This window comes from Caldimonas thermodepolymerans (assembly GCF_015476235.1).
In the GTDB taxonomy this organism is placed as follows: Bacteria; Pseudomonadota; Gammaproteobacteria; order Burkholderiales; family Burkholderiaceae_C; genus Caldimonas; species Caldimonas thermodepolymerans.
Genome location: NZ_CP064338.1, coordinates 2526925 through 2638072 on the forward strand (window position 1 = coordinate 2526925; position 111148 = coordinate 2638072).

The 111148-nt window shown below is 68.6% G+C and carries 115 protein-coding genes, 2 tRNA genes and 1 pseudogene (2 of these 118 running past the window's edge); 79 read left to right on the plus strand and 39 right to left on the minus strand.

Translation table 11 applies throughout. The features are described from left to right. From sdhA to IS481_RS11850, 4 genes are all read right to left on the minus strand, one after another. Positions 1-1092 carry the 5' portion of a succinate dehydrogenase flavoprotein subunit gene (sdhA, locus tag IS481_RS11835; protein ID WP_104355629.1) on the minus strand. The gene continues 717 nt to the left of window position 1, outside the view, so the window shows 1092 of its 1809 coding nt (coding positions 1-1092); it begins with the start codon at positions 1090-1092; its stop codon lies off the left edge, out of view. Positions 1093-1097: 5 nt separating this feature from the next. Continuing rightward, positions 1098-1496, minus strand: a complete 399-nt coding sequence (gene sdhD, locus IS481_RS11840; protein ID WP_104355630.1) for a succinate dehydrogenase, hydrophobic membrane anchor protein — start codon at positions 1494-1496, stop codon at positions 1098-1100. A 21-nt stretch (positions 1497-1517) separates the two neighbouring features. Further along, entirely contained in the window at positions 1518-1934 is a 417-nt protein-coding gene (gene sdhC, locus IS481_RS11845) for a succinate dehydrogenase, cytochrome b556 subunit (RefSeq protein ID WP_104355631.1), read from the minus strand. 107 nt (positions 1935-2041) lie between these two features. Further along, positions 2042-2818, minus strand: coding sequence for a GntR family transcriptional regulator (locus IS481_RS11850; RefSeq protein ID WP_104355632.1), 777 nt, complete (start codon positions 2816-2818; stop codon positions 2042-2044). 213 nt (positions 2819-3031) lie between these two features. Between IS481_RS11850 and IS481_RS11855 the strand changes: the two genes are divergently transcribed. The 11 genes from IS481_RS11855 to acnA all read left to right on the plus strand — a co-directional run bounded on the left by IS481_RS11855 (position 3032) and on the right by acnA (position 18820). Continuing rightward, a complete protein-coding gene (locus IS481_RS11855; RefSeq protein ID WP_104355633.1) occupies positions 3032-4018 on the plus strand; it encodes a malate dehydrogenase in 987 nt (328 codons plus the stop codon). Between the two features lie 167 nt (positions 4019-4185). Continuing rightward, positions 4186-5169: an HpcH/HpaI aldolase/citrate lyase family protein gene (locus IS481_RS11860; protein ID WP_419186829.1), complete on the plus strand. Its 984-nt coding sequence runs from the start codon at positions 4186-4188 to the stop codon at positions 5167-5169. Continuing rightward, positions 5166-6050 (plus strand): methylisocitrate lyase, encoded by an 885-nt coding sequence (prpB, locus tag IS481_RS11865; protein WP_104355634.1) that lies wholly within the window; start codon positions 5166-5168, stop codon positions 6048-6050. Before IS481_RS11860 ends, prpB begins: the two co-directional genes overlap by 4 nt. A 33-nt stretch (positions 6051-6083) precedes the next feature. Further along, positions 6084-7244 (plus strand): bifunctional 2-methylcitrate synthase/citrate synthase, encoded by a 1161-nt coding sequence (gene prpC, locus IS481_RS11870; RefSeq protein WP_104355635.1) that lies wholly within the window; start codon positions 6084-6086, stop codon positions 7242-7244. Positions 7245-7353: 109 nt separating this feature from the next. After that, positions 7354-9960 (plus strand): Fe/S-dependent 2-methylisocitrate dehydratase AcnD, encoded by a 2607-nt coding sequence (gene acnD / locus IS481_RS11875; protein ID WP_104355937.1) that lies wholly within the window; start codon positions 7354-7356, stop codon positions 9958-9960. Positions 9961-9974: 14 nt separating this feature from the next. Then, positions 9975-11171 carry a 2-methylaconitate cis-trans isomerase PrpF gene (prpF, locus tag IS481_RS11880; protein ID WP_104355938.1) on the plus strand — a complete coding sequence of 399 codons (1197 nt, stop codon included), beginning with the start codon at positions 9975-9977 and terminating at the stop codon, positions 11169-11171. Positions 11172-11280: 109 nt separating this feature from the next. Further along, complete coding sequence (locus IS481_RS11885) at positions 11281-11742, plus strand: hypothetical protein (protein ID WP_104355636.1); 462 nt, start codon at positions 11281-11283, stop codon at positions 11740-11742. A 154-nt stretch (positions 11743-11896) separates the two neighbouring features. Beyond that, entirely contained in the window at positions 11897-14488 is a 2592-nt protein-coding gene (gene acnB / locus IS481_RS11890) for a bifunctional aconitate hydratase 2/2-methylisocitrate dehydratase (protein ID WP_104355637.1), read from the plus strand. Positions 14489-14616: 128 nt separating this feature from the next. Next, complete coding sequence (locus tag IS481_RS11895; RefSeq protein ID WP_194963299.1) at positions 14617-15243, plus strand: dioxygenase family protein; 627 nt, start codon at positions 14617-14619, stop codon at positions 15241-15243. Positions 15244-15338: 95 nt separating this feature from the next. Continuing rightward, positions 15339-15932, plus strand: a complete 594-nt coding sequence (locus IS481_RS11900) for a thioredoxin fold domain-containing protein (protein WP_104355638.1) — start codon at positions 15339-15341, stop codon at positions 15930-15932. 140 nt (positions 15933-16072) lie between these two features. Further along, positions 16073-18820 carry an aconitate hydratase AcnA gene (acnA, locus tag IS481_RS11905; RefSeq protein WP_104355639.1) on the plus strand — a complete coding sequence of 916 codons (2748 nt, stop codon included), beginning with the start codon at positions 16073-16075 and terminating at the stop codon, positions 18818-18820. A gap of 80 nt (positions 18821-18900) precedes the next feature. On the opposite strand, the gene IS481_RS11910 is transcribed toward acnA, so the two are convergent. The 4 genes from IS481_RS11910 to IS481_RS11925 all read right to left on the minus strand — a co-directional run bounded on the left by IS481_RS11910 (position 18901) and on the right by IS481_RS11925 (position 23228). Beyond that, the gene (locus tag IS481_RS11910) at positions 18901-19248 is read right to left on the minus strand and encodes an ArsC family reductase (protein ID WP_104355640.1); all 348 of its coding nucleotides are present in this window, start codon (positions 19246-19248) and stop codon (positions 18901-18903) included. A 7-nt stretch (positions 19249-19255) separates the two neighbouring features. Then, positions 19256-19777: a hypothetical protein gene (locus IS481_RS11915; RefSeq protein WP_104355641.1), complete on the minus strand. Its 522-nt coding sequence runs from the start codon at positions 19775-19777 to the stop codon at positions 19256-19258. A 118-nt stretch (positions 19778-19895) separates the two neighbouring features. After that, positions 19896-22232, minus strand: coding sequence for a cytochrome P450/oxidoreductase (locus IS481_RS11920; RefSeq protein WP_104355642.1), 2337 nt, complete (start codon positions 22230-22232; stop codon positions 19896-19898). Positions 22233-22253: 21 nt separating this feature from the next. Beyond that, a complete protein-coding gene (locus IS481_RS11925; RefSeq protein WP_104355643.1) occupies positions 22254-23228 on the minus strand; it encodes a Bug family tripartite tricarboxylate transporter substrate binding protein in 975 nt (324 codons plus the stop codon). A 152-nt stretch (positions 23229-23380) separates the two neighbouring features. On the opposite strand from IS481_RS11925, the gene IS481_RS11930 reads away from it, so the two are divergent. Next, a complete protein-coding gene (locus IS481_RS11930; protein WP_104355644.1) occupies positions 23381-24229 on the plus strand; it encodes an IclR family transcriptional regulator in 849 nt (282 codons plus the stop codon). Positions 24230-24312: 83 nt separating this feature from the next. On the opposite strand, the gene IS481_RS11935 is transcribed toward IS481_RS11930, so the two are convergent. Continuing rightward, a tRNA-Lys gene (locus IS481_RS11935) sits at positions 24313-24388 on the minus strand. A gap of 479 nt (positions 24389-24867) precedes the next feature. Between IS481_RS11935 and IS481_RS11940 the strand changes: the two genes are divergently transcribed. The 49 genes and pseudogenes from IS481_RS11940 to IS481_RS18580 all read left to right on the plus strand — a co-directional run. Continuing rightward, positions 24868-25707, plus strand: a complete 840-nt coding sequence (locus IS481_RS11940) for a hypothetical protein (protein WP_170067416.1) — start codon at positions 24868-24870, stop codon at positions 25705-25707. Positions 25708-26000: 293 nt separating this feature from the next. Next, entirely contained in the window at positions 26001-27689 is a 1689-nt protein-coding gene (locus IS481_RS11945; RefSeq protein WP_104355646.1) for a DNA-directed RNA polymerase, read from the plus strand. A gap of 59 nt (positions 27690-27748) precedes the next feature. Continuing rightward, positions 27749-28375: a hypothetical protein gene (locus IS481_RS11950; RefSeq protein ID WP_104355647.1), complete on the plus strand. Its 627-nt coding sequence runs from the start codon at positions 27749-27751 to the stop codon at positions 28373-28375. A 2-nt stretch (positions 28376-28377) separates the two neighbouring features. Continuing rightward, entirely contained in the window at positions 28378-28722 is a 345-nt protein-coding gene (locus IS481_RS11955) for a hypothetical protein (RefSeq protein WP_104355648.1), read from the plus strand. A gap of 35 nt (positions 28723-28757) precedes the next feature. After that, on the plus strand, positions 28758-29336 hold the full coding sequence (locus tag IS481_RS11960; RefSeq protein ID WP_170067418.1) for an ssDNA-binding protein: 579 nt from the start codon (positions 28758-28760) through the stop codon (positions 29334-29336). A 7-nt stretch (positions 29337-29343) separates the two neighbouring features. Further along, positions 29344-29739: a RusA family crossover junction endodeoxyribonuclease gene (locus tag IS481_RS11965; RefSeq protein WP_198425421.1), complete on the plus strand. Its 396-nt coding sequence runs from the start codon at positions 29344-29346 to the stop codon at positions 29737-29739. Beyond that, positions 29736-29969, plus strand: a complete 234-nt coding sequence (locus tag IS481_RS11970) for a helix-turn-helix domain-containing protein (RefSeq protein WP_104355651.1) — start codon at positions 29736-29738, stop codon at positions 29967-29969. Before IS481_RS11965 ends, IS481_RS11970 begins: the two co-directional genes overlap by 4 nt. After that, positions 29969-30157, plus strand: coding sequence for a hypothetical protein (locus IS481_RS11975; protein ID WP_104355652.1), 189 nt, complete (start codon positions 29969-29971; stop codon positions 30155-30157). Before IS481_RS11970 ends, IS481_RS11975 begins: the two co-directional genes overlap by 1 nt. Beyond that, complete coding sequence (locus IS481_RS11980) at positions 30154-30378, plus strand: hypothetical protein (RefSeq protein WP_104355653.1); 225 nt, start codon at positions 30154-30156, stop codon at positions 30376-30378. The genes IS481_RS11975 and IS481_RS11980 overlap by 4 nt, the downstream gene beginning before the upstream one ends. Next, positions 30375-30509, plus strand: a complete 135-nt coding sequence (locus tag IS481_RS18490; protein ID WP_259371673.1) for a hypothetical protein — start codon at positions 30375-30377, stop codon at positions 30507-30509. The genes IS481_RS11980 and IS481_RS18490 overlap by 4 nt, the downstream gene beginning before the upstream one ends. 81 nt (positions 30510-30590) lie before the next feature. Continuing rightward, on the plus strand, positions 30591-30776 hold the full coding sequence (locus IS481_RS11985) for a hypothetical protein (protein WP_104355654.1): 186 nt from the start codon (positions 30591-30593) through the stop codon (positions 30774-30776). Beyond that, the gene (locus IS481_RS11990; protein WP_146079494.1) at positions 30773-32431 is read left to right on the plus strand and encodes a DnaB-like helicase C-terminal domain-containing protein; all 1659 of its coding nucleotides are present in this window, start codon (positions 30773-30775) and stop codon (positions 32429-32431) included. The genes IS481_RS11985 and IS481_RS11990 overlap by 4 nt, the downstream gene beginning before the upstream one ends. Next, a complete protein-coding gene (locus tag IS481_RS11995) occupies positions 32412-32735 on the plus strand; it encodes a hypothetical protein (RefSeq protein WP_104355656.1) in 324 nt (107 codons plus the stop codon). Before IS481_RS11990 ends, IS481_RS11995 begins: the two co-directional genes overlap by 20 nt. Beyond that, positions 32732-32917 (plus strand): hypothetical protein, encoded by a 186-nt coding sequence (locus IS481_RS12000; RefSeq protein WP_104355657.1) that lies wholly within the window; start codon positions 32732-32734, stop codon positions 32915-32917. The genes IS481_RS11995 and IS481_RS12000 overlap by 4 nt, the downstream gene beginning before the upstream one ends. Then, positions 32914-34800 (plus strand): DNA polymerase, encoded by a 1887-nt coding sequence (locus tag IS481_RS12005; protein WP_104355658.1) that lies wholly within the window; start codon positions 32914-32916, stop codon positions 34798-34800. Before IS481_RS12000 ends, IS481_RS12005 begins: the two co-directional genes overlap by 4 nt. Further along, positions 34787-35248, plus strand: coding sequence for a hypothetical protein (locus IS481_RS12010; RefSeq protein ID WP_146079495.1), 462 nt, complete (start codon positions 34787-34789; stop codon positions 35246-35248). The genes IS481_RS12005 and IS481_RS12010 overlap by 14 nt, the downstream gene beginning before the upstream one ends. Positions 35249-35399: 151 nt before the next feature. Continuing rightward, positions 35400-36191, plus strand: a complete 792-nt coding sequence (locus tag IS481_RS12015; RefSeq protein WP_170067419.1) for a hypothetical protein — start codon at positions 35400-35402, stop codon at positions 36189-36191. A 73-nt stretch (positions 36192-36264) separates the two neighbouring features. Beyond that, positions 36265-36885, plus strand: a complete 621-nt coding sequence (locus IS481_RS12020; RefSeq protein WP_104355661.1) for a deoxynucleotide monophosphate kinase family protein — start codon at positions 36265-36267, stop codon at positions 36883-36885. Next, the gene (locus IS481_RS12025) at positions 36885-37421 is read left to right on the plus strand and encodes a hypothetical protein (protein WP_146079496.1); all 537 of its coding nucleotides are present in this window, start codon (positions 36885-36887) and stop codon (positions 37419-37421) included. The genes IS481_RS12020 and IS481_RS12025 overlap by 1 nt, the downstream gene beginning before the upstream one ends. A gap of 16 nt (positions 37422-37437) precedes the next feature. Beyond that, the gene (locus IS481_RS12030) at positions 37438-37686 is read left to right on the plus strand and encodes a hypothetical protein (RefSeq protein WP_104355663.1); all 249 of its coding nucleotides are present in this window, start codon (positions 37438-37440) and stop codon (positions 37684-37686) included. 547 nt (positions 37687-38233) lie between these two features. After that, a complete protein-coding gene (locus IS481_RS12035; RefSeq protein ID WP_104355666.1) occupies positions 38234-39745 on the plus strand; it encodes a portal protein in 1512 nt (503 codons plus the stop codon). Further along, positions 39745-40617, plus strand: a complete 873-nt coding sequence (locus tag IS481_RS12040; protein ID WP_104355667.1) for a capsid assembly protein — start codon at positions 39745-39747, stop codon at positions 40615-40617. Before IS481_RS12035 ends, IS481_RS12040 begins: the two co-directional genes overlap by 1 nt. 189 nt (positions 40618-40806) lie before the next feature. Then, on the plus strand, positions 40807-41787 hold the full coding sequence (locus tag IS481_RS12045; RefSeq protein ID WP_104355668.1) for a major capsid protein: 981 nt from the start codon (positions 40807-40809) through the stop codon (positions 41785-41787). 107 nt (positions 41788-41894) lie between these two features. Beyond that, positions 41895-42467 (plus strand): hypothetical protein, encoded by a 573-nt coding sequence (locus tag IS481_RS12050; RefSeq protein WP_104355669.1) that lies wholly within the window; start codon positions 41895-41897, stop codon positions 42465-42467. Next, on the plus strand, positions 42467-44788 hold the full coding sequence (locus IS481_RS12055) for a phage nozzle protein (RefSeq protein WP_104355670.1): 2322 nt from the start codon (positions 42467-42469) through the stop codon (positions 44786-44788). The genes IS481_RS12050 and IS481_RS12055 overlap by 1 nt, the downstream gene beginning before the upstream one ends. An 8-nt stretch (positions 44789-44796) precedes the next feature. After that, positions 44797-45345, plus strand: coding sequence for a virion core protein, T7 gp14 family (locus IS481_RS12060; protein WP_419186828.1), 549 nt, complete (start codon positions 44797-44799; stop codon positions 45343-45345). Between the two features lie 12 nt (positions 45346-45357). After that, positions 45358-47970 (plus strand): hypothetical protein, encoded by a 2613-nt coding sequence (locus IS481_RS12065; protein ID WP_146079497.1) that lies wholly within the window; start codon positions 45358-45360, stop codon positions 47968-47970. Further along, positions 47930-48712 carry a lysozyme gene (locus tag IS481_RS12070; RefSeq protein ID WP_104355673.1) on the plus strand — a complete coding sequence of 261 codons (783 nt, stop codon included), beginning with the start codon at positions 47930-47932 and terminating at the stop codon, positions 48710-48712. The genes IS481_RS12065 and IS481_RS12070 overlap by 41 nt, the downstream gene beginning before the upstream one ends. Next, the gene (locus IS481_RS12075; RefSeq protein ID WP_104355674.1) at positions 48709-49089 is read left to right on the plus strand and encodes a M15 family metallopeptidase; all 381 of its coding nucleotides are present in this window, start codon (positions 48709-48711) and stop codon (positions 49087-49089) included. Before IS481_RS12070 ends, IS481_RS12075 begins: the two co-directional genes overlap by 4 nt. A gap of 3 nt (positions 49090-49092) precedes the next feature. Next, positions 49093-53253: a hypothetical protein gene (locus IS481_RS12080; protein WP_104355675.1), complete on the plus strand. Its 4161-nt coding sequence runs from the start codon at positions 49093-49095 to the stop codon at positions 53251-53253. After that, the gene (locus IS481_RS12085) at positions 53254-55857 is read left to right on the plus strand and encodes a phage tail fiber domain-containing protein (RefSeq protein ID WP_104355676.1); all 2604 of its coding nucleotides are present in this window, start codon (positions 53254-53256) and stop codon (positions 55855-55857) included. Continuing rightward, positions 55854-56438 (plus strand): DUF4376 domain-containing protein, encoded by a 585-nt coding sequence (locus tag IS481_RS12090; RefSeq protein WP_104355677.1) that lies wholly within the window; start codon positions 55854-55856, stop codon positions 56436-56438. The genes IS481_RS12085 and IS481_RS12090 overlap by 4 nt, the downstream gene beginning before the upstream one ends. Next, complete coding sequence (locus IS481_RS12095; RefSeq protein ID WP_104355940.1) at positions 56435-56692, plus strand: hypothetical protein; 258 nt, start codon at positions 56435-56437, stop codon at positions 56690-56692. The genes IS481_RS12090 and IS481_RS12095 overlap by 4 nt, the downstream gene beginning before the upstream one ends. Positions 56693-56707: 15 nt before the next feature. Next, a complete protein-coding gene (locus IS481_RS12100; RefSeq protein WP_104355678.1) occupies positions 56708-56932 on the plus strand; it encodes a hypothetical protein in 225 nt (74 codons plus the stop codon). A gap of 3 nt (positions 56933-56935) precedes the next feature. Continuing rightward, positions 56936-57220 (plus strand): phage holin family protein, encoded by a 285-nt coding sequence (locus tag IS481_RS12105; protein WP_104355679.1) that lies wholly within the window; start codon positions 56936-56938, stop codon positions 57218-57220. 3 nt (positions 57221-57223) lie between these two features. Then, entirely contained in the window at positions 57224-57646 is a 423-nt protein-coding gene (locus IS481_RS12110) for a GNAT family N-acetyltransferase (RefSeq protein ID WP_104355680.1), read from the plus strand. Next, positions 57643-57948, plus strand: coding sequence for a hypothetical protein (locus IS481_RS12115; RefSeq protein ID WP_104355681.1), 306 nt, complete (start codon positions 57643-57645; stop codon positions 57946-57948). The genes IS481_RS12110 and IS481_RS12115 overlap by 4 nt, the downstream gene beginning before the upstream one ends. Positions 57949-57965: 17 nt before the next feature. Then, on the plus strand, positions 57966-59852 hold the full coding sequence (gene terL / locus IS481_RS12120; protein WP_104355682.1) for a phage terminase large subunit: 1887 nt from the start codon (positions 57966-57968) through the stop codon (positions 59850-59852). Positions 59853-60913: 1061 nt separating this feature from the next. After that, on the plus strand, positions 60914-61294 hold the full coding sequence (locus IS481_RS12125; RefSeq protein ID WP_104355683.1) for a hypothetical protein: 381 nt from the start codon (positions 60914-60916) through the stop codon (positions 61292-61294). A 178-nt stretch (positions 61295-61472) separates the two neighbouring features. After that, positions 61473-61646: a hypothetical protein gene (locus IS481_RS12130; RefSeq protein WP_170067420.1), complete on the plus strand. Its 174-nt coding sequence runs from the start codon at positions 61473-61475 to the stop codon at positions 61644-61646. Then, positions 61643-61834: a hypothetical protein gene (locus IS481_RS12135; RefSeq protein ID WP_104355684.1), complete on the plus strand. Its 192-nt coding sequence runs from the start codon at positions 61643-61645 to the stop codon at positions 61832-61834. The genes IS481_RS12130 and IS481_RS12135 overlap by 4 nt, the downstream gene beginning before the upstream one ends. A gap of 66 nt (positions 61835-61900) precedes the next feature. After that, the gene (locus tag IS481_RS18495) at positions 61901-62035 is read left to right on the plus strand and encodes a hypothetical protein (protein WP_259376935.1); all 135 of its coding nucleotides are present in this window, start codon (positions 61901-61903) and stop codon (positions 62033-62035) included. A 73-nt stretch (positions 62036-62108) separates the two neighbouring features. Beyond that, positions 62109-62363: a hypothetical protein gene (locus tag IS481_RS12140; protein ID WP_104355686.1), complete on the plus strand. Its 255-nt coding sequence runs from the start codon at positions 62109-62111 to the stop codon at positions 62361-62363. 104 nt (positions 62364-62467) lie between these two features. After that, positions 62468-62767, plus strand: coding sequence for a hypothetical protein (locus IS481_RS12145; RefSeq protein WP_114699306.1), 300 nt, complete (start codon positions 62468-62470; stop codon positions 62765-62767). Between the two features lie 185 nt (positions 62768-62952). Beyond that, positions 62953-63594, plus strand: a complete 642-nt coding sequence (locus IS481_RS12150) for a hypothetical protein (RefSeq protein ID WP_104355688.1) — start codon at positions 62953-62955, stop codon at positions 63592-63594. Further along, positions 63591-64256 carry a hypothetical protein gene (locus IS481_RS12155; protein WP_104355689.1) on the plus strand — a complete coding sequence of 222 codons (666 nt, stop codon included), beginning with the start codon at positions 63591-63593 and terminating at the stop codon, positions 64254-64256. Before IS481_RS12150 ends, IS481_RS12155 begins: the two co-directional genes overlap by 4 nt. A 1050-nt stretch (positions 64257-65306) precedes the next feature. Then, positions 65307-65669, plus strand: coding sequence for a helix-turn-helix domain-containing protein (locus IS481_RS18575; RefSeq protein WP_419469239.1), 363 nt, complete (start codon positions 65307-65309; stop codon positions 65667-65669). Then, on the plus strand, positions 65599-65856 hold the full coding sequence (locus IS481_RS12165; RefSeq protein WP_194963381.1) for a hypothetical protein: 258 nt from the start codon (positions 65599-65601) through the stop codon (positions 65854-65856). Before IS481_RS18575 ends, IS481_RS12165 begins: the two co-directional genes overlap by 71 nt. 476 nt (positions 65857-66332) lie before the next feature. Continuing rightward, positions 66333-67019: pseudogene (locus IS481_RS18580) on the plus strand (tyrosine-type recombinase/integrase); the annotation flags it as partial. A gap of 316 nt (positions 67020-67335) precedes the next feature. Here the strand turns inward: IS481_RS18580 and IS481_RS12175 are convergent. From IS481_RS12175 to IS481_RS12240, 14 genes are all read right to left on the minus strand, one after another. Next, positions 67336-67411, minus strand: a tRNA-Lys gene (locus IS481_RS12175). Between the two features lie 37 nt (positions 67412-67448). Further along, a complete protein-coding gene (locus tag IS481_RS12180) occupies positions 67449-68216 on the minus strand; it encodes a tRNA threonylcarbamoyladenosine dehydratase (RefSeq protein WP_104355691.1) in 768 nt (255 codons plus the stop codon). A 7-nt stretch (positions 68217-68223) separates the two neighbouring features. Next, entirely contained in the window at positions 68224-69339 is a 1116-nt protein-coding gene (locus tag IS481_RS12185; protein ID WP_104355692.1) for a YeeE/YedE family protein, read from the minus strand. Positions 69340-69393: 54 nt separating this feature from the next. Further along, a complete protein-coding gene (gene ybgF, locus IS481_RS12190; RefSeq protein ID WP_104355941.1) occupies positions 69394-70182 on the minus strand; it encodes a tol-pal system protein YbgF in 789 nt (262 codons plus the stop codon). 10 nt (positions 70183-70192) lie between these two features. Continuing rightward, positions 70193-70732, minus strand: coding sequence for a peptidoglycan-associated lipoprotein Pal (gene pal / locus IS481_RS12195; RefSeq protein WP_104355693.1), 540 nt, complete (start codon positions 70730-70732; stop codon positions 70193-70195). Between the two features lie 96 nt (positions 70733-70828). Further along, entirely contained in the window at positions 70829-72106 is a 1278-nt protein-coding gene (gene tolB / locus IS481_RS12200; RefSeq protein WP_104355694.1) for a Tol-Pal system beta propeller repeat protein TolB, read from the minus strand. Between the two features lie 208 nt (positions 72107-72314). Beyond that, positions 72315-73775, minus strand: a complete 1461-nt coding sequence (gene rng / locus IS481_RS12205) for a ribonuclease G (protein WP_104355695.1) — start codon at positions 73773-73775, stop codon at positions 72315-72317. Between the two features lie 21 nt (positions 73776-73796). After that, the gene (locus IS481_RS12210; protein ID WP_104355696.1) at positions 73797-74411 is read right to left on the minus strand and encodes a Maf family protein; all 615 of its coding nucleotides are present in this window, start codon (positions 74409-74411) and stop codon (positions 73797-73799) included. Between the two features lie 19 nt (positions 74412-74430). After that, a complete protein-coding gene (rlmH, locus tag IS481_RS12215; protein ID WP_104355697.1) occupies positions 74431-74901 on the minus strand; it encodes a 23S rRNA (pseudouridine(1915)-N(3))-methyltransferase RlmH in 471 nt (156 codons plus the stop codon). Continuing rightward, positions 74898-75596 (minus strand): ribosome silencing factor, encoded by a 699-nt coding sequence (rsfS, locus tag IS481_RS12220; protein ID WP_104355698.1) that lies wholly within the window; start codon positions 75594-75596, stop codon positions 74898-74900. The genes rlmH and rsfS overlap by 4 nt, the downstream gene beginning before the upstream one ends. 23 nt (positions 75597-75619) lie before the next feature. Continuing rightward, positions 75620-76207, minus strand: coding sequence for a nicotinate-nucleotide adenylyltransferase (gene nadD / locus IS481_RS12225; RefSeq protein ID WP_104355699.1), 588 nt, complete (start codon positions 76205-76207; stop codon positions 75620-75622). A 3-nt stretch (positions 76208-76210) separates the two neighbouring features. Next, complete coding sequence (gene hemF, locus IS481_RS12230; protein ID WP_104355700.1) at positions 76211-77119, minus strand: oxygen-dependent coproporphyrinogen oxidase; 909 nt, start codon at positions 77117-77119, stop codon at positions 76211-76213. Then, positions 77116-78396 (minus strand): phosphoribosylamine--glycine ligase, encoded by a 1281-nt coding sequence (purD, locus tag IS481_RS12235; protein WP_104355701.1) that lies wholly within the window; start codon positions 78394-78396, stop codon positions 77116-77118. The genes hemF and purD overlap by 4 nt, the downstream gene beginning before the upstream one ends. 73 nt (positions 78397-78469) lie before the next feature. Next, entirely contained in the window at positions 78470-79195 is a 726-nt protein-coding gene (locus tag IS481_RS12240) for a YebC/PmpR family DNA-binding transcriptional regulator (RefSeq protein ID WP_104355702.1), read from the minus strand. 119 nt (positions 79196-79314) lie between these two features. Here IS481_RS12240 and IS481_RS12245 point away from each other — a divergent pair, with 119 nt between their 5' ends. From IS481_RS12245 to IS481_RS12270, 6 genes are all read left to right on the plus strand, one after another. Next, entirely contained in the window at positions 79315-80826 is a 1512-nt protein-coding gene (locus tag IS481_RS12245) for a helicase HerA-like C-terminal domain-containing protein (protein ID WP_104355703.1), read from the plus strand. A gap of 127 nt (positions 80827-80953) precedes the next feature. After that, entirely contained in the window at positions 80954-81367 is a 414-nt protein-coding gene (locus tag IS481_RS12250; protein WP_104355942.1) for a DUF2306 domain-containing protein, read from the plus strand. A 22-nt stretch (positions 81368-81389) separates the two neighbouring features. Next, positions 81390-82472 (plus strand): sensor histidine kinase, encoded by a 1083-nt coding sequence (locus IS481_RS12255; protein ID WP_232529260.1) that lies wholly within the window; start codon positions 81390-81392, stop codon positions 82470-82472. Positions 82473-82476: 4 nt separating this feature from the next. Then, complete coding sequence (locus IS481_RS12260) at positions 82477-83286, plus strand: LytR/AlgR family response regulator transcription factor (protein WP_104355704.1); 810 nt, start codon at positions 82477-82479, stop codon at positions 83284-83286. Between the two features lie 151 nt (positions 83287-83437). Next, the gene (locus IS481_RS12265) at positions 83438-84571 is read left to right on the plus strand and encodes a branched-chain amino acid ABC transporter substrate-binding protein (RefSeq protein ID WP_104355705.1); all 1134 of its coding nucleotides are present in this window, start codon (positions 83438-83440) and stop codon (positions 84569-84571) included. A gap of 129 nt (positions 84572-84700) precedes the next feature. Beyond that, positions 84701-84970 (plus strand): 2TM domain-containing protein, encoded by a 270-nt coding sequence (locus IS481_RS12270; RefSeq protein ID WP_104355706.1) that lies wholly within the window; start codon positions 84701-84703, stop codon positions 84968-84970. Positions 84971-85034: 64 nt separating this feature from the next. Here the strand turns inward: IS481_RS12270 and IS481_RS12275 are convergent, their stop codons facing one another. Further along, positions 85035-85361, minus strand: a complete 327-nt coding sequence (locus IS481_RS12275) for a hypothetical protein (protein ID WP_104355707.1) — start codon at positions 85359-85361, stop codon at positions 85035-85037. A 345-nt stretch (positions 85362-85706) separates the two neighbouring features. Here IS481_RS12275 and IS481_RS12280 point away from each other — a divergent pair, with 345 nt between their 5' ends. Further along, a complete protein-coding gene (locus IS481_RS12280; RefSeq protein ID WP_104355708.1) occupies positions 85707-87758 on the plus strand; it encodes a glutamine--tRNA ligase in 2052 nt (683 codons plus the stop codon). Positions 87759-87851: 93 nt separating this feature from the next. Here IS481_RS12280 and IS481_RS12285 read toward each other — a convergent pair whose 3' ends face one another. The 5 genes from IS481_RS12285 to cysE form a co-directional block, all read right to left on the minus strand. After that, positions 87852-88175 (minus strand): hypothetical protein, encoded by a 324-nt coding sequence (locus IS481_RS12285; RefSeq protein WP_104355709.1) that lies wholly within the window; start codon positions 88173-88175, stop codon positions 87852-87854. Between the two features lie 140 nt (positions 88176-88315). Next, positions 88316-88558, minus strand: a complete 243-nt coding sequence (gene atpE / locus IS481_RS12290) for a F0F1 ATP synthase subunit C (RefSeq protein ID WP_104355710.1) — start codon at positions 88556-88558, stop codon at positions 88316-88318. A 118-nt stretch (positions 88559-88676) separates the two neighbouring features. Beyond that, positions 88677-89624, minus strand: a complete 948-nt coding sequence (locus tag IS481_RS12295) for a DUF808 domain-containing protein (RefSeq protein WP_104355711.1) — start codon at positions 89622-89624, stop codon at positions 88677-88679. 70 nt (positions 89625-89694) lie between these two features. Continuing rightward, positions 89695-90717, minus strand: coding sequence for an AI-2E family transporter (locus tag IS481_RS12300; RefSeq protein WP_104355712.1), 1023 nt, complete (start codon positions 90715-90717; stop codon positions 89695-89697). A 43-nt stretch (positions 90718-90760) separates the two neighbouring features. Further along, positions 90761-91591, minus strand: coding sequence for a serine O-acetyltransferase (gene cysE, locus IS481_RS12305; RefSeq protein WP_198425422.1), 831 nt, complete (start codon positions 91589-91591; stop codon positions 90761-90763). A 289-nt stretch (positions 91592-91880) separates the two neighbouring features. Between cysE and IS481_RS12310 the strand changes: the two genes are divergently transcribed. The 7 genes from IS481_RS12310 to IS481_RS12340 all read left to right on the plus strand — a co-directional run bounded on the left by IS481_RS12310 (position 91881) and on the right by IS481_RS12340 (position 98429). After that, entirely contained in the window at positions 91881-92636 is a 756-nt protein-coding gene (locus IS481_RS12310) for a YoaK family protein (protein ID WP_104355714.1), read from the plus strand. After that, on the plus strand, positions 92633-93109 hold the full coding sequence (locus IS481_RS12315; protein ID WP_104355715.1) for a protein-tyrosine phosphatase family protein: 477 nt from the start codon (positions 92633-92635) through the stop codon (positions 93107-93109). Before IS481_RS12310 ends, IS481_RS12315 begins: the two co-directional genes overlap by 4 nt. 48 nt (positions 93110-93157) lie before the next feature. Further along, on the plus strand, positions 93158-93760 hold the full coding sequence (locus IS481_RS12320; protein ID WP_104355716.1) for a flavin reductase family protein: 603 nt from the start codon (positions 93158-93160) through the stop codon (positions 93758-93760). Positions 93761-93797: 37 nt separating this feature from the next. Continuing rightward, positions 93798-94856: a 6-phosphofructokinase gene (locus IS481_RS12325; protein WP_104355717.1), complete on the plus strand. Its 1059-nt coding sequence runs from the start codon at positions 93798-93800 to the stop codon at positions 94854-94856. Positions 94857-94973: 117 nt separating this feature from the next. Further along, entirely contained in the window at positions 94974-95201 is a 228-nt protein-coding gene (locus tag IS481_RS12330; RefSeq protein ID WP_104355718.1) for a glycine zipper 2TM domain-containing protein, read from the plus strand. Positions 95202-95339: 138 nt separating this feature from the next. Beyond that, entirely contained in the window at positions 95340-97415 is a 2076-nt protein-coding gene (locus IS481_RS12335; protein ID WP_104355719.1) for a putative bifunctional diguanylate cyclase/phosphodiesterase, read from the plus strand. 129 nt (positions 97416-97544) lie between these two features. After that, positions 97545-98429 carry a Tim44 domain-containing protein gene (locus tag IS481_RS12340; protein WP_104355720.1) on the plus strand — a complete coding sequence of 295 codons (885 nt, stop codon included), beginning with the start codon at positions 97545-97547 and terminating at the stop codon, positions 98427-98429. 69 nt (positions 98430-98498) lie between these two features. On the opposite strand, the gene IS481_RS12345 is transcribed toward IS481_RS12340, so the two are convergent. The 3 genes from IS481_RS12345 to IS481_RS12355 are packed head-to-tail and all read right to left on the minus strand — an operon-like array spanning position 98499 to position 100637. Next, positions 98499-99308, minus strand: a complete 810-nt coding sequence (locus tag IS481_RS12345; protein ID WP_104355721.1) for a metallophosphoesterase family protein — start codon at positions 99306-99308, stop codon at positions 98499-98501. Beyond that, positions 99305-100291 (minus strand): diacylglycerol/lipid kinase family protein, encoded by a 987-nt coding sequence (locus tag IS481_RS12350; RefSeq protein ID WP_104355944.1) that lies wholly within the window; start codon positions 100289-100291, stop codon positions 99305-99307. Before IS481_RS12350 ends, IS481_RS12345 begins: the two co-directional genes overlap by 4 nt. A gap of 58 nt (positions 100292-100349) precedes the next feature. Beyond that, entirely contained in the window at positions 100350-100637 is a 288-nt protein-coding gene (locus tag IS481_RS12355; RefSeq protein ID WP_132763598.1) for a hypothetical protein, read from the minus strand. A 113-nt stretch (positions 100638-100750) separates the two neighbouring features. Between IS481_RS12355 and IS481_RS12360 the strand changes: the two genes are divergently transcribed. Next, a complete protein-coding gene (locus tag IS481_RS12360; protein WP_132763602.1) occupies positions 100751-101116 on the plus strand; it encodes a hypothetical protein in 366 nt (121 codons plus the stop codon). A 9-nt stretch (positions 101117-101125) separates the two neighbouring features. On the opposite strand, the gene IS481_RS12365 is transcribed toward IS481_RS12360, so the two are convergent. The 3 genes from IS481_RS12365 to IS481_RS12375 form a co-directional block, all read right to left on the minus strand. Further along, complete coding sequence (locus IS481_RS12365) at positions 101126-103048, minus strand: ATP-dependent metallopeptidase FtsH/Yme1/Tma family protein (RefSeq protein ID WP_104355724.1); 1923 nt, start codon at positions 103046-103048, stop codon at positions 101126-101128. A gap of 126 nt (positions 103049-103174) precedes the next feature. Further along, the gene (gene cydB, locus IS481_RS12370; RefSeq protein ID WP_104355725.1) at positions 103175-104185 is read right to left on the minus strand and encodes a cytochrome d ubiquinol oxidase subunit II; all 1011 of its coding nucleotides are present in this window, start codon (positions 104183-104185) and stop codon (positions 103175-103177) included. Further along, complete coding sequence (locus IS481_RS12375) at positions 104175-105599, minus strand: cytochrome ubiquinol oxidase subunit I (protein WP_232529262.1); 1425 nt, start codon at positions 105597-105599, stop codon at positions 104175-104177. Before IS481_RS12375 ends, cydB begins: the two co-directional genes overlap by 11 nt. A 191-nt stretch (positions 105600-105790) precedes the next feature. Here IS481_RS12375 and IS481_RS12380 point away from each other — a divergent pair, with 191 nt between their 5' ends. Continuing rightward, positions 105791-105982 carry a DUF3606 domain-containing protein gene (locus IS481_RS12380; RefSeq protein WP_232529264.1) on the plus strand — a complete coding sequence of 64 codons (192 nt, stop codon included), beginning with the start codon at positions 105791-105793 and terminating at the stop codon, positions 105980-105982. Positions 105983-105988: 6 nt separating this feature from the next. Here the strand turns inward: IS481_RS12380 and IS481_RS12385 are convergent, their stop codons facing one another. Further along, on the minus strand, positions 105989-106720 hold the full coding sequence (locus tag IS481_RS12385) for a 2OG-Fe dioxygenase family protein (RefSeq protein ID WP_104355728.1): 732 nt from the start codon (positions 106718-106720) through the stop codon (positions 105989-105991). Between the two features lie 46 nt (positions 106721-106766). After that, positions 106767-107030 carry an RNA-binding S4 domain-containing protein gene (locus tag IS481_RS12390; protein WP_104355729.1) on the minus strand — a complete coding sequence of 88 codons (264 nt, stop codon included), beginning with the start codon at positions 107028-107030 and terminating at the stop codon, positions 106767-106769. A gap of 154 nt (positions 107031-107184) precedes the next feature. Between IS481_RS12390 and IS481_RS12395 the strand changes: the two genes are divergently transcribed. After that, a complete protein-coding gene (locus IS481_RS12395; protein WP_104355730.1) occupies positions 107185-108105 on the plus strand; it encodes a gamma-glutamyl-gamma-aminobutyrate hydrolase family protein in 921 nt (306 codons plus the stop codon). 96 nt (positions 108106-108201) lie between these two features. Further along, positions 108202-109239, plus strand: a complete 1038-nt coding sequence (locus IS481_RS12400) for an NADP-dependent oxidoreductase (RefSeq protein WP_104355731.1) — start codon at positions 108202-108204, stop codon at positions 109237-109239. 56 nt (positions 109240-109295) lie between these two features. Here the strand turns inward: IS481_RS12400 and IS481_RS12405 are convergent, their stop codons facing one another. Together IS481_RS12405 and gorA are read right to left on the minus strand one after the other, a co-directional pair. Next, a complete protein-coding gene (locus tag IS481_RS12405) occupies positions 109296-109745 on the minus strand; it encodes a BON domain-containing protein (RefSeq protein ID WP_104355732.1) in 450 nt (149 codons plus the stop codon). A 175-nt stretch (positions 109746-109920) separates the two neighbouring features. Beyond that, positions 109921-111148, minus strand: the 3' portion of a protein-coding gene (gene gorA, locus IS481_RS12410) for a glutathione-disulfide reductase (protein WP_104355733.1). It continues 158 nt past the right edge of the window; only the last 1228 of its 1386 coding nucleotides appear in the window; the start codon falls outside the window, past its right edge; its stop codon occupies positions 109921-109923.

Sequence of the window (111148 nt, forward strand, 5' to 3'; positions counted from 1 at the left end):
CGGGATGCCGCCCATCTGGTAGTGGATGGTCGGCACGACCGGGATCGGCTCCTTGGTGATGTCGACGTTGGCGAAGTTGTGGCCGATCTCGTAGACCGAGGGCAGGCGCTTCATGATGGTCTCGGCGCCCAGGTGGGTCATGTCGAGCACCACGTAGTCCTTGTTGGGACCGCAGCCGCGACCTTCCTTGATCTCCTGGTCCATGCAGCGCGAGACGAAATCGCGCGGCGCCAGGTCCTTCAGCGTCGGGGCATAGCGCTCCATGAAGCGCTCGCCGTTGGCATTGCGCAGGATGGCGCCCTCGCCGCGGCAGCCTTCGGTCAGCAGCACGCCCGCGCCGGCCACGCCGGTCGGGTGGAACTGCCAGAACTCCATGTCCTGCAGCGGCACGCCGGCGCGCGCGGCCATGCCCAGGCCGTCACCGGTGTTGATGAAGGCGTTGGTCGACGCGGCGAAGATGCGGCCGGCGCCGCCCGTGGCCAGCAGCACGACCTTGGCGTGCAGGATGTAGACGTCGCCGGTTTCCAGCTCCAGCGCGGTCACGCCCACCACGTCGCCGTCGGCGTCGCGGATCAGGTCCAGCGCCATCCACTCGACGAAGAAGTTGGTGCGGGCCGCGACGTTGCGCTGGTACAGCGTGTGCAGCAGCGCGTGGCCGGTACGGTCGGCCGCGGCACAGGCACGCTGCACGGGCTTCTCGCCGTAGTTGGCGGTGTGGCCGCCGAACGGGCGCTGGTAGATGGTGCCGTCGGGGTTGCGGTCGAACGGCATGCCGAAGTGCTCGAGCTCGTAGACGACCTTGGGCGCTTCACGGCACATGAACTCGATCGCGTCCTGGTCGCCGAGCCAGTCCGAGCCCTTGACGGTGTCGTAGAAGTGGTAGTGCCAGTTGTCCTCGCTCATGTTGCCCAGCGAGGCGCCGATGCCCCCCTGCGCGGCGACGGTGTGCGAGCGGGTCGGGAAGACCTTGGACAGGACGGCGACGTTCAGACCGGCCTGGGCCAGCTGCAGCGAGGCGCGCATGCCGGAGCCGCCGGCACCGACGATGACGACGTCGAACTTGCGCGTGGGAAGAGAGGTTCCGATTTGCATTTCTTTCACAGCCTCCACAGGACCTGGATCGCCCAGCCGGCACAGCCGACGAGCCAGACGATGGTGACGACCTGCAGCGTGAGCCTTGCGCCCACCGGCTTGACGTAATCCATCCAGATGTCACGCATGCCGACCCAGACGTGGTACAGCAGCGCAACGACGACGGCGAAGGTCAGGAACTTCATCCACTGCTGGGCGAAGATGCCTGCCCACTTGTCGTAGCCGACGATGTCGCCGATCACGTTGCCGTTCTCGTCACGGCGCTTCCAGGGCCAGAAGACCTGGGCCAGCAGGACGATCGTGAACAGCGCCATCAGGACGCCGGTGACGCGCTGGGCGAGCCAGTCACGCAGGCCGTAGTGCGCACCCACCACGAGGCGCTTGGAACCGTAGTTTTTGTTCATCGCGGGATTTACCTGTCGGGATCAGGAGAACAGCTTGACGGCGACAGCGACCGTCAGCACCAGGCTGAGCACCAGCGTGAAGATCGCGGAACTGCGGCCCTGCTGCTTGCTCACGGTGTGGAACACGTCCATCCAGATGTGGCGCAGGCCGGCAATGAAATGGTGGAAATAGGCCCAGGCCAGCGCGAGCACGACCAGCTTGACGAACCAGCCCGGGAAGATCCACACGCCGGCGGAGAAGGCACTGGTGAACTCGCCGTAGGAAATCTCGGAGGTGAGGCTCTTGTCGAACAGCCAGAGAATGAACGGCAGCAGCAGGAACATCAGCAGGCCGCTGGCCCGGTGCAGGATCGACACCCACCCGGCGACCGGCAGACGGTACTTGAGCGCATCGGGCAAGCGCATGGGCCCGGGTCGTTGTTTTGCGATTTCAGGCATATCCAACCTTTTCCGTTTGTAGAGACGGCTGTACCGACGGTGAAACCGGCCGATTTTATGGCAACGCACCTGGGATGCGCCGCGTCACACCTCCGCACACCGCACGATCAGCTCACTTCATTGCGATAAAAATGCTCTGCCGTGTTGTAGAGCCCGCGGCGGAATTCCACCGGGCGGTCCTCGTAGGTCCGCGACAGCCGCTCCACGCTCAGCAGCGGCGTGCCCACGGGCAGCTGCAGCAGCTCGGCCGCGGTGGCATCGGCGGCCACCGCGCGCAGCTTTTCCTCGGCGCGGATCATCCGCACCCCGAATTCGGTCTCGAACAGCGCGTACATCGGCCCGCGGTATTCGCTCAGCCGCTCGGCGGTCAGGCCCTTGAACAGGCCACCGTGCAGCCAGATGTCGTCGAACACCACCGGCTTGCCCTTGAACAGCAGCAGCCGGCGGATCTGCAGCGCCGCGTCGCCGGACTTCAGGTCGAGCGCGCGCGCCACCTCGGCGGGCGCGCGCAGGCGGCGGCAGTCGATGAAGCGGCGCTGCACCGGGCCGGTGTCGCCATCGTCCGGGGTCAGGCGCAGGAAGCGGTATTGCACCTTCTCCTCGGCATGGGTGGCCACAAAGGTGCCCTTGCCCTGCCGGCGTACCAGCAGGTTCTCGGCGGCCAGCTCGTCGATCGCCTTGCGCACCGTGCCCTGACTCACCTTGAAGCGGGCCGCCAGCTCCACCTCGCTCGGGATCGCCTCGCCCGGCTTCCATTCGCCCGCCTGCAGGCTGCGCGTGATCAGCGCCTTGATCTGCTGGTACAGCGGGCTGAACGCCGGGCCGGCCGTCTCGGGGCCGGCAGCGCTCGGGTCGGTCAGGTGGGAGGGAGGCTGGGTCGCCATGGGCGCGATTGCATCACAAGGCCCGGGTGAAGTCCAGAAACTGATGAATGATGTCTTATATAAGACATAAGACTGTTGACAGGAGGGAGACCGGACGCCTAGACTCACCTACACTTCGCGCTGGAGCAGGCGCCTGCGGTCCGGTCATGCGGCGAAGCGGGCGTCTCGACGTTCCATCATCCGCAAAAACGATTCGATTCTGGAGTCTCATCAATGAGCAAGAAACCCGTACGTGTGGCCGTCACCGGCGCGGCAGGTCAGATCGGCTATGCCCTGCTGTTCCGCATCGCTTCCGGCGAAATGCTGGGCAAGGACCAGCCGGTCATCCTGCAACTGCTGGAAATCCCCGACGAGAAGGCCCAGAAGGCCCTCAAGGGCGTGATGATGGAGCTCGAGGACTGCGCCTTCCCGCTGCTGGCCGGCATGGAAGCGCACAGCGACCCGATGACGGGCTTCAAGGACACCGACTACGCCCTGCTGGTGGGCGCCCGTCCGCGCGGCCCCGGCATGGAGCGCAAGGACCTGCTGTCGGCCAATGCCCAGATCTTCACCGCCCAGGGCAAGGCGCTGAACGCCGTGGCCTCTCGCAACGTGAAGGTGCTGGTGGTCGGCAACCCGGCCAACACCAACGCCTACATCGCGATGAAGTCGGCCCCGGACCTGCCGGCCAAGAACTTCACCGCGATGCTGCGCCTGGACCACAACCGGGCCGCCAGCCAGATCGCCGCCAAGACCGGCAAGCCGGTGTCGAGCATCGAGAAGCTGTGCGTGTGGGGCAACCACTCGCCCACGATGTACGCCGACTATCGCTTCGCGACCATCGATGGCCAGTCGGTCAAGGAGCTGATCAACGACGAGGACTGGAACCGCAACGTGTTCCTGCCCACCGTCGGCAAGCGCGGCGCGGCCATCATCGAGGCCCGCGGCCTGTCGTCGGCGGCCTCGGCGGCCAACGCCGCCATCGACCACATGCGTGACTGGGCCCTGGGCACCAACGGCAAGTGGGTCACGATGGGCGTGCCGTCCAACGGCGAATACGGCATCCCGCAGGAAACCATGTTCGGCTTCCCGGTCACCTGCGAAGGCGGCGAGTACAAGATCGTCGAAGGCCTGCCGATCGACGAGTTCAGCCAGGAACGCATCAACATCACGCTGAAGGAACTGCAGGAAGAGCAGGACGGCGTGAAGCACCTGCTGTAAGGCAATCAGGCGACACCGGGGCGCGAGCCCCGGCGCAAGAAGGCCGACAGCCTTGCAGCTGCTCGGCCTTTTTTACGGTCCCGAATTTACGTATACGTCAATTGAGCGCCGCCCCCACCCCCGCCCCGCTGCATCCCCGGCAAGCCTTGTTCGAGGCGGGTGAGGCGTTGCCGGCGCTGCCTGTGTGCGACCACTACGCCGGCGTCGAGGCGCGCATGCGCAAGAGCCTGGCGTTGCAGGCCGAGCTGGGCGAGCGCTACGGCCGCGCGGTGTTCGACGCCACGCTGGACGGCGAGGACGGCGCGCCGGTCGGCGGCGAGCACGAGCACGCGCTGCTGATCGCCGAGCTGGTCAACTCGGCCGACAACCGCTACGACCGCGTCGGCGCCCGGGTGCACCCGGTGCGCCATGCCGCGTTCGACGACGAGGTGCACACGCTGCTGTCGCGCTGCGGGCAGCGCCTGGCGTACCTGATGGTGCCCAAGCCCGGGGACGCGGCCGACGTCGCCGAGGCATGCCGCCGCATCGACGCGATCGCGCGCGACGTCGGGCTGGCCCGGCAGGTGCCGGTGCACGTGCTGGTCGAGACCCACGGCGCGCTGCGCGACGTCTGGCAGATCGCCGCCCACCCGCGCGTGGAGTCGATCTCGTTCGGGCTGATGGACTTCGTCTCGGCCCACCGCGGCGCCATCCCCGCCCACGGCATGAGCGCCGAGGGCCAGTTCCGCCACCCGCTGGTGTTGCGCGCCAAGATCGAGATCGCCGCCGCGGCGCACGCAGCCGGCAAGACGCCCTCGCACTGCGTCGTGACCGAGTTCAACCACCTGGACGCGCTGCGCGCCGCGGCCCGCAAGGCGGCGCGCGAGCTGGCCTACACGCGCATGTGGAGCATCCACCCCAACCAGATCCTGCCGATCGTCGAGGCCTTCGCGCCGGACGAGCAGGACGTCGAGGACGCCGCGGCCATCCTGCTTGCGGCCCAGGCGGCCGGCTGGGGCCCCGTGCGCCACAGGACCCGCGGCAAGGACACGCTGCACGACCGGGCCAGCTACCGCTACTACTGGCACGTGCTCGAACGTGCCCATCGCACCGGACGGCCGTTGCCGCCCGAAGCCCGATCCCACTTCTTCCCGGAGACAGACACCCCATGAGCACCCTCACCCCCGGCGCACGCTTTCGTGAAGCCCTGCGGCAGGAATCGCCGCTGCAGGTCATCGGCGCGATCAACGCCAACCACGCCCTGCTGGCCAAGCGCGCCGGCTACCGGGCGATCTACCTGTCCGGCGGCGGCGTGGCCGCAGGCTCGCTGGGGATGCCGGACCTGGGCATCAACACGCTGGACGACGTGCTGATCGACGTGCGCCGCATCACCGACGTGTGCGACCTGCCGCTGTTGGTCGACATCGACACCGGCTTCGGCCCGAGCGCGTTCAACATCGCGCGCACGGTCAAGAGCCTGATCAAGTTCGGCGCCGCCGCCTGCCACATCGAGGACCAGGTCGGCGCCAAGCGCTGCGGCCACCGCCCGGGCAAGGAGATCGTCTCGGCGCAGGAGATGGCCGACCGCGTCAAGGCCGCGGCGGACGCCAGGACCGATCCCGACTTCTTCCTGATCGCGCGCACCGACGCGATCGCGGTCGAAGGCGTGGACGCGGCGATCGAGCGCGCGATCAAGTGCGTGGAGGCCGGCGCCGACGGCATCTTCGCCGAGGCGGCCTACGACCTGCCGACCTACAAGCGCTTCGTCGAGGCAGTGAAGGTGCCGGTGCTGGCCAACATCACCGAGTTCGGCAAGACCCCGCTGTTCTCGCGCGAGGAACTGGCCAGCGCCGGCGTGGCGATCCAGCTGTTCCCGCTGTCGGCGTTCCGCGCGATGAACAAGGCGGCCGAGACGGTCTACGAGGTGATCCGCCGCGACGGCCACCAGCGCAACGTCGTCGAGATGATGCAGACGCGCGAGGAGCTCTATGACCGCATCGGCTACCACGCCTACGAACAGCACCTGGATGCCCTGTTCGCGGCAAAGAAGTGAGTGGTGAACGTAGTACGCACTGAAGGAGAACCCATGAGCGAGACGACAACTGCTGCGCCCGGCTTCAAGCCGAAGAAGTCCGTGGCCCTGTCGGGCACGGCAGCGGGCAACACGGCCCTGTGCACGGTCGGCCGCACCGGCAACGACCTGCACTACCGGGGCTACGACATCCTGGACGTGGCCGAGGCCTGCGAGTTCGAGGAGATCGCCTACCTGCTGGTGCACGGCAAGCTGCCCAACGTCGCCGAGCTGGCCGCCTACAAGGCCAAGCTGAAGGCCCTGCGCGGCATCCCGGCCGCGGTCAAGGCCGTGCTCGAGCAGCTGCCGCCCTCGGCGCACCCGATGGACGTGATGCGCACCGGCGTCTCGGCGCTGGGTTGCGTCTCACCCGAGAAGGACGACCACAACCACCCCGGCGCGCGCGACATCGCCGACAAGCTGATGGCGAGCCTCGGCTCGATGCTGCTGTACTGGTACCACTACAGCCACAACGGCAAGCGCATCGACGTCGAGACCGACGACGACTCGATCGGCGGTCACTTCCTGCACCTGCTGCACGGCAAGCGCCCCAGCGAGCTGTGGGAACGCGCGATGCACACCTCGCTGATCCTGTACGCCGAGCATGAGTTCAACGCCTCGACCTTCACCGGCCGCGTGATCGCCGGCACCGGCAGCGACATGTACAGCTGCATCGCCGGCGCCATCGGCGCGCTGCGCGGCCCGAAGCACGGCGGCGCCAACGAGGTGGCCTTCGAGATCCAGAAGCGCTACGACAGCCCGGACGAGGCCGAGGCCGACATCCGCCGCCGCGTCGAGAACAAGGAAGTGATCATCGGCTTCGGCCACCCGGTCTACACCGTCAGCGACCCGCGCAACAAGGTCATCAAGGAGGTCGCGCGCCGCCTGTCGCAGGATGCCGGCAACATGAAGATGTTCGACATCGCCGAGCGCCTGGAGACCGTGATGTGGGACATCAAGAAGATGTTCCCCAACCTCGACTGGTTCAGCGCGGTCAGCTACCACATGATGGGCGTGCCGACGAACATGTTCACCCCGCTGTTCGTGATCGCGCGCACCTCCGGCTGGAGCGCGCACATCATCGAGCAGCGCATCGACGGCAAGATCATCCGGCCGAGCGCCAACTACGTCGGCCCGGAAGACCTGAAGTTCGTGCCGCTGAAGGACCGCAAGTAAGCGCCCCGGGAGCGTCGCGGCCCCTGCCTTGGCCGCGACGCATCCGCCCGTGCCCGGTCGGGGCATCGCAGCGGTGCCCCGCCGCCACCGAAGGCATGAGATGACCACGATGAACACTGCCTATCGCAAGCCTCTGCCCGGCACGTCGCTCGACTGGTTCGACGCGCGCGAGGCCGTGGAGGCCCTCCAGCCCGGCGCCTGGGACACCCTGCCCTACACCGCCCGCGTGCACGCGGAAAACCTCGTGCGCCGCTGCGACCCCGCCATCCTGACCGAATGCCTGCAGCAGATCGTGCAGCGCAAGCGCGAGCGCGACTTCCCCTGGTACCCGGCGCGCGTCGTCTGCCATGACATCCTGGGCCAGACCGCGCTGGTGGACCTGGCCGGCCTGCGCGACGCGATCGCCGAGCGCGGCGGCGACCCGGCGCTGGTCAACCCGGTCGTGCCGGTACAGCTGATCGTCGACCACTCGCTGGCCGTGGAATGCGGCGGCGACGACCCGGACGCGTTCGCGAAGAACCGCGCGATCGAGGACCGCCGCAACGACGACCGCTTCCACTTCATCAACTGGACCAAGCTGGCGTTCAAGAACGTCGAGGTGATCCCGCCGGGCAACGGCATCATGCACCAGATCAACCTGGAGAAGATGTCGCCGGTGATCCACGCCGACAACGGCGTGGCCTACCCCGACACCTGCGTCGGCACCGACAGCCACACCCCGCACGTGGACGCGCTGGGCGTGATCGCGGTGGGCGTGGGCGGCCTGGAAGCCGAGAACGTGATGCTCGGCCGCGCCTCGTGGATGCGCCTGCCCGAGATCGTCGGCGTCGAGCTGACCGGCCGGGTCGGCCCGGGCATCACCGCCACCGACGTGGTGCTGTCGCTGACCGAGTTCCTGCGCAAGGAACGCGTGGTCGGCGCCTACCTGGAGTTCTACGGCGAAGGCGCCGAGAGCCTGACCATCGGCGACCGCGCGACCATCTCCAACATGGCGCCCGAGTACGGCGCCACCGCGGCGCTGTTCTACATCGACCAGCAGACCATCGACTACCTGCGCCTGACCGGCCGCGACGAGGAGCAGGTGCGCCTGGTCGAGACCTACGCGAAGACCGCCGGCCTGTGGGCCGACAGCCTGCGCGGCGCGCAGTACGAGCGCGTGCTGAAGTTCGACCTGTCCACCGTCGAGCGCACGCTGGCCGGCCCGTCCAACCCGCACCGCCGCCTGCCGGTGCGTGCGCTGGCCGAGCGCGGCATCGCCGTGGACCTGGACAGGGCGCGCGAACAGGAGGCCCAGGGCCTGCTGCCCGACGGCGCGGTGATCATCGCCGCGATCACCAGCTGCACCAACACCAGCAACCCGCGCAACGTGATCGCCGCCGGCCTGCTGGCGCGCAACGCCAACCGGCTGGGCCTGGTGCGCAAGCCCTGGGTCAAGTCCTCGCTCGCCCCGGGCTCCAAGGCCGTGCAGCTGTACCTGCAGGAAGCCGGCCTGGAGGCCGAGCTGCAGAAGCTCGGCTTCGGCGTGGTCGCCTTCGCCTGCACCACCTGCAACGGCATGAGCGGCGCGCTCGACCCGAAGATCCAGCAGGAGATCATCGACCGCGACCTGTACGCGGTGGCGGTGCTGTCGGGCAACCGCAACTTCGACGGCCGCATCCACCCGTACGCCAAGCAGGCCTTCCTGGCCTCGCCGCCGCTGGTGGTGGCCTACGCGATCGCCGGCACGATCCGCTTCGACATCGAGAAGGACGTGCTGGGCGTGGTCGACGGCAAGGAGATCCGCCTCAAGGACATCTGGCCGAGCGACGAGGAGATCAATGCGGTGGTCAAGGCCGCCGTCAAGCCGGATCACTTCCGCAAGGTCTACATGCCGATGTTCGCCGCGCGTGACGAGCGCAGCGAGCCGGTCAGCCCGCTGTACGAGTGGCGCCCGATGAGCACCTACATCCGCCGCCCGCCCTACTGGGAAGGCGCGCTCGCGGGCGAACGCACGCTGCGCGGCATGCGGCCGCTGGCCATCCTGCCGGACAACATCACGACCGACCACATCTCGCCGTCCAACGCCATCCTGCCCAACTCGGCAGCCGGCGAGTACCTGGCCAAGATGGGCCTGCCGGAGGAGGACTTCAACTCCTACGCGACGCACCGCGGCGACCACCTCACCGCGCAGCGCGCCACCTTCGCCAACCCCAAGCTCTTCAACGAGATGGTGCGCAACGAGGACGGCAGCGTGCGGCAGGGCTCGCTGGCGCGCGTCGAGCCGGACGGCCAGGTGATGCGCATGTGGGAGGCCATCGAAACCTACATGAACCGCAAGCAGCCGCTCATCATCATCGCCGGGGCCGACTACGGCCAGGGCAGCTCGCGCGACTGGGCGGCCAAGGGCGTGCGGCTGGCCGGCGTGGAGGCGATCGTGGCCGAGGGCTTCGAGCGCATCCACCGCACCAACCTGATCGGCATGGGCGTGCTGCCGCTGGAGTTCAAGCCCGGCACCAACCGCAAGACGCTGCAGCTCGACGGCACCGAGACCTATGACGTCATCGGCGAGCGCAAGCCGCGCTGCGACCTGACGCTGGTGATCCACCGCCGCAACGGCGAGACCGTCGAGGTGCCGGTGACCTGCCGCCTCGACACCGCCGAGGAGGTGTCGATCTACGAGGCGGGCGGCGTGCTGCAGCGCTTCGCCCAGGACTTCCTCGAAGCCAACGCCCGATGAAGAAGGACCCCGCCATGGCCCACGTACCCCAGATCCGCATCCCCGCCACCTACATGCGCGGCGGCACGAGCAAGGGCGTGTTCTTCCGCCTGGACGATCTGCCCGAGCGCTGCCGCGTGCCCGGCGAGCCCCGCGACCGGCTGCTGCTGCGCGTCATCGGCAGCCCGGACCCGTACGGCAAGCAGATCGACGGCATGGGCGCGGCCACCTCGAGCACCAGCAAGACGGTGATCGTCTCGAAGAGCACGCAGCCCGGCCATGACGTCGACTACCTGTTCGGCCAGGTGTCGATCGACCAGCCCTTCGTGGACTGGAGCGGCAACTGCGGCAACCTGTCGTCGGCGGTCGGGCCGTTCGCGATCGCGGCCGGCCTGATCGATCCCTCGCGCATCCCGCGCGACGGCCTCTGCACCGTGCGCATCTGGCAGGCCAACATCCGCAAGACCATCATCGCCCACGTGCCCGTCACCGACGGCCAGGTGCAGGAAACCGGCGACTTCGAACTCGACGGGGTCACCTTCCCCGCCGCCGAGGTGCAGCTGGAGTTCCTGGACCCGGCCGACGAGGGCGAAGGCGATGGCGGCGGCGCGATGTTCCCGACCGGGCAGCTGGTCGACGACCTCGAGGTGCCGGGCATCGGCACGCTCAAGGCCACGATGATCAACGCCGGCATCCCGACGATCTTCGTCAACGCGAAGGACATCGGCTACACCGGCACCGAGCTGCAGGAAGCGATCAACGGCGACCCGAAGGCGCTGGCGATGTTCGAGACCATCCGCGCGCACGGCGCGGTGCGCATGGGGCTGATCGGCCATGTCGACGAGGCCGCCAAGCGCCAGCACACGCCCAAGATCGCCTTCGTCGCGCCGCCGGCGGACTACGTCGCCTCCAGCGGCAAGCCGGTCAGGGCGACCGACGTCGACCTGCTGGTGCGCGCGCTGTCGATGGGCAAGCTGCACCATGCGATGATGGGCACGGTGTCGGTGGCGATCGCCACCGCCGCGGCCATCCCCGGCACGCTGGTGAACCTGGCGGCCGGCGGCGGCGAGCGCGAGCAGGTGCGCTTCGGCCACCCGTCCGGGACGCTGCGCGTCGGCGCACAGGCACGGCGCGAGCCGAGCGGCGAGTGGGTGGTCACCAAGGCGGTGATGAGCCGCAGCGCCCGGGTGCTGATGGAGGGCTGGGTGCGCGTGCCCGGCGACGCATTCTGATTCGCAAGTCGCGAAATTTGTCGCGTCCACGCGTCAATCGGCCCTTTGTTACCAAACGCACAGGCTCAGAATCCGGGAACCTTCCCTGACGAGAGAGAGGAGATCGACCGTGGACAAGACCTCGATGCGTGCGGCGAGCGCCCTGATCGCCACCCTGCTGCTGTGCGCGGGCGCCGCCCATGCCCAGAAGGCCCCGGCCAAGAAGGCCGCCGCAGCCCCCGCAGAGGTGCAGGTGGCCGCCGCCACGCCGGAGCAGCTGCACGCGGCGCGGCTGGTGCACATGGGCACCAGCCAGTGCGAGTTCAAGCAGTCGGTGCACATCACCCCGAGCGAGAAGCATCCCGGCTACGTGGACCTGCGCCACGGCAACCGCACCTGGCTGATGAAGCCGGTGCTCTCGCCCACCGGCGCGATGCGCCTGGAGGATGTCCGCGGCGAGGTGCTCTACATCCAGATCGCCAACAAGTCGATGCTGCTGAACATGCGCCAGGGCCAGCGCATGGTCGACGACTGCGTGCACGAGCAGCAGCGCGCCGCCGCGATGGCGGTCAAGGCGGCCCAGGCCGACTGAACGGCCCCGGCGCCTTCCCCGCAAGGGCTGCCTCCGGGCAGCCCTCGTCGTTTCCGGAGTCGGGAATTTTCCCGCAAGTCTTATATAAGACATAAAATACAGGGGCCGCCGGCCTGCATCGGGGCCGGCCGATCATCCTGCGAAAGCCCACACCATGCTCCAAACCTATCGCGAACATGTCGCCGAGCGTGCCGCCCTCGGCATCCCGCCCCTGCCCCTGTCGGCCCAGCAGACCAGCGAGCTGATCGAGCTGATCAAGAACCCGCCGGCCGGCGAGGAGCAGTTCCTGCTGGACCTGCTGACCCACCGCGTGCCGCCGGGCGTGGACGACGCCGCGAAGGTCAAGGCCTCGTTCCTGTCGGCCGTGGCCCACGGCGACCTGCAGGTGGCGCTGATCTCGCGCGCCAAGGCCACCGAGCTGCTCGGCACCATGGTGGGCGGCTACAACGTCAAGCCGCTGATCGACCTGCTGGACGACGCCGAAGTCGGCACCATCGCCGCCGAGGGCCTGAAGAAGACCCTGCTGATGTTCGACTACTTCCACGACGTGGCGGAAAAGGCCAAGGCCGGCAACGCCAACGCCAAGGCCGTGGTGCAGTCCTGGGCCGACGCCGAGTGGTTCACCTCGCGCCCGGCGGTGCCCGAGAAGATCACCGTCACCGTCTTCAAGGTGCCCGGCGAGACCAACACCGACGACCTGTCGCCCGCCCCGGACGCCTGGTCGCGCCCCGACATCCCGCTGCACGCGCTGGCGATGCTGAAGAACGCGCGTCCCGGCGCGCCCTTCCAGCCCGAGGAAGACGGCAAGCGCGGCCCGATCGGCTTCATCGAGGAGCTGAAGAAGAAGGGGCACCAGGTCGCCTACGTCGGTGACGTGGTCGGCACCGGCTCGTCGCGCAAGTCCGCCACCAACAGCGTGATCTGGCACACCGGCCAGGACATCCCCTATGTGCCGAACAAGCGCTTCGGCGGTGTCACGCTGGGCGGCAAGATTGCCCCGATCTTCTTCAACACCCAGGAAGACTCCGGCTCGCTGCCGATCGAGGTCGACGTCTCGAAGCTCGAGATGGGCGACGTGATCGACATCTACCCCTATGCCGGCAAGATCGAGAAGAACGGCGAGGTCGTCGCGACCTTCAAGCTGAAGTCCGACGTGCTGCTCGACGAAGTGCGCGCCGGCGGCCGCATCAACCTGATCATCGGCCGCGGCCTGACCGCCAAGGCGCGCGAGTTCCTGGGCCTGCCCGCCTCCACTGCGTTCCGCCTGCCGGTCGCCCCGCAGGACACCGGCAAGGGCTACACGCTGGCGCAGAAGATGGTCGGCCGCGCCTGCGGCCTGCCCGAAGGCAAGGGCGTGCGCCCGGGCACCTACTGCGAGCCCAGGATGACCACCGTCGGCTCGCAGGACACCACCGGCCCGATGACCCGCGACGAGCTGAAGGACCTGGCCTGCCTGGGCTTCTCGGCCGACCTGGTGATGCAGTCGTTCTGCCACACCGCCGCGTATCCGAAGCCGGTGGACGTGAAGATGCACCGCGAGCTGCCGACGTTCATCAGCACCCGCGGCGGCGTCGCGCTGCGCCCGGGCGACGGCGTGATCCACTCCTGGCTGAACCGCATGCTGCTGCCCGACACCGTCGGCACCGGCGGCGACAGCCACACCCGCTTCCCGATCGGCATCTCGTTCCCGGCCGGCTCGGGCCTGGTGGCCTTCGCCGCGGCCACCGGCGTGATGCCGCTGGACATGCCGGAATCGGTGCTGGTGCGCTTCAAGGGCAAGATGCAGCCCGGCATCACGCTGCGTGACCTGGTGCACGCGATCCCGCTGTACGCGATCAAGCAGGGCCTGCTGACCGTCGAGAAGCAGGGCAAGAAAAACGTGTTCTCCGGCCGCATCCTGGAAATCGAAGGCCTGCCCGACCTGAAGGTCGAACAGGCGTTCGAGCTGTCGGATGCCTCCGCCGAGCGTTCGGCCGCCGGCTGCACGGTGCGCCTGAACAAGGAACCGATCATCGAGTACCTCAACAGCAACATCACGCTGCTGAAGTGGATGATCGCCAACGGCTACCAGGACAAGCGCAGCCTGGAGCGCCGCATCCGTGCGATGGAAGAGTGGCTGGCCAACCCGCAGCTGCTGGAGCCGGACGCGGACGCCGAGTACGCCGCGGTGATCGAGATCGACCTGAACGAGATCAAGGAACCGATCGTCTGCTGCCCGAACGACCCGGACGATGCCAAGACGCTGTCCGAAGTGCAGGGCGCCAAGATCGACGAGGTGTTCATCGGCTCGTGCATGACCAACATCGGCCACTTCCGTGCCGCCTCCAAGCTGCTGGAAGGCAAGCGCGACATCCCGGTCAAGCTGTGGGTGGCGCCGCCGACCAAGATGGACGCGTCCGAGCTGACCAAGGAAGGCCACTACGGCGTGTTCGGCGTCGCCGGTGCGCGCACCGAGATGCCGGGCTGCTCGCTGTGCATGGGCAACCAGGCACAGGTGCGCGAAGGCGCGACCGTGATGTCGACCTCGACCCGCAACTTCCCGAACCGCCTGGGCAAGAACACCAACGTGTACCTGGGCTCGGCCGAGCTGGCGGCGATCTGCTCCAAGCTGGGCCGCATCCCGACGGTCGAGGAGTACCACGCCGAGATGGGCATCATCAACAAGGATGCCGACAAGGTGTACCGCTACATGAACTTCGACCAGATCGAGGAGTTCGCCGAGGTCGCGAAGGAAGTGTCGGTCTGACGCCGGCCCCGACCGCTCGCCTCCAGGCCCGCCCCGTGCGGGCCTTTTCTTTTTGTGCCCCGGGCGATGAAACCAAGGCCGCAGCGGCGGCTCCAACCGGGCATCCGCTGCCTTCGCCCTGCCCCGCCATGCATGCTCCTGCCCGCCTGCGCCGCCGCCTGATCGCCGGCACCGCGGCCGCCATCGCCCTGCCCGCGCTCGTGCACCATGCACGTGCCCAGCCGCGCCTGCGCCCGACGCCGGCGCAGACCGAAGGACCGTACTACCCGGTCGAGCTGCCCGAGGACACCGACTTCGACCTGCTGGTGCGGGGCACGCGGCGCTACACCCGCGGGCAGCCGGCCTGGCTGGACGGCCGGGTGCTCGACACCGCCGGGCGCCCGGTGCGCGGCGCGACGGTCGAGATCTGGCAGTGCGACCACCAGGGCCGCTACCACCACCCGGGCGACGGCGGACGCGCCGATCCGGACTTCCAGGGCTACGGGCGCGTGACGGTGGATGCCCAAGGGCGCTACCGCTTCCGCACCATCCGCCCGGTGCCCTACACCGGCCGCACGCCCCACATCCACGTCAAGGTGCGCCTGGGCCGGCGCGAGCTGCTGACCACGCAGGTGTACGTCGAGGGCGAGCCGGGCAATGCGCGCGACTGGCTGTGGCGCCATCTCGACGAAGACGGCCGGCGCGCCCTGACCGTGCCGTTTCGCCCCGGCGACGGTGCCCTGCAGGCGCACTTCCCGATCGTCGTCGAGGCCTGAGCGCCAGGCGGTCCGCGAGCCGGGCCGCAAGACGCTACGATTCCAGTCTTTGCGGGGCCACCCAGCGCCGCCGCGCCAACAAGAGGATCCTTCCCGTGAACCGTCGCTCCTTCACCCTGACCGCCATGGCCTTGGCCGCCTTCGGGCTGGCCGCCTGCAACGACAAGCCCGCTGCCAGCAGCGCCGCGCCGGCCGAGGCCGCCGCCCCTGTCAAGAAGTCGGCACAGGAAGCCTATGAAGCCGCCCAGCGGGCCGCCGGCTTCAGCGTCGGCCCGGTGATGGCCGCCAACACGGTGTACGTCTTCTTCGACCCGGCCTGCCCGCACTGCGCCCAGTTGTGGGCCAACGCACGCCCGCTGCACAACCAGCTGAAGATGGTGTGGATCCCGCTCGGCTGGCTGCGCCCCTCGTCGGGCCCGCAGAGTGCCACCATCCTCGCGGCCGAAGACCCCGCCGCGGCGATGGAGGAGAACGAGCGCCTGGTGCTCGAGCGCAAGGGCGGCATCACCGCCAACCAGGGCGTGTCCGACGAGATCAAGGACAAGATCAAGGCCAACACCGACCTGTTCAACGAGCTCGGCGCCGAAAGCGTGCCGCTGATCGTCTACCGGCACGCCCAGACCGGCCAGTACGGCATGCACTCGGGCGCGGTCGATGCGGCCACGCTGCGCGCGATGATCGGTCTCTGACGCGCGCAGCGCGCGGCCCGGGGAACGGCCCGGGCCCCGGCGCGTGAGGTGTGGTGCCGTGGCCCTTGTCCCCGGGACGCAAACTGCGACAATGATCCGGACCTGATGGTCCTCCCCCACCCACCCCACGGAGTCCGCCCATGGCAGATGCTGCTCTGAAGAAAGCCTCCAACAAGGGCGCCGCTGCGGCGCACGCGTTCGCCAAGACCCTCAAGACCTTCAAGACCGCCTCCGGCAAGGAGGGCCGCTTCTTCTCCCTGCCCGAGCTGGCCAAGCAGTATCCCAACGTCAGGAAGCTTCCGGTCTCGATCCGCATCGTGCTGGAAAGCGTGCTGCGCAACTGCGACGGCAAGAAGGTCACGCCCGAGCACGTCGAGCAGCTGGCGAACTGGCAGCCCAACGCCGAGCGGGTCGACGAGATCCCCTTCATCGTCGCGCGCGTGGTGCTGCAGGACTTCACCGGCGTGCCGCTGCTGGCCGACTTGGCCGCGATGCGTTCGGTGGCCGACAAGATGGGCAAGAACCCCAAGCTGATCGAGCCGCTGGTGCCGGTGGACCTGGTGGTCGACCACTCGGTGATGATCGACCACTACGGCTCGAAGAAGGCGCTGGACCTGAACATGAAGCTCGAGTTCCAGCGCAACCGCGAGCGCTACGAGTTCATGAAGTGGGGCATGCAGGCGTTCGAGACCTTCGGCGTCGTGCCCCCGGGCTTCGGCATCGTGCACCAGGTCAACCTGGAATACCTGGCGCGCGGCGTGCACCAGCGCGCCGACGGCGTCTACTACCCTGACACGCTGGTCGGCACCGACAGCCACACCACGATGATCAACGGCATCGGCGTGGTCGGCTGGGGCGTGGGCGGCATCGAGGCCGAGGCGGGCATGCTGGGCCAGCCGGTGTACTTCCTGACGCCCGACGTGGTCGGCTTCGAGCTGACCGGGCGGCTGCGCGAGGGCGTCACCGCCACCGACCTGGTGCTCACGATCACCGAGATCCTGCGCCGCGAGAAGGTGGTCGGCAAGTTCGTCGAGTTCTTCGGCGAGGGCACCGCGTCGCTGGCCGTGCCCGACCGCGCGACGATCGGCAACATGGCGCCCGAGTACGGCGCGACCATGGGCTTCTTCCCGGTCGACGAGAAGACGGTCGAGTACTTCCGGGGCACCGGCCGCAGCAAGCGCGAGATCGAGGCCTTCGAGGCCTATTTCCGCGCCCAGGGGCTGTTCGGCGTGCCGCGCGCCGGCGAGATCGCCTACAGCAAGGTGGTGCGCCTGGACCTCGGCACGGTCGCGCCGAGCCTGGCCGGCCCGAAGCGTCCGCAGGACCGCATCGAGATCGGCCACATGAAGTCCACCTTCACCGAGCTGTTCAGCAGGCCCACGGCGGAGAACGGCTTCAACCAGCCGGCCGAGAAGCTGGACCAGGTCTACACGACCGCCAACGGCATCGAGCTGCGCAACGGCGACATCCTGATCGCCGCGATCACCTCCTGCACCAACACCTCCAATCCCGGCGTGATGCTGGCCGCGGGCCTGCTGGCCAAGAAGGCCGTCGAGTACGGGCTCAAGGTCAGGCCGCACATCAAGACCTCGCTCGCCCCGGGCTCGCGCATCGTCACGCAGTACCTGGAGCGCTCGGGGCTGCTGCCCTACCTCGAGAAGCTCGGCTTCAGCCTGGCGGCCTACGGCTGCACGACCTGCATCGGCAACGCCGGCGACCTGGCGCCCGAGCTGAACGAGGCGATCGTCCAGAACGACCTGGTGTGCGCGGCGGTGCTGTCGGGCAACCGCAACTTCGAGGCGCGCATCCACCCCAACCTGAAGGCCAACTTCCTGGCCTCGCCGCCGCTGGTGGTGGCCTATGCGATCGCCGGCAACGTCATGCGCGACCTGATGACCGAGCCGGTCGGCAAGGGCAAGGGCGGGCGCGACGTCTACCTGGGCGACATCTGGCCGAGCAGCGAGGAGATCTATCGCCTGATGAAGCACGCGATGGATCCCAAGGCCTACAAGGAGAACTACGACCAGGTCACGCGCAAGCCCGGCAAGCTGTGGGAGAACATCAAGGGCGTCACCGGCGACACCTACGACTGGCCCACGTCCACCTACATCGCCGAGCCGCCGTTCTTCAAGGACTTCGCGCTCGAGCCGCCTGCCGCGCCCGCCGCGGTCAGGGGCGCGCGCGCGATGGCGCTGTTCGGCGACTCGATCACCACCGACCACATCTCGCCGGCCGGCTCGATCAAGGAGGACTCGCCCGCCGGCCGCTGGCTGAAGGAACACGGCGTGCTCAAGGCCGACTTCAACAGCTACGGCTCGCGCCGCGGCAACCATGAGGTGATGATGCGCGGCACCTTCGCCAACGTGCGCATCAAGAACCTGATGATCCCGCCGCGCGCCGACGGCTCGCGCGAGGAAGGCGGCTGGACGCTGTTCCAGCCCGGTGGCGAGAAGATGTCGATCTACGACGCCGCGATGAAGTACATCGCGCAGGGCACCCCGACCATCGTGTTCGGCGGCGAGGAGTACGGCACCGGCTCGTCGCGCGACTGGGCGGCCAAGGGCACGCAGCTGCTGGGCATCAAGGCCGTGATCGCGCGCAGCTTCGAGCGCATCCACCGCTCCAACCTGGTCGGCATGGGCGTGCTGCCGCTGCAGTTCCTCGGCAACGACTCGTGGGAGTCGCTGGGCATCAAGGGCGACGAGGAGTTCGACATCCTCATCGGCGAGGACATCCGCCCGCAGCAGGACGCGACGCTGGTGATCCGCCGCGCCGACGGCTCCGAACAGCGCGTGACGCTGCGCCTGCGCATCGACACGCCGATCGAGGTCGACTACTACAAGCACGGCGGCATCCTGCCCTACGTGCTGCGCCAGCTGCTCGTCTGAGCCGCCCGGCGTTCCCCGCCAGCGAAGAGGCCGCCCGCAGGCGGCCTCCTCCTTTTGCGTCTGCAGGATGAGGCGACGCGTCAGCCGGCCAGCTTCGCGTAGGCTGCCTCGTCGAAGCCGACCAGCACCTCCGGGCCGGCTTCGACCACCGGGCGCTTGATCACGCTCGGCTGCGCGAGCATCAGCGCCTTGGCGCTGTCCGGGCCGGTCACGCCGGCCTGCACGGCCGGGTCCAGCTTGCGCCAGGTCGTGCCCTGGCGGTTCACCAGCTTCTCCCAGCCACGTGCGGCCATCCAGGCGTCGAGCCGGTCTTCGGGCACGCCCTGCTTCTTGAAGTCGTGGAAGGCGTAGGCCACACCGTGCTCGTCGAGCCAGCGGCGGGCCTTCTTGACGGTGTCGCAGTTGGGGATGCCGTAGAGCTTGATCATCGTCGTGTCAGCGAGGGTTCAGGTCGTTGTCGTTCGCGTCGCAAATCGGGTCGACGTTGTACCCGGTTTCGGTCACCTTGTGGGTGTCGAGGTCCAGGCTGACCTGGAACCACTGGCAGAACGGCGATTCGTAGCGATACGACCAGACCCGCTCGTTGCGGCGCGGAATCAGCATCTCGTGGGACGGCCGACCGATGCGCCGCAGCACCTCCTCGCGGCTGATGCCGCGCGGGATCGCGTTGAACACGGCTTCCGTCAGCACCTGCTGCCAGCGCAGCACCCGGTCCTGCGCGTCGAGGTCGACCATGTAGGTGTGCTTGCCGTACGGCCCGCGGGCGAACTCCAGGCGCCGTGTGCCGTCGGCGAGCCGGTGCTCGCCGGTCGGCCGCCCCATGCGGGCGATCACCTCGTCGGCCGGCATGCCCGGGGTGACGCCGCGCGGCGAATAGCCGGCGCAGCCGGCCAGTGCGGCGCCCAGCGCAAGCGCCGGCAGCCACACGAAGAACAGGCGATGGAACATGGTGGACATGGCAGTCAGGCGGCTGCGGACGGACCGCGTCCGGAGGCCCCATGATCGCCAGCCCGCCGGCCGCGGGCAAGGGCCCGCAGCCAGAGCCCATGCCCGGCGCTCGGGCATCCGTCCTGCCTCAGAGGTCCAGCACCAAGCGCTGCGAACGGGCGCGCGAGCAGCACGCCATCATGCGCCGGTGGCCCTGGCGCTCGGCGCGGCCCAGCACGCTGTCGCGGTGGTCGACCTCGCCTTCGAGCACGCCCACCTCGCAGCTGCCGCACAGGCCCTCCTCGCAGTCGCTCTGCACGTCGACGTTGGACGCGCGCAGCACCTCGAGCAGCGTGCGGTCGGCGGGCACCTCGAGCCTGAGCCCGCTGTTGCGCAGCTCCACCTCGAACGGCCGCTCGCACGAGGGATCCAGGCGTGGTGCGCTGCCCGAGAAGTGCTCGATGCGCAACGCGTCCTCGGGCCAGCCCGCGGCCAGGCGTTCCAGCGCCTCGAGCATGCGCTGCGGCCCGCAGGCGTAGATGCGCGCCTGCGGGTCCGGCGTCGCGAGCAACCCGGCCAGGTCGTTGCGCCGCCCTTCCTCGCTGACGTACAGGTGCAGGCGTTCACCGTGCAGCTCGCGCAGCTCGCGCTCGAACGCGAGGCAGGCACGGCAGCGCACGCTGTAGTGGATCTCGTAGGGAATCCCCAACGCCCGGGCACGCTCGGCCATCGCCATGATCGGCGTGATGCCGATGCCGCCTGCGACGAAGATCAGCCGGCGCGCCTGCTCGTCGAGCCGGAAGTGGTTGCGAGGGCCGCGTGCGCGCAGCACCGTGCCCGGCGTCGCGTGGCGGTGGATCCAGGCCGAGCCGCCGCGGCTGGCCGGATCCAGCTGCACTGCGACGGTCCACTCGGAGGTGTCCGACAGCGGCCCGCACAGCGAGTACTGGCGCGACAGCCCGGTCTCGCCGCACTCGATGTCGATGTGCGCGCCCGGCGCCCACTGCGGCAGCGGCCGGCCATCCGTCGCCGCCAGGCGCAGCCGCACGATCCCTTCGGCCACCGGCTCGGCGGCGCGCACGACCAGCGGGCGCACCTTGTCGCGCGCGTGCGGCGCGCCGATGCGCACCGGATGCCGGCGCTGCAGGATCGACGGGTCGCGCCGCTCGGGGTTGCGCGCCGGGTCCCATTCGACCCACAGGTGCTGCGGGCCGCGGAACGACACGTTGTGCACGTACTCGAAGGTCTGCGGCGCGAGCTTCATGTGCGGCAGCCGGCGGCTCAGCTCCTCGATCATGACCTGCATCTCCATGCGCCCGATGTTCTTGCCCAGGCACTGGTGCGCGCCGAAGCCGAAGGTCAGGTGCTCGGCCGAGTTCTCGCGGCGGATGTCGAACAGGTCGGGGTCGACGAAGTGCGCGCCGTCATGGTTGGCCGACGAGACGACCAGCAGCAGCTTGGACTCCGCCGGCACCGGCACGCCGTCGAGCACCACGTCGCGCGTGGTGCGGCGCCGCCACGAGGCCACCGAGCCGCTGTAGCGCAGGCACTCCTCCACCGCCGGCGAGATCAGCGCCGGGTCCTCGCACAGGTCGCGCCAGGCGGTCGGATGCTGCAGCAGCAGCTTGATCGCGTTGGCCGAGGCGAACGCCGTCGTCTCGTGCGCCGCGACGATGATGGCCATCATCATCGAGTGCAGGTACGAGTCGGTGACGATGTCCGGGTAGAGCTTCTGCTGCCGGATGGAATAACGCATCCAGCCCGGCCCGTCGGGCGTGCGGCGCATCTTCTCGAGCACCTCGCCAGCGAACTGCCAGAACTGCCCGACGGTGTGCGCGATCGACACCTGCTGCTCGGGCGAGGGCCGCCCGAACGCGTTGACGGTGTGCGCGATCGAGAAGCGCCGCATCTTCTCGCGGTCTTCCGCGTCGATGCCAAGGAAGTGCAGCGCGACGGTGAACGGTACCTCCCACAGCAGCTGGTCCACCAGGTCGGCGCGGCCATCGTCGATGAAGCGGTCGACCGCCTTGCGCACCAGCTCGCGCACCATCGGGACATGCCCGGCGAGGTGCTCCGGCGTGAACGGCGCCATCAGCACGCGGCGCCGTGCCATGTGGATCGGCTCGTCCTCGTTGACGAGCGTACGGTTCATCGCGTAGCCGTACTGCTTCAGCACCTGCAGCGCCTCGTCCGAGGTCGGCGACATGCGCTCGAGCACGATCGACGGGCTGAAGGTGACGGGATCGCGGAAGATGTCCTTGATCGTCTGGTAGCGCGTCACCACCCAGTAGCCGAGCCTGGGCGCATAGAAGACCGGCTCCTGCTCGCGTGCCCAGCGCACGAACTCGGCCGGGTCTTCCATGTACGCGTCCTGGAACGGATCGAAGGCCGCGGCGCGCGCGCTCACCGGACAGCCGGTGGGCGCACCGGTCACGGCCTCGTGCGCCACCGGGCAGCGCCCGGCGGGATGGGACTTCAGCTCCATGAACGGCGCTCCGGCAGGCGGTCAGTCCAGCGTGATGTTCAGGTCGCGGATCAGCTTGTGCCAGCGCTGGCTTTCGGTGCGCAGCAGTTCGGCGTACTCGGCAGCCGTGCTGCCCACCGGCTCGACGCCGAACTCCACGAGGCGCTTGTGGACCTCGGGATCCTTGATCGACTCGACCACGCGCTTGTTCAGCGTCGCCACGATGTCGGCCGGGGTCGACGCGGGCGCCACCATGCCCACCAGGGCTGCGGCCTCGACGCTCTTGTAGCCCAGCTCGGCGAAGGTCGGCACGTCGGGCAGCTGCGCCAGGCGGCTGGCATGCGCCACCGCCAGCGGCTTGAGCTTGCCGCTGCGGATGAAGGCGGCGCCGGCAGCGTAGTCGACCATCATCGCCGGCACCTGGCCGCTCACCACGTCGCCCAGCGCCGGCGCAGCACCGCGGTAGGGCACGTGCACCATGGACAGGCCGGCCTCGGTGTTCAGCAGCTCCATGGCCAGGTGGTGCGGGCTGCCCGCGCCGGCCGAGGCAAAGCTCAGCGCCCCCGGCTCGGCCTTGGCCTTGGCGATGAACTCCTTGGCGCTGTTCACCCCGAAGCCCGGGTTGACCACCAGGATCATCGGGAACCGGCCCATCAGCGTGACCGGCGTGAAGTCCTTGGTCGCGTTGTAGGTCAGCGACTTGTACAGCACCGGGTTGAACACCAGCGTGCCGTTGTCGGCCGACAGCACGGTGTAACCGTCACCGGGCGAGCGCGCGACGTCCGAGGCACCGATCGAGGTGTTGCCGCCCGGCTTGTTGTCGATGATCACTGGCTGCCCGATGCGCGCGGCCAGCGCCTGCCCGATGGTGCGGGCCAGGAAGTCCGAGCCGCCGCCGGCAGCGTACGGCACCACCCAGCGCAGCGGCTTGGACGGATAGGCGGCGGCTTGCGCGGAAGCGGCCGAAGGGGCCAGCAGCGGCAGCGCCAGCAGCAGGGCGGACAGGTACTTCTTCATCGCGGCTCCTTTCTCTGATGCGCATCAATTACGCTTTGCGCAATTCTGGTACGCAATGCGTAATCAATGCATACTGGCTTACCCGATGCCTGCGAGCTGCCCGCACCGATGCACCGGCCCGCTAACATCGCGCCAACGTCCCGCCACCTGCCATGCCCCGCCCTGCCACCGCCCCGCCCACCGAAGCCCCCGCCCGCGCGCCGCGCGCGCGTCGCCAGCGCGTGCAGGCCGCCGCCACCGGGGTGGCGGTGCTCAAGGGGCTGTCGCGCCTCGGCGGGCGCGCCAGCCTGACCCGGCTGGCAGCCCACCTGGGCGAAAGCCCGGCCAAGGTGCACCGCTACCTGATCAGCCTGCTCGAGGCAGGGCTGGTGGCACAGGACGCCGTCTCGCAGCACTACTACCTGGGGGCCGAGACCATCCAGCTCGGCATCGCCGCGATGCGCCAGGCCGACCCGCTGCGCGCGGCCGAACCGTCGCTGGCACGTCTGCGCGAGCAGCTGGAAGTGACCTGCTTCGTGGCGGTGATGGGCAACAAGGGTCCGACCATCGTGCGGTTCGAGGAGCCGGCGCTGCCGGTGACGCTGAACGTGCGTGTCGGCTCGGTGCTGTCGCTGCTGTGGTCGGCCACCGGCCGGGTGTTCCTGGCGATGACGCACGACGGCCGGGTCGAGGCGCTGGCACGCGCGGAGCTGGAGGCCGCCAGCGCCGAACAGCGCCGCGGGCTGGACCCGCGCGACCCGATCGGCACGCTGCGCACGCAGGTGCGCGCCGCCGGCGTCGCCACGGTGCGAGACACCTACCTGCCCGGTGTCAGCGCGGTGGCCGCGCCGCTGATCGACTACACCGGCCAGGTGCGCGCGGTGCTGACCGCGCTCGGGGCCACCGGCGGGTTCGACCCGTCGCCGCAGGGCCCGATCGCCCGCACCGTGCGCGAGGAAGCCGAAGCCGTCAGCCGGTCGCTGGGATACCGGCCGCAGGAGGACGCCGCCACCGCCCCGTGATCCGGCACGCAACCGACAGCCTCCCACGGCCGCAAAGCAAAACAGCCACCGTGCGGACGCATCGGTGGCTGTCGAAGAAATCTTGGTGGGCCCTGTAGGATTCGAACCTACGACCTACGGATTAAGAGTCCGCTGCTCTACCAACTGAGCTAAGAGCCCTGCGTTTGCGGGTCAAAGACCCTGTCAAGCGCGAAGAATGCAATTCTAGCATGGACTCCACGCGGATTTGAAGGGGGCACCTCGCAACGCGTGCGAGGTGCGGGCGCAAGCCGTGCCCAAGGCCCTGCCCCGAGGACGCTCCGGGCCCAGCCTGAACAAAGGACGAAGCGGGAGTGCCTGCATCGGCCTCCAAAGGCCCCCCCAAAGCCCCCCAGCGAGGGCGATCAAGTCATCGCCTCACGCCTGGGCGCAAGAAAAGGAAAAGCCCCGAAGGCCTGCATCCACGCAGGCATCCGGGGCTTCTGTTCTGGTGGGTTGTACAGGATTCGAACCTGTGACCAACGGATTAAAAGAACGATCGCACCCCGACGGGGGCGAAGAAAGTCCCGAAAAATCAAGCACTTAGCGAAGGCCAGAAAAGCATGCAACAAGCTGACTCGCCGGATCAAGGACTTAGGGTCCCCCCAAAAGTCCCCCTAGTGAAGCAACCTTCCGAAATCGTCCCGGTGGGGCCGCACGACCATCGGGCTCAGCGCGAGTGGGAGCACTACCAGGTCGCCAAGGGGATTGAGCGGTACCGCCAGACGCTCCAGAAAGTCCACGAGGACGGTCGCGTGACTCGCCGCGGTCTCCAGGACTTGGAGCCCGGCCAGGTGATAGCCAAGGAGCTGATCGGTCCCCTGGTAGAGCGCATCCGCCAGGCCCAGCAGGCTCCGATGGAGAAGATCGGAACCCGGCTGACCCTCTCGGACGCCGAGTGGGGCCTGTCGCTCCTACCGGCCGAGACGCTGGCCGCCGTCACCGTGCTGCATGCCCTGAGCCGGGCCGAGCCCGGTCCCTTCACGGCATGCGCCATCGCCCTGGGCACCAGGGTGCAGCACGAGTGGGAGTACCAGAACTGGAAGGCCGCCGAGGCTGCGGCCGAGAAGGAGCGCAAGCAGAAGGACCCGGAGTCCCAGGTCCCCAACCTGTTCAAGCTCATGCTCGCCCGGAACAACCGGCAGATCAACGAGCGCATCTTCGCCAAGTGGAAGAAGAAAGCGCCGCTGTTCTGCGCGGTCAACTGGACGACGAACCTGCGGGCGCACATCGGCAGCGTCCTGCTGGGCATGCTGGTCGAGAGCAATGCCTGGTTCGAGGTCGTGGTCGAGCGCGTGAACATGCGGCAGACCCGCATCTTCCGCATGACCGAGCTGGGTATGGCCTGGGTCGCCGACCGCCACCAGCAGAACGAGCTGATGCGGCCCTACCTCCTGCCGATGATTTGCGAACCGCTGGACTACGACTACAGCGGCGAAGCGCACCCGCAACTAGCGTAACAGCATGACAGAACCGCCCCGGTCGCCACTGGTGGCCAGCGCGGCGCGAAGGTCATCGTGGGGCCCGACACCGCGGCTTCACTCCTGGAGCGGCGCAAGAAGCTCCAAGAACCCGTGCTTGCGGCCATCCGCGAGCACAACCGCCAGCGCGAAGCTGCTGCCGCTGGCGGCCAGTTCCGTCGCGATCACGCCCCGACCGTGACGCTCGCGGCCTGAACAAGCTGAACAGTACCTGCCTTAAGCCCGGAGTCCCGGGCGTTTCTACTTTCTGACACCTGCTGACAGGAGCTGCCATGCCTGCACTGACCGGAGGCTACCTGACCCTTCGCACCAACGCGGTCAAGGGTCAATTGAATCCCCACACCGCGGCCCTCGACCGACCCCTGACGGGCGCCGCGCTGGAGGCCCTGAACTGGGTCCAGAAGACCCGCTGGAAGATCAACAAGTGGGTCCTCGACGTGGCGCTGCAATGCCGCGACGAGGGTATCCCTGTTGAGGGCCTTCCCCGTCCTGACAACATCCCTCTGCCTGATCCGCTCCCAGAGGACGTGTACGCCGCCCTCCCGAAGGAGGAGCAAGTGAAGCGCCGTCGGCAGATGGAGGAGATTCACAGCAAGAACGCTTCCCTCATGGGTCAGCGAGCGGCGGTCTACCGTCGTCTGTCCCTGGCCGCGGACCTAGCGTCCTTCCCGGCCCTGTGGTTCCCTCACTTCTGCGACTTCCGTGGCCGGCTCTACCCGATTGCCCAGGAGCTGCACCCGCAAGGCGACTCCCTGACCAAGGGACTGCTGACGTTCGCCGAGCCGGTGCGCCTGGGAGCGAATGGTCAGTGGTGGCTGTACGTGGTCCTGGCGAATGCGATGGGGCACGACAAGCTGCCGCTACAGGAGCGTGCCGACTGGACCGACAACAACCTGAACCTGATCCTGGCGACCGCCAAGGACCCGCTGGCCTACATCGACTTCTGGGCGCACGAGGACGTGGACTCCCCCTGGGAGGCCCTTTCCCTTTGCTTTGAAGTAGCGCAACTGTGCGAGTGGGCCGCCCTGGGCAACCGCGTGGAGGACTTCGAGAGCACCGTCCCGGTCCGCCTGGACGCGACGTGCTCGGGTATCCAGCACCTGTCCGCTCTCATGCGCGACGAGGCGTCGGCCCGGTGCGTCAACGTGCTACCGACCGGCAAGCGCGAGGACATCTACTCGGACGTGGCGAACAAGGTCAAGCAGTTCGTGGCCACGGACGCCGCCAAGGGCAACCCCTTGGCCGTCCAGTGGCTGGGCAAGATCGGCCGCAAGACGGTCAAGCGTGCTGTCATGACCACACCCTACGGCGTCACCGAGTCCGGCATCGCCGAGCAGCTTGTCAACGACGGCTTCTGCAACCACTTTCGCGGGGAAGACCGGCGGAAAGCTGCGGCCTACCTGCGCGACTGCATCGTGGGGGCGCTGGACGAGAGCATCGGCCAGCCGCGTCGCGCCATGCAGTACATGCAGGACGTGGCCCGATTCTTGGCGGAGAACAACCTGCCGCTCCAGTGGACCACCCCGGCCGGCTTCACCGTCCGCCAAGCGTACTACGAGACGCACGAGACCCGCGTCGAGACGCTGATCGGAGACGTAAGCCTGCGCCGCGAGAAACCCGAGGCCGGGCTGGTCGTGCGCAAGCAATGCGCCGCGGCCGCTCCAAACGTGGTCCACTCCTTCGACGCCGCGCACCTCTGCCGCACAGCGGTCGCTATGAAGCGCGACGGTGTGCGTGACCTGGCGTTCGTTCATGACTCCTTCGGGACGCACGCCGGCCACACCGACACCCTCTCGCAGCGCCTGCGCGAGGAGTTCGTCGCCATCTACTCCCGGCCCGCCCTGGAGGAGTGGCGCCAGTCGGTCATCGTCCACTCGGGGCGTGACGACATCCCCCCGATCCCCAAGCTGGGCGCCCTGGACGTTTCCAAGGTCCTGGAATCGGAGTTCTTTTTCTCTTAACTAGCGTAACTGCGCTAGTTCATGTTGCACTACGAAAGGAATCTTCAATGAGTCTGCCGATGCGCTACAACACCGCCGAGGAACTGGTCGCCGACTTCGAGGCGGGTGCCGGATTCCGGGTGGTCGGTCTAGTGAGCGGTAACGCATACATCGTCACCGACATCCGCCTGGTGCCGCCCCGCCGCTCCACGGCGGGCTTCGTGGTGGAATCCCGCGCCGGTGCTTACGCATACTTCGACCTGAACGGCGAGGACAGTCTCCACGGTATGCGCCTGGAGAAGATCGCGGAGGCCCCGCAGCAGGCCGCGGTCATCCCGCTGCCCGGGTTCTACGTCGCCCGCTACGCCAAGGACACCGGACTGCCCGAATTCTCGGCACAGCCGAAGCGCCACGACACCTACGAGAAGGCGGCGCGAGAGGCCCAGCGGCTGGCCCAGAAGGTCCCCGGTTACCGCTTCGGTATCTTCGAGAGCCGTGACGAGCGGTACGTCGCGCCGCCGAAGCCCAAGCGCCGGTACCGCCTGGTCTCCTTCCAGCTCCAGGACGGGGACATCGACTCGCGCCTGTACCCGCTGGGCGACTCCTACTCCACGCCGCCCCGCTTCAACGTGGGCGACCCCTTTAAGACCGGGCGCGGCGACGCCACGGTCGTGAGCGTCCACGAGTTCGCCGTGGCGGTGAAGTGAGCATGGAGCACTACTCCAAGCAAGTCGAGCAGGACCTGCTGGTCCTGACCCAGGTCCTGACCGTCTCCTTCGCCGGACTCATCAAGGAGGTCGCCAAGCTGGGCTACGCGGACTCGCAGGGCCAGGCCAGTGACGACGATTTGAGCGGTCCCGCGCACGGGAAGCGTCTGTACTACGCCAGTCTGCTGGCCCTGGCGACGGTCGCGGCCAACCTGCGCGACCTGGCGCAAATCCCGGATGAAGCCTGGGAGGAGGCGAACACGCTCGCGGCCGACCCGAACTCCCTGACCAACACCACCAAGCTGCTGCCGCGTGCCCAGGCGGTCTATGCGGCAGTGATGAACTGACAAGAACCTGAAAGGAATTCTCACCGATGTCGAAAATGAAGACTGTCGAGAAGGGCGTGACCCCGCGGGGCACTTTCCAATGGGCATGGCTGGACAAGCCTGACACCAAGTTCGACAAGTCCAAGTACAAGGTCACCATCATCCTGGAGAAGGGTGTCCCTGAGAACGACGCCTTCGCCAAGAGGCTGAACGACCTGCACAAGGCAGCGAAGGGCAATGCCGAGCACCGTCCGGCAAAGGACGGGGACGCTCTGGCCGAGGACGACGAGAAGAAGGAACGCTTCCGCGGTCACTGGGTCGTCACCTTCAAGACCAAGAACAAGCCCGAGCTGCGCGGCCCTGGCGGCAAGAACGATGTGCTGGCGGTCGCCCCGCGTAGCGGCGACTATGGCCGCGTGGCCTACGCCGTGGCCGAGTCGGGTCAGGGCAGCGCCTACCGTGGCGTGATCCTGTACCTGAACGCTGTGCAGCTCCTGGAGCGCCGCGCCGTCTCCAGCGGCGCCGATATGTTCGAGGACGAGTCGGACGAGTTCGGTCCCGACACCGCGCGTGCCGAGAGCGATCCCGACGTGGACGGAGGCACCGACCCGGACGATGACGCAAGCGACTTCTGAGGCCCGGGTGACGCGGGACGAGGAGACCGGCGAGGTCTCCATCGTCATCAACATCACCCCGCAGCCCACGCCGCGGCCCCGGGTGGCGAAGTTCGGTACCTACTACCCTGCCACCTACAAGGCTTACATCAAGGAGCTGGACGCCATGATCCCGCCGGCCGCTGTGGCCCTGGAGGGCGAGCTGCTGGTGGAGGTGGAGGCCGTGTGCCAGCCGATCAAGAAGTCCAAGTTCACGACGCCGGCTGGCGACGTGGACAACCTGGCGAAGGGCGTGCTGGACATGCTCACGAAAAAAGGGTTCTACGGCGATGACCGTCAGATCGTGGACCTGCACGTCACCAAGCGGTTCCCTCGCGATGACGAGCAGCCGCACTTCCGCATTTCCCTGCTGGAGATCGAATGAACATCAAACTCCTGACCCCACAAGCTGCACGAGTCCTTGAGCACATGCGCAAGACCGGCAGCATCACCAACGTGGAGGCCAACGCCGTCCATCGCGTTCGCTCGGTGTCCCGTCGCATCACCGAAATCTCCCGCGCCCTGGAGGGCAGCGACTACGAAATCCGCCGTGAGTTCAAGCGCGACGTGACGGGGCAGCTCTACGTGCGCTACTTCCTGGTGAAGTCCCGCTGATGGTCTGGTTCTTCACCGCTCTGTCGGTGGTCCTGGCGATGCTGAAGCTGATCGGCATCGAGCCGGTGGCCGCCTGGTCCTGGTGGGCCATCTTCGCCCCGTTCATCGGCTCGCTCGCGCTGGCCGTCAGCGTCGCCGCGATCCTCCTGGTCGCCTTCCTTTGCTTCTACTCGAAAGCTTCGCCATGAGCTACCTGAAATCCTTGTTCTGCCCCACCGTGGACTCGGTGCTGGCGGGCATCAACAACCTGGTCAAGCGTCTGGAGCGGGTCGCCAAGCGTTCCGCCGAGGCCGCTGTCGCTGAGCGCCGCGCCATCGTCTCCGCGCAGAAGCGCGTGGAAGCCCTCGACAACGAGACGTGCCGCGCCCTGGAAACCGCCCAACGCATCCGCGAGACCTTCCGCCTGTGAACCAGCACATCCACCCTGAACTGTCCGACGAGAGCCCCGACCCCAACTTCATCGACTTCAACTCGGACGAGCCGCTGCCGGTGTGCCCCACCCGCAACAACGGGGATGACACCTGCGAAAGCTGCCAATGACCTGAGCGGGTGACCCCCCCCGCTCCCTTCTCCTCAACCTGGGCCGCCACTGCGCGGCCCTTTGTCTTTTCTGGAGCCCCAATGAGCCATCCGAACATCTCCGCACCGATCACTGTCCGCGCCGGCGGCATCACCGCCGTGTATCAGGGCCGCGGTCGCTGGGCTGTCAAGTCCCGCCGCGTGAACGCCAAGACGCTGACTCACGGCGAGCTGCTGGGGTTCCTGCCCGACTACACCCGTCCTCGCCGAAGCAAAGGTGCGAAGTGAGCGAGCGCGACGGTTCCACGCTGCTGCACAAGGGACCGTGCTCGGAGTGCGGGTCCAGCGATGCCTGTGCCGTCTATGACGACGGCCACGCGCATTGTTTTTCGTGCGGCACCCACTTCCGCAACGCTGAAGGGCCCGGAACGCCGCGGGAGCCCGCCAACCCCGAACTGATCCAGGGAGGACGTTATGTCGATCTACCGAAACGCGGACTTCGAGAGGAAACTTGCCGACGCTACGGGTATGTCGTCGCGGACTTCAAGGGCAAGCCTTGCCAAGTCGCGCCGTACCACGACGCCCAAGGTCGCTTGGTTGCTCAAAAGCTCCGCTTCGCCGACAAGTCCTTCATCGTCCGCGGGCGCCTGAAGGAGGCCGGGCTGTTCGGTCAGCACCTTTTCCGCCACGGAGGGAAGATGGTGGTCGTGACCGAGGGCGAGATCGACGCCCTGTCGGTGGCCCAGGCCCTGGCCCTGAAGTGGCCGGCGGTCTCCATCCCGAATGGTGCTCATGGCGCCGTCAAGGCGATCAAGGCGCAACTGGAGTGGCTAGCCTCCTACGACTCCATCATCCTTTGGTTCGACAACGACAAGGCTGGCCGTGATGCAGTAGCTGCGGTGGCCCCGCTGCTGCCCCCGGGCAAGGTGAAGATCGTCACCGCGCCTGGCGACTGCAAGGACGCCAACGACGTACTGACCCGGGTAGGTGTCTCGGAAGTTCAGCGCCTGGTATGGGACGCCCCGACGTACCGCCCGGACGGCATCGTGATGGGCGAGGACATCGAGCTGTCCCGACTCCAGACCATCGAGAAGGGCTGGCAGACTCCCCTACCCGAGCTGAACCGGATGACGGGGGGAATCCATGAGGCCGAGCTGTGGCTGCTGACCGCGGGCTCAGGCATCGGAAAGTCCACGACATCTCGCGAGTGGCTGAAGAAGGCCCTGGAGGACGGTATCCCCTGCGGCGCGGTGTTCCTGGAGGAAAGCAAGGAGACCACGGCCAAGGCCCTGATCGCCCTGGACCAGAACACGCCACTGTCGCGACTGCGCGAGAACCCCTCGATCCTGACGCCGGCCCAGTGGGAGGCGAGCTACCGCAAGCTGATCGCCAACGGGCGGTACTTCGCCTATGACCACTTCGGGTCCGTCGAATCGGACAACCTGATCGCCAAGCTGGAGTACATGGCGGTCTCCTGTGGGGTGAAGCTCTGCTTCCTCGACCACATCTCCATCGCCGTCTCGGGGCTGGACATGGACGAGGGCGAGCGCCGGGCCATTGACATCCTGATGACCCGCCTGCGATCCCTGATCGAGCGCACGCGAATGAGCGTGATCGCGGTATCGCACCTGCGTAAGGTCGGCGGGGACGCCAAGAGCTTCGAGCAGGGCGGTCAGATTGACCTGGACTCGCTGCGCGGCTCGGGCGCCCTGAAGCAACTGTCGGACACCGTGGTCGCCATCGAGCGCGACCAGCAAGCGGAAGACAACGAGGAGAGGGACAAATCCCGGGTCCGCCTCCTGAAGTGTCGGTTCACTGGCATGACCGGGCTGGCGGACGTTCTTCGCTACGACCGCAACACCGGCCGGCAGGTCGTGCTCACCGCGTTCCCCGACTCGGTGGACACCCCGGCCGACAAGGACGATGAAGACCCGCCCTTCTGATCCAAGGCGGCGCCTAGTCACCCTCGCAAAGTACCGAGCCAAGAAGAAGGGCATCCCCTTCGGCATCACCTACGAGGACGTTTATGTCCCCCGCTACTGCCCCGTCCTGGGGATTCCGTTGCGGTCGGGCGTAGGCGTCGCGTGCGACCACTCCCCCACCCTGGACCGGATAGACCCGGACAAGGGCTACGTGCGGGGAAACGTGGTCGTTATTTCCAACCGAGCCAACCGGCTCAAGGGCGACGCGGGCTGGCGTGAGCTGGTCCGCATCGCTGCGTTCTACCAACAACTGGATTCATCGTGAGCAACACCCGCTACGAACTCAAGGTTGACCCCACGGTCGCCTACACCCGGACCATCTTCGTCCCCAACACCGAAAACATTCTGGACGCCGCAGATTTCGCGGTGACCGACGTGGTGCAACGTGCCCGAGCCGCCGGCCGCAAGCCGGTGATGGTTGAGGTCACTGTCCGCGTCGCGCCGTGACCGACGACGGAATCCTGCTGTTCGACATCGAAGGCGACGGGCTGCTGGACACGCTGACGACCTGCTGGGTTCTCTGCATCTCTGGCCCGGACGCCGCGACCGTCGAGGACGTGGACGCCTACACCGACCACGACCCCGCCTTCCCCGCCATTCGCGTGGGGATCGACCGCCTCAAGCGGCATGTCGAGGAGGGCGGCAAGGTAGTCGCGCACAACGGCATCGGCTACGACGCCCAGGCCCTGGAGAAGCTGTACGGCCTGGTACTCAAGCCGTGGGATCACCTGCTGGACACGTTGGTCCTGGGGCGACTGCACAACCCCTCTCGCCCTGGCGGCCACTCCCTGGGCAGCTACGGCGCCGAGTTCGGTGTTCCGAAGGGTGAGCACGACGAATGGGATCGCTACTCCCGAAAGATGCTCGACTACTGCCGGCAGGACGTGGTGGTCCTGGCCGCGCTGTGGCGCAAGCTGAAGGGAGTCATGACCTGGGGCGAGAGCCCTGAGCTGGAGCACCGGGTCGCCCACCTGATCGAGCTGCAACGCGCCAACGGCTTTCGTCTGGACCTGCCCAAGGCCATACAGCGGGCGGCCGAGCTGGACGACGAGTGTCAGCGGTTGCGCCTGAAGCTGAGCGAGGTGTTCCCGCCGATCTATGTGAGCACGGGCACCCGAGTACCGAAGCGTAACCTCAACACGAAGCCGAAGGACGGCTCGGTCGCCATGAGCTACACGGCCGGAGCCCCGTACACGGCCATCAAGCTCCAGGACTTCAACCCCGACTCCGAATTCCACGTCGCTCGCCGGCTCAAGGCGAAGTACGGCTGGGAGGCCCCGCTTACCGAGAAGGGCAACCCGAACATCACCGAGGCCGTGCTGAAGAAGCTGGACTTCCCTGAGGTCTCGCTGCTGCTGGAGTATTTCCGCAAGAACAAGATGTGGACCCAGCTTGCGGCCCCTCCGAAGGGAAGCAGCAAGGGCGGCTGGATTCAGCACGCGAACGAGCGGACCCACCGGGTCCACGGCTACGTGAACTCCAACGGAGCCGTGACTGGCCGCATGACGCACAGCAACCCCAACTCCGCGAACATCGACAAGGAGCTGCGGGACCTGTGGATTCCTGGGGAGGGCTTCCTTCAGGTGGGCACCGACGCTGAGGGCCTGGAGCTGCGCATGCTCGCGCACTACCTGTACCCCTACGACGGTGGCGCCCTGACCCGCGCGTTGCTGGAGGGCGATAAGTCCAAGGGCACCGATGCGCACTCGATGAACCGCAAGAACACCGACCTGTTCTCGCGGGACGGCGCGAAGACCCTGCTGTACGGCTCGCTGTACGGCGCGGGCGACGAGAAGGCCGGCGCAATCTGGGTCGCCGATTGGCGCTCCAGCGGCAAGCCGGAAAGCGAGTGGCCCGCCTGGGCGCTCAACTCGCGCGGGAAGCTGAAGCCGCTGAAAGCGATTGGCAAGGAGGTCAAGCGCCGCCTGATCGACGGTATCGCCGGCTTCGGTCAGCTCATCGAGGACGTGCAGGCCGCCGCCAAGAAGCGCGGATGGCTGCGCGGCCTTGACGGGCGACGCATCCGTGTGCGCTCCCAGCATGCCGCGCTGAACACGCTGCTGCAAGGCGGCGGTGCCGTGGTCATGAAGAAGGCTCTGGAGCTGTACCACCGTCGCGTCACCGAGGAATTTGGCTGGGTCCACGGCAAGCACTTCGGCTACCTCGCCAACGTCCACGACGAGGTGCAGCAGGAGGTGCTACCGGAGCTGGCCGAGACGGCCGGCAAGGAGTTCGCCCTAGCCATCACCCGTGCTGGGGAGCACTTCAACCTGAAGTGTCGCCTGGACGGCGCCTACGACATCGGAACGAACTGGCATGAAACCCACTGAGAAGTTTGCGAAAGAGTACGCGGAGGTCCAAGAGCTTCTGAAACACCACCCCGAGGTGGGCGACTTCACGGTCGTGGGCTCCTCGCGGATTGTCGAGGACCCGCAGGACCTGGATGTCCTGGTGCTGCTGCCGCGACGGCACGGCAACGAGGGGACCTCACTGGCCCGGGATGCCGAGGAGACTGCCCTGGCCGCCTTCGGTCAGGACTGGCAGGCGTGCCGTGAATCCTACGAACTCCTGGGTCACCACTGGTGTGCGCTGCGGCGCGGGCCCATCAACCTGATCGTGACCACCGACCCCGACTGGTTCTCCCGCTTCCGGCGGGCGGACGAAGTGTGCGTCGCGCTGAAGCTGACGAACAAGGCCGACCGCAAGGTGGTCCATCGCATCGTCCGCGACGGCTATGACGCCAAGCTGGCGGTGGCATGTGCAACCGTCGAATCATGACCGCACACAACGACTCCCGCCGGACTGCCCGGCTCAAGCTCCTGTATTTGATCCCCCTGACCCTCCTGGCGTTCGTGCCGTACCTCCTGGCGTGCGCGTGGGGGCTGCTGAGCGAATTGGCGGACGGGGTGCGTAACGCCTGGAACCACGAGTGACCCTCGCCCTGATTGACGGCGACGAGCTGATCCTGAAGGCGGCAGTCATCGGGACCGAGGAAATCGACTGGGACCGGGGAGCCGTGGAGAAGCGCGGTCCTACCTTCAAGGAGGCCCGCAGCACCCTGGAGTCCATGCTGGAGTCCTGGGTGGAGGCCGCAGGCGCGGACGACTACCTGGTGGTCCTGTCGCCGGACGACCGCAAGCTGTTCCGCCGAGGACTGTTCCCGGGCTACAAGGCCGGGCGTGGTGAGAAGCCGGAGCACTTCTGGAAGCTGGTCCGGTACGTCCGCGACGCCCACCCTGTCCGGTCCTTCCCCGGTCTGGAAGCAGACGACACGATGGGGCTTCTGTCGGGGCCCGGGAAGGTCATTGTGTCCTCCGATAAGGACATGAAGACCGTCCCAGGTCCTCTTTACAACCCAATGAAGGGTACCCGCGGCGTCATCTCTGCCCAGCGGGCGGACTTCCAGTGGATGCTCCAGACCCTCACCGGGGACCCCACCGATGGCTTCGAGGGTTGCATCGGCTGCGGCACGGCCGGCGCCCTGGCGGTCCTGGACAAGGCAACCGACCTGGCGGGCTGGTGGCCCCTGGTGGTCGAGCGGTTCTGCAAGCCCAAGACCAAGCGATACGCCGCGTTCCCGCAGGGGGAATCGGACGCCGTACTGCAAGCGCAGCTCGCGCACATCCTGCGGCCCGGGGAGTTCGACCCTGAGAGTGGCCGCGTGACCTATCGACTAGGACGCAAGTCCATCACGTTCAATGCCTATGACCTCGCAAACTGACCGCTCGCACTTGGACTGCGGTGACTGCAAGTACCACGCCCAGGGTTACATGCCGCCGACCTGCCGGAGCTGCATGAACGAGCAGGAGCGCACCGGCCAATGGCTGCCGCTGTTCGACGGCCTCCCAGCGGAGAACCGTCGCCCGACTGAGCAACCCCTGCTGATCGGCCTGGCTGGCCGCGCCCGCAGCGGCAAGAGTACGGTGGCCGGCTACCTGGCTCGCCGGTACGGCTTCATCGAGCTGTCGTTCGCCGCGCCGATTCGCACGTTCGTGGCCGACCTCCTGGACCTCTCGGTCAAGGACCTGGAAGGTCCGGAGAAGGAGAAGGTGGTGGACTGGGTGGGGAAGTCGCCGCGCTACATGATGCAGACCCTGGGCACCGAATGGGGCCGACGGCTGATCGGTGAGGACTTCTGGGTCAAGCGTGTGCTGCGCCGGGTGCGGGAAGTCACCGGCTGCGGTTTCCCGGTGGTCATCTCGGATGTCCGCTTCGACAACGAGGCCGAGGCGATCCGTGCTGCCGGCGGGCACATCCTGCACATCAGTCGTCCGGGCGCCCCGCTGGTGTGCGGCCACGTCAGTGAGGCCGGCGTGACCGCGCATCTGGGCGACTACTCCATCCTGAACAACGGGAGCATCGAGGCTCTGCACAGGCAGGTGGAGCTGGCCGTTCGCTACTTCCGCACCCTGTGATGAGCACCCGTCTCAAGGTCCTGCTGATTGCACTCGCTGCGGCCCTTGCTGCGCTCCTGGTGACCCAGTGGCGATCCTCGCTGATCGAACTGGGACGCATGGAGGAGCGAGCGGCTGCGGCCGAGCGCCTGGCCCAGGAGCGCAAGTACCGCGAAGAAGCGGTAGCGAAAGCCGAGGCCGAGTCCCGGGCCCGCTTCGACCTCAAGCTCGCCGAACTCCAACGAGACCATGACCAAATTCTTCAACGTCTCCAAGCTGAACTACACGATTCTGAGCTTCGCAATGTGCGTCTCACTCGGGAGCTTGCACGGCTGCACGACGCCGCCGCGACCGGCGTGGGAACTGCCCCCGCTACCGGCCCACCTGGCGGCGAAGCCCCAGCCCCTGAAGACGTTGCCGGCCCGACCGGCGCCGACCTACTGATGGTGGCCACGGAGAACTATGCAATCTGTCATCGCACGGCTGCGCAACTGGTGGAGCTGCAAGACTGGTACGAGGCCCTGCGCCTCCGACTCCAAGCGTCCCCCGGTAAGTAGTGGGCGCGGTATCGCCTTGGACTACCCGGACGACTCCGGGCTACCGTCCGGGCTCCCCGCGCCTTCTGCCCTCCGCATCCTGGCCGCACACCTGGCCGCGCAGCTCCCCACCGAGGAGGCGCTGTCGCTGGTCAAGCGTAAGGAGTACCCGCTGATCCATGAACTCGCCGGCTACCACGAAGCCGTCGATGCAATCAACGCGATTGCCGAGCAACTGGAGGAAGCCGCGAGGGAAGCGCAGAAGGCGCAGGGCCTTTCTCTGTGACCTCCGCTCTTTCCTGAAACGGACGGGGTACCCCTATGTGGACCTGTGGCCTGCGTCGATCCTCGGCGCGTGCGTGGTCCGTGTTCTGCGTCGTGGCCGCGAGCTTGCGGCTGCGGTGTGGTTCGAGGACCGCGGTGACGGTATAGCCGCGCTCCACGCGCATGCTGCACCCGCCGTCCGAGGTCGCTGGCTAACGCCGGCCAACCTTCGGTATCTGGCCCGCGAAGCCCGAGCCGCGGGTTTTGTCGCACTCACCGCCGTCCCACTGCCCGAGCACCGGCACTACGCCCTGAGGCTCGGGTTCGAGGAGATGGACGGCGGGCTTTTCCTCCCCCTCTACACCCTCCCCAAGGAGCAATCCAGTGGGTAAGCCCAAAGCTAAGGCGCCGCCGCCTCCGCAGCAGAAGGAGCTACAGGTCGCGCCTATTCTGGAGGACGCCGTAGCGGAAGACGAGGACCCGCAGAAGAAGCGAGTCACCCGTAGCTCCCTGCGGTTCCAGTACCTGACCGAAGCGCCGGCTCAGAAGGGTAGCGGGGTCACCATCGTATGACCCAGGCGTCCCTTCAGGACCGCTACGCCGAACTGACGCCCGAGCGCGACGCGGCTCTGCGCCGCGCCCGCGGCTGCGCGGCGATCACGGTGCCGGCCGTCCTGCCCCCTGAGGGGCACACCTACCAAAACAACCTCCCCGCCAACTACACGAGCTTCGGCGCCCGGTGCGTCACGAACCTGGCGTCAAAGCTGCTATTGGCGCTCCTTCCTCCCGGCGCCTCATCGTTCCGGCTTAACGTCCCGACCAAGCTACTGGTTGAGGCTGGGGCCAACTCCGCGCCTCCCGAGATCGTCCAGGGCTTGGCCCAGGTTGAGAACCTGGTCAACGCCAAGATAGAAGCCCTCGGCTGGCGTCGTCCGACCTTCGTCACCCTGCTGAACCTGATCGTCACGGGGAATCTCTGCGAGTACATCCTGCCGGACGGGCGTCTCAAGCAGTACCGCCTGGACCAGTTCGTGTGCGTCCGCGACTTCGCAGGCGAAGTCCAGGAGATTGTTACCTGCGAGGTGATGAAGGCGCGGTCCCTACCGGAGGCCCTGAAGCACCGCACCCAGAAGCGTCCTGAGGAGGACGTGAAGCTCTACACCCAGTTCAAGCGACTGGACGAGCGTCGCTACGCGATCCGTCAGGACCTGGACGAGTCCGTCGTGCTTCCCGAGGAGCATTACCACGGGATCATGCCGGCGAACGCCCTGACCTGGGACCTGGTGCCCAGCGAGAACTACGGTCGCTCGCACGTCGAGCACAACTACAACGACCTGGAATCGTTGGACAAGGTTGCACAGGGCCTGCGGGAGATCACCGCGATGGCCTCGCGGCATCTGACGTTCGTGCGCCCCAACGCGACCGGCGGCAACCTGCGTAAGCGGATCGCCGAGGCTCGCAATGGCGCGGTGCTGTCGGGCAACATCGAGGACGTAAACACCCTCCAGTTCCAGTCAGCCGGTCAGTATCAGCTTCTCCAGAACCAGGAGGAGGCCCTGAAGCGTGACCTGGCGCAAGCCTTCCTGCTGACCTCCGCCCTGCGGCGAGACGCCGAGCGGGTCACGGCCTACGAAATCCGCATGCTGGTGCAGGAGCTGGAGTCCGCCCTGGGCGGTACCTACTCCTTGCTGGCGTCCACGCTTCAGGCGTGGCGTCTGCGCAAGCTGATCGCGCAGATGCGGTCGCGGCGGGAGCTTCCCGACCTGGGTGACGACGCCGTTGAGATTGTCGTGACGACTGGCCTGGAGGCCCTGGGCCGCGACGAACAGCTCAACCGAGTCCGCGCGTTCCTGGAGTTGATGAACTCGGCGACTCCGTTCACCGACGAGGTGCCCCTGTTCGTGAAGCTGGACGAAGTGCTCACGCCTGGCGCTGTGGCGCTCGGCTTCCCCGCGGCGATCCGAACGAGCGCGGAAGTCGAGGAGATGAAGCGGGCGCAGGCTCAACAACAACTCATGCAGCAGGTGGCGGGCGCCGCCGCAGGGCCGCTTGCCACCGCTGCCGTTCAATCTGAGGTCTGATGACTCAAGTCACCATTCCCGTCCCCGCCCAGGCCGCTGCGTCCACCAGTCAGGGGGCCGCGCCTGGTACCCCCGAGTACAACGCGGCGATGATCGCTCTGTTCGAGGGTCAAGGCGCACCCGCCTCCCAGGCGGCCCAAGCGCCGGCCGCGGCCCCGCAGGGCGACCAGAAACCCGCGGATCAGCCCACCGCGCAGGGTGGGCAGGCTGCGCAGACGCCTCCGGAGAACCCGCAGGGCGACCAGAAGCCGGCCGACCAGAAACCGGGCGAGTCCGAGCAGAAACCCGACGACCAGAAGCCGGACGAGACGCCGAAGCCCAAGACGCTAGGTGACTACCTCGCCACGCCCTACACGGAGTTCGTGGGACAGGACGGCCAGGTGAAGGCTGAGGTCCGCGAGGACCTGAAGACGCGCTTCGGCATCACCGACGAGCAGATCGACGCGCACTTTGCCGCCATGAAGCTGGCGGACGAGCAGTCCGCGCGGTTTACCGAGATGGAGAAGCGCCTGGCCGAGCTGGAGCGCGAGCGCCGCACGGCGGTCCTTCACACCTACGCTGGCGGTCAAGCCCAGTTCGAGGAGCTGATTGCGTGGGGCAACGCCAACCTGACGCCGCAGGAGCGCACGTTCCTGAACGACCAGCTCAATGGTCCGTTCGCGCAACAAGCCATCGAGTTGCTGAAGTTCAAGCGGGGAGCCACGGTCCAGGCTGACCCGCAGATTCACACGCCGACCACGGGCGCTTCGGGCGCCCAGGGAGGCTTCCGCTCGCAAGCGGAATACCTGGCGGCCATCTCCGACCCCCGGTACGAGACTGACCACGCCTACCGTCAGCAGGTCTACAGCCGGCTGGCCGTCTCCGACTTCTAACCCTCCATCAACCAGGCCCCTGCCTCCGGCCCGGCGTGTCGCCTCGGCGCGGTAGGAGGGGGTCTCCTCTTTCCTCCATTCCCTCGGTCCCTCGCGGTTCTCCGCCCCATTCCCACGGGCGGCGCGAGGGGCCTCCACTCCTCTCAATTCGACTTAGCTGCAATGGCTTTTGGTGACCAAAGCACCCCGGTGATTCCGGGCCAAAACAAGGGTACTGGCGACGACCGCGCCCTGTTCCTGAAGATCGCGGGCGGTGAAGTCCTCAAGGCGTTCACCGCCGCCACCATCATGGCGGGCAAGACCCGCGAGCGCACCATCTCCGGTGGCAAGGAAGCGCAATTCCCGCGCACGGGCGTCTCGAAGGCCGAGTACCTGAGCCGCGGCCAGGAGATGCTGGGCAACCCGTACCTGATGGGCGAAGTGACGGTGGGCCTGGATGCCCCGCTGGTGGCCCACCACGACATCTGGGACTTCGACGCCCTGATGGCGCACTTCGACTTCCGCTCGCCCATCGTGAGCGACATGGGCCAGGCCCTGGCCCGCACGTTCGACCAGAACGTGATGCGTGCCATCATCCTGGCCGCTCGCACGCCGCAGCAGCACGCTGCATTCAACGACGGCGGCACCGTGCATCAAAGCGCGGACCTGCTGTCCACGGGCAACATCGACGGCTTCAAGTGGGTTCAGGAGCTGCGCAAGGTTCGCCTGGCGCTCATCAAGAAGAACCTGCCGGCCAACATGCCGCTGTACGGCGTGGTCAGCCCGGACGTGATCGATGCGATCAAGTGGGCGAAGGACCCGAACTCGGGCCAGTACGTCATCCTGGACCGCAACTTCGCTGGCGGCAACGCTGCTGACGTGGCCGGTGTGACCGAGACCGTGCGCGTCGCTGGCATCACCCTGATGGCCTCGACGCTCCTGCCGAACACGGACGAGTCCAGCGCCTCCGACGTGTTCGCCAAGTACCGCGCGGACTACTCGAACACCGCGGGCATCGTCTGGGCGCCGGATGCGGTTGCCACGCTGACCCTCCAGGGTCTGAAGATGGAAACCGCGCGTGACACCCGTCGCCTGTGCGACGTGCTGGTCGCGTCGCGCTTCAACGGTCATGGCACGCTCCGCTCGGAGTTCGCTGTCGAGCTGCGTCGTCCGGCTGCCGGCGGCAACTAATCGTCAACCCCAAGGGGCCACTGCAAACGCGGTGGTCCCTTTTTTTTGCTTGGTTGCAGTCCCCACGGGCTCCTGGTCCGTGAGGAGTGTGCCCACCGACAACGATCATGGCCTACACCAAACTCGAAGCAATCAACGAAATCCTCACCTCCGTAGGCGAGTCCGCTGTTCTCACCTACGGGCAAGGCGCCTCCGACGTGGTGAACGCCGAGACGGTGCTGGACCTGGAGACCCGGGCCGTGCTTTCCACCGGCTGGGAGTGCAACACCGACGAGGACTTTGAGCTGGTCCCGGACTCCGACGGACGCATCGCGGTTCCCGCGGACGCCCTGGTGGTGGACCCCGTGGACCCCTACCAGCGCATCACGATGCGCAAGGGCTACCTCTGGGACAAGGAAAAGCACACCGACGTGATCGGCAAGCCTGTGCGCTGCCGCGTGGTACGCGACATGGCATTCGAGGAGGTCCCATACCACGTCCAACGCCGCATCGTGGCACAGGCGGTCGTCCGCTACCAGAACTCCTACGTGGGTTCCCCGACGCTGGACAAGGCCGCCCAGGCGAACCTCGCTGCGGCTGATGCCCAGGCGCAGGACATCGAGGCTGACGTGGACGACTACAACATCCTGGACAACGTGGACATCGCGTGGCACCGGCGCTGGACGGTGCGGGGGCTGTAATGGACACCCTGTTGCAGCCCCGGATCGGGGCCCTGTACCAAGGGGTCTCGCGCCAGGCCCCGCTCATGCGGGCGCCCAACCAGTTCGAGGACCTGGTGAACTTTCTCCCCGCGGTTGACGTGGGCGGTGCCGTGGACCGTCCCGGGACCGCCCTTGTGCAGTCCCTGGTGAAGGCGAACTACGCCGCGGGCCCGCACCACTTCTTCCGCACGACCGACGGCCGCCGCTGGGTCTTGCTGCGGGGCGCTGCGCCCTCGACCCTGGAGGTCCGCAACTGGGACACCGGGGAGGTCGCCACGCTGAATATGCACCCCAACGTCTGGTCCTACCTGGCCGCGGGCACGGGCGACCTGAAGTTCCTGACCATCTCGGACACGACCCTGATCCTGAATCCAGCGGTGACGGTGACGGCCACCGAGAGTGCCCGTCCTACCCTGACGGTCGCCTACCTGGTGATCCGCTCGGTCTCCTCGGCCAAACAGGCGTTCATCGTATCCCGGGAGGCCGGTCCGTCCGCCACGATGGCCCTGAGTAACGGGAACACTTCCACCCGGGAGACCGTCGCCACCAGCCTGGCGAACGCGATCAACAGCACCTCGGCCCTGGGCCTGGGGGCCAGCACCCTGGGCAATGCGCCGTACATCATCAAGCTCACCGGCTCGGCCGCGGCCATCGAGATGGTCATGGCGCGTAACGACTGGGACGGTGGCGCGGTGACCCTCATCAAGGGCCGCGTGAACTCCACAGCAGACCTTCCGCCGGCGTTCGAGGAGGGCTACCCGATTGCCGTGGACCTGGCGCAGGGCGATCGCAAGTCCACCTTCTACGTCCGCTTCGACCTGGCGAAGAACGCCTGGATCGAGACGAGCTACCTGGCACACGACGCCGCCACGGCCACGCTCAACGCGAGCACCATGCCGCTGCGTCTGCGGCTGTCGGGCGCCAACGAGTTCACCCTGGAGACGTGCCCGTGGAATCCACGGACCCGCGGGGACTCGGACAGTAACCCCCTGCCCTACTTCGTGGGCAAGCGCATCACCGCGCTGGCGCACTGGAAGGGCCGCCTGCTGACCGCGTGCGAGGACACGATCTACACGTCCCAGGCCGACGACTTGTTCAACTTCTGGCGCGAGACGGCTCGCGAGGTCCGTGCTTCGGACCCCGTTAAGCTTCCTGCGGACGCCCCGGGTATCTCGGTGATCCGCCACATCGTCCCGTTCCGCAACAAGCTGATCGTGACATCGGACAACGCCCAGCTCGAAGTCCCGGGCGACCAGCCGTTCAAGCCGGACACGGCGACCATGAGCGTCGCCACCCGGTACAACCTCGACAAGGACTGCACGCCTGTGGTGGTCGGCGACTGCCTGTACTACACGGGCCCGTTCGAGGGACGTGCGGCCCTCTGGGAGTATTACTACGACGACTCGGCAGCCAGCAACACCGCCTTCGACCTGAGCAAGCACGTCCCTGGGTTCATCCCTGGGAAGGTGCGCAAGATCGACGGATCGGCCGAGACCGGGCGGGTGATCGTGTGGACCCCGCAGGCGCCCACGGCGTTGTTTGTCCACACCAGCTACTGGACCAACGGGCGACGCGAGCAGAACGCATGGACCCGCCTGGAGTTCCCGGGCGTCTCGGCCATCTGGGACTTCTGGGTTGACGCGGACCATCTGTGCATCGCCGCGGTGAGCAACACGCGCCTGTGGCTTCTCCAGCTCCCTCTGGAAGCCAACCTGGACGGCGACGTGCGCCTGGACTTCCAGTCCCGTGCCACGAGTGTGGTCTGGGACGCCGAGCGCGTGCGCGTGCCCCTGCCTGCTGGCCTGCACGAGACTGCGGGTCTGGTGTTCGCGGTCCCTGTAGAAGGCGGCTGGTTCGCCGAGTACACCGGGACGGTGGTCATGGTGGGGAGCAACCGCTTCCTGGAAATCCAGGCGCCCCTCGGGGAGACCGAGGGAATCCTAGGGACCCGCTTCCCGCGGTCGTTCACCTTCTCGCCGTTCTATCCGTCCATCGAGGAGCTGCCCACGCCGATGGGACGGCTCCAGGTGCGGCAGGTGGTCCTGGACATGCTCCGCACCGGGGACCTCACGGCCACCCTGAAGCGTAAGGACCGCTCGCCGGACCTGGTGGTCACCCGTTCCCCGCGAGTGCTGGGCGAGCACGCTACGCAGCCCATCGTGGGCGAGAACGTCCAGGTGCGCATCCCCTTCAACTCCCGCGGCGACGCGGCGTCCCTGACGGTCACGGCGACCTCCACGGTCCCCACGGCCATCACGGGGTACACGCTCCTCGCCCGTTACACCAACCCCCTTCGCTGAGGATTCACATGGGAATTTCAGCCGCTGCGGCGGCGTACCTGGCGACAGCGGCCTCTGCCGCTGCCGCGGGTGCTACTGCCTACATGCAGAACAAAGCTCTCGAAGCTGAGGCGAAGGCCGCGGAGGCCAACGCCCGCGAACAGAACCGCGTGATCGAGCAGGAGGCCCTCGCCGCCCAGCAGCAAGCATCCGAGCAGGTCTCGGACCGCATGCGGCAGGCCGCGCGGCAGCTCTCCGAAGCTCGCCTGCTGGCTGCCGAGGGTGGCGGCTCCTTCGCGGCCCGCGCCTACAACATCGGCGTGGCGGCCGACGAGGACGTTTCGCGTATCAGCACGGGTCTGAAGAACACCAACTCGGCGCTGCGCGATGAGGCCAACGCCGTCCGCGTGAGCGTGGACAACGCCAACGCTTCCTTCTCCACCCGAGCCAATGCCCTGCGCGTGCAGTTCCTGTCCGAGGCCGTGGCCGCCGGTGCCGACGCCTACGCGACCAACAAGCGTCGCGCGGCTGAGCTGAAGGTAGCCAAGAACTCGACGCAGGACTACAAGATTCGCTAAGGAGCATTCCACATGAGTGGACAACGTGAAGCCCGCCACGTCAGCGGGCCGGGCTACCGCGCCCCTGACGCGCCCGCTCCGCTGCCCTCTGTAAGTACCGCGCCCTACCGCGCCCGCGCCGCGGAGTACCGCGCGGACCCGCGGGGCCTCACGGCCATCGGTGACGCCCTGAGCCGGTTCTTCAACACCGGAGCCAAGACGATGGACGCCCTGGCCGAGCTGGACCACAAGCAGGAGCTGGTGCGCATCGAGCGTGAGAACAAGGCTCTGGAGAAGAAGGCCATCGCCGACCAGGCGACCGGCCAGTCCCTGGACCCGCGATACGCCGACCGGCAGTCCTATGCGGGTACCTACGCCGCCGCGGCGGCCGAGGAGAGCGCCCGGGGCGCCGTGGAGGCCCTGCGTGAGCAACTGAGCAAGATGCCGCTGGACGGCACGGCCAACCCTCAGCAGATCGCCGAGGACTTCTTCAAGCGCGAGTTCGGCAACGGTACGGGCTCCCAGGACTACGACGCCCAGTGGGTCAACGCCTTCCGACGCCAGGCGGAGCCGCTGGTCGTCCAGTACAACGAGGCCATCTCCAAGACCCTGGAGACGAACGCCCTGGAGACCATTCGGGCCGCGGCGATCAAGGACCTGCTGGACCCGTCCAAGGCGACCCCCGAGCGCGTCACCGAGCTGCACGACCGCGTGCTCACGGTGGCCCGCGGCAACCAGGAGGTGGCCGACAAGCTGTTCGAGGGGGTCGTCGTCCAGGCGTTCATGAACGACGGGAACACCACGGCGATCCTGAACTCCCTGAAGCAGTCCGGCTTCGCTGACCGCAACCCCGACGCCTACCTGCGCCTGTCCGAAATGGCGCATCAGCGGACCAACTCGATCAAGACCTGGCAGGCTGGTGTCGAGGTGGAGAAGTGGCACGCGGACTTCGCCGCGGCTCTCAACGACCCCTCACGGGATCGCGTGGGCACCGTGCTGGAGTTCGCTGCCCGCGCCTGGGACATCGACTCCCGGCACGGCGTCGGTCAGTCCCGCTTCATGTCCACCTTGCTGTCCGCCTGGGACAAGGCGACCAAGGACCAGGCCGAGATCAACGTGATCCTCAAGGCACTCCTGGAGAACCGCCCTGGCTCCCTGGTGGCCGCCGAGGTCGGTGTCGAGATCGGTAAGGTGATGTCCAAGCACTTCGACCCGGCGATCCAGCAGTGGGTGGCGATGAACCCGTCGCTGTTCCCGACGCTGGCGCAGGACGTTGCCGCGGGCAAGCAACTGGACCCGCTGGGCTCCCGTCAGGCGGCCCTGGAGTACGCGGCCCTGGTGAGCGCACCGCAGTTCGTCAGCGCCTCACCCGAGGCCCAGTCCAACACCTACCAGTCGCTCTTTGGCGAGGCGATCATCACGGCGACGGACCCCGAGCGTGCGGCGAACGCGGTCGCTGCCCTGGCGGCCTACGAGGCCCGCGCAGGTTCCGAGCGTGCCCGGAAGATGCTGCGCTCCGACGAGGAGTGGATCATCTACCAGGCGGCGAAGGCGTCCGGCAAGGACTACACCGCATTCTTCGCGCAGCGCCGGGACAACCCTGGCGACACGCAGGACCTCGCGGACACCCAGCGCGGCACGTCCGACTGGGCGAAGCTACTGGGCAAGCCTGACGCTAAGCGGTCGGAGCTGGAGGAGAAGGTCCGCAAGGTCCAGGACAAGGTGTTGCTGAAGTCCACCGGCCGGGACGGCTTCCTGATCGACCCGGACGTACAGATGTCCGAGAGCCTGCGCCGAGAGTTCTCCGGACTCATGTACGACTTCCTCCAGGAGCAGAAGCGGACCGGGGGCTCCCTGGACCTCGACAAGGCAGCGCAGGCCGTCCTGGCGAGCGTCAAGCAGATCGCCATTGCCCTGCCCGGGCAGGATGGTTCCCTGCGGCTGGTTCGCAAACCGCGTCTGCCGGACGGCCAGGGCGAGCTGCGGGACCGCCCCATCTCGGTGCCGGGCGGCGAGGTCTACCTGCCGGTGAAGCTCAAGAACTTCGCCGAGGAGGAGGAGGACCCGCTGGAGACCTACGCCGAGGACATGCGTGCCCTGCGCGACGAGCTGCCTGCGGCGCTCACCGTGGACGGCGTGGAGTTCTCGCCCGACCAGGTGTTCCTGTCGGACCCGGGCGCAACGGGCGTCCCCGGACTGCACTACGTCAGCGTGCCCGGACGCGGGCCGATCACGTTCTACCCCGGCCAGAAGCTCACCCTGCCCCCGAAGGACAACCACGGCGGTATGGAAGTCCGCATGCCAGCCATGCAGAACGTGGAGACGCCTTCGGACCCGGGGCAGTTCCAGGACTTCCTCAAGTCACGCCTGCCGCCGGGCTTCCACCTCATCGCGGAGGGCGTGGGCGGTGAGACGTTCTACCGCCTGGCCTACGGCTTCCGCTTGAAGAAAGACCGCGCCTGGGCCGAGGAGCAACAGCGCCGCCTGCGTGCCCAGTTCGACGCCAACAAGTCGGAGACCCCCGATCAAGCTCAACCCGTTCCGTCCAGCACCGCCTTCGGTATGGGCATTGGTGCTGGCATTCACCCTGGGAGCATTCGTCCTGATGGATTCCCTTCTGCCGACGACCCCTCAGGGGGTCGCTGACCGCGCCATCCAGGCGCAGGTTGACGCCCTGTACGCCAAGGGCGAACTCGCGGTGAACGAGTGGACCCGCAACGCGAAGCCCGCAGCGGGCTGGAACCTCGAAGCCTTCCTGGACTTCCGCTCGCGGGCCACCGCGTCTGTCCCGCAGTTCCCCGGCGCCCAGGTTCGCACTGGCTGGCTCGACACGGCCAAGCCGTTCGTCGCCGAGCACGAGGGCAACGAGCTGCGGGCCTACCACGGCGTCCTGTCGTCGCACCGCAAGGCAGGCAAGAAGTACGCGGAGCCCGGTCACAACTCCATTGAGGAGGTGTCGGTCGGCTACGGCTTCAACCTCCAGCGCAAGGACGCCCGGCACGTCTTCAAGACCGAGCTGGGCCTGAGCGACAAGGAGTTTGACGAGGTGTTCAACGGTCAACGCATGCTGACCCCGGCGCAGGCTGAGAAGCTGTTGATGTTCGGTCTGTACGAGGCAAACGCATACCTCGACCGCTCACTCGGACCGGGCGTGCCCCTGCGCGACCACGAGCGGGCCGCCTTGGTCTCCCTCATCTACAACGCGGGCTACTCCGCGGTCTCCCGCTCGGGCCTTCTGGCCGCCGTGAAGTCCGGGGACCGCGCCGAGGTAGCACGCCGCATCCTGAAGTTCCGCACGGCTGGCGGGGCGCTGACCGAGCGCCGCCGCGGTGAGGCCGCGCTGTTCCTCGGCGCCCAGGCCGAGACGTTCTTCGCTTCCCTGAAATGACGCTCGACGCACGAAGTATCTCCCGCCTGAAGGGGGTCAACCCCCATCTGGTCGCGGTGGTCCAACGGGCCGCCGAAATCAGCCCGGTGAAGTTCATCGTCACCGAGGGCCTGCGTACCAAGGAGCGCCAGGCCCAGCTCAAGGCCGCCGGGGCCTCCACAACCATGAACTCGCGGCACCTCACGGGTCATGCCGTGGACCTCGCCGCTGTCGTGGACGGAGAGGTCCGCTGGGACTGGCCCCTGTACCACAAGCTGGCCGCTGCCATGCAGAAGGCCGCCAACGAGCTGGAGGTCCCCATCGTCTGGGGAGGCTCCTGGAAGTCCTTTCCTGACGGACCCCACTTCGAGCTGGACCGTCGCACTTACCCCGCATAAGCAATGGCCGACCTCACCCCCATCCCTGAACCCATCGTCAACCCCAGCCCCAACACCCGCGTGAACGCCAACCTGGCGAACTACCACGTCCCCGAGCGCGTCCCTGCGCCTGCCGGGCTGGACCCCGACGTGGACGCACCGGACGCGGTGGACGTTGCGAAGGCGTGGTGGCAGCGCGAGACGCTCATCGGCACCCTGAGCCGGCACTACGGCCTCGACTGGGATGACGAGGGTGATCCCCCGGACCTCGCCTGGAATCCCTACTCCTTCTACGCCCGCAACAAGGAGGAGTTCAAGGACCTGGAGGGGTACATCAACCGCGGGGACTTTGACGACGTGTACAGCGAGTCGGCCTTCCGCCGCAAGGCCGAGCTGATCCGCAAGTCCCTGGAGGACCTGGAGACCATCTACCGGGGCGGCTTCCTGGGCACGGTGCTCGGTATGGGGGCCTCGCTGCTGGACGTGACGACGGTCATGCCGGCAGGCATGCTCACCAAGGGGCGTGCCGCGTCCCGCCTGGGCAACGCCCTGCGCATCGGCGCAGCCGCCGGTGCCGACGCTGCCGTGACCGAAGGCGGCCTTCATCTCTGGGACACGACCCGCACAGCGAGTGAGTCCTTCATGAACATCGGGACCGCTGCGTCCCTGGGCGTGGGCCTGGGTTCCCTCATCAAGGGCCTGGACCCGCGCAGCCCGCTCAACCCGGGTCACCCGGACAACCCGCTGCATCCCGAGAACTTCGCCAAGGACAACGAGGTCATCGAGTACCGCCTGGGGCAGCGCCCCGAGGAGGGCGACCGCGTGGGCGGGAAGGACTCGGTGGGCGCGGCCCGTTCCCTGGACGACGGCTTCGCCCAGGGCGAGGGTATCAGCGGAGCGATCCAGCGCGGTGCCGAGAAAGTCCTGGGCAACGGGACGCCGCTCGGACGTATGCGTCACTACGAGGGGCCCGGATTCAAGGCCCTGGCGGCCATCGTGGACCTGGGCGGGCGCATCACCAAGGCCATGACCCGCGGCGAGCCGCTGTCCCCGGACGCCGAGTCCATCCGCCTGATCTACACCCAGCACGCCCGCGGGGTGCAAGAGGACCTGCGCCTGATCTACCGGAGCGCCAACCTAGACGTAGGCGCCTCCCGCGCCCAGTTCGGGAGCCGTTCCCTGCTGAACACGTTCACCCTGGGTCGCGTGGACAACAACCGAGTGCCCAAGGAGATGTTCTTCAATGGCGTCTTCCGCCGGATGTCTGCGACGATGCTGGAGGGCAACGGGTACTCCGGTGCGTCGCATCGGGTCGCCCTGGAGTTCCAGGACGAGCTGAAGGCCCGCGGGTTCTCCGAGCAGGAAGCCGCCAAGGTCTGGGCCCGCGTGGAGGAGGCCGCCGGCCGCATTCACCAGATGTTCGACCGATTCAGCTCGGACGCCGTGAAGGCGGGGCTACTGGACGAGAAGTCCCTGGCGAAGGGCTACGGCCTGCCGATCCTGTACGTCCGCACGGCAATCAACGAGAACCCGCGGGACATGGAGAACCTGGTGATGCGCCTGCTGGCCGACCGCCCGCCCGACGACTGGCTGGAGCAGAACGGCATGCTCCCCTGGGCGCAACTCAAGGAGGACCCCGCGGCCATGAACGCCGCCCTCAAGGAGTGGCGTGGGGAGGCCGAGGAAGCCGCGATGGCCGCCGCGGTGTCGGCCCTGGCTGATGCCGAGACCCGTCTGAAGCGGGTGCAAGACGAGTTCGACCTCATCGCCAACCACGGTCTACCCGAGGCCGAGCGCCAGCGCAAGCACCGCACGGTCGCCGCCATGAAGGCTGCCGTCCGCGCCAGCGAGGCCAACTACTACGGCCGGGCCCTGGGCTACCAGCTCGCGCGAATCGAGAAGGCCGAGGCCCGCCTGGCCGAGATCGCGCGGGACTACCCCGACCTGGAGGCTCTTGCCGACGACGTGGCCGCAGAGTTCGCCAAGACCGGCGAGCAGATCGACACGACCATCGCAGGGTTCCCGACGCTGATCGAGCGCCGCCGCAGCCTCAAGGAGGCGATGCAGGCGCTGTCGGCCGAGCGCAAGGTCGCCAAGAAGGCCGGCGACGAGGTGGCCCTGGAGGTGATCCGCGCCGAGCGCATGAAGCTCCTGGAGGAGCGCAAGGCTGCCACGCAGGAGCTGTACGCGCTGCGCAAGGAGTTGGACGCTGTGGCTCGCGAGCAGCGCAATGCGGCTCGCTGGATGGAGGCGGTCGCCCGCAAGCTGGACGAGGTGCGCAGCGACAAGGACCTGGTACCCGCCGGCCCGGGCGTCCAGCGCGTCCTGGACGAGCACGCGGAGCGCATGCGCCTGCTGCGTGAGAAGGCCCACGAGGCCGAGCAGGTGCGCCAGTGGGCGGTCCACCAGTGGCGCCAGGTCCGCGCGGGTCTCCAAGTGAGTCGCAAGGAACTCCGCGAAGCTCGCAAGGACGCCCGCAAGGCCGCGCGATTGGTCAAGCAACTGCGGGGCTCCACCCCGCTGGTGAAGTACGTCGAGCAACTGGTGAGCAACCTGCGGGGTCAAGAACGGGCTCCTCGCAGCATGCTGCTTGACGCGGTGCCGGAGAACGGTCGCCTGCGCGAGCGCAAGCTGGAATGGACGCCCGAACTGTGGGCCGAGCTAGCTGCCAAGGGATTCGTGGAGACTGACCCGGTGACCCTGGTGGACCGCTACGCGCGGGACATGGGCGGGCGCCTGGCGATCCACAAGGCCCTGGGAGGACGTAGCCGCGAGGACATCCTGCGCGAGGTCCGCGACTACTACGACGACAAGGCTGCCCGGGCAGCGACCGAGGCGGAGAAGACCCGCATCTCCCGCATTCGAGACGAGAACCTGACCGACATCCAGACCACCTGGGACCGCGTGCTGGGTCACTCGGACATCGAAGACGACAACGCGGTGACCTGGTTCGCCGAGAAGCTGCGGCAGCTCGGCTACATCCGCATCGCGGGCGGCATCATCTTCTCGGCGATGGGCGACCTGGCGACAGCCATGTTCGCCGCGCCCGGGTTCGTCCGTGGCTTCCGCACGCAGTCCAAGGCGTACAAGAAGCTGGTGGAGCGAGCCCTGGAAGGCGACGAGAGCGCCCGGGAACTTAGCGCAATCCTGGCCTCGATGGAGACCGGCGCCCACATGGCGACCTCCGTCAACGCCCTGGGCGGTGGCTCGGCCCGCGCGGCGCTCGGCTTCGGCTCGGGCAACGTGCGTAAGGCCACTGAGAAGGTGGACCGGCTCATGAACATGGTGTCGGATCGCGTCAACGTGCTGTCAGGTCTCGCCGGGTTCTCCAACAGCGTCCGTCGGGTCGCCGGTCTGGTGCAGCTCTCCAACATCGCCCGCTGGGTTGCCGACTACGACAACCTGCCTCAGGCGCGGAAGGTGGAGCTGGCGTCGGTGGGCATCGACCGCGGGTCGGCCCTGCGCCTGCACGAGCTGTTCACCAAGTACGGCGAGAAGCACGGGGAGCTGTTCATCCCCGGTACGCCAAAGTGGCTGGCTGAGGAGGATGGTGACGCGATGGCCGAGGTCCTGAACGCGGCCCTAGTGAAGGCGCAGAACCGCGCCAGCTACACCAACGGGTTCGGGAACACTCCGCGGCTGATGGACAAGTGGACCGGCAAGCTGCTGTTCCAGTTCCAGTCCTACGCCTTCCAGTACACCAACAACTTCATCCTGGCCGGCATCCAGCGCGGAGCCGTGACCGGCGAGTGGCTGCGGTTCGCGCACATCGTCGGCATCTCCCTGGCGGCTGGTGTGCTCACGGCGACAGCCCGTGCGCAGCTTCGCGGCGAGGACCCGTTCGAGTGGTCAAACGCGCAATGGGCCAAGGAGGTCGTGGATCGCGCGGGCCTGCTGGGCTGGCTGTCGCCCTACGTGGACGGTATGACCAAGCTGGTGGGGCCCACGGTCAACGAGGTGACCGGCATGACCCTAATCGAGCCCTCCACGCGCTACCGCGAGAACGGCGTCCTGGAGTCCTTCCTGGGCCCCTGGGCGTCCAACCTGAAGCACCTCTCCAGCATGCTGGGCGATGTCGCTCGGCAGGAGTGGGAACCGTTGCGGGAGAAGGCCATGCGGCTTGTACCCCTCAACCAGCAGATCAACGGTCTGCGCTTCATTGTCGAATCCCTTCAAGGAGACTGATTGAGGTCTGAGTTCAACCTGCCGGGTAGTGGCCCCAACTACCCGGTCCTGTGGCCGTATCTCGAACGGTCGCACGTCATTGTCCTGATCGACGGAACCCCTTGGCCCTTCGAGTGGGTCTCCGACACCGAGATTCGCGTGGACTTCGGCGCGGATGGGGTGCCCCCGCCTGGGGCCAAGAAGCTCGAAATCATCCGCGTCACGCCAGACCTTGAGTCCTACGCGGTCATCAAGGACGCCGCGAACCTCGACGCGGACCAGCTCAACCGGATGCGCCGGCAGCTCCTGTACCTCCTGCAAGAGCGGTCCGGAGGTATCGCTGGTTCCGTGGGCAACGCGATCACCGCCGCCAGCTCGCAGATTGAGTCCATCTCGAATGCGCTGGCCGACGTGAACAACGTCCTGGCTACCCTGACGGACAACCTGGCGACCCTGGACGAGCTACGCAGCGAAGTGACAGTGGCGAAGAACGCGGCTACGACGGCACGCGACGCCATCCTGTCGGAGATCGCGGACAACTCGGATCGGTTCACCGTGGTGAACCAGCGCCTGGTGGACCTTGAGTCCGGGGCGGACGAGCTGGGGTCGCGGATCACCTCCGAGGTCCTGGCCCGCTCCACCGAAGACTCTGCCCTGTCGGCGCGGATTGACCAGGCTTACGCCGACTTCCAGACCGCGGACGGCGCCCTGTCGGCAGCGATCCTCGACGTGGACCAGGCCCGGGCGGACGGCGACGCCGCCCTGGCGTCCCGCGTGAGCGCCCTGGAGGCCAGCAGCGGGGGCGTGGACCCCGCGGACTTCGCTCAGGTCCAGGCGCTGGCAGAGGCCACTGCGGACGCCCTGGGCAACGTCCAGGCCCAGCACGTCCTGAAGACGGTCGCGCGGTCGGACGGGAAGCAGGCCGTGGCCGGCATCGGCGTGGCAGCCACCGCGAGCGGGGACGTGGCCCAGTCGGAGATCATCCTGATGGCCGACAAGCTCCTGGTGGTCCCGCCTGGCGCCCCGGACGACCCGCCGAACCCCATCATGGCGATGGGCACCGTCAACGGTCAGCCGACGACGGTATTCGCCGCCAACCGCTTCGGTGACCAAAGCATCGGTGCGTCAGTTCTGGTGGACGGCTCCATCACCACGCGCAAGCTCACGGTGACGGGCTCGAACCTGATTGCCAACAGCGACTTCGCCACGGGGGACCTCACCAACTGGCGCCCCTGGAGCGCCCCCGCCCTCCAGGCGGTCGTCCCGGCGACGGATGCCGACGTTCCCCCCGGGGCCCCTGCGCGGTACGTCTGCCGGTTCAAACTGACTCCCGGGACTACCAGTACCCACATTGCGATCTTCGCGGCGGACAAGGCGTACTCCGACGCGGGCGCGGACAAGGATGGCTTCTCGGTGAAGCCCGGCGAGCAGTATCACGTCTCCATCTACGCGGCGCGATCCGAGGACTACGCGGCGTCCGGCTTCAGCGTGATCGCCTACTTCTACAAGACGGACGGATCGTGGACCACCGCCGCCTCGGTGCTCACTGCGGCCCCATCGGCCCTCTCCAGCTCCACGTGGACTGAGCTGAAGGGCAGCTTCGAGGTCCCCGCGGGCGCCCTTCGCTGCTGGCTGTACGTCCGCAGCACCGACACCACCGCGGGCGGAGTCTACTTCACGAACCTGCGGTGTGCCCGGATGACCGACGGGGACCTGATCGTCCAGGGAGCGGTCAAAGCGGATCACATTGACTCGCGCGGTCTGACCATCAAGGACAACGAGGGCAATGTCATCTTCGGTGCGGGCAATGCCCTGGACTGGTCACGCATCACCGGCCAGCCGAGCGGTATCTACAACTCCAACATCTCCATTGCGGCAGACGGCACGCTGAACGGTGGTGGAGGCGGGAAGGTGACCTACGCCGGCCTGGGCGGCAAGGCGATGGGGTTGATCGACGCGATTACCCCCTCGAACGTCAGCACGTACATCGCCAATGCGGCCATTGGCGTCGCCCAGATCGCCAACGTCCTCCAGTCCACGAACTACGCGGCAGGCTCGGCTGGGTGGAAGATCGACAAGTCGGGCTCGATGGAGATCAACAACCTGACGGCTCGCGGGAACATCACGGCAAACGCTGTGACGGCGAACTCGATCACGGTGAACGGTCTTCAGCCCGGCGCTGCGACGAACGTGGTGGCAGTGGTGGACACGGGTACTGTTACGTCCCCGTCGACCACCTCGACCACAATGCAGTGGTTCACTGTCGTCTCCGCCACCATCACCACGGTGGGCGGAAAGGTGGCGCTGGGCATTGACGTTGACCCGACGTTCTCCCTATCGAAGGTGGCCGGGTCGGTCGGCTCGCTTTTCTGCCGCGCCCGCGTACTAAGGAACGGGTCCCCCATCTACACCGCACGCCAGCGCAGATTCGATTACAGCGACAGTACCGTAGGAACGCAAACGGTGGACTACCCACACGCCCCCGCCATTTTGGTGGATACCCCGTCGGCAGGTACCCATACATACGCCGTCCAGCTCGGCTACCGCTCCAATGGAAGCCCCCACGCAGCATATGCCACTGCCAACGACCGGCGTGGTCTCTCTTGCATGGAGTTCCGTCGATGAGCCTTTATGCTGTCGTAGATTCCCACGGCACCGTCGTTAAGTTGGTGTCTGGCTCCGAGGAGCAGGTCCTGCTGAACGTCGGGGAAGGCGAGGAGGCGATCTTCGACCCCTACCCAGGGGACGCCTATTGGGATCACGAGAACTCCCAGTGGGTCCCCATCCCTCCCCAGCCCTCCCCGGTATATGAGTGGGACCCCTACGAGAAGCAGTGGAAGGACCCGCGGAGCCTCTCCGCTGTGAAGCGCGAGGCGAAGGCCCGCATCACCGCGGCCCGCGATGCCGCGGAGGACGGGTCGCGCTTCGAGTGCGATGGCGCCGTCTACCAGTCGGACCTGCCCCGCATCTCCGGGGCCTCTCTGGGCGCCCTCACCGCCCTACTGAACGGCCAGCCGTTCGCCGTGGACTGGACGCTCGCCGACAACACCGTGAAGACCCTGGACGCCCCGGGAATGCTGCGGGTCGGCTTCGCCCAGTTCGCGCACATCAATGCGCTCCACCAGAAGGCGCGGCAGCTCAAGGCGCAGATCGACGCCGCGACGACCATCGCCGAGGTGGAGGCCATTCAGTGGTCTTTCCCGTGACCAAACGCTACTACTGCACTGGGTTCAAATCCAACACCCACAACCCCTGCTGTAAAGCTCACGACAACGCCTACGGGATCAACGGCCCTCTCACGGGCCGCAAGAAGGCTGACGAAGCCCTCCGTAGGTGCTTCATTTCCAACGGCATGCACCCGGCGCTCGCGTGGGGCGCCTACTTCGCCGTGCGGTGGTTCGGCTGGACCATCTGGTACTGGCACCGCCGTCGTCATCTCCTCAACCTCATCTTCAACTGACCCTCTTTACCCCTAATGAGCAAGAAGTACCTGCACATCCGCGAGAACGTCGTCGTCGCCATCACCCTGCCGGGTGAGTCCTTCATGCAGTACGGCGCCATCGTGGAGGTCCCCTTCGACACCAAGGTGGGCGTGGGCGACGTGTACCCCGAAGGCGCCAAGCGCGAGGCCGCGATCACCGACGTGAACGCGGCCAAGCAGGAGGGCACCGCCGAAGCTCCGAAGCGTAAGAAGGCATAAGCCATGAACGAAGACCTGGGCCTGGGCAAGACCCTGGGCTTGATCGCGGGCGTTGGCGTTCTGGTGGCCCTGGGGAAGCTCCTGGCCTCCGACGAGAAGCTGACCTTCCGTCTGGTCCTGGGCCGCACGCTCCTGAGTGCCGCCCTTGCGGTGGCTGCATGCTCCCTCCTGGCGTTCATCCCGGGGATCAACACCCTGGCCCTGGTCGGCCTATCGACCGCGAGCGCAGTGCTGGGCGAGCAATTCCTGGAGAAGCTGGTGGCAACCAAGGTGGGGAACACGCAGTAACAGATGGGCTACTCCATCCGCCGAGTGGATGGTGCGGCCCACGAGGACACCTTGCGTTCCCTGCACGTCCTCACGTTCCCCTGCGACGAACACGAGGACTACACCGAGGGCTGGTGGTGGCTCGCCTACCTCAATGGCGAGCCCGTCGCGTTCGCCGGTATGCGCTGGGCCGTCTCGGAAGCCGAGGCGGTGTACCTGTCGCGCTGCGGTGTCCTGATCGGGCATCGTGGCAACGGACTCCAACGCCGGTTCCTCGCGGCCCGCCTACGGTACGCCAAGAGCCTGTGGGCTCGCGCAGCCATCACAACCACCTACAACAACCCCGCCTCGGCCAACAACCTGATCCGAGCGGGATTCCGCCTGTACACCCCTGACACCCCCTGGAGTGTCCTGGGAACCAACTACTGGCGTCGTGACTTGACATGACCGAGAAGACCAAGATTCAGGTGATCCGCGAGCGGTTCGAAGAAACCCTTGTGGACATCCTTCGTGGCCGTCCCGTGATCGACAAGGACGGCGTGCTCGCAACCCGTGAAGACGGGACGCCGCTCATCGAGCGGCCCCAGGCCGCAGACCTGAACGTAGTACGCGCCTACCTCAAGGACAGCAACGGCTCGCAGGACGGCAAGGAGCTGCCGAAGACCGGGGAACCCCAAGGCATCCTCAAATCCTTCCTGGAGCACAAGGGGCGTGCCCTTCCGTTCGCTGGGTCGGTCACCCCTCAATGACCTTCTGATGGCGGCCAGTGCGCCGCCTCTCCATCATCCTAGTGATCGTTCAACGACCCTGGTGGTGGGATACGGACGACCCCTACAAGGCCGACCTCCGTAACCTAGTCGCCCTGGTGTGGGACCACCTCAACCTGCCCTCCCCCACACCCGCGCAGTACGAGATCGCCTACTTCCTCCAGTTCGGGTGGGCCGGATACGGTACCACCCCTGACGGCGAGATCGTCCACTGGTATGGGCAGGAACCTGTGGAGCCGGACCGCACCGGCTGGACGCGCCTGTACGAGTACCCAGAGCAGGGCCGCGCGGACATCCTCGAAGCCTTCCGGGGTATCGGGAAGTCCTATCTGACCTCCGTGCTGGTGCTGTGGAAGCTCCTGCGTGATCCCTACAATGAGAAGGTGCTGGTGGTCTCTGCCTCAGGCAGCAAGGCCCAGGAGTTCGTCGCCATGACGAAATCCCTCCTGACCACCATGCCCATCTTCGCCCACCTGGTCCCACGACCCGACCAGCGGGACAAGGCCGACCGCTTCGACGTGAACGGCGCCTCGGTGTCCCAGTCGCCGTCGCTGAAGGCCGCGGGCATCACTGGCCAGATCACCGGCTCCCGTGCGACGCTCATCATTGCGGACGACGTGGAGGTGCTGGACAACGTTCGCACCGAAGAAGCGCGGCAGCGCCTACTGACCAAGCTCAACGAGTTCGACGCAATCAAGGTCACCGGCTGGGCGGAGATCATCATGCTGGGAACTCCTCAGCTCACCGAGACGATCTACAGCCGTCTCGCCAAGGAGCGGGGCTACCTGCCGTGGATTCTCCCGGCTCGCTTCCCGCGTGCGGAGAAGCGCAGCAACTACATCATCCAGCGCGAGGGCCTTCCGCCCTGGGACGCCCTGGCGCCCCGGGCCCGTGCTGCGGATCGCGACCCGTCCCTGGAGTGGAAACCGACCGACCCCGAGCGGTTCAACGAGGACGAGCTGCTGGTGCGCGAGTCGCGTGGTCGTTCGTTCTTCCAGCTCCAGTACATGCTGGACCCGTCCCTGTCGGACGCGGAGCGGTATCCCCTGAAGCTATCCGACCTCATCGTGATGTCCGTGAACTCGACCAAGGCGCCCCTCACGGTGTCCTGGGGACACGCGACGGACGGCAAGAACAAGCGCGAGGACATCCCGAACTCAGGCTTCAGCGGGGACTACTGGCTGGGCCCCATGTTCGTGGACACCGAATGGCGAGAGTACGAGCAATCCGTCCTGTTCGTGGACCCCTCCGGCCGCGGTAAGGATGAGACCGCGTGGGCTGTCGTGAAAACGCTCAACGGCATCCTCTACGTCTGCGAGGTGGGCGGTTACGCCGGGGACCCCGCGGAGGCCATGCGTCGCATCGCCATGTGCGCGAGGCGTCACAACGTCAACGAGATTCTGGTGGAGCCGAACTACGCCGGCGCCGTGTGGATTGCGGCGTTCCAGCCCGTCCTGGCGGCCCTGTGGCCTCCCAAGAACCCCGGGGACGCCGCAGGCTGCGCCGTGATCGAGGCCGAGTGGTCGCGCAACCAGAAGGAAGCCCGCATCATCGACACCTTGGAACCCGTCATGACGCTCCACCGCCTTGTGGTGGACGAGTCGGTGGCGCGGGACGAGGTGCTGATGTACCAGCTCACGCACATCTCCAGGGAGCGCGGCAGCCTGGCCCACGAGGACCGGGTGGACGCCCTGGCCGGTGCGGTCGCACGCTTCACCTCCACGCTGATGCTGGACGTGAACGATGCGGCCAAGGCCCAGCGGGATGCCGAGCTGGAGGCCGAAGTGGAGGCGTTCCTGGAAGGCTTCGTCCCGGAAGCGGCGGTCGGCTACCTATCCGGCCGCACCGTGGACGGCGAGACCTGGTACCAGGTGGACCTGAGGTAGCCCCGGCGGTCCGTGGTAATCCCGGGCTTTCTGGGCGATTTCCTGGGCCTCCGCTAGCCACCTATTCCCCAACCCGCGTTCGCGCCTCCTGGACCGATCCTGGGCCTTCCTGGGGGTTCCCGGGAGACCCCGCGGAGTTCCGAGGAGGCGGCTTGAAATTTCCCTGGGAAATTCGTGAGCATCCCCCCGACCCCGCGCGAAGCCGATTCCCCCCGTGCCCGGGTGCATTTGCGCCGGCAGGTGCCTGGCGGCCCGTGGGGCGGCCTGGGGTGTCGGTGGGCCTGCCTGGGACGGCCTGGGACGGCCTGGGACGGCCTGGGGTGTCGGTGGGCCGGGCACGGTCCCCCCAAAAATTCCCCCCAATGCGCGAAACGGCCGCGCCTGGGCTGCGCCAATGCTGGGGCGGCGTACCTGCAACCATCGGACTAGTAAGACTGCGGCCTAGCTGGTGGGCCTGCCTGGGACGGCCTGGGCTACGGGCTGGCTGGTCCGGCCAATACTGGGGCCGCGCATGCTTGCCTGCCCCTGTTTCTTTTTTCGGACTAGCGCAACGGTCCTAGGGATTGACAAGCGCGGCATTGTCACGCTATAGTTCACCCCATGCCGCGATTGCCGGCGGGTGAGAAAAGCCAGGTGATGCTGGGTTACCGCAGGTAGTTTCGGCGCAGCGTGAAGGTAAGCCCTTAGCCTGAAGGCACGGCCGACAAGTAACGCGACAATCACAAGGGATCGCTGCATAGCGTCACGGTCCCTAGGGGTTGACAAAGTAGCGTGACAGTGCTACAATTCTCCCCAACGAGTCGCAAGACTCCTCGCTCTTTAACAAGGCGCACCCCATGCGTGCCGATGATGGCATGGCGTTAACTGGGCAAGGCTCCCTGCGCATCCTGCGCAAAGCCGGTGAAACCGGGATAAGGCCCTAGGCGGCTGGGTGGCTGCCAGTGCTGGGCCTGCGCCACGCCGGAGGATTCCGCGCATGTACCAATGGGCCGCGTGCGGTCCATTGGCGGCGAAAGAGGCTGCCGACGAAGTGCCTCAACGCAAACCCTTGGAGTATTCAAATGTCCCTGAGACTGGACCAAATCGTGGCCGATATTCGCCGCAACGGTGGAATTACGCTGAACGTCACCACGGGCAAGCCGCGCACCACGGGCTGGGCGGTGTCCCCCTACAAAGACCGAGAGGAAAAGTTCCAGGCCCTGACCATCAACCGGCTTGCGTCCTATCTCTCGCGGCACGGCGTCCTTCTGGCGCAGCCGCATCATTACCTGGGCGCCTGGTTCAATGAGGAGGATGGCTTCACGTATCTCGACGTGTCCATCGTGGTCTCGACGCCTGCCGATGCGCTGGAAGTCGCGACCAAGCACGACCAGCTCGCCGTATTCCACCTGGACACCTGCACCACCATTCCCACGCCTGAACTGCGCCGCAAACTAGCGTGAGAGTGCCAAGGGATGCCGCTAATAGCCTGGCGGCATCACTGGGCACTTTTGCCCGGCATCGCAGGAGAACGAACGATGGACAGAAGAACCCGTAACGACCACTGGGCGCTGGACAGTCGCGCCCGTTCCCAGGCCGAGCTGCGCCTGTTCGCTTTCGGCGGTTGAGGAGGGGAACGCCATGACGACACCGCTTCGCCGCAAGCTGGCCTACCGGGTGCGCCGTGTCGCGCAGCGCCCGTCCGAGCCCTACCGCCCGATTGCCTGGACCGACGGCCGGCGCGTGTTCCTGCCGAAGGAATTCGCGGGGGCGCCGCGCGTGATCTACGTGGCCCGAGTGGAGGTGGCCCGATGAGCGCACGCCTGACCGCCGAGTTCCAAGCCGGGACCTACCGCATCCGCAGTTACGGGAACGGCTGGGCCTATGAAGTCGAGCACGTCGCATCGGGCCGCACGGTCTGGGTGCAGGACGACGACGCCGAGGCCCTGGCCTTCCACTGCGCCTACTTCCACCGGCCGGACCTGCTGGCCGACTACTTCTGAGGGACTGCCATGCCTGACCGCCTTCTGCATATCGCGCACTTCGATGGCCGCAAGCGCAGAGCCTTTGTGTATCGGTGCGGGAGCACCGGCGAATACCGCGTCGAGCTATGGGTCGGCGGCCTGCGCCGCTACGAGGCCGACTACTGGACCGAGGACCACGGGGACGCGCTGCGCACCGCAGCCGCGATGGTCTCCGCCTGACGCCACTTCCAACGATTGCCCAGCGTGCTGGGCATTCGTGGGCAGTGTCGCCTGACAACCTGGAGAACCGAGCATGTACCAAGGCCACCATCCGGACGGATCAAGCATCCAGAAGCACAGCGCCGGCTCGCATTACCCCTACGTCGTGCGCGTGGTGGAGCACACCGCGACCAACCTGGGCGCGGCCGATGTCGTGGACCCGAGCGGGCGCATCGTGGGGACCTTCTTCTACCCGCTGGGCAACAAGGAAAAGCGCCTGGAAGCCTACGGCCGGGCCTTCGCGCAGGCCGAGGAGCTGGCCGAGCGCCGCCGGGATTCCCTCAACTGAGAGCCCAGACCCTAGCCCCTACCCGGGGGCCTGGGCCTGCGCTTTTGCAGGAACCTGGAGAACCACCAATGCAAGGAATCGAGCAAATCCGCCGGGCCGCGAGCGTGTCCCACCTGGTCAACCCCGCCGTGCTGAAGCCGGCCGAGTTCGACGCCTGGGGCGTGCGCGGCGTGAGCCGCGACGGGCATGTGCTGTACCAACCGCACCACACCGAGAACGGCTCGCTCGGCCCGGTCTACCGCACCGCCGCGCAGGCCGCGGCCGCGATCCTCACCCGCCGCGCGACGGGCCGCTGGGAGCGGAACCTGGCGTTCGGCCCCGTCGAGGAGCCGCCGCCCTACCAAGACGACGGCCGTACTCCGAACCTGGGCGCCCTGGAGGGTGCCGAGTACGCCGAAGCCTGACGCAAGAGCTTCAGCCGTGGGGCCTCAGGGGCCCCCGGCGGGCGCTTTTGCCCGGCCACAAGGGCCGTATGACGAGAGGAACGCGACATGAATTTCGACCTGCTGGAGACCCTGCTGTGCGCGGGAAGTGACGAGACAGTGGCGGTGATGGCCGCGGCGGCTGTTGACATGGAGGACCTTGACGCATGACCTACGAAACCGCGAAGACCCTACGCGAGGCCGCGCTGGCCCTGGTTCCGGACGTGATTGCCGCGGGGGAGCGCCTGGGCTACTGGACTCGCGCTGAAGACCAGACGCAAGGCACCCGCGAGTTCCCCTTCTTCTTCGTGCGCGACGCCGAGGGCCTGACCTTCGAGCTGTCGGCCGGTATCTGGGAGTACGCCGGCAAGATCGGCTGCCGCGTGGCCACATTGCGCCGGGATGGCCTGGCGGTCTCACCGCGCGATGTCGTCGCCTACTCCACCAAGCTGCCAATCGCCTACGCTGACCACAAGCGCGGGGCCGAGGCCATCGCCAAGGACCTCTACCGCCGCGTGACGGGCACCGAACAGGCCCGTGACATCGCCGCGAAGGTGCTGAAGGCTCTGGACGCCCGCCTGGAGAACCGCGTGAGCCTGGACCGCCTCACCGAGGCTCTGCGCGGCCTGGGCTTCGAGGTCCACAACATGGACCGTGAGAGTTTCAGCCAGCGCACCCTCTACCACCGCGACCTGGGCCGCGCGACGCTGTGCGCCGGGGGGCGCCTGACTATGGACCACATCGCCCTGAGTACCGCCAACCTGGACCGCCTGGCAACCGTCCTGAACCTGCTGAAGGAGTGTCAATGAACTACCGCAACCCGTTCCGGGGCCTGCCGCAGCCCCAGGCCATGCAGGCCGCCCGGAGCGTCCTGAACGATGTCGTGAAGGCCGGCACCGAGGCCGGCTACTGGGAGCCCATGAAGGACCAGCCGGTTGACCCGGAGCGAGCTTGGGTGCATGACCCTGCTGGCCTGCGCTTCGAGCTGTACGTTTTCCCCACGGGACTGGGCAAGGCCCCGGCCGTCGGCATGACCTTGGCACCTGGAGTTGCGCCAGGGGCCCGCGTGACCCCGCACGAAGCCGCCTGGGACATCCAGGACCGGGAGCAGGAGGTCCCGGACGTGTACGAGAACGCCTCGCACGAGCCCGCGGTGATCGCCCAGCGCCTTCACGAGGCCCTGGTACAGGATGCCTACGCCCGCATGCTCGCCAAGCAGGTCCTGGTCAACCTGGCCGTGATGATCCAGGAGCGGCAGTACCTGACAGAGCAGGCCAAGAAGCTGGCAGAGCTGGGGTTCCAGCGCGACATGATCCTCATCGACCACGACGGCTTCTTTCTGATGATGGACCACCCCGAGCTGGGCCTGGAGGTCAAGGCGGACCTCCACGGGGTGCGCCAGGTGGCCTTCAAGAAGCCTGCCCTGCCGCCGGACATGCTCGGCAAGCTCCTGGAGGCGATCCGCGGATGAGACAAGCACCACCAAGCCCGACTGCTGGCGCTGCGCTCATCGCCGGGAGCTGCCTGGGGACGCCCACGTCCTCTGCATGAACCTGGACGCGACGGTCGCCGACCATCCCAGCGGGGTCCGTAACGGCTGGTTCATCTGGCCTTCAACTTCGACCCGACCTGGCTGCGGTCGTGCGATGGATTTGTCGAGCAACCTGCTAAGGTTGACAGGGACCTGACAGGTCACAACCAGTAACGACCTGATACAGTCGCACCTGACTGGCGCCTCACGGCTCCAGTCCATGCCCTCTGGCACCCCTAGAGGGCATGAGCGGGACCTGTGGCGCACGTAGAATGTGCGTCCCAGCAAGGCGCAGACCACCACAAGCGATGCTGTTCATTCTGCGGGACCCCTCTGGGGCCGTCCGAGCGACCTTTCGGGACCGTCCGAACCCCGAGGAACTGCTTCGCGCGGCCTGGAGACTCCCACCGGGGGACCAGGTGCTCATGGTGGGGCACGAGGATGAAGGCTGGAGCCTTGCGATCCTCCGTGCAGGACGCTTGGTCCCCCTAGAGGAGGCTGGGCTCACCGGTGCTATCCCTGAACGTCTTAGAGGGCCTGTCAAGGAGTCCTTGGTCTCCCTTGCATGGTCTTCTCTGATTGATGAGGGATGGACGCTCCACGAACACCCCTCCTAAGACTCCCCACCCTATCCTGAGGACTTCCTAGGGACTTCCTGGGACTCCCCAGGATTTGCTGTGGCGGGGTAGTGGCGTGGGGTTCCCTAGCCCATCCCCCTCTAAGGATTCCTATACATTACCCTCAGAGTCCTCATCCACCGGGGGAGGCTCGGGAGTGGGGAGGTCGTGGCGATGGACCTGGTGAGCTGTCGTAGGAGAGTGAAGCAATGATAGGATTTATCGCTGCTTGCATTGCGATTGTCCTAGTCATCAAGGCTATATGGGAGCAGTGCGTAAAGTAGGCGTATCTAAGAACGTAACTTAACTCAAGCGAAAGGCGGATCACATGGCGAATGCGCTTTACAACGCGACCGGGAGCACGGCCCGGACGATGCGGAAGCGGGCCGGGGCATGGTTAAAGTCCCTCAGGGAGCAGGCGGGCCTGACCCAACTGGAGATGGCTACCCGACTGGGCTATGCGTACCTGACGATGATCTCCCAGATCGAACGGGGGATCGGTCGTGTGCCGCCTGAAGACTGGCCGACCTGGGCGGAGCTGCTGCGAGTGGACACGCGGGAGTTCGCCCGGCAAATGTTGTACTGGTACGACCCCCACGCGCACTACGCATTGTTTGGGGGCATCCACCCGCACGACGCGGAGAATCTTCCAAGGGAAACCTCGAATGTCAACCGCAGCTTTGAATCTGGACTCGCTAAGACTGGCCGCAAGCCTGGCCGGGTATCAGGTGACTGAGACCGCCCCTGAGGGCGACGTGACTGCCGGGCACTGTGAGCCTTGGCTGATCGCCGTCAAGGGTGACCACGAGCTGCTTCTGGAGGGGAACTGGACGACCAACATGATCACGGTCAAGGACCTGGACGGGCGTCCTCTACTCACGGGCGCCCCGGGCGCCGCCCTCCCCCTCGCGGCGCTGCACTGACCGACACCGGAGAGGAGCCCCGTATGCTGTTCAAACGGAACGGATCGCCCAACTGGTACTACGAGTTCGTGTACAAGGGCAAACGCTACCGCGGCGCCACGGGAACGGCATCGAAGACCGAGGCGCGAGCCATCGTCAACCGCATCCGTCAGCAGGTCGCCGAGGATGTCGCCGCCAAACGCCAGGGTATCAAGCGATGGACGATGGGTCAGCTCGCCGACGCTTGGCTGGCGGCCAGCAAGAACACCCACCGGGACTGGAAGAACAACGAGTCGCGCGTGCGCAAGCTGTTCGGCCGGGCCCTGGTGGACGGGAAGGTCGTGCAGGCCACGTACAAGGACGACCGGGGGCAGGTGCGGCCCCGTTTCGGGCTTTCGCGCGACCTTCCTGTACATGAACTGTCCCATGCGACGCTGCTGGAGCTACGTAACGCACGTGCGCTAGAGGGGAACTCCCCGGCCACGATCAACCGCGAAATGGCCTTGGTGCAGTCCCTGGTCGCCTTCGCCGCAGCAAACGGCGTGGTGACCCCCGCCAAGCCCCTGGTCTTCTCCTCCAAGCGCCAGACCGCGGGCGCCCTGAAATTCAAGGAGTCCAAGGGCAAACTGCGCTGGCTGACCCTGGAGGAGGAGACGGCCCTGCTGGCCGAGCTGGAGCGCAAATACGAGGAGAGCAAGGGCGGCGGCAAGATCGGCAACGTCCTGATCCAGGACCAGATCGACCTCTGCATCTTTCTACTGGACACCGGGGCCCGGTACAACGAGGTCGCCCGGCTGACTCGGGACGTGCTGGACATGGAGCGCGGGGTGGTGAACCTGTACCGCTCCAAGTTCGGCAAGGCGTCCGACCTGAAGATGACCGCCCGCCTGCGACGCATGCTGGAGGCCCGGCTGCAACGCCTGGGCACCCGGCGCTACCTGTTCCCCGCTGGACAGGGACGCAACTGGGCCGACGAGGACATCCCCCGAGGGCATGCCACCCGCGGCATCCAGGCCAGCATCGACGCCGCCGGCCTGAACGATCCCCTGAAGGTCCAGGCGATGGGCCGGGTGACCCCGCACACCTTCCGGGACACCTTCGCCTCGCGCCTGATCCAAAACGGGTTCACCCTGTACGAGGTGCAGGCCCTGCTGGGTCACAGCTCCCCCGCCATGACCCAGAAGTACGCCAAGCTCCTGGTGCTGGACGTGTCGAGCCGCGCCGCCGAGAAGCTGAACGAGCTGCATGGTCAGCGGGCGATCCGCAGCGACGCCGAGACCATCCCCTTCCGCGAGACTCCCCCGGTTAATGACGACCCTAGCGCCGTCACCCGCGTGTCACTCGGGTCCTGGTCAATTCCGGTGGCCCTCCCCTCATGGGGGCTGGGTCCCCCCAAAAGCCCCCCCAATGAGGGTCCCCTCATTAATGGTATCACGCTAGGCGTGACCAAAGAAGAAGCCCAGGAGGCCAGTATTTATGCGGCTTCCAGGGCTTCGGGGATGGTGGGTTGTGGGGGACTCGAACCCTCGACCAACGGATTAAAAGTCCGCTGCTCTACCAGCTGAGCTAACAACCCGAAAGCCCGATATTCTAACCGGTTCCAGCCCGGCCGCTCAAGCCCCGGCCAGGCAACGCAGCACCTCGCCGGCGGCCACCATGCCGAAGGTGGCCGTCACGCTCACCACCGAGCCGTAGCCGTGGCAGTTGAGGCTGCCGTCGAGTTCGCAGCTTTCGGGCGGCCGGGTGATGGTCTCGCGCGAGAACACGCAGGCCAGCCCGATCGGCCCGCTGCGCGGCGCGCCATGCTCCTTGCGCAGGCGCTGGCGCAGCGCGGCCAGCAGCGGGTCGTGCGTGGTCTGCGACAGGTCGGCCACCTCGACCTCCTGCGCGCGCAGCTTCCCGCCCGCCGCGCCCACGGTGACGGCCAGCACGTGCTCGCGCAGCGCCCAGGCGGCGATCGCGAGCTTGGCACGCACCTGGTCGCAGCAGTCGATCACGGCATCGACCGGCCCCGGCAGCAGCGCGGGCCAGTTGGCCGGCTCGACGAACTCCTCCACCGCATGCACGGTGCAACCGGGGTGGATCGCCGCGACACGCTCGCGCAGCGCCTGCACCTTGGCCTGGCCGAGGGTGTGCTCGAGCGCGTGGATCTGGCGGTTGACGTTGGAGACGGCGATGTGGTCGAGGTCGATCAGCACCAGCTCGGCGACACCGCTGCGCGCCAGCGCCTCGGCCGCCCAGGAGCCGACCCCCCCCACGCCGACCACCGCGACGCGCGACGCGCGCAGCCGCTCGTAGCCGGCGCTCCCGTACAGCCGGCGCAGCCCGCCGAAGCGGCGCTCCTCGTCGGCCTGCCAGGACTGGGCGTCGTTCGCGTCCATCGCCGCTTCAGAGCAGCCGCTCCATGCGCCAGCCCTGGTACTTCAGCGCCGCGACGGCGCCGGCCAGGATGGCCGCGAGCGCGAGGAAGCTGGACAGGTTCAGCGTCGAGATGCCCGACAGCCCCTGCCCGATGGTGCAGCCCAGCGCCGTCACGCCCCCCACGCCCATCAGCACGCCGCCGATCAGGTGGTTGGCCATGTCCTCCACGTCACGGAAGCCTTCCCAGCGGAAGCTGCGCGTGGCCATCGCATGCAGCGCCGAGCCGACCACCACGCCGAACACCGAGACGATGCCGACGGTCAGTACGCGGCTGGTGTCGCTGAAATAGAGCAGCCAGTCGATCGTGTAGCTGACCGGCCCGACAAAGCTGAGCGACTCCATGCGCCGCGAGTTGGTGGCGAGGAACGCCTCCTCCAACGTGTCGGGATCCTCGGGGACGTAGCCCAGCACGCCCGACACCCACCACACGCCGACGATCACCGCGCCGATGCCCAGGCCACCGAGCACGGTGTTGCCGGCACGCCCGTCCGGCGTGGCCAGCGCCCAGGCCAGGCAGGCCCCGCCCAGCCCCAGTCCCAGCACCCAGGCGAGCGTGGCCTTGGACCAGCCGGTGGCCGCATTCAGCAGGGTCGGCAGGTCCTGCGCCACGGGCAGCATGGCACTCGCCCGGTCGACGGTGTTGACGCGCAGCACCCCGGTGATGCCGCGCAGCGTGGCATAGGCGCTCAGGCCGAGCACGAGGAACACCACCAGCGACTTGAGGTTGCCGCCGCCGATGCGGATCAGCGTCTTGCTGCCGCAACCGGAGCCCAGCACCATGCCGAAACCGAACAGGAAGCCACCGACCAGGGCCGACAGCCACATCAGGCGCGGCCCGCCGTAGACGGTCTTGGAGGCATCGACCCAGCCGAGGCCGACCATCGCGTTGAACCCGATGATGGCCACGCCGATGGCCATGACCCACATGCGCATGCGGGTCCAGTCGCCCATGTTGACGATGTCGGCCACCGCGCCCATGGTGCAGAAGTGGGTGCGCTGGGCAATCGCGCCAAAGGCAACGGACAGCGCAAAAGCAGCCCAGAGGACCTGGGCTGCGATGGAGGAAAGATCAACGTCCGGCATGGGCCCGGATTGTAGGGGGCCCCTGCCCGGGATGACGGCGCGGGGGGGCGGCGGTCAGCGCAGGGCCACCAGGCGTTCCTTGGCTTCGGCCGCGGCCTCGCTCTGGGGATGGGCCTTGATCAGCTCTTCGAGCGTGCGGCGCGCGCCGGGACGGTCCTTCAGCTCGATCTGGCACATCGCGATCGACAGCATGGCCTCGGGCGCACGCGGATGCGTGGGCGCCAGCGCGACCATGCTGCGGAACGTGGCCATCGCGTTCTTGTAGTCGCGCTTGCCGTACTGGGCGTTGCCGAGCCAGTACAGCACCACCTCGTTGTAGCCGCTGCCCGGATAGCGCCGCTGGAACGACTGGAACGCCTCCGCCGCCTCGGCGAACGCGCCTTTGCGGAACAGGTCGAGCGCGGCTTCGTAGTCGCGCTTTTCCTCCGGCCGCGCGAGGAACTCCTTGCCGTCGACCACGGTCTTCTGCGGCTCGATCTGGCGGATGCGCTCCTCGATGCCTTGCGACAGGTCGGTCTGCCGGCGCTGCATCTCGGCCAGCTGGCGCGCCATCTCCTCGTCCTGCCCGCGCATCTGCGCGATCTCGTTGCGCATCTGCTCGAGCTGGTTGTTCAGTTCCAGCAGGCTGCGGCGCACCATGTCGAGCTGCTCGGCCAGGCGCTGCTGTTCGTTGCGATGCTGTTCGTTGGCCTGCTCGAACTTCTGGCGCAGGTCCAGGATGGCGCGGCGCGCCTCGTCGTCGCCGAACAGCGCGTGAGCCGGCGCCGAGCCGGCGACGGCCAGGGCCAGCAGTGCGGCGCGCACGGTGGCCCCGGACGCCAGGCGGGGAAGGAAGCGGTACATCGTCATCGCATCAACGCAGGTTCAGCTCCGCGCGACGGTTCTTGGCCCAGGCTTCCTCGCCGTAGCCCTGCACCGCAGGACGTTCCTCGCCGTAGCTGACCGCTTCCATCTGGCTGTCGCGCACGCCCAGCAGCGCCAGCGCCTTGCGCACCGCCTCGGCACGCTTCTGGCCCAGGGCCAGGTTGTACTCGCGTCCGCCGCGCTCGTCGGTGTGGCCTTCGATGGTCACGCGACGGTCGGCGTTGCCGCTCAGCGTGCGCGCATAGGAAGCGATGATCGGCTGGTATTCGTCCTTGATGACGTAGCTGTCGAAGTCGAAGTAGACGACCCGGCCGAGCTGGTTGGCGGCGTCTTGCTGGCCGGCCAGGTCGACCGACGACACCTGCGATTGCGCGGCGCGACCGCCCTGCGCCCCGCCGACCTGGTCCACCGGCGTGCCGGTGCGGCTTTCCACCGGGGTTTCGTCGAGTTTCACGCTGGACCCGCAGCCCGCCAGCACCGCGAGCATGCATGCAGCCGCCAGCACGGAAGAGGCAGTGCGAAGTTTCATGACGGATTCTCCTGTGTATGAACGGACGCCCGCCTGGGCCGGCGCCGGAAGCTCAGGCCCGCGCCGGGGCGGGCTGCAACGATGGATCAGACCGATTCAGCGCAGGAAAGGTCCCCAGACGGGCTCGAGGACGTCGCCCCGATTGGACAGCAGAGTGGCTTTGATCTTGCCATCGAGCGTGGTGGTCATCAACACGTTGCGTCCCTGGGAGCGGGTGGCGTAGAGGATCAGCCGGCTGTTCGGCGCGAAGCTCGGGCTTTCGTCGTCGCTGGTCTCGGAGATCGAGGTGACCGTGCCGCTGGCCAGCTCCATCAGCTGCAGCTGAAAGGCGCCCCCGCTGGTGCGGGTGACGTAGGCCATCCAGCGCCCGTCGGGACTGATCGCCGGGCTGATGTTGTAGTTGCCGGTGAAGGTCACGCGCTGGGCCGCGCCGCCCGAGGCCGGCATGCGGTAGATCTGCGGCGAGCCGCCGCGGTCGCTGACGAAGTAGATCTGGCTGCCGTCCGGCGACCAGGCCGGCTCGGTGTCGATGCCCGAGCTGGTGGCCAGGCGGCGCAGGTTGCCGCCGTCGGCGTTGACCGCGTAGATCTGCGACAGGCCGTCGCGGGTCAGCACCACGGCCAGCGTGCGGCCGTCCGGCGACCAGGCGGGGGCACTGTTCGAGCCCTTGTAGGCCGCCACCGGGCGACGCCGGCCGCTGGCGACGTCCTGCACGTAGACGATGGGCTTCTTGGCCTCGAACGACACGTAGGCCAGCTCCTGGCCGTCGGGCGACCAGGCCGGGGAGATGATGGGCTCGCCGCTGGACAGCGCGACCTGCGCGCCCTCCCCGTCGGAATCGGCGACCCACAGCGTGTAGCGGCGCGCCGCCTGCGTGACGTAGGCGATGCGCGTGGCGAACACGCCCTTCTCGCCGGTCAGCTTCTCGTACACGTAGTCGGCGATGCGGTGTGCCACGAGGCGCAGGTCGGCTTCCACGACCGCGTAGGCCTGGCCCCCCAGGTCGAGGCCGCGCACCGTGTCCCACAGCTTGAAGCGCACGTCGACGCGGCCGTCGGCCAGCTTGGTGAGGCTGCCCGCGACCAGCGCGTCGGCGCCCCGGCCACGCCAGTCCTGGGGCACGGGGCGGGCGTTCTCGTCCAGCCCGGTGTCGGAGACGTCGATGCCGCGGAACTGGCCGCTGCGCTCGAGGTCGGCACGCACGATGCGCGAAACCTGCTGCGTCCAGCCGGCCTCGCCACGGAACGGGGCGATCGCGATCGGGAACTGCGTGGCGCCGACGCCGGAGATGTCGACCCGGAACTGCGCCAATGCGGGGCCGGCCGTCAGGGCAGCCGGAACGGACAAAAAGCGGCGACGGGACCAGTAATTCATTGTCCTTCTTGCATCCTTCCTAGTCGTGAGCCGCGGGGCGGCAACCGTCGTATTGTCGCGGCACGCGCAAAGACATCGATCATCCCGCGCCCGACGGCCCACGGCGCGCCGGATCGCGTAACGTCGGTAACGAAATCGCGGCCGCCCGACCACGGCTTCGGTCCCGGGCCGCGGGCCGGAGTTCCGTGGTCAGGCCGGGTGCGCATCGTCACAACAGCACGATGTCGTACTGCTCGGGCGACATGGTCGGCTCGGCCCGCAGCGAGATCGGCTTGCCGATGAAGTCGGAACAGGCCGCCAGGTGGGTGCTCTCCTCGTCGAGCAGCATCTCCACCACCGCGGCCGAGGCGATCACGCGGAACTCTTTCGGGTTGAACTGGCGCGCCTCGCGCACGATCTCGCGCAGGATGTCGTAGCACACCGTGCGCGGCGTCTTGACGTTGCCCTTGCCGCCGCAGGTGGGACAAGGCTCGCACAGCATCTGCGCCAGCGACTCGCGGGTGCGCTTGCGCGTCATCTCGACCAGCCCGAGCTGCGTGAAGCCGCTGACCGTCATCTTGACCCGGTCGCGCGAGAGCTGCTTGCGCAGCTCGGCGAGCACCGCCTCCTGGTGGTCCTCGCGCATCATGTCGATGAAGTCGATGATGATGATGCCGCCCAGGTTGCGCAGCCGCAGCTGGCGGGCGATGGCCTGCGCCGCCTCCAGGTTGGTCTTGAAGATGGTGTCGTCGAAGTTGCGTGCGCCGACGAAGCCGCCGGTGTTGACGTCGATGGTGGTCAGCGCCTCGGTCTGGTCGATGATCAGGTAGCCGCCGGACTTGAGGTCCACGCGCCGGCCCAGCGCCTTCTCGATCTCCTGGTCGATGTTGAACAGGTCGAAGATCGGGCGCTCGCCGCGGTACAGCTGCAGCTTCTGCACCGCGCTCGGGGTGTATTCGTTGCCGAAGGCGAGCAGCGCCTCGTACTGGCTGAGCGAGTCGATGCGCACCGACTGGGTCTCGTCGGTGACCATGTCGCGCAGCACCCGCTGGACCAGGTTCAGGTCCTGGTGCAGCAGCGTGCCGGGCGGACTGCGGAAGCTGGCCTGGCGGATCGCGGCCCAGGTCTTGCGCAGGTAGGCGATGTCGGCGGCGAGCTCCTCGTCGGTCGCGTCCTCGGCATTGGTGCGCAGGATGAAGCCTCCCCCCTCGTCGCCGACCAGCGCGGCCATGCGCGCGCGCAGCTGCTCGCGCAGCTCCGGCGAGCCGATCTTCTGCGAGATGCCGATGTGGTCGTCCTGCGGCAGGAACACCAGCAGCCGGCCGGCGATGCTGATCTGGGTGGACAGCCGCGCCCCCTTGGTGCCGATCGGGTCCTTGATCACCTGCACGGTGAGCGACTGCCCCTCGAACACCAGCTTCTCGATCGGCACCGGCGCGGCATTGCCGCCCTCGCCGTGGCTGCCGCGCTGCCAGACGTCGGCCACGTGCAGGAACGCGGCGCGGTCCAGCCCGATGTCGATGAAGGCCGACTGCATGCCGGGCAGCACGCGCGCCACCTTGCCGGTGTAGATGTTGCCGACCAGCCCGCGCTCCAGCGCACGCTCGACGTGCAGCTCCTGCACGGCACCACTCTCGACGATCGCGACCCGGGTCTCCTGGGGGGACCAATTGATGAGGATGTCCTGCATGCGTGCTGGGGCTGGGGAAGCTCAGAACCTGACGCCGAAGCGCCGCAACAGCTGCGCCGTCTCGAACAGAGGCAAACCCATGATACCGGAGTAACTTCCGGCGATGCGCTCGATCCAGGCGGCGGCCTGGCTCTGGATGGCGTAGGCGCCCGCCTTGCCCATCGGCTCGCCGCTGGCCACGTAGCGATCCACCTCGGCACGCGACAGCGGCGCGAACTTCACGCGCGAGACGTTGACCAGGCACTGCGTGCGCCGGCCGTGGCCCAGCGCCACCGCGGTCAGCACCCGGTGCTCGCGGCCCGACAGCGCGTGCAGCATCGCCGCTGCCTCGGCCGCGTCCTGCGGCTTGCCGAGGATGCGCCCGCCCAGCGCCACCGTGGTGTCCGAGCACAGGATGGGTGCGGCCACGCCGCCGCGCCGCTGCAGGCGCGTGCGGGCGGCGGCCAGCTTGGCGCGCGTGACGCGCTCGACGTAGCGCAACGGCGCCTCGCGCGGCAGCGGCAGCTCGAGCGCCTCGGCGTCCTCGTGCGGGTCGGGCAGCAGCAGTTCGTAGCGCACGCCGATCTGCTCCAGCAGCTGGCGACGTCGCGGGCTTTGCGAGGCGAGGTAGACGAAGTCGTGCAGCGTGCGGCTCATGGGTCGCGCGACGGCGAGTTCATTCGCGGTGGTAGGGATGGCCGACCATCACCGACCAGGCGCGGTACAGCTGCTCGGCCAGCAGGACCCGCACGAAGGCGTGCGGCAGGGTCAGGTCGGACAGGCGCAGGCGCTCGTCGGCCGACTCGCGCAGCGCCGGGTCCAGGCCGTCGGGGCCGCCGATCAGCAAGGCCACGTCGCGGCCGTCGTGCATCCAGGCCTTCAGGCGCGCCGACAGCTGCACGGTGGTGACACGGTCGCCGCGCTCGTCGAGCACGACCACGCGCGCGCCCTTGGGCAGCGCGGCCTCGATGCGGCTGCGCTCGGCTGCCATCAGGGCCTCGACCGGCTTGCCACCGGTGCGCGGCTCGGTCTTGACCGCCTTCAGCTCCAGCCGCAGCTCGGGCGGAAAGCGCTTGGCGTAGTCGTCGTAGGCCGCGTCCGCCCACGCCGGCATGCGCTGGCCGACCGCCACGACGACGAGCTTCATGCCTTGCGCGCGGTCGTCTTGCGGGCGGTGCCGGCCTGCTTCGCGGCGGCCTTGCCCGCCGTCTTCGCGGGCGCCTTGGCGGCCGCCTTCTTCGCGACGACCACCTTCTTCACTGCAGGTGCCTTCTTCGCTGCGGGAGCCTTCTTCGCCGGCGCCTTGGCCGCGGCCTTCTTCGCGGCGGGCCGGGCGGACTTCGCTGCCGCCTTCTTCGCCGCCGGGGCCTTGGTGGCGGCCTTCTTCGCCGCAGGTGTCGTCTTCGCCGGTGCCTTGCGCGCCACGGCCTTCTTCGCGGCCGGTGCGGCCTCGGGCCCGTCGTCCGCCTCGACCGAGGCGCGCGGCAGGCCCTTGGCCTCGCCCAGCTTCACGCGCACCGGCTTCTCGCCCCAGATCTCCTCCAGGTTGTAGTACTGGCGGATGTTGGGCTGCATGATGTGCACGACGGCAGGGCCGCAGTCGACGATGATCCACTCGCCGTTTTCCTCGCCCTCGACCCGCAGCACCTTGAAGCCCTTGTCGCGCACGCTGTCGCGCACGCTGGCGGCCAGGGCCCGGGTCTGCCGGTTCGAGGTGCCCGAAGCGATGATGACGCGCTCGAACAACGGCGAAAGGTGCTCGGTGTTGAACACCTGGATGTCCTGGGCCTTGACGTCTTCCAGGCCATCGACGATGGCGCGCTGCAGTTTGCGGATGTCCATGCGGGGGCGTTGTTCGTGGTGGGTTATGCCTGATACAGGCGGTGTTGCTCAATATAACGTGCGACCGGCGGCGGAACCAGCGCGTCGACCGGCTGGCCCTGCGCGACGCGGGCGCGGATCTCGGTGGCCGACACGGCCATCGGCGGCAGCGGCAGCGGCACCATGCGGTGCGACACCGCGGCCAGTGCGGCGGGCGGCTGCGGCGGCACGCCGGCGCGGCCGGCCACGGCCAGCGTGACGCGCTGCAGCAGCTCGGGCCACTCGCGCCAGGTGTCCAGGCGCGCGTACTGGTCCTGCCCGATCACGAGGAACCATGCGGCCGCCGGCTCGTGCGCCTGCAGCGCGCGCAGCGTGTCGATGGTGTAGCTCGGGCCGCTGCGGTCCAGCTCGCAGGTGTCGATCACGAAGCGCGGCTCGCCCTCGAGGGCCAGGCGCAGCATCTCCAGCCGCTGCGCACCCGGCGTGACCTGGCGGCTCTTCTGCCACGGCAGGCCGGCCGGCACCCAGCGCAGCTCGTCCAGGCCCAGGTGCTGCAGCGCCAGGCGGCCGAGCGCCAGGTGCGCGTTGTGCACCGGATCGAAGCTGCCGCCGAAGATGCCTATGCGCTTCAAGCCTCAGGCCCAGTCACGCGCGACCAGGAAGTCGCTGTACAGCCGCGCCTCGGGCGTGCCGGGGTCGGGGCGCCAGTCGTAGCGCCACTTCACGACCGGCGGCATCGACATCAGGATCGATTCGGTGCGCCCGCCCGACTGCAGGCCGAACAGCGTGCCGCGGTCCCACACCAGGTTGAACTCGACGTAGCGCCCGCGCCGGAACGCCTGGAAGTCGCGCTCGCGCTCGCCGTAGGGCGTGTCGCGCCGGCGCTGCACGATGGGCAGGTAGGCGTCGAGGAAGGCGTCACCCACCGAGCGCATCATCGCAAAGCCGGTCTCGAAGCCGCCCTCGGTGAAGTCATCGTAGAAGATGCCGCCGATGCCGCGCGGCTCGTTGCGGTGCTTGAGGAAGAAGTACTCGTCGCACCAGCGCTTGAAGCGCGGGTACTTGTCCTCGCCGAAGGGGGCCAGCGCGCGCCGGCACACGGCGTGGAAGTGGCGCGCGTCCTCCTCGAAGCCGTAGCAGGGCGTGAGGTCCATGCCGCCGCCGAACCAGGTCACCATCGGCCCGTCTGCCGGCTGCGCGGCCAGCATGCGCACGTTCATGTGCACGGTCGGCACGTAGGGGTTGCGCGGGTGGAACACCAGCGACACGCCCAGCGCCTCGAACGGCGCGCCGGCCAGCTCGGGACGGTGCTGCGTCGCCGAAGGCGGCAGCTGCGGGCCCTTGACATGCGAGAAGTTGCAGCCGCCGCGCTCGAGCAGGCCGCCCTCCTCGATCACGCGCGAGATGCCGTCGCCTTCCAGGCGGCCGCCGGCCGGGCGCTGCCAGGCGTCGCGCAGGAACGCGCTGCCGTCCTCGGCCTCCATGGTCCGGACGATGCGTTCCTGCAGGTCGAGCAGGTAGTTGCGGACCTCTTGCGTGTTCACCGTTTGATCGCCCTGTAGCCGATGTCGCTGCGGAACTGCATCCCGTCGAAGTGGATGCCGTGCATGGCCTGGTAGGCGCGCTGCTGCGCGGCCTTGACCGAATCGCCCAGTGCCGTGACGCACAGCACCCGGCCGCCGGAGGTGACGGTCTGCCCGTCGCGGGTCGCGGTGCCGGCGTGGAACACCATGGCGTCCGGCTGCGGCGCGGGCAGCCCGGTGATCACGTCGCCCTTGCGCGGCTGCAGCGGGTAGCCCTGCGCGGCCATCACCACGCCCAGCGCGGCACGCCGGTCCCATTGCAGCTCGACCTGGTCCAGGGTGCCGTCGGTGGCGGCCAGCAGCACCTCGAGCAGGTCGCTCTTGAGGCGCATCAGGATCGGCTGGGTCTCGGGGTCGCCCATGCGGCAGTTGAACTCCAGCGTCTTGGGCTGGCCCTCGGCGTCGATCATCAGGCCGGCATAGAGGAAGCCGGTGTACGGGATGCCGTCCTTGGCCATGCCGGCGATGGTCGGCAGGATGATCTCCTGCATCACGCGGGCGTGCACGTTGGGCGTGACCACCGGCGCCGGCGAGTACGCGCCCATGCCGCCGGTGTTGGGCCCCTGGTCGCCGTCGAGCAGGCGCTTGTGGTCCTGGCTGGTGGCCAGCGGCAGCACGTTGCGGCCGTCGCACAGCACGATGAAGCTGGCTTCCTCGCCCTGCAGGAACTCCTCGATCACGACGCGCGCGCCACCGTCGTTGTGCTGCACGCCCAGCTTGTTGTCGAGCAGCATCCAGTCGACGGCCTCGTGCGCCTCGGCCAGCGTGGAAGCGACCACCACGCCCTTGCCTGCTGCCAGGCCGTCGGCCTTGATCACGATGGGCGCACCGATGCGGTCGACGTAGGCGTGCGCCTGGGCCGCATCGCTGAAGGTCTCGTGCGCCGCAGTCGGGATGTTGTGGCGGCGCATGAATTCCTTGGCGTAGGCCTTGGAGCTTTCCAGGCGCGCCGCCGCGCGGGTCGGGCCGAAGATGCGCAGGCCCCGGGCGCGGAACAGGTCGACCACGCCGGCCGCCAGCGGGGCTTCCGGCCCGACCACGGTCAGGTCCACCCCCTCGCTTGCGGCGAAGTCGGCCAGCGCCTGCGGGTCGGTGATCTCGACGTTGCGCAGCTGCGGGTCGAGCGCGGTGCCGCCGTTGCCCGGCGCGACGAACACCTTCGGGGCGCGGGGCGATTGCGCCAGCTTCCAGGCCAGCGCGTGCTCGCGACCGCCCGAGCCGATGACGAGCACCTTCATGCATGCCTCCGGCCGGTCAGGTTGCACGATACCGCCAGCCCCGCGGGGTGCAGCGCCAGGAGGGGAAGGCGGGTCATAGGTCGAGCTCGGCGTTGTGGTAGACCTCCTGGACGTCGTCCAGGTCCTCGAGGGCGTCCAGCAGCTTCTGCATCTTCAGCGCATCCTCGCCGCTCAGGGCGACGGTGTTCTCGGCACGCATCGTGACTTCGGCGATCTCGGGCTTCAGCCCGCCGGCCTTCAGCGCGTTGCGCACCGCCTCGAAGTCGCCCGGGGCGCACAGCACCTCGATGGAGCCGTCGTCGCCGGTGATGACGTCCTCGGCCCCGGCTTCCAGCGCGACTTCCATCACCTTGTCCTCGCTGGTGCCGGGCGCGAACACGAACTGCCCGCAGTGCTTGAACTGGAAGGCCACCGAGCCGTCGGTGCCCAGGTTGCCGCCGTGCTTGCTGAACGCATGGCGCACCTCGGCCACGGTGCGCACGCGGTTGTCGGTCATGCAGTCGACCATCACCGCAGCGCCGCCGATGCCGTAGCCCTCGTAGCGGATTTCCTCGTAGGTCGTGCCCTCGAGGTTGCCGGTGGCCTTGTCGATGTTGCGCTTGATGGTGTCGGCCGGCATGTTGGCGGCCTTGGCCTTGTCGATCGCCAGCCGCAGCCGCGGGTTGGCGTTCGGGTCGCCCCCGCCCTGGCGGGCGGCGACGATGATCTCGCGGATCACGCGGGTCCAGATGCGGCCGCGCTTCTCGTCCTGGCGGCTCTTACGGTGCTGGATGTTGGCCCACTTGGAATGACCAGCCATGAAGCAAGCTCCTGAGGCACCGCGGCTGGGGTGACACGCCGCGGCGCAAAGATGGGGAAGTGTTGGATAGACTGCGATTTTATCCGGGGGCATCCCCGCAACCTTGGACAGCGCACGCCATGGCCGAACCGCTCCTCATTGCCAAGCACGACGACATCGAATGCCATCTCCTGCCCGGCCTGGCGAACCGGCACGGGCTGATCACCGGCGCCACCGGCACCGGCAAGACCGTGACGTTGCAGACGCTGGCCGAGAACTTCTCGCGCATCGGCGTGCCGGTGTTCCTGGCCGACGTCAAGGGCGACCTGACCGGCATCTCGCAGGAGGGCACGATCGCGCCCAAGATGGCGAAGACGCTGGAGGAGCGCGGCCTGCCCCTGCCCGAGCCGGTCGCCTGCCCGACCACGCTGTGGGACGTGTTCGGCGAGCAGGGCCACCCGGTGCGCGCGACCATCTCGGACATGGGCCCGCTGCTGCTGGGTCGCATGCTGGACCTCAACGACACCCAGCAGGGCGTGCTCTCGCTGGTGTTCAAGATCGCCGACGACCAGGGCCTGCTGCTGCTCGACCTGAAGGACCTGCGCGCGATGCTGCAGCACGTGGGCGACAACGCCAGCCAGTACACCACGGAGTACGGCAACATCAGCGCGGCCAGCGTCGGCGCGATCCAGCGCGGCCTGCTGCAGATCGAGGAACAGGGCGGCGACCGCTTCTTCGGCGAGCCGATGCTCGACATCGGCGACTTCATCCAGACGGTGCGCGGCCGCGGCGTCATCAACATCCTGGCGGCCGACAAGCTGATGAACGCGCCGCGCCTGTACGCCACCTTCCTGCTGTGGATGCTCTCGGAGCTGTTCGAGACGCTGCCCGAGGTGGGCGACCTGGACCAGCCCAAGCTGGTGTTCTTCTTCGACGAGGCCCACCTGTTGTTCAAGGACGCGCCCAAGGCACTGATCGAGCGCATCGAGCTGGTCGTGCGGCTGGTGCGCTCCAAGGGGGTGGGCGTGTACTTCGTCACCCAGAACCCGCTGGACATTCCCGACACCGTGCTGGCCCAGCTCGGCAACCGGGTGCAGCACGCGCTGCGCGCCTTCACGCCGCGCGACCAGAAGGCGGTCAAGGCGGCCGCCTCGACGATGCGCGCCAACCCGGGCCTGAACATCGAGGCGGCGATCACCGAGCTGGCCGTCGGCGAGGCGCTGGTCAGCTTCCTCGACGAGAAGGGCCGCCCGTCGGTGACCCAGCGCGTCTACGTGCTGCCGCCCGGCAGCCAGATCGGCCCGATCACGCCGCAGCAGCGCCAGGCGCTGCTCCAGGGCTCGCTGGTGGCCGGCGTCTACGAACGCACCGTCGACCGCGAATCCGCCTACGAGAAGCTCAAGGCCCGCGCCGAGCAGGCCAACGCCGGCGCCGACAAGGCCTCGCGCGAGGCCGCCGCCAAGGGGCCGGCCGCCACCAGCGGCGGCTGGACCGACGTGCTGTTCGGCTCCACCGGCCCGCGCGGCGGACGGCGCGAAGGCGTGGTCGACGCGCTGGCCAAGTCGGCCGCGCGCACCATCGGCAACACGGTCGGACGGGAAATCATCCGCGGCGTGCTGGGCAGCCTGCTGGGCGGCTCGCGCAAGCGCTGAGCCCCCCGTTCGCGCCGCGGCGGCGGCGTTTCGCGCCCCGCGGGCGGCGTTTCGTCGCACGACGCTCGCCGGCGCCGGCCGGGCTGCGCACAGTCCGGACATGACCGATCCCTCGATGGAGACCGCCATGTCCACCCCCGAAGCCCTGCCGCCCGCCGTCGCGATCCACCTCTGCCTCGCCCTGGCCGCCCTGCTGCTCGGCCCGGTGGCGCTGGCCGCGCGCAAGGGCTCGCGGGTGCACCGCGGCACGGGCTATGCCTGGGTCACGCTGATGTCCGGCGCGGCCCTGTCGAGCCTGTTCATCCGCAGCTTCGAGCGCCCCAACATCGCCGGCTACACGCCCATCCACCTGCTGGTTCTGCTGGTGTTCTTCGGCATCGGCTCGGCGCTGTGGCAGGTCGCGCACGGCAACGTGCAGCGCCACCGCAAGCTGATGTGGACGGTCTACATCGGCGGCTGCCTGTTCGCCGGGGCGTTCACGCTGCTGCCCAGCCGCTACCTCGGCCAGCTGCTGTGGCACCATGCACTCGGCCTGATCTGAACCCGCTGCCCGCCCCGTGCCCGTGAAGCTGCCCCCGGACCTGCGCCAGGAACTGCCTGCGATCGCGCGCCGCGCCCCGGTGGTGCTCGGCCTGAACACGGCCGTCGCGCTGCTGATGTGGCACTTCATGGAGCACCGGCGCCTGGACGAGCAGCTGGTCAACGTCCATGCGATCGGCGTGACGAGCTGGCTGCTGATCGACGTCGGGCGCTTCTTCTTCGGCCAGCCCGGCAGCCCGGACCGCATGGGGCACGGCTGGCGCAAGCTGCTGTTCCTGGCGTTCGGCATCGTCACCGGCTACATCGCCGGCACGCTGGTCTCCGACGCCTATTCGGGCCGCTCCACCTGGGCGCTGCTGCGCCAGGCGCCGGATGCGTTCCTGTCGCTGGCCGGGCTCAGCCTGCTGATCGGCAGCGCCATCGTCTACTTCTTCTATACCCGCGGCGAGCTGCAGTACCACCGCGCCCAGGCCGAGGCCGCGCACCGCGAGGCGCTCGAGACCCAGCTGAAGCTGCTCGAGTCCCAGCTCGAGCCGCACATGCTGTTCAACACGCTGGCCAACCTGCGTGCGCTGATCGCCCTCGATCCGCCACGCGCCCAGGCCATGCTCGACCGCATGATCGCCTTCCTGCGCGCCACGCTGAACGCCTCGCGCACCGAGCTGCACCCGCTGCGGCTGGAGTTCGAGCGCCTGGCCGACTACCTGGAGCTGATGCGCATCCGCATGGGCGACCGCCTGGCCACCCGGCTGGAGCTGCCGCCCGCCTGCGCCGGCCTGCCCGTGCCGCCGCTGCTGCTGCAGCCGCTGGTCGAGAACGCGATCAAGCACGGCCTGGAGCCGTGCGTCGACGGCGGCCGCGTCGAGGTGAGCGCCGCCCTCGACGGCGACCGGCTGGTGCTGCGCGTGCGCGACACCGGCGTCGGCCTGCCGCACCCGACGCCCGCGGCGGACGGCGACGGCTTCGGGCTGGACCAGGTGCGCCGGCGCCTGTCGACCATGTACGGCGGGCGCGCGACGCTGCGCCTGGTCCCCGCCGACGACGCCGCCGGCGGCACGCTGGCGGAGATCCGCCTGCCGCTCTCCCCCACCCCGCCCGAGGCCTGAGGCCATGCACGCCACCGCCCTGATCGCCGAAGACGAACCGCTGCTGGCCGCCGCCCTTGCCGCCGAGCTGCAGCGGCTGTGGCCCGAACTGCAGGTGGTGGCCACGGTCGGCCACGGGGCGGCGGCGGTCGAGCAGGCGCTGGCGCTGCGCCCGGACATCTGCTTCCTGGACATCCGCATGCCCGGACAGAACGGCATCGAGGCCGCCCAGGCCCTGGCCGAGGACTGGCCCGACGACGCCGGCACGGGCGCGCCGTTTCCGCTCATCGTGTTCGTCACCGCCTACGAGCAGTACGCGCTGCAGGCCTTCCAGGCCGCCGCGGTCGACTACGTGCTCAAGCCGGTCGATCCGGCGCGCCTGGCGCAGACGTGCGCGCGGTTGCGCTCGCGCCTGGCGCAGCGCGCCGGCACCGGCCAGCCGCTCGAGGCCGCGGTCGCGCAGCTGCGCGCGCTGCTGCAGGCCCCCGGCCTCGCGCCCGCGGGCGCCGAGCCGCTGCAGGTGATCCAGGCCGGCGTCGGCCAGGCCATCCACATGGTGCCGGTGACCGAGGTGATCTGCTTCGAGGCGGCCGACAAGTACGTGCGCGTGCTGACCGCCGAACGCGAGTACCTGATCCGCACCTCGCTGCGCGAGCTGCTGCCGCGCCTGGACCCGCAGCAGTTCTGGCTGGTGCACCGTGGCGTCGTGGTGCGGGCCACCGCGATCGAGGCCGCGGTGCGCGACGAGACCGGCAAGCTGCGGCTGCACCTGCGCGGCCGCCCCGAGCGCCCGGTGGTCAGCCGCATCCACGCGCACCGCTTCAGGCCGATGTGAGCCCTTCGGGTAGACCCTGAAATCCGCAGGATCCTCGGCCGGCCGGCCCCGCGATCCCCGGAATCTTTGCCGCCCGGCCCCGAATACCGCCGGTTCCTCGGAGCGAGCGTCGCTAGATTGCGCCGCATCTCGCACACGAGGAGGTTGTTCCATGTTTCGTCGCCTGTTCGGGCTCGGCGGCCTGCTCGCCGCCCTGGCCCTGACCGCCTGCAACCGCATCCCCGAGACCGTGACCATCGGCGTCGCACAGCCGCTGTCCGGACCGCTCGCCTCGCTGGGCCAGGACATGGTCAACGGCGTGCGGCTGGCCGTCGAGGACATCAACCGGCAAGGCCTGCGCATCGACGGGCAGCCGGTCCGGCTGGAGGTGCTGGCGGTCGACGACCGCTCCGATCCCGAGACCGGCAAGACCGTGGCCCGGCAGCTGGTGGACGCCGGCGTGGTCGCGGTGGTCGGCCACCTCAACTCGGGCGTCACCATCGCCGCCGCGCCGGTCTACGCCGAGAAGCACGTCCCGCAGCTGGCGATCTCGACCAAGCCCGAGTACACCCGGCTCGGCCTGCCGACCACGCTGCGCCTGGTCGCCAACGACGCGCTGCAGGCCAAGGCCATGGGCGCCTATGCCGTGCGCTCGCTCAACGGGCAGTCGTTCGCGGTGATCGACGACAGCACGCCCTACGGCAAAGGCCTGGCCGACGCCGCGGCCGACGAGATCCGCCGCGCGGGCAAGACCGTCGCGGTGCGCCAGTCGCTGGACGACCGCACCACCGACTTCCAGGCCCTGGTGCCCGAGCTGCAGCGCGCCGACGTGGACGCGATCGTCACCACGCTGGCCGACTTCCAGGTGCTGGCGCTGGTCGACCAGCTCGCCCGCGCCGGCCTGCGCAAGATGCGCATCCTCGGCAGCGACACCATCAAGACGGACAAGCTGGTCAAGGCGGCGCTGCCGCTGAAGGTCTACGCCACCTCGCCCATCATCGAGCCGCGCGAGTTCCTGCAGGGCCAGGCCTTCCTGGACAGGTACCGCGCGGCCTACGGCACCGATCCGGTGTACGGCTCGCACTACGCCTACGACGCGGTCTGGGTGCTCAAGGCGGCGATGGAGCGCTCGCGCACGGTGGACCCGAAGAAACTGACCGCCGAGCTCAAGCGCATCGACGCGCTCGCACCGGTGACGCATGGCGTGCGCTTCAACGAACATGGCGAGCAGCACTACGGCGTGGTCAGCGTCTACGAGGCCCGCCCCGGCATCTGGGAGGCCCTGACGCGCTCGGACCAGTGGTGAGGTCCTGCGCCGTCCGCCCCCGCAACGGCGCACTTCGTCGCCCGCTGCGGCATTCCGTCGCACGGGTGCGGCGCGCCCCCGCGGGCCGCGCGACCATGGCGCCATCGTCCACCCCTTCAGGAGACCGCGATGAACGCCACCACCCCTGCCGCCGACCTGCGTCACCTCGCCCGCCGTCGCGTGCGGCGCCAGCTCGGCTGGCTTGTCCACCTGCTGGTCTTCGTGCTGGTCAACGCCGGCCTGTGGGCGGGCGGCGCCAGCGACGGGGTCTGGCCGCTGGCCGGCTGGGGCCTGGGCCTGGCGATCCACGGCCTCGTCGTGGGACTGAGCCAGGCCGGCGAGGGCTGGGTCCGGCGCCTGGTCGACGCCGAAACCAGCCGCCTGCAGCAGCGCGGCTGAACGCGCCGAAACGAAAACGCCCCGCGATGCCGCGGGGCGCCCGGGGAAGCACCGCTTCCGGAGTTCAGCGATGCCGGTGGCCGTGGTGCCCGTGGCGCGGACCGTGGCCGTGAGGGTGCTTCACGTGCGCGTGGTGGTGGTGATGGTGCTTGTGCACCACCAGCGGCCGCGGCTTCACGTACACGGGCGCCGGCGCATACACCACGTGCGGCGCGGGATAGACCACCACCGGCGCCGGGTGCACGACCACCGGACGGACGTTGGACACATGCGTCGAGACACCGGGAGCGTGGACGCCGATCGACCAGTACACGTCGCCCGCGTGGGCCGGTGCGGCCGCCAGTCCGGCCAGCGCCAGCGCAGCACTTGCGAAGAGGGCTCGTCGGTTCATAGCGATTTCTCCTTAGGCTGGGCCCGGGTTGAGCGGGCCTGGCGCAATTAACGCACCTTCTGCGGGTGCGGTGCGCAGGCTTTACCCAGCTTTACCCAACTTCACCATGCAACCAGTCTTTTCCGGCCCGGCAAGGAAGTGCCCGCTCACCGGCCAGCCCCGGCACGACCTCGCCTGGACTGGACAGCATGGCCAGACCGGGCCGCGCGGGCCGTGGTTCCCGCCACACGCCCGTGCCGTGCCGCTTGCGGCGCGGAACGGGCGCAGCGCCTGCGAAGGGCCAAGGCAGCCGCCCCGTAGAATGGCGCCAGAGCTTACTTTCCTTCACGGAGCGTCCACAGCCCTATGTCGGCCCCTGCCCACAAAGAAGACAACAAGCCGTCCTCGAGCAACTTCCTGCGCGCGATCATCGAACGCGACCTGGCACAGGGGCGCCACCAGGGCCGCCGCTGGGGCGGCAGCCCCGGGGACGGCAACCACCACGCGCACGGCGAGCCCGACCCGGCCCGCGTGCGCCTGCGCTTCCCGCCCGAGCCGAACGGCTACCTGCACGTCGGCCACGCCAAGAGCATCTGCCTGAACTTCGGCCTCGCGCAGGAATACGGCGGCGTCTGCCACCTGCGCTTCGACGACACCAACCCCGAGAAGGAAGAACAGGAGTACGTCGACGCGATCAAGGACGCGGTGCAGTGGCTGGGCTGGACCTGGGAAGCCCACGGCACCCGCCACCTCTACTACGCGAGCGACTACTTCGACTTCATGTACCGCGCGGCCGAGTACCTGATCGAGCACGGCCACGCCTACGTCGACGAGCAGACGCCCGAGCAGATGCGCGCCAACCGCGGCGACTTCACGACGCCCGGCGTCGACAGCCCCTACCGCGACCGCCCGGCCGCCGAGAGCCTGGCACGGCTGCGCGAGATGCGCGACGGCAAGCACCCGGACGGCGCGATGGTGGTGCGGGCCAAGATCGACATGGCCTCGCCCAACATCAACCTGCGCGACCCGGCGATCTACCGGATCAAGCACGCCACGCACCACAACACCGGCGACCGCTGGTGCATCTACCCGATGTACACCTTCGCGCACCCGATCGAGGACGCGCTGGAGAACATCACCCACTCGATCTGCACGCTGGAGTTCGAGGACCAGCGCCCGTTCTACGACTGGGTGCTCGAGCGCATCGTGCCGATCCTGCGCGAGCCCGAGTTCCGCCGCGCCTGCGAGCTGGTCGAGCGCATCGAGCAGCAGGGCATCGAGGCCGGCAAGGAGTTCGCGCTGCGCTGCCACAACCATGCGCACAAGCTCGACCACAGCGAGCCGGAAGAGCGCATGCGCGCGCTGTTCCAGAAGTGGGAGCGCGACCGCGACGCGGTGATCGCCGACCTGCCGGCCTTCTTCGCGCTGCTGAAATCGCAGGCCCACCAGTTCACGCCGCTGCTGGCGCACGCGCTGGAGCCCTATTGCGTCGAGCCCTTCAACCTGCCGCACCAGTACGAGTTCGCCCGCCTCAACCTGACCTACGTCGTGACCAGCAAGCGCAAGCTCAAGGCGCTGGTCGACGAGGGCATCGTCGACGGCTGGGACGACCCGCGCATGCCCACCATCGTCGGCATGCGCCGGCGCGGCTACACGCCCGAGGCGATCCGCCTGTTCGCCGAGCGCATCGGCGTCAGCAAGGCCAACGGCTGGATCGACTACGGCCTGCTCGAGGCCGCGGTGCGCGACGACCTGGACGGCAAGGCCCCGCGCGCGATGGCGGTGCTCGACCCCGTCCGGCTCAAGCTCACCAACTGGGCCGAGGTGTTCGGCAGCGCCAACCACCTGGAGCCGTGCAGCGCCCCGGCGCATCCCAAGCGCGACGACCTCGGCACGCGCGAGTTCCGCCTGGGGGCCGAGGTGTGGATCGAGCGCGAGGACTTCGCCGAGCAGCCGCCCAAGGGCTACCACCGCCTGTTCCCGGGCAACATGGCGCGGCTCAAGTACGGCTACGTGGTCAAGTGCACCGGCTGCGAGAAGGACGCCGACGGCAACGTCACGGCGGTGCTCGCCGAAGTCGTGCCCGACACCAAGAGCGGCACGCCCGGCGCCGATGCGGTGAAGGTCAAGGGCGTGATCACCTGGGTCGGCGTGCGCGACGGCGCGCAGGCCGAGGTGCGGCTGTACGACCGGCTGTTCAACGACCCGCACCCCGATGCGGGTGGCAAGGACTACAAGGCGGCGCTGAACCCCGACAGCGTCAAGGTGGTGCAGGCCTACGTCGAGCCGTCACTGGCCGCCGCCGCGCCGGGGACGCGCTTCCAGTTCGAGCGCCACGGCTATTTCGTCGCCGACGCCCGGGACGGGCGCCTGGCGTTCAACCGCATCACCAGCCTGAAGGACACCTGGGGCAAGTGAGTCCCGCGGGGCGCGCGGGCGAGGATGGACGCCGGCGGCGCACGCCGCCCGGCGAAGATCCCCGACTGCCGCCGGGAGCCCGGGCGCCGGGCTTCAGCGGCCCGCGGCGCGCGCGATGACCCGCACCGCTTCCAGCTCGGCGTTCAGCGCCGGCTCCAGCGGCGAGCGGCACAGGCCGGCGTGCTGGTAGTGGAGGTTCTCGTACAGTTCGCGCGCGGCCGGATAGGCTTCCAGCACGGCGTCGAATTCGGCTCCCTGCGGCGCGGTCTGCAGCTCCTGCGCCAGCCGGTCGACCACCAGGCGGTACTGCTCGGCGGACACCGGCTGTTCGCTCGCTTCCAGGCGCTGCAACAGGCGGGCCAGCATGGCCAGCGGGACCAGCCTGCCGGGGATCCGGACGGTTTGCGTGACCTGCATGACGGATGGCTCCTGCGAGCGTGCTCCTGTGATGACGCCACCGAATTGTGGTCGGGTGCGCCGATTTCAAGAGCCCGTCATGCGGCCCGCCGGCCGGGGCTGCCCCGGCACGGCCGCCGCGTCGCCGCCCCGCCTGCCGCTCAGCCGGCGAACGGGTTGGCCGTGGCGAACCACAGCCCGATGCCGGTGGCGATGATGAAGGCCCCGTCGGTCAGGCCCGCGGCCAGGAAGAACTTGCCTTGCAGCCGCTCCATCAGCTCCGGCTGGCGCGCGCAGGATTCCAGCAGCTTCATGCCGGACATCGCCACGCCGATGCACGAACCGATCGCGGCCAGCCCGATCAGCAGGGCCACGGCCAGGGGAAGGAGGTCTGAGCCTGTCATGTGCAACTCCAGAAGTGGGACCATCGGCCGCACGGGCGTCACACCTCGCGCGACCTGGGCCCATCTTCACGGTGGCGCGTCGTCGCGTCGATGACCTCGGAGATCATGAAGCCGCGGCTCAGGCGCGGGCCGGCAGCAGCTTTTTCACCAGCGTCACCGCCGCGAGCACCAGGCCGCCGGCGGCCACGCCGACCAGCGCATTGAGCACCATCGGCCCCAGCGCGCCAAGCAGCCCGCCGACCCCGGGCAGCGCGTGCATGCCCTCCCCGGCCACCTCGACCAGGTGATGCAGCACCGACACACCGTGCACCAGGATGCCGCCCCCGACCAGGAACATCGCCACCGTGCCTGCGACCGACAAGCCTTTCATCAGCCAGGGCGCGGCACGCAGGATGCCCTGCCCGAGGCCGCGCTGCAGGCGCGCGAGCATGCCGTCGCCGCGCCTCGCGCTGAGCCACAGCCCACCGTCATCCAGCTTCACGATGCCCGCCACCAGGCCGTAGACGCCCGCCGTCATCGCCACCGCGACGGCGACCATCACCGTCAGCTGGGTCGCGAACGGCGCGTCGGCCACGGTGCCCAGGGTGATCGCGATGATCTCGGCCGAGAGGATGAAGTCGGTACGCACCGCGCCCTTGATCTTCGCCTTCTCGAGCGCCACGACGTCGACGCCGGGGTCGACCAGCGCGCGTGTCATGGTCTCCAGCTCGCGCTCGCGGGCCGCGTCGTGCGGCAGGAAGCGGTGCGCGAGCTTCTCGAAGCCCTCGTAGCAGAGGAAGGCGCCGCCTGCCATCAGCAGCGGCGTGATCGCCCAGGGCGCGAACACGCTGATCGCCAGCGCCGCCGGCACCAGGATGGCCTTGTTCACGAGCGAGCCCTTGGCGACCGCCCACACCACCGGCAGCTCGCGGTCGGCCTTGACGCCGGCGACCTGCTGCGCGTTGAGCGCCAGGTCGTCACCGAGCACGCCGGCGGTCTTCTTGGCCGCGATCTTGGTCAGGATCGACACGTCGTCCAGCACCGAGGCGATGTCGTCGATCAATGCGAGCAGGCTGGCTCCCGCCATGGCGTTCACTCCCTGGATGCGGCCGCTGCGATCCGTGCGGCCGCGACGCGGCGCATCGTCGCAAAGGCCGTCATGGCGACGGCTCGCCGTCGGCCTCGATGTAGGCGCGCAGGTAAAGCGACTCGACCAGCGACACGACCACCACCATCATCGGCGTGGCCAGCAGCACGCCGGGCAGGCCGAACATCAGGCCGAAGATCACCACCGCCAGCAGGCCCAGCACCGGTGGCAGCGACACGGCCCAGCGTTGCACCAGGGGCACCAGCACGTTGCCCTCGATCTGCTGGATCGCGACCACCGCGACCGCCACCTGCAAGGCCGTGCGGGGCCCTTCGGTGAAGGCCAGCAGCACCGCCAGCGCACCGGCCACGATGGGGCCGAAGAACGGCACGAAATCGAGCACCGCGGCGATGATGCCGAGTGCCAGCGCAAGCGGCATGCCGATGGCCCACAGCGCCAGCGTCGTCATCACGCCGACGGCCAGCATCGACAGGCCCTGCCCGACCAGCCAGCGGTACAGCTTCTCGCCCGCATCACCCAGGGCCTCGTCGACGAGCGGGCGCCGCGCCGGCGGCACCAGGCGCACGATGCCGCGCCGGTAGGTGTGCGGGTCGGCAGCGAGGTAGATGCCCAGCACGAGCACGAGGCCCATCGCCCCCAGCGAGCCCAGCGTCACGCTGGCGACGCTGGCAACGCGCGCCCAGGGCACCCCGTCGGCCTTGAACCCCGTCCAGGCCTCGTGCACCAGCGCCCCGAAGGAACTGTCGTCCAGCCAGCGGGTGACGGCGTCCAGGGCCCGGGGCAGTTCCTGCTGCAGGCGCTCGAACTGCCCGGCCAGCGCCGGCCCCAGCAGGGCCGCGCCGCCCACGGTGGCCGCCAGCAGGAGCAGCAGCACGAGCACCAGCGCAAGATGGCGCGACAGCGGCAGCAGGCGCTGCAACCCCGCCATGAACGCGGTCAGCGTGACCGCGACCACCGCGCCGGCAAACGACAGCACGAACACGTCCCGCAGGTGCCACACCAGCAGCACCAGCACCACCACCGCGGTGGTCAGCAACAGGCGCTGCAGGAACGAAGGGGACGAGGCCGGCATGCCCCGCCCTAGCAAGCCGCTTGCCCGTGCGGCTGCCGCGGCCTCAGAGCCGCTGGTCCATCTCGCGGGCCGGGACGTGCTGCGCGTCGTGCCAGCGCACCACGCGCGCCGGTACGCCGGCCACCGTACAGTGCGGCGGCACCGGCTCGAGCACCACGCTGCCGGCCGCCACCTTGCTCATCATGCCGATCTCGATGTTGCCGAGGATGGTGGCGCCCGCCCCGATCATCACGCCGCGGCGCACCTTGGGGTGGCGGTCGCCGTGTTCCTTGCCGGTGCCGCCGAGCGTGACCGATTGCAGGATGGAGACGTCGTCCTCGACCACCGCGGTCTCGCCGATCACGATGCCGCTGGCGTGGTCGAGCATCACGCCGCTGCCGATGCGCGCGGCCGGGTGGATGTCGATCGCCAGCACGGTGGCCACGGTGTTCGACAGCGAGTGCGCCAGGTCCCGCCGCCCCTGCTGCCACAGCCAGTGGGCCGCCCGGTGCATCTGCAGGGCGTGGAAGCCCTTGAGGTTGAGCAGCACGTGCAGCGGCCCGGCGCAGGCGGGATCGCGCTCGGTCACGGCGCCCAGGTCGCGCGCGGCCAGCTGCACCAGCTCGGGCGCGGCGTCCAGCACTTCGGTCAGCAGCGCGCGCAGGTCCGGCTCCGGCCAGTCGAGGGTGGCCAGGCGCCGCGACAGCACCTGCACCAGCATGCGCTCGGGGGTGCCGGCAGCCAGCAGCGCGTGCATGCGGCGGCGCAGCCAGGGTTCGGTGGATGCGAGCGCGCGGGCGTCGCCCGCGATGCGGCGCCACAGGCCGGCCGCCTCGTCATGCCCGGGGGCCGCGTCGTCTGCGCGGGCCCGGAGCACCGACATCGATGAACTCATGATGAAAGGATCGTGGGACAACAAAAAGGCCGCAGGGCGGGTGCGCTGCGGCCTCGAGAGAATGCTGGGACATTCACCAGGAGGAAAACCTCCCCCGCGGCCCGCAACGACAGCGACAACAACATCCGGCGCGCGCCACGCGCACACCGCTTGCCGTCGGGGAGGATTGCAGGCCTCGGGACATGACGGCAGTGTACGTAGCCGCCGTCCGGGGCGTCAAACGACCTGGACGCATGGCCCTGCGCCCAGTGCACACTATCGTGAATCCCTTGGCACGAGCTCCGTTTCCATGCCCTTGCATTTCCTGCGCCGGCTCACCGGCCGTACCCGCACCCGCGCGGCCAACCGCCAGCTCGGCTGCGCGCTGGCCTTCGTGGCCGGCGGCATCAACGCCGGCGGCTTCCTCGCCGTGCAGCGCTACACCTCGCACATGACCGGCATCGTCTCGGCAGTGGCCGACGACCTGGTGCTGGGCCAGGTCCGCTTCGCCCTCACCGGCGTGGTGCTGGTGCTGGCCTTCATGCTCGGTGCCGCCCAGACCGCCATGCTGATCCACTGGGCCCGCCGGCGGCGCATGCACAGCGAATACGCGATCGCGCTGCTGGTCGAAGCCGCGCTGCTGCTCGTCTTCGGCCTGCTGGGGGCGAACCTCGCCGTGCACACCGAGCTGCTTGCCCCGGCGACCGTGCTGCTGCTGTGCTTCGTGATGGGGTTGCAGAATGCCATCGTGACGAAGATTTCCAAGGCCGAGATCCGCACCACGCATGTCACGGGCCTGGTGACAGACCTGGGCATCGAGCTGGGCCGGCTGATGTACTGGAACCGCCGCGGCGCCAGCGCCGGGCACGGCGAGGTGCGCGCCGACCGTGACAAGCTGCGCATCCACGCGCTGATCCTGGCGATGTTCCTCGCCGGCGGCATCGCCGGTGCGGCCGCGTTCAAGCTGTTCGGCTTCGCTGCGGCAGTGCCGTTCGCCCTGCTGCTGGTCGCGATGGCGGCGCTGCCGGTGCTGGACGACCTGATGCACTGGAGGCCCGCGTCATGAACCTGCGTGGCGTGATCCTGCCGCCTGCGGTGCGCGGCTCGCTGTGGCTGTCGTCCATGCCGGGGCGCTTCGAGCCCTGGCGGGACTTCCTCGCCGAGGCCACGCACCGGCACCTCGCGCTGGTGACCTGCCTGACGCCACTGGACGAGCTGGCCGAGCTGTCGCCCGACTACGCCGAGGCCGTCCGCCTGAACCGCCTGCCGTTCGAATGGCTGCACCTGCCGATGCGCAACTTCGGCCTGCCCGAGGACCCCGGCGGCTTCCGCCACGGCATCGCACGGCTGGCCGAGCGCGTGCAGGCCGGCGATGCGGTGCTGCTGCACTGCGCCGCCGGCATGGGTCGTACCGGCTCGGCCGCCGCCTGCGTGCTCAAGCAGCTGGGCCTGCCGACGCAGGAGGCGCTGCAACGCGTGCGCGATGCCGGCTCGAACCCGCAGAATGCCGCCCAGTCCGGCTTCGTCGACTGGTTCTGAACCCGACGGGCGCCTCCTCTCGCGCCCGACCCGCAACGCCTTCTTCCCATGCGACAACCCGTAGAACTGCCCAAGGCCTACCGCCTGCTCAACCACGGCCCGACCGTGCTCGTGACCAGCCAGCATGGCGGCCGCCGCAACGTGATGGCGGCGGCCTGGTCCATGCCGCTGGACTTCGACCCGCCCAAGGTGGCCGTGGTGATCGACAAGGCCACGCTGACGCGCGAGCTGGTCGAGGCGTCGGGCCACTTCGCGCTCAACATCCCCGGCCGCGCGCTCGCGGAAGCGACGCTGGCCGTGGGCAATGCCTCCGGCCGAGAGCTGCCCGAAGGCGAGGACAAGTTCGCCCGCTATGGCCTGGCCACCTTCGCCGCCAGCCGCATCGTCGCCCCGCTGCTGGAGGGCTGCGTCGGCTGGCTGGAATGCCAGGTGGTGCGCGAGCCGCATAACGAGCGCACCTACGACCTGTTCATCGGCGAGGTGGTCGCCGCGCACGCCGATGCGCGCGTGTTCTCGGGCGGCCGTTGGCACTACGATGCGCAGACCGACCCGGCGCTGCGCACGCTGCACTACGTGGCCGGCGGCGCCTTCTTCGCGATCGGCGAGGCCTTCGAGACCCGCGCGCTGGCGCCCCGGCCCGCGCAGTCCTGAGGCCGGCCCCACCACGACCACCAACGGGAGACGACAGATGCACATCGGGATCCTCACCGGCGGCGGCGACTGCCCCGGCCTGAACGCCGTGATCCGGGCCGTGACCAAGGCGCTGATCAACGAATGCGGCGCCCGGGTCACCGGCATCGAGCGCGGTTTCCTCGGCCTGCTCGAGCGACGCGTGCGGCCGCTGGGCAGGCGGGAAGTCAGCGGCATCCTGCACCTGGGCGGCACCATCCTCGGCACGCACAACCGCGCCGATCCGTTCCGCTACTTCGGCGCGGGCGGTGCGGACTGCTCGGCGCAGGTGATGGACTACGTGCGCGAACTGGGGCTGGACGCGCTGGTCGTGATCGGCGGCGACGGCAGCATGAGCATCGCCCACCGCTTCCAGGAACTGGGCTTGCCGGTCGTGGGCGTGCCCAAGACCATCGACAACGACCTGATGCACACCGACCGCACCTTCGGCTTCGACAGCGCGGTCGCGGTGGTCACCGACGCGATCGAGCGGCTGGAGACCACCGCCCACAGCCACGGGCGCGTGATGATCGTCGAGACCATGGGCCGCTACTCGGGGTGGATCGCGCTGGAGGCCGGCATTGCCGGGGCGGCCGACGTGATCCTGCTGCCCGAGCTCCCCTACGACATCGAGGCCGTCGCGCAGCACTGCCGCGAGCGCGAGACCGCGCAGGGCTACACCGTCATCTGCATTGCCGAGGGCGCGCATCCGGTGGGCGGCAGCCTGCAGGTCCAGGCGCATCTGCCCGACAGCCCCGACCCGCTGCGCCTGGGCGGCATCGGGACGGTGTTGCAGCAGCAGCTGCAGCCGCTGCTGTCCAGCGAGGTGCGCTCGGTGCAGCTGGGCCACGTGCAGCGCGGCGGCTCGCCCACCGCGTTCGACCGCGTGCTGGCCACCCGCTTCGGCTACCACGCGGCGCAGCTGGTCGCGCAGCGGCGCTTCGGCTGCATGGTGGCGCTGGCCGGCGACCGCTGCACCGAGGTGCCCCTGGCCGACGTGGCCGGGCGCAACCGCACGGTGCCGCCGGATCATCCGCTGCTGCAGGCCGCCCGGGGGCTGGGCGTGTGCCTCGGCTGAGCCTGTAGGTGCCGGCCGACAGGCCCGGCGGCCGCAGGCCGACGGCGTCCCAGAGCGCATGGTCCTACGCTGGAATCAGGCCATGAATGTTCGTGGCTTCGATTCTGGAGAAACGCGATGAACCCGATCCTGACCCTGGCAAAGACCACCGGCGCGCTGGCCCTGGGACTGGCAATGGTGGGGTGTGCAAACATGAGCGAGCGTGACCGCAACACGGCCATCGGTGCCGGCGTCGGCGGCGTGGCCGGCTCCGTGCTGACCGGCGGTAGTGCGGCCGGCACGATCGGCGGCGCGGCCGTCGGCGGCGTGATCGGCAACCAGACCGGCAAGAAGAAGGACCGCTGAGCACGCCGGGCCTGCCGGGCGTGCGCATGCCGCCCGGCATCGGTCAAAAGGAGGAAGGCCCGCCTGTCGCGCGACGCATGGGACCGCTATGATGGCTCGATCACACGTCCCCTCCCCCGCGCCGACGACAGGATCCCGATGGCCGCCACCGAAACGCCGGATCAGGCTTCGTTCGCGACTCAGGTGCCCGCCGAGTTGCTGCGGCTCGTTGCCAACAACGTCCCGGCCCTGATCGCCTATTACGACTCGCGGGACTTCCGCTGTCTGTTCGCCAACAAGCAGTACGCGCACAGCTTCGGCTGGGACGAGGACAACATCCTCGGCCGCACCTTCGCCGAGGTGATCGGCGAAGAGGCGACGCACGAGATCCAGCCCTACGTCGAGCGGGTGCTCGGCCTGCGCGAGGCGGTGTCGTATGAACGGCGCCGCCTCCTGCCCGACGGGCAGCCGCAGTGGATCGAGGTCAGCCTGCTGCCGCACCTCACCGCGGACGACCGGCTGGTCGGCGCGTTCGTGCTGATCGTCGACATCACGCGCCACCGCCTTGCGGAGCAGGCGATGCGCGAATCCGAGGAACGCCTGGCCAAGTTCATGCAGGCCAGCATGGAAGGCGTGGTGTTCCACCAGGACGGCATCATCACCGACGCCAACCCGCCGATCTGCCGGCTCATCGGCTACACGCTCGAGGAGCTGCTCGGGCGGCACACGCTGGAGTTCGTGCCTCCGGAATACCACGCCAAGGTGCAGGCGTTGTGGCACAACGCCGAGGACGCCACCTACGAAAGCGAAGTGATCACCCGCGACGGCACGCGCGTGCCGGTGGAGTTCATCGGCCGCACGATGGTGCGCAACGGCGAGCGCCTGCGCATGTCCATCGTGCGCGACATCCGCGACCGCCACGCCGCGCAGGCGCGCATCCACTACCTGGCCCACCATGACGCGCTGACCGGGCTGCCGAACCGCATGTCGTTCATGGAGGACCTGGACTACCGCATGTCCATGGCCCGCTCGACCGACGAGCAGCTCGCGCTGCTGTTCATCGACCTGGACGACTTCAAGCGCGTCAACGATTCGCTCGGCCACCTGGCCGGCGACAAGCTGCTGCAGACGATCGCGCTGCGCATCACCTCGGCGCTGCGTGCCACCGACCGCGTGGCACGCTTCGGCGGCGACGAGTTCATGGTGCTGCTGCCGCACGCGCGGCTGCGGCAGGACGTGGAAGACGTCGCGCGCAAGCTGCTGGCGACGATTGAGGCGCCGGTGGACGCCGACGGCCGGGTGATCTGCGTGACGCCCTCGATCGGCATCGCGCTGTTCCCTGCCGATGCGCGCTCGCCGGCCGAGCTGATCAAGCACGCCGACAGCGCGATGTACCTCGCCAAGTCGCGCGGCCGCGCCAACTACCAGTTCTTCGACCGCTCGGTGGTGCAGACCGCCTACGACGCGCTGGTGCTGGAGAGCCAGCTGGTGCAGGCGCTGGAACGCCAGGAGTTCGTGCTGCACTTCCAGCCGCAGGTGCGCCTGCAGGACCAGCGGCTGGTCGGCGCCGAGGCGCTGCTGCGCTGGAACCACCCGCAGCACGGCCTGCTCTACCCGGACCGCTTCATCCCGGTGGCCGAACAGCAGCGGCTGATGCTGCCGCTGGGCCAGTGGGTGCTGCGCGAGGCGGTGCGCTGTGCGCGCCGCTGGGAGGAAGCCGGCCATGCACGGCTGCCGATCGCGGTCAACCTGACCACGGTGCAGTTCAAGTCGGTCGGCTTCGTCGAGGCGGTCGAGCAGGTGCTGCGCGAGGAAGGCGTGCCCGGGCAGGCGCTGGAGCTCGAGCTGAGCGAGCGCATGCTGATGGACGACCTGCCCGACGTGTCGCAGAAGCTCGCGCGGCTCAAGGCGCTGGGCATCTGCATTTCGGTGGACGACTTCGGCACGGGCTATTTCTCGCTGCGGCACTTGAAGGAGCTGCCGATCGACAAGGTGAAGATCGACCGTTCCTTCGTGCGCGACCTGCCCGATGCGCAGGACGCCGCGGCCATCGTGCGCGCCATCGTGCAGATGGCCCACAGCCTGGGCCAGACGGTGATCGCCGAAGGGGTCGAGACGCCACGCCAGCAGGAATTCCTGCGCGCCCAGGGGTGCGAGGACGTGCAAGGCGACCTGATCAGCGGCCCGCTGAGCGCCGCGGCCTTCGAGTCGTGGATGCGCTCCCGCCCGGCCTGAGCCGCGCCCCCTTGCAATTGCCCTTGCCGCCCGCACCTCCAAGTTTCGGCGCGTGCGCGGGAAAGCCGTAACATCGGCCGATGGCGGCATGCCGCCGGACCTGAAACACGAACAAGGAGCACCCTGAGGATGAGAAGACTGTTCGCCACGCTGTGCGCCGTCATGATGGGACTGGGCCTGGCCCTGGGCACGCCCGAGGTCGACGCCAAGCGCCTGGGCGGCGGCGGGATGAGCCGGCAGCTGCCCCCGCGCCAGGCCCCGAGCACGCCGCCCAAGCAGGCCACGCCGAACCAGAACGCCACCCCTCCGGCGGGCGCGCCCGCGCAGAATGCCGGCCGCCGCTCGTGGATGGGCCCGATCGCGGGCCTGGCCGCAGGCCTGGGCCTGGCCGCGCTGATGAGCCACCTGGGCCTGGGAGCCGAGTTCGCCAACTTCCTGACCCTGGTGCTGCTGGTGCTGGCAGGCATCTTCGTCGTGCGCCTGCTGCTGCGGCGCCTGGCCCCGCAACCCGTGCCCAGCTATGCCGGCGCCGGTGCGGGCGCCGCCCCGGCGAACTTGCGGGCACCGCTGCAGCCTGCCGCCCAGGGCGTCGGGGCCGCGGGCGGGGCGGCCGCTGACGTGCCGGCGGGGCCCGTGCTGCCCGCCGGCTTCGACGCTGCCGGGTTCGAGCGCATCGCGAAGATGATCTTCATCCGCATGCAGGCGGCCAACGACACGGCCGACCTGGAAGACCTGCGCCGCTTCACGACGCCGGAGATGTTCGCCTCGATCCGCCTGGACCTGCAGGAACGCGGCCAGGCCCCGCAGCAGACCGACGTGGTGCAGCTCGATGCCGAGGTCATCGACCATGCGCAGGAAGACGGACGCGACATCGTCAGCGTGCGCTACCACGGCCTGATCCGCGAGGAGAAGGACGGCGTGGCCGAACCGTTCGACGAGGTCTGGCACCTGGTGCGCCCGAGCGACGGCAGCCGCGAATGGGCCATCGCGGGCATCCAGCACTACGACGCCTGAGCCCGCGCCCACCGTCCGCTCGTACCGCGCCCAGCCCCTGGCCGGGCGTTCTTGTTTTCGGCGTCCGGATCAGCGCACCAGCGCGATGCGCGTGGCCTCGAAGAGCTCGAACCTGCCGGACGTGCTCCGGTGGTCCCAGCGCTCCACCAGGCATTCCCGCGACCACGCCTGCGGGTCGTGGCGGATCACGTTGACCGAGTTCGGCACCCCGTCGCGCACGCGGCGCGAGACCGCGGTGCCGGCCTGCACGCACCACGGCGCGCGGGACACCCCCGGCAGGGTTCCGGCCAGCGGCTGCACGTAAGGCAGGTGGATGTGGCCCCCGAGGACCAGGTCGGCGCCGGCTTCGGCCCAGGCACGCAGCGCGTCCTCGCGCCCGTGCAGCAGGTTGCTCGCATCCTCGGGCCGCGTCACGTGCACCGGCTGGTGCGTCACGACGATGCGCAACTGCTCGGGACGGGCGCGGCGCAGCCGCTCGGCGACGCGCCGCACCTGCATGGCGTCCACCTCGCCGTCCTTGTGGCGGTGCGCGCGCGTGGTGTTGACGCACACCACGAGCAGCCCGTCCGCGTCGTGCACCGGCTCGAGCCGGGTCCCGAAGGCGCGCCGGTAGTTCGCGTACGGTGCCCACAGCCGGGCCGCCAGGTTAAAGAGCGGGATGTCGTGGTTGCCGGGAATCGCCAGCGTCGCCGGCGCGTCCAGCCGGTCGACGAAGCGCCCCGCGGCGCGGAACTGCGCCGCACGCGCGCGCTGTGTGATGTCGCCCGAGAGCACCACCAACTGCGGGCGCAGCCGCACCGCCAGCCGCACCAGCGCCTCCACCACTTCCGGCTGTTCGGTGCCGAAGTGCGTGTCCGACAGATGCAGCAGCACCGTCATGCCTGCGCCGGCACCAGCAGACGCAGCCGACGCGGTGCCACGCCGAACGACAGCGGCGCGTCCATCCACTGCGCCTCGCCGTCGATCGCCACCTTGAGCCGGGCGGCACGCGCGCGACGCCGCACCGGCTCGACCTCGAGATGCGCGAAGGCGAAGCTGCGCACGTGCGCGTCGTCCTCCAGGCGGCCCAGCGCCCCGCGCCACAGCATGCCGAGCAAGGCCAGGCGGCTGGCGGGCTGCACGCTCAGGGCCACCAGGCGCCCCTGCTCCACCGCCGGGGCCTGGGCCACGCCCACCTGCTGCAACTGCAGGCGGTTGTTGCCGACGAACAGCGTCGCGCTCGGCTCGACCCGGGGCTCGCCCTCGCGCTCCAGCCGCAGCAGCATCCGCGAAGGCGGGCGCCACAGCGTCGCGAAGGCAGCCAGCAGCGCGACCCAGCGCGTGCGGCCGTACCGACGCTTGTAGGTCTCGCGGTCCTCGAGCAGTTGCGGATAGAGCCCCAGGCTCGCGTTGACGAGGAAGATGCGGTCGTTGAGCGTGCCCACCTGCACCGGGCGCACGACGCCCTCGACCAGCGTGCGAGCCGCCGCCTCGATGTCCAGCGGCACGCCCTGCGCACGCGCAAAGTAGTTGAAGGTGCCGTGCGGCAGCACGCCGAAGGGCCGGTCCGCGTCGAGCACGGCCTGCGCCACGGTGTTGATCGTGCCGTCGCCGCCGGCGGCCACGACGATGCCCTGCCGGCGCTGCGCGCGCTCGACCGCATCGCGCACCACCGGGACCAGCTGACGAGGACGGGGCACCTGCAGCACTTCATGCCCGGTGCCCGCTGCGGCACAGACCTGCTGCAAGGTCGCCAGCGTGCGCTGCCGGTCCTGGGCGCCCGAGCGCAGGTTCATCACGATGATCAGGGGCCCGCGCGGCGCGGGTGAAGCGACCGCAGGCGCGCCCCCCGCGCCATGGCGGTCGCCGGGGTCGAGGGGCATGACACTGTACGGCTCGGGGCGGATCATCCGCCCCGCTGGGCAAGCGCCGTACCCGGGATCAGTCCTGCATCAGGCGCTGCTTGGGACCGGGCACCTCGCGCGCAACGACGTCGATCACGTCGTCGTTCGCCGGGGCGGCGCGCCGGTGGGCCGACGAAAAGCCTCCGGCGGAGAAACGTCCCCAGCGCAGGAACACCGGCTTGCGCCCGCGCAGCAGGCTCCAGCCGACGATGCCCGCCATCGCGATGAGCCCGGCGACGAACAGGCTGAGGGCAAAGACGGCGCCGGCCACCAGCGCGCACACGCGCAGCAGGATGGCGAACAGGCGTTGAAGCAGGACGGACATCTCGGACATGTTCGTATGAGCGGGGCGGCGGCCACAGGTTCCGTGACGTGCGATTATCGGCGCTCGGGTGCGAGCCTTGCTGCATCCGACGGAAATCCCCCAGGAGACGCAGGATGGCAGTGGCTGACAGGATCGGAGATGGTGGCATCGTGACGCTGCCGCGCGAGGCCGGCAACGTGGACGCGCCGGTCTTCGAGGTGAACGACGACTGGCTGCAAGGCGCCGCGCCGGCGCAGCAGCAGGCCGCGATGTGGCGCTGGTTCGCGACCCGCTACGAGGAGCCGCAGCTCGCGGCCCCGCCCGACGGCCAGGGCGGCTTCCTCTACACTACGGGCGGTCCCTACCAGGCCGACCAAGTGCTGCACCGGCGCTTCGACGGCAAGGTGCCGCCCGAGGTGATCGACGAGCTGGTGGCGCTGCTGCGCAGCGAGGTCGGCAACGAATGGGCGCCCAAGCCCATGGACAGGAGCGGCGGCTGAAGCGCCGCGTCAGAGGCTGCGCGAGGCGGCGCCGTCCATCGCCACGCGCAGCGCCGGCGCGTGCGGCAAGGCCTGCGCCTGCGGCTGCGGCAGCAGCGCGCGCAGCGCCACGCCGGAGACCGTCTCGTCGCGCAGCAGCGCTTCGGTCAGGCGATGCAGCGCGTCCCGGTGCTGGTGCAGCGCCTCGCGGCAGCGCGCCTGGGCGCGTTCCAGCAGGGCACGCGCCTCGGCCAGCACCTTGTCCTGGATGTGCGGGCCGACCAGCCGCTCCGGCACCCCTTGCAGGCTGAGCAGGCCGAATTCGCTGCTGAAGCCCATCGAGCTCACCATCTCGATCGCCAGTTCCGAGGCGCGCTTGAGGTCGTCGGACGCCCCGGAGGTGGTGTTGCCGAAGGTCATCAGCTCGGCCTCGCGCCCGGCCAGCATCATGCCCAGGCGCGCCTGCAGCTCCTGCTCGCCGTACAGCGGCACCTCGTTGGGCCGCGTGACGAAGGTCACGCCCAGCGCGTGGCCGCGCGGCTCGATCGTGACCCGCTCGACCGTGCCGGCTGCCAGCACGTGCGCGACGATCGCATGGCCGCTCTCGTGGATCGCGATGCGGTGGCGCGCCTCGGGCGTGAACATGGCCTTCACGCTCGAGACCTCGCCCCCCAGCTGGTGCGTCTCCAGCGCGCGGTGCAGGTGCTCCTGCGTCACGGCCGGGCTGTCGGCCTCGGCCGCCAGCACGGTGGCGCGGTTGACGACGTTGGTGATGTCGGCATGGGACAGGCTGGCGCTGGAGCGCGCCAGCGCCTCGACGTCGATGCCGCTGGCGGCCTTCACGCGCGACAGGCACAGCCGGAACAGCGCGTGCCGGTCGTTCACGTTGGGCAGGCCCACGCGCGCGACCAGGTCGAAGCGCCCGGGACGCTTGAGCGCCTCGTCGACGTTGCCGACGTGATTGGTTGCGCCGACCACGACCACGTTGTCCGACGGCGAGAAGCCGTCCATCTCGACCAGCAGCTTGTTGATGATGCGGTTCTCCTCCGACTGGCCGGCAGCGACCTTGCTGCCCGCCGCGCGCCTGCCGATGCCGTCGAACTCGTCGATGAAGACGATGCACGGCGCGTGCTTGCGCGCGGTGGCGAACAGCTCGCGCACCTTGCCGATGCCCGCGCCGTAGAACATGCTGGAGAAGTAGGATCCGTCGACCGCGATGAAGTTGGCCCCGCATTCACCGGCGAGCGCGCGCGCCAGCAGCGTCTTGCCCGTGCCCGGCGGTCCCTCGAGCAGCACGCCGCGCGGCGGCCTGGCACCCAGGGCGAGGTACTTGTCCGGCTGGCGCATGAAGGCGGTCACCTGCTGCAAGGCGGCCTTGGCTTCGGCGGCCCCGATCACGTCGTCGAAGCGGGTGTCGGGTTTTTCCGCCAGTTGTGCCTTGCCGCCGGCGCCCTGCGTCTGCCGCACGAGGTAGACGGCAAGCAGCGCCATCACCGCCACGGTCAGCAATCCGGCCAGGCGCTGGATCACCTGGCTCGCGCTGTCGGCCAGGCGCGCGGTGGTGCTGCGCTCGTCGACGTCGATCGGCGTGAGCGCAAAGCCATGCTCGCGGCTCAGCGCCTCGAGCCTGGCGGGCAGCCCTTCCTGCGCCGACAGCAGCCGGGTGCTGTAGCGCTCGCCGCCGCGGGTCGTCACGAAGACGCGCTGCCCGTCGACCCCGACCGCCTGCACGCGGCCCTGCTGCAACGCCTGCTCGAACTCGGAGACGTCGCGCGGATGGTCCAGCCAGCTGCGCGCCTCGCGTTCGAACTGCTGCGCGAGTTCGGTCTTCTGCCCCGGGGACGCGGTGCCGGTGTGGTAGTCGACGGCAATGGCAGCAGCCAGCACAAGAATGCCGGCAGCGGTGCCGGCAAGGTAGCGGGCCCAGCGGGGCCAGGTCTTGAAGGGCTTCATGGCGGTCACGGAAGAAGAGGACCCTATGAAACCTCATCCGGTTCCCCGCAAACGCAACAGCACGGAAACAAAACGGCGATAGTCCGCCTGCGGCGGCAATTCCTCACGAAGCCGATGCTGTAGGAATTACAACGCCTGGTAGCCGCCGTGCGCCTTCACCTTGCCGCGGAACACCCAGTACGACCAGAAGACGTACAGCAGGATCACCGGCAGCAGGAACAGCGTGCCGATCAGCATGAAGGCCTGCGACTTGGGCGCGGCCGCCGCGTCCCACAGCGTGATCGACGGCGGCGCGACGTACGGCCACAGGCTGATCACCAGCCCGGTGAAGGCAAGGAAGAACAGCCCGATCGAGCACAGGAAGGGCAGCACCTCGGCGCCGCGCCGCAGCGCGCGCACCAGCACCACCGCCAGCGCGACGGTCAGCACCGGCACCGGCGAGAACCACAGGAGGTTGGGCCAGCTGAACCAGCGCTCGGCGATGCGCGGCTCGGCCAGCGGCGTCCACAGGCTGATCAACGCGATGAAGGCGAGCACCCCCCACAGGCAGCGCCCGGCCATGCGGCGCGCCCAGTCCTGCAGCTCGCCCTCGGTCTTCATCACCAGCCAGGTGGCCCCCTGCAGCGCATAGCCGAACACCAGCCCCAGCCCCACCAGCAGCGGGAACGGTGCGATCCAGTCCCAGCTGGTGCCGGCGAACTGGCGTCCCTGCACCGGGAATCCGGTGATGAAGTTGCCCAGCACCACGCCCTGCGCGTAGGTGGCGACCAGCGAGCCGATCACGAAGCCCCGGTCCCACAGCCCGCGCCGGGCCCCCTCGACCTCGCGGAACTCGAAGGCCACCCCCCGGAACAGCAGGCCCAGCAGCATCAGCAGGATGGGGAAGTACAGCGCCGGCATGATCACGGCAAAGGCCAGCGGGAACACCGCCAGCAGGCCGCCGGCGCCGAGGATCAGCCAGGTCTCGTTGAAGTCCCAGATCGGCGCGACGGAGGCCACCATCAGGTCGCGATCCGCGGGGTCGCGGCGCAACGCGAACAGCATGCCCACACCGAGGTCGAAGCCGTCCAGCAGCACGTACATGAACACGGCGAGCGCCAGGATGGCCGCCCACAGGGGTACCAGATCAAGCTGCATGGCCGCCCTCCTCGTGACGTGACGCCGATGGCGCCTGCGTGACTGCCGACAGCGGCCGCGCCGGCCGCGCCTCCGGGTCCTCGCGGCCTTCGTCCTGCTCGGCCACCTGCGGGCCGGTGCGCACCATGCGGCGCAACAGCGTGAAGCCGCCGCTGAAGATGACCAGGTAGGCCACCACGTAGCCCGCCAGCGACAGCGACACGTCGGCCGTGGTGAGCGAGGGCGTGACCGAGTCGGCCGTGCGCAGCAGCCCGTACACCGTCCAGGGCTGGCGCCCCACCTCGGTGACGGTCCAGCCCGCGAGCACGGCGACGAAGCCGGCCGGCGTCATCCAGCGCGCGGCGGCCAGGAACCCCGGCGAGTCGTACAGCCGCCCGCGCCAGTGCTGGACCCAGCCCCACACCACCAGCGCCAGCATCAGCATCCCGATGCCCACCATCACGCGGAACGCGAAGTAGACGATGGCCACCGGCGGCCGGTCCTCGCGCGGCCATTCCTTCAGGCCCTTGACCTCGCCGTCCCAGTCGTGGGTGAGGTAGAGGCTGCCCAGCGCGGGGATGGCGATCTCGAACCGGTTGGTCTCGGCCTCCTCGTCGGGGATCGCGAACAGCGAGGCCGGCACGCGCCGTTGCGTCTCCCACAGCCCCTCCATCGCCGCGACCTTGGCCGGCTGGTGCTCCAGCGTGTTCAGCCCGTGCAGGTCGCCGATCAGGACCTGCAGCGGCACCATGATGCTGAGGAAGCCCAGTGCCATCTTCACCATCGTGCGGCTTTCGGCCACATGCCGTCCCTGGCGCAGGTAGCCTGCGGCCACCCCCAGCACGACGAAGGCGGTGGTCACGACGAACGCCACCACCGTGTGGGCGAGGCGGTACGGGAAGGACGGGGTGAACATCACCGACAGCATGTCCACCGGCACGAAGCGGCCATCGACGACCTCGTGGCCCTGCGGCGTCTGCATCCAGCTGTTGACCGCCAGGATCCAGAACGAGGACAGCAGCGTGCCCAGCGCCACCATCACCGCCGCGAACACGTGGGCCCATTGCGGCACCAGCTTGCGCCCGAACAGCAGGATGCCGAGGAAGGCGGCTTCCAGGAAGAAGGCCGTGAGCACCTCGTAGGCCATCAGCGCGCCGACCACGTCCATCGTCTGCTCCGAGAAGCGGCTCCAGTTGGTGCCGAACTGGAACGGCATGACGATGCCGGAGACCACCCCCATGCCGAACGAGACGGCGAAGATCTTGATCCAGAACGACGACAGGCGCAGGTAGATCGGGTCCTTCTTCACCCACCACAGCGTCTCGAGCGTCGCGATGTAGCACGACAGCCCGACGGTGAAGGCCGGCAGCAGGATGTGCCAAGCGACCACCCAGACGAACTGGATGCGAGACAGCAGCAGGGCATCGACGTCCACGAGCACCTCCGTCCATGGCCGCGAGAACACGGCAATTGCAATTCCCGCTCGGCCGGTCCACGAACCGGCATGCCGCTTGCCCGCCCCTGCGGCCGCAGCGCCACGACCTCCGGCGGCGGATCGTGGCGCGCAGGAAGCAGCGGGCATGTCCGCTGCCTGCAAGACGGCCCGAGGATGCCAGGAGATTGACCATGACCGCAATGCAGATATACGAGCGCGCCGGCCACGAACGCATCGTGGTCGACGTGGACGAGGAAAGCGAACTCGATCACTGGGTCACCGAACTCGGGGTCAGCGCGGACGACCTGCGCCGCGCCGTCGAGACGGTCGGGCCCCAGGCGCTCGCGGTGCGCGAGTACCTGGCCAGCCACACCATGCAATGAGCCGCTTCAGGGCCCCTGGAAGCCGCCCTGGCGGTAGGTCAGCACCAGCGTGTCTCGGTGCCCGCCGTCGGACAGCGGCTGGATCGGCGTGGTCTCGTGGATGACGCGCTCGTCGTCGAGCAGCAACAGCGTCCACGGCTGGTCCAGCGTGAAGCGCAGGCCCTGCGGGCCGTGGGCGTCGAAGACGCGGCTTTCCCCGCCCTTGACGCCCTCGCGCCCGACCAGGATGACCGCGACGAAATCGACCCCGTCGCGATGCGCCCCCTCGGGCGTGGGACGTCCGATCCCGTCGGTGGTGTCGATGCGGAACTGGTGCGCCTCGACGTACCACCCCTCGACCCCGGGCTTGAGCGCGGTGCAGCAGGCGGCCAGCCGGCGCAGCAGCGTGGTCCACACCGGCTGCGCGACCACCTCGGGCTCGATCGGCTCGAACCAGCGCTCCAGCCCGCCGTGCAGCGCGTTGTACTCGACCGGCTGCCAGTGCGCGCGGTGCGGCACCAGCGTCAGCTCGGTCGCGGTGGCGTGGTAGCACGAGTGGCGCCGCCGGCGGTAGCGCCCGCCGTCGCGCAGGTAGGTGTCCGGCGGCAGCCGGTTCCAGGAGGGGCGCAGCGCCTCCAGCTCCGTCGGGTCGGCCGGCAGCCAGCTGCAGAACTCCGCCGGCCCGAGCACGGCATACCCCTGCCCGCGCATTTCGGATACGAGTTGCGCGGCATCGATGTAAGGCGGGGAAAGGCTCATGCAGAGGCTCCGTGCGGAGGAAGATGTAGCGTCACTGTAACAAGGCTCACCCCGACGCGCCGTCGTCGTGGGCATCCCCGGGCGCGCCGGCCGGCGGCGCGTGCACCCGCACGCGCGCCCCGTGCACCTGCACCACCTGGCCCGCGCGGATCTTGCAGGTCTTGCGCAGTTCGTCGCGCCCGTCCACCTGCACCTTGCCCGCCGCCACCGCGGCCTTGGCCTCGCCGCCGCTGTCGGCCAGCCCGGTGGCCTTGAGCAGGCGGTCGAGCGTGATGAACTCGCCGCGCAGTTCGAAATCGATGATCCGCATGGCCCGGCATTGTGCCTGCCGCGCCACGTCGCGTGCCGGCGCGTGACGCACTGCCGTTTCGCGATCACATCCTGTACCACCTCGGTGCGGCGCCGCAGTACGATCGGCGCACAACTTGCGTCGGCTACGGTGCCGTTGCGATGGAGATGCCTGCATGACCCAGCCTTCCGAGCCGACCCGCCCGCTGCGCATCGGCATTTCGGCCCGCCTGCTGTACCAGGTGCCGTCCGAACTGGGATTCCGCAACAAGACGCTGCAGTATCTCGAGCAGTCGCTGGCGCACTGGATCATGGAGCACGGCGCCGTCGCGCTGATGATCCCGGCGGTGGCCGAGGACAGCCGGCGCGCTGCCCGGCACCTGTCGGTGTTCGACTACGTCAACGAGCTGGACGGCCTGGTGCTGCAAGGCGGGGCCGACGTCGCGCCGCAGACCTATGGCGAGGAGCCGCTCGACCCGCTGTGGGCCGGCGACCCGATCCGCGACCGCTACGAGCTCGCCCTGCTGCGTGCCTTCCTGCAGCAGCAGAAGCCGGTGATCGGGGTGTGCCGCGGCTGCCAGCTGCTCAACGTCGCCTTCGGCGGCACGCTGTACCAGGACGTGCGCACCCAGTGCCCGGCTGCGCACAAGCATGTCGACCCGGAGCTGTACGACGAGTACGAGCACGAGGTGACCTTCCTGCAGCACAGCGAACTGGCCAAGCTCTACCCCAAGGGCTCGCGCATCCGCGTCACCAGCATCCACCACCAGGCGATCAACAAGCTGGGACGCGACATCGAGGTCGAGGCGGTCTCGACGATCGACGGCATCATCGAGGCGATCCGCTGGACCGGCAACGGCTACGCACGCGGCGTGCAGTGGCACCCGGAGTTCCACCGCGACCGCAGCGCGCTGGCCGACAGCGCCCCGATCATGCTGGACTTCCTCAACGAAGCCCGCGAGGCGGCGCTGGACCGGCTCAACGACGACGACTGCCCCGACCGGCGGCTGCCCCGCCCGCCGGTGCGGCTGGCGACCGAGCCGCCGCCCCCGCCCGCCGTGGCCGAGCCCCCGGTGCGCGCGGCCGCCAAGGCCTGAAGCGGCCTTGCGCGTCACGTACCGTCACCTTGGTGACGGTCGGGGCCGGCCGAATGTGGTGACATGCGGGCCTTCCCTGCCGACGTGAGGACGTCCATGAGCACCCTCTCCGCCCTGACCAACCACCAGGTCCGCCTGGCCTCGCGCCCGGTCGGCCTGCCCACGCGCGACAACTGGCAGCACACCGCCGAGCCCGTGGCCGAGCCGCCCGAGGGCGGCCTCGTCGTCCAGGTCCTGTACCTGTCGATCGACCCCGCGATGCGGGGCTGGATGAACGAAGGCAAGTCCTACATCGCCCCGGTGGGCATCGGCGAGGTGATGCGCGCAGGCGGCGTGGGCCGCGTGATCGCGTCGCGCCACCCGCAGTACCAGGTCGGCGACCACGTCAGCGGCGCGCTGGGCGTGCAGGAGTACGCGAGCCTGGCCGGCGACGAACTGAGGCGCGCCGGCCTCACCCGCATCGACCTGCGGGCCGGCAGCCTGACCCAGTGGCTCAACGTGCTGGGCATGCCCGGCATGACGGCCTACTTCGGCCTGCTGGACGTGGGCCGGCCGCAGCCGGGCGAGACGGTGGTGGTCTCGGGGGCGGCCGGTGCCGTCGGCCAGACCGTCGGGCAGCTCGCGAAGATCAAGGGCTGCCGCGTGGTCGGCATCGCCGGCGGCCGGGCCAAGTGCGAGTGGGCGGTGCAGGAGCTGGGCTTCGATGCCTGCCTCGACTACAAGAGTGCGCCGCTGAAGGACGAGCTGCGCCGCCATTGCCCGGACGGGGTGCATGTCTACTTCGACAACGTGGGCGGCGAGGTGCTGGACACGGTGCTGACGCGCCTGGCGCGCAAGGCGCGCATCGTGGTCTGCGGCGCGATCTCGCAATACAACAGCGCCGCGGTGCAGGGCCCGAAGAACTACCTCTCGCTGCTCGTCAACCGCGCCCGCATGGAAGGCATGGTGGTGTTCGACTATGCCGACCGCTACCCCGAGGCGGTGGCCGAGCTGGCCGGCTACCTGCGCGACGGTCGGCTGAAGTCGCGCGAGCATGTCGTCGAAGGCGGCGTGCAGGCCTTTCCCGAGGCGTTGCTGAAGCTGTTCTCCGGCGAGAACTTCGGCAAGCTGGTGTTGCAAGTCACCGCCGGCTGAACGCAGCACAGCCTCCGCCCGGCCGGGCGAAGGCTGTGGGGAGATGCGAGCCGGCGTTACTGCGCCGGCTGGGCGTCGCCCTGGTTCTCGATGCGCAGCTGGTTGTCGACGCTCACGACCCCGCGCACGGCAGAAGCCAGCTGGGTCGCGCGCTCGCGCGCCGCTTCGTTCGGGGCCGTCCCGGACATCGTCACGCGGCCGTTGTCGGTGTCGACGTCGATGCCCAGCGCGCTCAGCTCGTCGTCACGCGCCAGCTCGGAGTTCACCGAGGCGGTGATCGCGGCGTCGCCGATCGCATCACCGGCACGCTCGGCACCGCGCTCCATCGCGTCACCGGCATCGCGCGCCGCCTGGGCCGTGCGTTCGCCCAGCGATTCGTCGCGCGGCTCGGCCTGCGCGACCACAGGTGCGTCGGTGCTGCGCGCCGCCGTGCCGTCGTCGGGGCGGCCACAGGCCGTCAACGCCACCGCCGCCGCCAGGGTGCCCATCAAGGTCAGTGCTTTCATTGTCGATCTCCTTTGCTGGTGAATCATCGGGTGGGTCTGCCACTCGGCGGCGTCGACCGCCGATGGACCCACTGTAGGTTTGCGGCCGCGCGCAGGATGTCAGCACGGCCGAGCCCGGCCTGTCGGCGCCGGCTGACAATGTCTGCACGGATGTCGCCCGCAGGCGACGCGAGGATCAGGCGATGCTCATGCCGCCTGCGCAGCGGCGCTCGCGCATCAGCACCAGCTCTTCGGCCACGCTCGGGTGCACGGCCACGGTGTTGTCGAACAGCGCCTTGGTCGCCCCGGCCTTCAGGGCCACCGCGAACCCCTGCACGATGTCGCCCGCTTCGGGCGCAACGATGTGTACCCCGAGCACACGGTCGCTGGCGTCGTCGACCACCAGCTTCATGAAGGCGCGCTCGTCGCTGCCGCTCAACGTGTGGCGCAACGGCCTGAACTCGGACCGGTAGACGCGCAGTGTCGCGTGGCGCTCGCGGCCCTGTGCTTCGGTCAGCCCGACCGCGGCCACCGGCGGATCGCAGAACACTGCCGACGGCACGTCCTCGTAGCGCATCTCGCGCGGCGCCTCGTGTTCGCAGCCGTACAACCGGTCCACCAACGCACCGGCCTGCAGCAGGGCCACCGGCGTCAGTGCGCGATGGTCCACCAGGTCGCCGATCGCATGGATCGACGGCACGCTGGTGCGGAACTCCCCGTCGACCTCGACCGCCCCCTTGTCGTTGACGCGCACGCCCGCGGCCTCCAGTCCCAGCCCGGCGGTGTTGGGCGCGCGTCCGGTGGCCAGCAGGACCGCATCGGCGACCAGGGGCGCGTCGCCTTCCAGATGTACCGCGGTGCCGTCGCGGGTGCGCTCGAGCCGCTGCAGGTGCGCGTCGAAGCGCAGCACGACGCCCTTCTTGCGCAGCTCGCCGGCGAGGAAGGCGGTGAGTTCCTCGTCGAAGCCCGGCAGCAGGTGGGCACCGCGCTGCAGCAGCGTCACCTGCGCCCCCAGCCCCTGGAAGATGGAGGCGAACTCGCAGCCGATGTAGCCGCCCCCGACGATCACCAGCCGGCGCGGGAACGGATCGACGTCGAAGATCTGCTCCGAGGTCAGCGCCAGCCCTGCGCCTTCGACCGGCGGCCGCCTGGCCGCCGCACCGGTGGCCAGCAGGATGCGCCGGGCCTGCACGACCTCGTCGCCGACCTGCACCGTCTGCGCGTCGAGCAGCCGCGCTCGTGCCTGGCGTACCTGCACGCCGGCGTCCTGCAGCAGGCGCGCGTAGACGCCGCGAAGCCGCTCGATCTCCGCCGCACGCTGGCGGCGCAGCCGCGGCCAGTCCAGCACCGGCGGCTCGACCTGCCAGCCGTAGCCGCGCGCCTCGTCGAAAGCGTGCCGGTAGTGCGCAGCATGGCTGTAGAGC

Excerpts from the sequence above, each read along its gene's own strand:
- sdhD (WP_104355630.1), bottom strand. The coding sequence starts at position 1,496 with ATGAACAAAAACTACGGTTCCAAGCGCCTCGTGGTGGGTGCGCACTAC.
- sdhC (WP_104355631.1), bottom strand. The coding sequence starts at position 1,934 with ATGCCTGAAATCGCAAAACAACGACCCGGGCCCATGCGCTTGCCCGAT.
- IS481_RS11850 (WP_104355632.1), bottom strand. The coding sequence starts at position 2,818 with ATGGCGACCCAGCCTCCCTCCCACCTGACCGACCCGAGCGCTGCCGGC.
- IS481_RS11855 (WP_104355633.1), top strand. The coding sequence starts at position 3,032 with ATGAGCAAGAAACCCGTACGTGTGGCCGTCACCGGCGCGGCAGGTCAG.
- prpB (WP_104355634.1), top strand. The coding sequence starts at position 5,166 with ATGAGCACCCTCACCCCCGGCGCACGCTTTCGTGAAGCCCTGCGGCAG.
- prpC (WP_104355635.1), top strand. The coding sequence starts at position 6,084 with ATGAGCGAGACGACAACTGCTGCGCCCGGCTTCAAGCCGAAGAAGTCC.
- acnD (WP_104355937.1), top strand. The coding sequence starts at position 7,354 with ATGAACACTGCCTATCGCAAGCCTCTGCCCGGCACGTCGCTCGACTGG.
- prpF (WP_104355938.1), top strand. The coding sequence starts at position 9,975 with ATGGCCCACGTACCCCAGATCCGCATCCCCGCCACCTACATGCGCGGC.
- acnB (WP_104355637.1), top strand. The coding sequence starts at position 11,897 with ATGCTCCAAACCTATCGCGAACATGTCGCCGAGCGTGCCGCCCTCGGC.
- IS481_RS11895 (WP_194963299.1), top strand. The coding sequence starts at position 14,617 with ATGCATGCTCCTGCCCGCCTGCGCCGCCGCCTGATCGCCGGCACCGCG.
- acnA (WP_104355639.1), top strand. The coding sequence starts at position 16,073 with ATGGCAGATGCTGCTCTGAAGAAAGCCTCCAACAAGGGCGCCGCTGCG.
- IS481_RS11910 (WP_104355640.1), bottom strand. The coding sequence starts at position 19,248 with ATGATCAAGCTCTACGGCATCCCCAACTGCGACACCGTCAAGAAGGCC.
- IS481_RS11915 (WP_104355641.1), bottom strand. The coding sequence starts at position 19,777 with ATGTCCACCATGTTCCATCGCCTGTTCTTCGTGTGGCTGCCGGCGCTT.
- IS481_RS11920 (WP_104355642.1), bottom strand. The coding sequence starts at position 22,232 with ATGGAGCTGAAGTCCCATCCCGCCGGGCGCTGCCCGGTGGCGCACGAG.
- IS481_RS11925 (WP_104355643.1), bottom strand. The coding sequence starts at position 23,228 with ATGAAGAAGTACCTGTCCGCCCTGCTGCTGGCGCTGCCGCTGCTGGCC.
- IS481_RS11930 (WP_104355644.1), top strand. The coding sequence starts at position 23,381 with ATGCCCCGCCCTGCCACCGCCCCGCCCACCGAAGCCCCCGCCCGCGCG.
- IS481_RS11945 (WP_104355646.1), top strand. The coding sequence starts at position 26,001 with ATGCCTGCACTGACCGGAGGCTACCTGACCCTTCGCACCAACGCGGTC.
- IS481_RS11950 (WP_104355647.1), top strand. The coding sequence starts at position 27,749 with ATGCGCTACAACACCGCCGAGGAACTGGTCGCCGACTTCGAGGCGGGT.
- IS481_RS11955 (WP_104355648.1), top strand. The coding sequence starts at position 28,378 with ATGGAGCACTACTCCAAGCAAGTCGAGCAGGACCTGCTGGTCCTGACC.
- IS481_RS11960 (WP_170067418.1), top strand. The coding sequence starts at position 28,758 with ATGAAGACTGTCGAGAAGGGCGTGACCCCGCGGGGCACTTTCCAATGG.
- IS481_RS11970 (WP_104355651.1), top strand. The coding sequence starts at position 29,736 with ATGAACATCAAACTCCTGACCCCACAAGCTGCACGAGTCCTTGAGCAC.
- IS481_RS11975 (WP_104355652.1), top strand. The coding sequence starts at position 29,969 with ATGGTCTGGTTCTTCACCGCTCTGTCGGTGGTCCTGGCGATGCTGAAG.
- IS481_RS11980 (WP_104355653.1), top strand. The coding sequence starts at position 30,154 with ATGAGCTACCTGAAATCCTTGTTCTGCCCCACCGTGGACTCGGTGCTG.
- IS481_RS11985 (WP_104355654.1), top strand. The coding sequence starts at position 30,591 with ATGAGCCATCCGAACATCTCCGCACCGATCACTGTCCGCGCCGGCGGC.
- IS481_RS11995 (WP_104355656.1), top strand. The coding sequence starts at position 32,412 with ATGAAGACCCGCCCTTCTGATCCAAGGCGGCGCCTAGTCACCCTCGCA.
- IS481_RS12010 (WP_146079495.1), top strand. The coding sequence starts at position 34,787 with ATGAAACCCACTGAGAAGTTTGCGAAAGAGTACGCGGAGGTCCAAGAG.
- IS481_RS12020 (WP_104355661.1), top strand. The coding sequence starts at position 36,265 with ATGAACGAGCAGGAGCGCACCGGCCAATGGCTGCCGCTGTTCGACGGC.
- IS481_RS12025 (WP_146079496.1), top strand. The coding sequence starts at position 36,885 with ATGAGCACCCGTCTCAAGGTCCTGCTGATTGCACTCGCTGCGGCCCTT.
- IS481_RS12035 (WP_104355666.1), top strand. The coding sequence starts at position 38,234 with ATGACCCAGGCGTCCCTTCAGGACCGCTACGCCGAACTGACGCCCGAG.
- IS481_RS12040 (WP_104355667.1), top strand. The coding sequence starts at position 39,745 with ATGACTCAAGTCACCATTCCCGTCCCCGCCCAGGCCGCTGCGTCCACC.
- IS481_RS12050 (WP_104355669.1), top strand. The coding sequence starts at position 41,895 with ATGGCCTACACCAAACTCGAAGCAATCAACGAAATCCTCACCTCCGTA.
- IS481_RS12055 (WP_104355670.1), top strand. The coding sequence starts at position 42,467 with ATGGACACCCTGTTGCAGCCCCGGATCGGGGCCCTGTACCAAGGGGTC.
- IS481_RS12060 (WP_419186828.1), top strand. The coding sequence starts at position 44,797 with ATGGGAATTTCAGCCGCTGCGGCGGCGTACCTGGCGACAGCGGCCTCT.
- IS481_RS12065 (WP_146079497.1), top strand. The coding sequence starts at position 45,358 with ATGAGTGGACAACGTGAAGCCCGCCACGTCAGCGGGCCGGGCTACCGC.
- IS481_RS12070 (WP_104355673.1), top strand. The coding sequence starts at position 47,930 with ATGGATTCCCTTCTGCCGACGACCCCTCAGGGGGTCGCTGACCGCGCC.
- IS481_RS12075 (WP_104355674.1), top strand. The coding sequence starts at position 48,709 with ATGACGCTCGACGCACGAAGTATCTCCCGCCTGAAGGGGGTCAACCCC.
- IS481_RS12080 (WP_104355675.1), top strand. The coding sequence starts at position 49,093 with ATGGCCGACCTCACCCCCATCCCTGAACCCATCGTCAACCCCAGCCCC.
- IS481_RS12090 (WP_104355677.1), top strand. The coding sequence starts at position 55,854 with ATGAGCCTTTATGCTGTCGTAGATTCCCACGGCACCGTCGTTAAGTTG.
- IS481_RS12100 (WP_104355678.1), top strand. The coding sequence starts at position 56,708 with ATGAGCAAGAAGTACCTGCACATCCGCGAGAACGTCGTCGTCGCCATC.
- IS481_RS12105 (WP_104355679.1), top strand. The coding sequence starts at position 56,936 with ATGAACGAAGACCTGGGCCTGGGCAAGACCCTGGGCTTGATCGCGGGC.
- IS481_RS12110 (WP_104355680.1), top strand. The coding sequence starts at position 57,224 with ATGGGCTACTCCATCCGCCGAGTGGATGGTGCGGCCCACGAGGACACC.
- IS481_RS12115 (WP_104355681.1), top strand. The coding sequence starts at position 57,643 with ATGACCGAGAAGACCAAGATTCAGGTGATCCGCGAGCGGTTCGAAGAA.
- IS481_RS12125 (WP_104355683.1), top strand. The coding sequence starts at position 60,914 with ATGTCCCTGAGACTGGACCAAATCGTGGCCGATATTCGCCGCAACGGT.
- IS481_RS12130 (WP_170067420.1), top strand. The coding sequence starts at position 61,473 with ATGACGACACCGCTTCGCCGCAAGCTGGCCTACCGGGTGCGCCGTGTC.
- IS481_RS12135 (WP_104355684.1), top strand. The coding sequence starts at position 61,643 with ATGAGCGCACGCCTGACCGCCGAGTTCCAAGCCGGGACCTACCGCATC.
- IS481_RS12140 (WP_104355686.1), top strand. The coding sequence starts at position 62,109 with ATGTACCAAGGCCACCATCCGGACGGATCAAGCATCCAGAAGCACAGC.
- IS481_RS12150 (WP_104355688.1), top strand. The coding sequence starts at position 62,953 with ATGACCTACGAAACCGCGAAGACCCTACGCGAGGCCGCGCTGGCCCTG.
- IS481_RS12155 (WP_104355689.1), top strand. The coding sequence starts at position 63,591 with ATGAACTACCGCAACCCGTTCCGGGGCCTGCCGCAGCCCCAGGCCATG.
- IS481_RS18575 (WP_419469239.1), top strand. The coding sequence starts at position 65,307 with ATGCGGAAGCGGGCCGGGGCATGGTTAAAGTCCCTCAGGGAGCAGGCG.
- IS481_RS12165 (WP_194963381.1), top strand. The coding sequence starts at position 65,599 with ATGTCAACCGCAGCTTTGAATCTGGACTCGCTAAGACTGGCCGCAAGC.
- IS481_RS12180 (WP_104355691.1), bottom strand. The coding sequence starts at position 68,216 with ATGGACGCGAACGACGCCCAGTCCTGGCAGGCCGACGAGGAGCGCCGC.
- IS481_RS12185 (WP_104355692.1), bottom strand. The coding sequence starts at position 69,339 with ATGCCGGACGTTGATCTTTCCTCCATCGCAGCCCAGGTCCTCTGGGCT.
- ybgF (WP_104355941.1), bottom strand. The coding sequence starts at position 70,182 with ATGTACCGCTTCCTTCCCCGCCTGGCGTCCGGGGCCACCGTGCGCGCC.
- pal (WP_104355693.1), bottom strand. The coding sequence starts at position 70,732 with ATGAAACTTCGCACTGCCTCTTCCGTGCTGGCGGCTGCATGCATGCTC.
- tolB (WP_104355694.1), bottom strand. The coding sequence starts at position 72,106 with ATGAATTACTGGTCCCGTCGCCGCTTTTTGTCCGTTCCGGCTGCCCTG.
- rng (WP_104355695.1), bottom strand. The coding sequence starts at position 73,775 with ATGCAGGACATCCTCATCAATTGGTCCCCCCAGGAGACCCGGGTCGCG.
- IS481_RS12210 (WP_104355696.1), bottom strand. The coding sequence starts at position 74,411 with ATGAGCCGCACGCTGCACGACTTCGTCTACCTCGCCTCGCAAAGCCCG.
- rlmH (WP_104355697.1), bottom strand. The coding sequence starts at position 74,901 with ATGAAGCTCGTCGTCGTGGCGGTCGGCCAGCGCATGCCGGCGTGGGCG.
- rsfS (WP_104355698.1), bottom strand. The coding sequence starts at position 75,596 with ATGGACATCCGCAAACTGCAGCGCGCCATCGTCGATGGCCTGGAAGAC.
- purD (WP_104355701.1), bottom strand. The coding sequence starts at position 78,396 with ATGAAGGTGCTCGTCATCGGCTCGGGCGGTCGCGAGCACGCGCTGGCC.
- IS481_RS12240 (WP_104355702.1), bottom strand. The coding sequence starts at position 79,195 with ATGGCTGGTCATTCCAAGTGGGCCAACATCCAGCACCGTAAGAGCCGC.
- IS481_RS12245 (WP_104355703.1), top strand. The coding sequence starts at position 79,315 with ATGGCCGAACCGCTCCTCATTGCCAAGCACGACGACATCGAATGCCAT.
- IS481_RS12250 (WP_104355942.1), top strand. The coding sequence starts at position 80,954 with ATGTCCACCCCCGAAGCCCTGCCGCCCGCCGTCGCGATCCACCTCTGC.
- IS481_RS12260 (WP_104355704.1), top strand. The coding sequence starts at position 82,477 with ATGCACGCCACCGCCCTGATCGCCGAAGACGAACCGCTGCTGGCCGCC.
- IS481_RS12265 (WP_104355705.1), top strand. The coding sequence starts at position 83,438 with ATGTTTCGTCGCCTGTTCGGGCTCGGCGGCCTGCTCGCCGCCCTGGCC.
- IS481_RS12270 (WP_104355706.1), top strand. The coding sequence starts at position 84,701 with ATGAACGCCACCACCCCTGCCGCCGACCTGCGTCACCTCGCCCGCCGT.
- IS481_RS12275 (WP_104355707.1), bottom strand. The coding sequence starts at position 85,361 with ATGAACCGACGAGCCCTCTTCGCAAGTGCTGCGCTGGCGCTGGCCGGA.
- IS481_RS12280 (WP_104355708.1), top strand. The coding sequence starts at position 85,707 with ATGTCGGCCCCTGCCCACAAAGAAGACAACAAGCCGTCCTCGAGCAAC.
- IS481_RS12285 (WP_104355709.1), bottom strand. The coding sequence starts at position 88,175 with ATGCAGGTCACGCAAACCGTCCGGATCCCCGGCAGGCTGGTCCCGCTG.
- atpE (WP_104355710.1), bottom strand. The coding sequence starts at position 88,558 with ATGACAGGCTCAGACCTCCTTCCCCTGGCCGTGGCCCTGCTGATCGGG.
- IS481_RS12295 (WP_104355711.1), bottom strand. The coding sequence starts at position 89,624 with ATGGCGGGAGCCAGCCTGCTCGCATTGATCGACGACATCGCCTCGGTG.
- IS481_RS12300 (WP_104355712.1), bottom strand. The coding sequence starts at position 90,717 with ATGCCGGCCTCGTCCCCTTCGTTCCTGCAGCGCCTGTTGCTGACCACC.
- cysE (WP_198425422.1), bottom strand. The coding sequence starts at position 91,591 with ATGAGTTCATCGATGTCGGTGCTCCGGGCCCGCGCAGACGACGCGGCC.
- IS481_RS12310 (WP_104355714.1), top strand. The coding sequence starts at position 91,881 with ATGCCCTTGCATTTCCTGCGCCGGCTCACCGGCCGTACCCGCACCCGC.
- IS481_RS12315 (WP_104355715.1), top strand. The coding sequence starts at position 92,633 with ATGAACCTGCGTGGCGTGATCCTGCCGCCTGCGGTGCGCGGCTCGCTG.
- IS481_RS12320 (WP_104355716.1), top strand. The coding sequence starts at position 93,158 with ATGCGACAACCCGTAGAACTGCCCAAGGCCTACCGCCTGCTCAACCAC.
- IS481_RS12325 (WP_104355717.1), top strand. The coding sequence starts at position 93,798 with ATGCACATCGGGATCCTCACCGGCGGCGGCGACTGCCCCGGCCTGAAC.
- IS481_RS12330 (WP_104355718.1), top strand. The coding sequence starts at position 94,974 with ATGAACCCGATCCTGACCCTGGCAAAGACCACCGGCGCGCTGGCCCTG.
- IS481_RS12335 (WP_104355719.1), top strand. The coding sequence starts at position 95,340 with ATGGCCGCCACCGAAACGCCGGATCAGGCTTCGTTCGCGACTCAGGTG.
- IS481_RS12340 (WP_104355720.1), top strand. The coding sequence starts at position 97,545 with ATGAGAAGACTGTTCGCCACGCTGTGCGCCGTCATGATGGGACTGGGC.
- IS481_RS12345 (WP_104355721.1), bottom strand. The coding sequence starts at position 99,308 with ATGACGGTGCTGCTGCATCTGTCGGACACGCACTTCGGCACCGAACAG.
- IS481_RS12350 (WP_104355944.1), bottom strand. The coding sequence starts at position 100,291 with ATGCCCCTCGACCCCGGCGACCGCCATGGCGCGGGGGGCGCGCCTGCG.
- IS481_RS12355 (WP_132763598.1), bottom strand. The coding sequence starts at position 100,637 with ATGTCCGTCCTGCTTCAACGCCTGTTCGCCATCCTGCTGCGCGTGTGC.
- IS481_RS12360 (WP_132763602.1), top strand. The coding sequence starts at position 100,751 with ATGGCAGTGGCTGACAGGATCGGAGATGGTGGCATCGTGACGCTGCCG.
- IS481_RS12365 (WP_104355724.1), bottom strand. The coding sequence starts at position 103,048 with ATGAAGCCCTTCAAGACCTGGCCCCGCTGGGCCCGCTACCTTGCCGGC.
- cydB (WP_104355725.1), bottom strand. The coding sequence starts at position 104,185 with ATGCAGCTTGATCTGGTACCCCTGTGGGCGGCCATCCTGGCGCTCGCC.
- IS481_RS12380 (WP_232529264.1), top strand. The coding sequence starts at position 105,791 with ATGACCGCAATGCAGATATACGAGCGCGCCGGCCACGAACGCATCGTG.
- IS481_RS12385 (WP_104355728.1), bottom strand. The coding sequence starts at position 106,720 with ATGAGCCTTTCCCCGCCTTACATCGATGCCGCGCAACTCGTATCCGAA.
- IS481_RS12390 (WP_104355729.1), bottom strand. The coding sequence starts at position 107,030 with ATGCGGATCATCGATTTCGAACTGCGCGGCGAGTTCATCACGCTCGAC.
- IS481_RS12395 (WP_104355730.1), top strand. The coding sequence starts at position 107,185 with ATGACCCAGCCTTCCGAGCCGACCCGCCCGCTGCGCATCGGCATTTCG.
- IS481_RS12400 (WP_104355731.1), top strand. The coding sequence starts at position 108,202 with ATGAGCACCCTCTCCGCCCTGACCAACCACCAGGTCCGCCTGGCCTCG.
- IS481_RS12405 (WP_104355732.1), bottom strand. The coding sequence starts at position 109,745 with ATGAAAGCACTGACCTTGATGGGCACCCTGGCGGCGGCGGTGGCGTTG.